Source organism: Rhizobium lusitanum (assembly GCF_014189535.1).
In the GTDB taxonomy this organism is placed as follows: Bacteria; Pseudomonadota; Alphaproteobacteria; order Rhizobiales; family Rhizobiaceae; genus Rhizobium; species Rhizobium lusitanum_C.
Window position 1 is genome coordinate 2,123,507 of the sequence record NZ_CP050307.1, and the last position, 115,343, is coordinate 2,238,849.

Annotated in this window: 83 protein-coding genes and 6 pseudogenes (2 of these 89 running past the window's edge); 53 read left to right on the plus strand and 36 right to left on the minus strand. The window is 59.8% G+C overall.

What is annotated here, in order from left to right; all coding sequences use genetic code 11:
* From HB780_RS12745 to HB780_RS12775, 7 genes are all read left to right on the plus strand, one after another.
* A protein-coding gene (locus tag HB780_RS12745; RefSeq protein ID WP_183688235.1) for an ABC transporter ATP-binding protein crosses the window boundary here: on the plus strand, positions 1 to 724 show its 3' portion. The gene continues 368 nt to the left of window position 1, outside the view; only the last 724 of its 1,092 coding nucleotides appear in the window; its start codon lies off the left edge, out of view; it ends in the stop codon at positions 722 to 724.
* Positions 725 to 769: 45 nt separating this feature from the next.
* Entirely contained in the window at positions 770 to 1,501 is a 732-nt protein-coding gene (locus HB780_RS12750; RefSeq protein ID WP_183688237.1) for an HAD-IA family hydrolase, read from the plus strand.
* 9 nt (positions 1,502 to 1,510) lie between these two features.
* Complete coding sequence (locus HB780_RS12755; RefSeq protein ID WP_183688239.1) at positions 1,511 to 2,818, plus strand: NAD(P)/FAD-dependent oxidoreductase; 1,308 nt, start codon at positions 1,511 to 1,513, stop codon at positions 2,816 to 2,818.
* 63 nt (positions 2,819 to 2,881) lie between these two features.
* Positions 2,882 to 3,922, plus strand: a complete 1,041-nt coding sequence (locus HB780_RS12760; RefSeq protein WP_183688241.1) for an ABC transporter substrate-binding protein — start codon at positions 2,882 to 2,884, stop codon at positions 3,920 to 3,922.
* Positions 3,923 to 3,947: 25 nt separating this feature from the next.
* Complete coding sequence (locus tag HB780_RS12765; protein WP_183688243.1) at positions 3,948 to 4,820, plus strand: ABC transporter permease; 873 nt, start codon at positions 3,948 to 3,950, stop codon at positions 4,818 to 4,820.
* 3 nt (positions 4,821 to 4,823) lie between these two features.
* Positions 4,824 to 5,621, plus strand: coding sequence for an ABC transporter permease (locus tag HB780_RS12770; RefSeq protein WP_183688245.1), 798 nt, complete (start codon positions 4,824 to 4,826; stop codon positions 5,619 to 5,621).
* Positions 5,618 to 7,312, plus strand: coding sequence for a GMC family oxidoreductase (locus HB780_RS12775; protein WP_183688247.1), 1,695 nt, complete (start codon positions 5,618 to 5,620; stop codon positions 7,310 to 7,312). The genes HB780_RS12770 and HB780_RS12775 overlap by 4 nt, the downstream gene beginning before the upstream one ends.
* A gap of 395 nt (positions 7,313 to 7,707) precedes the next feature.
* On the opposite strand, the gene HB780_RS12780 is transcribed toward HB780_RS12775, so the two are convergent.
* From HB780_RS12780 to HB780_RS12825, 10 genes and pseudogenes are all read right to left on the minus strand, one after another.
* Positions 7,708 to 8,502: an alpha/beta hydrolase gene (locus tag HB780_RS12780; RefSeq protein ID WP_286202937.1), complete on the minus strand. Its 795-nt coding sequence runs from the start codon at positions 8,500 to 8,502 to the stop codon at positions 7,708 to 7,710.
* A gap of 106 nt (positions 8,503 to 8,608) precedes the next feature.
* Entirely contained in the window at positions 8,609 to 9,370 is a 762-nt protein-coding gene (locus tag HB780_RS12785) for a 2,3-dihydro-2,3-dihydroxybenzoate dehydrogenase (protein ID WP_286202938.1), read from the minus strand.
* The gene (locus HB780_RS12790; protein WP_286202939.1) at positions 9,367 to 13,317 is read right to left on the minus strand and encodes an amino acid adenylation domain-containing protein; all 3,951 of its coding nucleotides are present in this window, start codon (positions 13,315 to 13,317) and stop codon (positions 9,367 to 9,369) included. The genes HB780_RS12785 and HB780_RS12790 overlap by 4 nt, the downstream gene beginning before the upstream one ends.
* A 2-nt stretch (positions 13,318 to 13,319) precedes the next feature.
* The gene (locus HB780_RS12795; protein WP_183688253.1) at positions 13,320 to 13,571 is read right to left on the minus strand and encodes a phosphopantetheine-binding protein; all 252 of its coding nucleotides are present in this window, start codon (positions 13,569 to 13,571) and stop codon (positions 13,320 to 13,322) included.
* Positions 13,568 to 14,217, minus strand: a pseudogene (locus tag HB780_RS12800) (isochorismatase family protein). Before HB780_RS12800 ends, HB780_RS12795 begins: the two are co-directional and overlap by 4 nt.
* A 1-nt stretch (position 14,218) precedes the next feature.
* Positions 14,219 to 15,847 carry a (2,3-dihydroxybenzoyl)adenylate synthase gene (locus HB780_RS12805; protein ID WP_183688255.1) on the minus strand — a complete coding sequence of 543 codons (1,629 nt, stop codon included), beginning with the start codon at positions 15,845 to 15,847 and terminating at the stop codon, positions 14,219 to 14,221.
* Between the two features lie 8 nt (positions 15,848 to 15,855).
* Positions 15,856 to 17,064, minus strand: a complete 1,209-nt coding sequence (locus HB780_RS12810) for an isochorismate synthase (RefSeq protein WP_286202940.1) — start codon at positions 17,062 to 17,064, stop codon at positions 15,856 to 15,858.
* A 67-nt stretch (positions 17,065 to 17,131) separates the two neighbouring features.
* Positions 17,132 to 18,259 carry an ABC transporter substrate-binding protein gene (locus HB780_RS12815; RefSeq protein ID WP_183688256.1) on the minus strand — a complete coding sequence of 376 codons (1,128 nt, stop codon included), beginning with the start codon at positions 18,257 to 18,259 and terminating at the stop codon, positions 17,132 to 17,134.
* A gap of 49 nt (positions 18,260 to 18,308) precedes the next feature.
* The gene (locus tag HB780_RS12820; protein ID WP_183688258.1) at positions 18,309 to 18,965 is read right to left on the minus strand and encodes an O-methyltransferase; all 657 of its coding nucleotides are present in this window, start codon (positions 18,963 to 18,965) and stop codon (positions 18,309 to 18,311) included.
* A 28-nt stretch (positions 18,966 to 18,993) separates the two neighbouring features.
* The gene (locus tag HB780_RS12825; RefSeq protein ID WP_183688260.1) at positions 18,994 to 21,228 is read right to left on the minus strand and encodes a TonB-dependent siderophore receptor; all 2,235 of its coding nucleotides are present in this window, start codon (positions 21,226 to 21,228) and stop codon (positions 18,994 to 18,996) included.
* Positions 21,229 to 21,437: 209 nt separating this feature from the next.
* Here HB780_RS12825 and HB780_RS12830 point away from each other — a divergent pair, with 209 nt between their 5' ends.
* From HB780_RS12830 to HB780_RS12880, 11 genes and pseudogenes are all read left to right on the plus strand, one after another.
* Positions 21,438 to 22,424: a helix-turn-helix transcriptional regulator gene (locus tag HB780_RS12830; protein WP_183688262.1), complete on the plus strand. Its 987-nt coding sequence runs from the start codon at positions 21,438 to 21,440 to the stop codon at positions 22,422 to 22,424.
* 1,049 nt (positions 22,425 to 23,473) lie between these two features.
* Entirely contained in the window at positions 23,474 to 24,043 is a 570-nt protein-coding gene (locus tag HB780_RS12835; RefSeq protein ID WP_183688264.1) for a TetR/AcrR family transcriptional regulator, read from the plus strand.
* 12 nt (positions 24,044 to 24,055) lie between these two features.
* Positions 24,056 to 24,658 (plus strand): 2-hydroxychromene-2-carboxylate isomerase, encoded by a 603-nt coding sequence (locus HB780_RS12840; RefSeq protein ID WP_183688266.1) that lies wholly within the window; start codon positions 24,056 to 24,058, stop codon positions 24,656 to 24,658.
* Between the two features lie 118 nt (positions 24,659 to 24,776).
* Positions 24,777 to 27,110: a molybdopterin guanine dinucleotide-containing S/N-oxide reductase gene (locus HB780_RS12845; protein WP_183688268.1), complete on the plus strand. Its 2,334-nt coding sequence runs from the start codon at positions 24,777 to 24,779 to the stop codon at positions 27,108 to 27,110.
* A 567-nt stretch (positions 27,111 to 27,677) separates the two neighbouring features.
* Positions 27,678 to 29,323 (plus strand): annotated as a pseudogene (locus HB780_RS12850) (ABC transporter substrate-binding protein).
* A 36-nt stretch (positions 29,324 to 29,359) separates the two neighbouring features.
* Positions 29,360 to 30,369 (plus strand): annotated as a pseudogene (locus HB780_RS12855) (ABC transporter permease).
* Complete coding sequence (locus HB780_RS12860; protein WP_183688270.1) at positions 30,366 to 31,214, plus strand: ABC transporter permease; 849 nt, start codon at positions 30,366 to 30,368, stop codon at positions 31,212 to 31,214. Before HB780_RS12855 ends, HB780_RS12860 begins: the two are co-directional and overlap by 4 nt.
* Positions 31,193 to 32,922, plus strand: a pseudogene (locus HB780_RS12865) (dipeptide ABC transporter ATP-binding protein). Before HB780_RS12860 ends, HB780_RS12865 begins: the two are co-directional and overlap by 22 nt.
* Complete coding sequence (locus HB780_RS12870) at positions 32,919 to 34,001, plus strand: LLM class flavin-dependent oxidoreductase (RefSeq protein WP_183688272.1); 1,083 nt, start codon at positions 32,919 to 32,921, stop codon at positions 33,999 to 34,001. The pseudogene HB780_RS12865 and the gene HB780_RS12870 overlap by 4 nt, the downstream one beginning before the upstream one ends.
* Before the next feature lie 290 nt (positions 34,002 to 34,291).
* Complete coding sequence (locus HB780_RS12875) at positions 34,292 to 35,395, plus strand: LLM class flavin-dependent oxidoreductase (RefSeq protein ID WP_183688274.1); 1,104 nt, start codon at positions 34,292 to 34,294, stop codon at positions 35,393 to 35,395.
* Positions 35,396 to 35,400: 5 nt separating this feature from the next.
* Positions 35,401 to 36,579 (plus strand): acyl-CoA dehydrogenase family protein, encoded by a 1,179-nt coding sequence (locus HB780_RS12880; protein ID WP_183688276.1) that lies wholly within the window; start codon positions 35,401 to 35,403, stop codon positions 36,577 to 36,579.
* Positions 36,580 to 36,831: 252 nt separating this feature from the next.
* Here the strand turns inward: HB780_RS12880 and HB780_RS12885 are convergent, their stop codons facing one another.
* The 3 genes from HB780_RS12885 to HB780_RS12895 form a co-directional block, all read right to left on the minus strand.
* Positions 36,832 to 37,641, minus strand: coding sequence for a phosphate/phosphite/phosphonate ABC transporter substrate-binding protein (locus HB780_RS12885; protein ID WP_183688278.1), 810 nt, complete (start codon positions 37,639 to 37,641; stop codon positions 36,832 to 36,834).
* Between the two features lie 111 nt (positions 37,642 to 37,752).
* On the minus strand, positions 37,753 to 38,679 hold the full coding sequence (locus HB780_RS12890) for a fatty acid desaturase (protein WP_183688280.1): 927 nt from the start codon (positions 38,677 to 38,679) through the stop codon (positions 37,753 to 37,755).
* 197 nt (positions 38,680 to 38,876) lie between these two features.
* On the minus strand, positions 38,877 to 40,211 hold the full coding sequence (locus HB780_RS12895) for an LLM class flavin-dependent oxidoreductase (RefSeq protein WP_183688281.1): 1,335 nt from the start codon (positions 40,209 to 40,211) through the stop codon (positions 38,877 to 38,879).
* A gap of 152 nt (positions 40,212 to 40,363) precedes the next feature.
* Between HB780_RS12895 and HB780_RS12900 the strand changes: the two genes are divergently transcribed.
* The 5 genes from HB780_RS12900 to HB780_RS12920 all read left to right on the plus strand — a co-directional run bounded on the left by HB780_RS12900 (position 40,364) and on the right by HB780_RS12920 (position 46,630).
* A complete protein-coding gene (locus HB780_RS12900) occupies positions 40,364 to 41,293 on the plus strand; it encodes a LysR substrate-binding domain-containing protein (protein ID WP_183688283.1) in 930 nt (309 codons plus the stop codon).
* Positions 41,294 to 41,786: 493 nt separating this feature from the next.
* Complete coding sequence (locus tag HB780_RS12905; RefSeq protein ID WP_183688285.1) at positions 41,787 to 42,701, plus strand: ABC transporter substrate-binding protein; 915 nt, start codon at positions 41,787 to 41,789, stop codon at positions 42,699 to 42,701.
* Positions 42,702 to 43,036: 335 nt separating this feature from the next.
* Entirely contained in the window at positions 43,037 to 43,240 is a 204-nt protein-coding gene (locus HB780_RS12910; RefSeq protein WP_183688287.1) for a cold-shock protein, read from the plus strand.
* A 222-nt stretch (positions 43,241 to 43,462) separates the two neighbouring features.
* Entirely contained in the window at positions 43,463 to 45,886 is a 2,424-nt protein-coding gene (locus tag HB780_RS12915) for a glucan 1,4-alpha-glucosidase (RefSeq protein ID WP_183688290.1), read from the plus strand.
* A gap of 24 nt (positions 45,887 to 45,910) precedes the next feature.
* Positions 45,911 to 46,630, plus strand: coding sequence for an ROK family protein (locus HB780_RS12920; RefSeq protein WP_183689712.1), 720 nt, complete (start codon positions 45,911 to 45,913; stop codon positions 46,628 to 46,630).
* A 185-nt stretch (positions 46,631 to 46,815) separates the two neighbouring features.
* Here the strand turns inward: HB780_RS12920 and HB780_RS12925 are convergent, their stop codons facing one another.
* Positions 46,816 to 48,099, minus strand: a complete 1,284-nt coding sequence (locus HB780_RS12925; protein ID WP_183688292.1) for a cystathionine gamma-synthase family protein — start codon at positions 48,097 to 48,099, stop codon at positions 46,816 to 46,818.
* Between the two features lie 126 nt (positions 48,100 to 48,225).
* Between HB780_RS12925 and HB780_RS12930 the strand changes: the two genes are divergently transcribed.
* On the plus strand, positions 48,226 to 48,684 hold the full coding sequence (locus HB780_RS12930; protein WP_183688294.1) for an Lrp/AsnC family transcriptional regulator: 459 nt from the start codon (positions 48,226 to 48,228) through the stop codon (positions 48,682 to 48,684).
* A 142-nt stretch (positions 48,685 to 48,826) separates the two neighbouring features.
* Here HB780_RS12930 and HB780_RS12935 read toward each other — a convergent pair whose 3' ends face one another.
* The 5 genes from HB780_RS12935 to HB780_RS12955 all read right to left on the minus strand — a co-directional run bounded on the left by HB780_RS12935 (position 48,827) and on the right by HB780_RS12955 (position 54,135).
* Positions 48,827 to 49,594 (minus strand): SDR family NAD(P)-dependent oxidoreductase, encoded by a 768-nt coding sequence (locus HB780_RS12935; protein ID WP_183688296.1) that lies wholly within the window; start codon positions 49,592 to 49,594, stop codon positions 48,827 to 48,829.
* A gap of 103 nt (positions 49,595 to 49,697) precedes the next feature.
* Positions 49,698 to 50,717, minus strand: coding sequence for a LacI family DNA-binding transcriptional regulator (locus HB780_RS12940; protein WP_183689713.1), 1,020 nt, complete (start codon positions 50,715 to 50,717; stop codon positions 49,698 to 49,700).
* A gap of 122 nt (positions 50,718 to 50,839) precedes the next feature.
* Positions 50,840 to 51,850, minus strand: a complete 1,011-nt coding sequence (locus HB780_RS12945) for a zinc-dependent alcohol dehydrogenase family protein (RefSeq protein ID WP_183688298.1) — start codon at positions 51,848 to 51,850, stop codon at positions 50,840 to 50,842.
* Positions 51,851 to 51,881: 31 nt separating this feature from the next.
* Positions 51,882 to 52,652, minus strand: coding sequence for an L-iditol 2-dehydrogenase (locus tag HB780_RS12950; RefSeq protein ID WP_183688300.1), 771 nt, complete (start codon positions 52,650 to 52,652; stop codon positions 51,882 to 51,884).
* A 169-nt stretch (positions 52,653 to 52,821) separates the two neighbouring features.
* Positions 52,822 to 54,135, minus strand: coding sequence for an ABC transporter substrate-binding protein (locus HB780_RS12955; protein WP_183688302.1), 1,314 nt, complete (start codon positions 54,133 to 54,135; stop codon positions 52,822 to 52,824).
* Positions 54,136 to 54,452: 317 nt separating this feature from the next.
* Here HB780_RS12955 and HB780_RS12960 point away from each other — a divergent pair, with 317 nt between their 5' ends.
* The 4 genes from HB780_RS12960 to HB780_RS12975 all read left to right on the plus strand — a co-directional run bounded on the left by HB780_RS12960 (position 54,453) and on the right by HB780_RS12975 (position 59,316).
* Positions 54,453 to 55,439: a tagatose kinase gene (locus HB780_RS12960; RefSeq protein ID WP_286202941.1), complete on the plus strand. Its 987-nt coding sequence runs from the start codon at positions 54,453 to 54,455 to the stop codon at positions 55,437 to 55,439.
* Positions 55,440 to 55,441: 2 nt separating this feature from the next.
* Positions 55,442 to 56,713, plus strand: a complete 1,272-nt coding sequence (locus HB780_RS12965; protein ID WP_183688303.1) for a D-tagatose-bisphosphate aldolase, class II, non-catalytic subunit — start codon at positions 55,442 to 55,444, stop codon at positions 56,711 to 56,713.
* Positions 56,714 to 56,854: 141 nt separating this feature from the next.
* Positions 56,855 to 57,412 (plus strand): RES domain-containing protein, encoded by a 558-nt coding sequence (locus HB780_RS12970; RefSeq protein ID WP_183688305.1) that lies wholly within the window; start codon positions 56,855 to 56,857, stop codon positions 57,410 to 57,412.
* A 230-nt stretch (positions 57,413 to 57,642) separates the two neighbouring features.
* The gene (locus tag HB780_RS12975) at positions 57,643 to 59,316 is read left to right on the plus strand and encodes an IS66 family transposase (protein ID WP_183686308.1); all 1,674 of its coding nucleotides are present in this window, start codon (positions 57,643 to 57,645) and stop codon (positions 59,314 to 59,316) included.
* A gap of 898 nt (positions 59,317 to 60,214) precedes the next feature.
* Here HB780_RS12975 and HB780_RS12980 read toward each other — a convergent pair.
* Positions 60,215 to 61,254: pseudogene (locus tag HB780_RS12980) on the minus strand (alpha/beta fold hydrolase); the annotation flags it as partial.
* Positions 61,255 to 61,845: 591 nt separating this feature from the next.
* On the opposite strand from HB780_RS12980, the gene repA reads away from it, so the two are divergent.
* The 7 genes from repA (at position 61,846) to HB780_RS13015 (ending at position 68,545) form a co-directional block, all read left to right on the plus strand.
* Complete coding sequence (repA, locus tag HB780_RS12985) at positions 61,846 to 63,021, plus strand: plasmid partitioning protein RepA (RefSeq protein WP_183688307.1); 1,176 nt, start codon at positions 61,846 to 61,848, stop codon at positions 63,019 to 63,021.
* On the plus strand, positions 63,018 to 64,040 hold the full coding sequence (repB, locus tag HB780_RS12990; RefSeq protein ID WP_183688309.1) for a plasmid partitioning protein RepB: 1,023 nt from the start codon (positions 63,018 to 63,020) through the stop codon (positions 64,038 to 64,040). The genes repA and repB overlap by 4 nt, the downstream gene beginning before the upstream one ends.
* Positions 64,041 to 64,211: 171 nt before the next feature.
* Positions 64,212 to 65,429 carry a plasmid replication protein RepC gene (gene repC, locus HB780_RS12995; protein WP_435693863.1) on the plus strand — a complete coding sequence of 406 codons (1,218 nt, stop codon included), beginning with the start codon at positions 64,212 to 64,214 and terminating at the stop codon, positions 65,427 to 65,429.
* Entirely contained in the window at positions 65,426 to 65,578 is a 153-nt protein-coding gene (locus tag HB780_RS13000) for a hypothetical protein (protein WP_183688313.1), read from the plus strand. Before repC ends, HB780_RS13000 begins: the two co-directional genes overlap by 4 nt.
* 396 nt (positions 65,579 to 65,974) lie before the next feature.
* A complete protein-coding gene (locus tag HB780_RS13005; protein WP_183688315.1) occupies positions 65,975 to 66,943 on the plus strand; it encodes an aliphatic sulfonate ABC transporter substrate-binding protein in 969 nt (322 codons plus the stop codon).
* Between the two features lie 17 nt (positions 66,944 to 66,960).
* Positions 66,961 to 67,803, plus strand: a complete 843-nt coding sequence (locus tag HB780_RS13010; protein WP_183688317.1) for an ABC transporter permease — start codon at positions 66,961 to 66,963, stop codon at positions 67,801 to 67,803.
* A gap of 4 nt (positions 67,804 to 67,807) precedes the next feature.
* Positions 67,808 to 68,545, plus strand: a complete 738-nt coding sequence (locus HB780_RS13015; RefSeq protein WP_183688319.1) for an ABC transporter ATP-binding protein — start codon at positions 67,808 to 67,810, stop codon at positions 68,543 to 68,545.
* 32 nt (positions 68,546 to 68,577) lie between these two features.
* Here the strand turns inward: HB780_RS13015 and HB780_RS13020 are convergent, their stop codons facing one another.
* Positions 68,578 to 69,777 (minus strand): MFS transporter, encoded by a 1,200-nt coding sequence (locus HB780_RS13020; protein WP_183688321.1) that lies wholly within the window; start codon positions 69,775 to 69,777, stop codon positions 68,578 to 68,580.
* Between the two features lie 470 nt (positions 69,778 to 70,247).
* Here HB780_RS13020 and HB780_RS13025 point away from each other — a divergent pair, with 470 nt between their 5' ends.
* The 3 genes from HB780_RS13025 (at position 70,248) to HB780_RS13035 (ending at position 81,701) form a co-directional block, all read left to right on the plus strand.
* A complete protein-coding gene (locus HB780_RS13025; protein ID WP_183688323.1) occupies positions 70,248 to 78,143 on the plus strand; it encodes a beta strand repeat-containing protein in 7,896 nt (2,631 codons plus the stop codon).
* Between the two features lie 309 nt (positions 78,144 to 78,452).
* Positions 78,453 to 80,528: an O-linked N-acetylglucosamine transferase, SPINDLY family protein gene (locus HB780_RS13030; RefSeq protein WP_183688325.1), complete on the plus strand. Its 2,076-nt coding sequence runs from the start codon at positions 78,453 to 78,455 to the stop codon at positions 80,526 to 80,528.
* Positions 80,529 to 80,534: 6 nt separating this feature from the next.
* Entirely contained in the window at positions 80,535 to 81,701 is a 1,167-nt protein-coding gene (locus HB780_RS13035) for a UDP-galactopyranose/dTDP-fucopyranose mutase family protein (RefSeq protein ID WP_183688327.1), read from the plus strand.
* A 39-nt stretch (positions 81,702 to 81,740) separates the two neighbouring features.
* Here the strand turns inward: HB780_RS13035 and HB780_RS13040 are convergent, their stop codons facing one another.
* From HB780_RS13040 to HB780_RS13055, 4 genes are all read right to left on the minus strand, one after another.
* Positions 81,741 to 83,258, minus strand: coding sequence for a tripartite tricarboxylate transporter permease (locus HB780_RS13040; protein ID WP_183688329.1), 1,518 nt, complete (start codon positions 83,256 to 83,258; stop codon positions 81,741 to 81,743).
* Between the two features lie 9 nt (positions 83,259 to 83,267).
* Positions 83,268 to 83,759 carry a tripartite tricarboxylate transporter TctB family protein gene (locus HB780_RS13045; RefSeq protein WP_183688331.1) on the minus strand — a complete coding sequence of 164 codons (492 nt, stop codon included), beginning with the start codon at positions 83,757 to 83,759 and terminating at the stop codon, positions 83,268 to 83,270.
* Positions 83,756 to 84,700, minus strand: a complete 945-nt coding sequence (locus tag HB780_RS13050) for a Bug family tripartite tricarboxylate transporter substrate binding protein (protein ID WP_183688333.1) — start codon at positions 84,698 to 84,700, stop codon at positions 83,756 to 83,758. Before HB780_RS13050 ends, HB780_RS13045 begins: the two co-directional genes overlap by 4 nt.
* 256 nt (positions 84,701 to 84,956) lie before the next feature.
* Positions 84,957 to 86,024 (minus strand): ABC transporter substrate-binding protein, encoded by a 1,068-nt coding sequence (locus HB780_RS13055; RefSeq protein WP_183688335.1) that lies wholly within the window; start codon positions 86,022 to 86,024, stop codon positions 84,957 to 84,959.
* A gap of 185 nt (positions 86,025 to 86,209) precedes the next feature.
* On the opposite strand from HB780_RS13055, the gene HB780_RS13060 reads away from it, so the two are divergent.
* Positions 86,210 to 86,884, plus strand: coding sequence for a response regulator (locus HB780_RS13060; protein ID WP_183688337.1), 675 nt, complete (start codon positions 86,210 to 86,212; stop codon positions 86,882 to 86,884).
* A complete protein-coding gene (locus tag HB780_RS13065; protein WP_183688339.1) occupies positions 86,881 to 88,272 on the plus strand; it encodes a sensor histidine kinase in 1,392 nt (463 codons plus the stop codon). Before HB780_RS13060 ends, HB780_RS13065 begins: the two co-directional genes overlap by 4 nt.
* Before the next feature lie 80 nt (positions 88,273 to 88,352).
* On the opposite strand, the gene amaB is transcribed toward HB780_RS13065, so the two are convergent.
* Both amaB and HB780_RS13075 read right to left on the minus strand, forming a co-directional pair.
* Complete coding sequence (amaB, locus tag HB780_RS13070; protein WP_183688341.1) at positions 88,353 to 89,885, minus strand: L-piperidine-6-carboxylate dehydrogenase; 1,533 nt, start codon at positions 89,883 to 89,885, stop codon at positions 88,353 to 88,355.
* A gap of 117 nt (positions 89,886 to 90,002) precedes the next feature.
* Complete coding sequence (locus tag HB780_RS13075; protein ID WP_183688343.1) at positions 90,003 to 91,286, minus strand: NAD(P)/FAD-dependent oxidoreductase; 1,284 nt, start codon at positions 91,284 to 91,286, stop codon at positions 90,003 to 90,005.
* Between the two features lie 271 nt (positions 91,287 to 91,557).
* Between HB780_RS13075 and HB780_RS13080 the strand changes: the two genes are divergently transcribed.
* Entirely contained in the window at positions 91,558 to 92,448 is an 891-nt protein-coding gene (locus HB780_RS13080) for a LysR family transcriptional regulator (protein WP_183689715.1), read from the plus strand.
* 157 nt (positions 92,449 to 92,605) lie between these two features.
* Positions 92,606 to 92,782, plus strand: a complete 177-nt coding sequence (locus HB780_RS13085) for a hypothetical protein (RefSeq protein ID WP_183688345.1) — start codon at positions 92,606 to 92,608, stop codon at positions 92,780 to 92,782.
* An 89-nt stretch (positions 92,783 to 92,871) separates the two neighbouring features.
* Here HB780_RS13085 and HB780_RS13090 read toward each other — a convergent pair whose 3' ends face one another.
* The 8 genes from HB780_RS13090 to HB780_RS13125 form a co-directional block, all read right to left on the minus strand.
* The gene (locus HB780_RS13090; protein WP_183688347.1) at positions 92,872 to 93,729 is read right to left on the minus strand and encodes an ABC transporter permease; all 858 of its coding nucleotides are present in this window, start codon (positions 93,727 to 93,729) and stop codon (positions 92,872 to 92,874) included.
* Positions 93,722 to 94,489 carry an ABC transporter ATP-binding protein gene (locus tag HB780_RS13095; protein ID WP_183688350.1) on the minus strand — a complete coding sequence of 256 codons (768 nt, stop codon included), beginning with the start codon at positions 94,487 to 94,489 and terminating at the stop codon, positions 93,722 to 93,724. The genes HB780_RS13090 and HB780_RS13095 overlap by 8 nt, the downstream gene beginning before the upstream one ends.
* A 51-nt stretch (positions 94,490 to 94,540) precedes the next feature.
* Positions 94,541 to 95,563, minus strand: coding sequence for an ABC transporter substrate-binding protein (locus HB780_RS13100; protein WP_183688352.1), 1,023 nt, complete (start codon positions 95,561 to 95,563; stop codon positions 94,541 to 94,543).
* Between the two features lie 149 nt (positions 95,564 to 95,712).
* Positions 95,713 to 96,615 carry an alpha/beta fold hydrolase gene (locus HB780_RS13105; protein ID WP_183688354.1) on the minus strand — a complete coding sequence of 301 codons (903 nt, stop codon included), beginning with the start codon at positions 96,613 to 96,615 and terminating at the stop codon, positions 95,713 to 95,715.
* A gap of 24 nt (positions 96,616 to 96,639) precedes the next feature.
* A complete protein-coding gene (locus tag HB780_RS13110) occupies positions 96,640 to 97,347 on the minus strand; it encodes a GIN domain-containing protein (protein ID WP_183688356.1) in 708 nt (235 codons plus the stop codon).
* A 34-nt stretch (positions 97,348 to 97,381) separates the two neighbouring features.
* Positions 97,382 to 97,951, minus strand: a complete 570-nt coding sequence (locus HB780_RS13115; RefSeq protein ID WP_183688358.1) for a DUF1700 domain-containing protein — start codon at positions 97,949 to 97,951, stop codon at positions 97,382 to 97,384.
* The gene (locus tag HB780_RS13120) at positions 97,948 to 98,274 is read right to left on the minus strand and encodes a PadR family transcriptional regulator (RefSeq protein ID WP_007688766.1); all 327 of its coding nucleotides are present in this window, start codon (positions 98,272 to 98,274) and stop codon (positions 97,948 to 97,950) included. The genes HB780_RS13115 and HB780_RS13120 overlap by 4 nt, the downstream gene beginning before the upstream one ends.
* Before the next feature lie 380 nt (positions 98,275 to 98,654).
* Positions 98,655 to 100,226, minus strand: coding sequence for a peptidoglycan D,D-transpeptidase FtsI family protein (locus tag HB780_RS13125; protein ID WP_435693864.1), 1,572 nt, complete (start codon positions 100,224 to 100,226; stop codon positions 98,655 to 98,657).
* 452 nt (positions 100,227 to 100,678) lie between these two features.
* On the opposite strand from HB780_RS13125, the gene HB780_RS13130 reads away from it, so the two are divergent.
* The 3 genes from HB780_RS13130 to HB780_RS13140 all read left to right on the plus strand — a co-directional run bounded on the left by HB780_RS13130 (position 100,679) and on the right by HB780_RS13140 (position 103,810).
* A complete protein-coding gene (locus HB780_RS13130; protein ID WP_183688360.1) occupies positions 100,679 to 101,647 on the plus strand; it encodes a GAF domain-containing protein in 969 nt (322 codons plus the stop codon).
* A 219-nt stretch (positions 101,648 to 101,866) separates the two neighbouring features.
* A complete protein-coding gene (gene adh, locus HB780_RS13135; protein ID WP_183688362.1) occupies positions 101,867 to 103,384 on the plus strand; it encodes an aldehyde dehydrogenase in 1,518 nt (505 codons plus the stop codon).
* Positions 103,385 to 103,468: 84 nt separating this feature from the next.
* Positions 103,469 to 103,810, plus strand: coding sequence for a DUF779 domain-containing protein (locus tag HB780_RS13140; RefSeq protein WP_183688364.1), 342 nt, complete (start codon positions 103,469 to 103,471; stop codon positions 103,808 to 103,810).
* A 114-nt stretch (positions 103,811 to 103,924) separates the two neighbouring features.
* Here HB780_RS13140 and HB780_RS13145 read toward each other — a convergent pair whose 3' ends face one another.
* Positions 103,925 to 105,859 carry a methyl-accepting chemotaxis protein gene (locus HB780_RS13145; protein ID WP_183688366.1) on the minus strand — a complete coding sequence of 645 codons (1,935 nt, stop codon included), beginning with the start codon at positions 105,857 to 105,859 and terminating at the stop codon, positions 103,925 to 103,927.
* A gap of 407 nt (positions 105,860 to 106,266) precedes the next feature.
* Between HB780_RS13145 and HB780_RS13150 the strand changes: the two genes are divergently transcribed.
* The 8 genes and pseudogenes from HB780_RS13150 to HB780_RS13185 form a co-directional block, all read left to right on the plus strand.
* Entirely contained in the window at positions 106,267 to 107,544 is a 1,278-nt protein-coding gene (locus HB780_RS13150; protein ID WP_183688368.1) for an ABC transporter substrate-binding protein, read from the plus strand.
* Between the two features lie 29 nt (positions 107,545 to 107,573).
* The gene (locus HB780_RS13155) at positions 107,574 to 109,274 is read left to right on the plus strand and encodes an acyltransferase (protein WP_183688370.1); all 1,701 of its coding nucleotides are present in this window, start codon (positions 107,574 to 107,576) and stop codon (positions 109,272 to 109,274) included.
* 453 nt (positions 109,275 to 109,727) lie between these two features.
* Positions 109,728 to 109,862 (plus strand): annotated as a pseudogene (locus HB780_RS13160) (ATP-binding protein); the annotation flags it as partial.
* Positions 109,863 to 110,303: 441 nt separating this feature from the next.
* A complete protein-coding gene (locus tag HB780_RS13165) occupies positions 110,304 to 111,551 on the plus strand; it encodes a GNAT family N-acetyltransferase (RefSeq protein ID WP_183688372.1) in 1,248 nt (415 codons plus the stop codon).
* Positions 111,552 to 111,565: 14 nt separating this feature from the next.
* Complete coding sequence (locus tag HB780_RS13170; RefSeq protein WP_183688374.1) at positions 111,566 to 112,894, plus strand: MFS transporter; 1,329 nt, start codon at positions 111,566 to 111,568, stop codon at positions 112,892 to 112,894.
* Between the two features lie 47 nt (positions 112,895 to 112,941).
* Positions 112,942 to 113,961 carry a 4-hydroxy-2-oxovalerate aldolase gene (gene dmpG / locus HB780_RS13175; protein WP_183689716.1) on the plus strand — a complete coding sequence of 340 codons (1,020 nt, stop codon included), beginning with the start codon at positions 112,942 to 112,944 and terminating at the stop codon, positions 113,959 to 113,961.
* A 1-nt stretch (position 113,962) separates the two neighbouring features.
* Positions 113,963 to 114,820 carry an acetaldehyde dehydrogenase (acetylating) gene (locus HB780_RS13180; RefSeq protein ID WP_183688376.1) on the plus strand — a complete coding sequence of 286 codons (858 nt, stop codon included), beginning with the start codon at positions 113,963 to 113,965 and terminating at the stop codon, positions 114,818 to 114,820.
* Positions 114,821 to 114,857: 37 nt separating this feature from the next.
* Positions 114,858 to 115,343, plus strand: the 5' portion of a protein-coding gene (locus HB780_RS13185; protein WP_183688379.1) for a carbamoyltransferase C-terminal domain-containing protein. The gene runs 1,680 nt beyond the window's last position; the window shows 486 of its 2,166 coding nt (coding positions 1–486); its start codon is at positions 114,858 to 114,860; its stop codon lies beyond the right edge, outside the window.

The window sequence follows — 115,343 nt, forward strand, 5'->3', positions numbered from 1 at the left end:
GGAAGCGCTCGATATGGTCGAACTGACCGGATACGGAGAACGGCGCGTTCATGAACTTTCCGGCGGCCAGCGCCAGCGTGTCGCACTCGCTCGCGCCATGATTTTCGAGCCGGGACTGATCCTGATGGACGAGCCGCTGTCCGCGCTCGACAAGCAATTGCGCGAATCCATGCAGATCGAACTCAAGCGCCTGCACAAGCGGCTGGGCGCAACTATCATCTATGTCACGCACGACCAGCGCGAGGCTCTGACGATGAGCGATCGCGTCGCCATCATGAACAAGGGCCGGTTCGTGCAGGTCGATACACCAGAGCAGCTTCATGACCATCCGGCGGATTCCTTCGTCGCCCGTTTTATCGGCGAGGCAACGCTGCTGCCGGTCAAGCGCGAAAGCAACGACACCGTAAGGCTGGGCGACACGGTCCTGCGCACGTCGCATCGCGTTCCAGAGAACGGCCACCTTCATCTTGCGGTCCATTCCGAAAAGCTCGTCGTCGCAGATGGCAGCGAGCCGTCGGCATCGAACCGGCTGACGGGAACCGTGACCGACACGCTTTATCAGGGCGAGAGCATCCGGGTTTTCCTGACGCTGTCATCCGGTGGCGACCTCAGCCTCAGGCTCCCAAGCAATCATACGGGCCGCGCGCAACTCAAGAAGCCGGGCGACCCGATCGTCGTGGCACTGCATCCCGAAGACACGATCATTGTGCCGGAAGCGTCCTGAAATCTCGCGTTCATTCATTCTTACAGTCAACAAGGAAAGAAGACTATGAAACTCACCGAATTCAAGGTCATGACCTTTGATGTCGTCGGCACTTTGATCGATTTCGAAATGGGCGTCCTGAATGCCGTTCGGGCGCTTGGCGGGGAGAAAGCGGCCGCCGCTTCCGATGACCAGATCTTTGAGCCCTACAAGCGCGGCCGGGACAAATTTTACGGCCGCTCCTCCTTTGCCATGAAGGACGTCTATCTTTCCCTGGCGACGGAATGCGGCTTTGTGAAAGACGCCGCGACCGCGGAAGCCTTTCAGCTGGCGGTCCTGCGCTGGCCGGCCTTCTCGGACTCGGTTGAGGCGCTCGCACGCCTGCGCAAGAATTTCCGGCTGGTGGCGATGACGAATGCAGACCGCACGGCCTTCTCGGCCTATTCGGACACGCTCGGCAATCCCTTCCACGACAGCGTCACTTGCGACGAAACCGGATGCGCCAAGCCCAATCCGCAGTTCTTCGCCTTCAACAAGGGCCGTCAATCCGCTTCCGGCTTCAAGCAGTCGGAAATCCTGCACGTCGCCCAGAGCCAGCACCACGATATCGGCGTGGCCAAGGAACTCGGCTACACGACATGCTGGATCGAGCGGCGTCAGGGTCTGAAGGGGTTTGGCGGCACGCCGGAACCCAAGATACTGACGAAGCCGGACTTCCATTTCTCCTCGCTGAAACAGCTTGCCGACGCCGTTGACGCCGAGCTTGCCGCCGGCGTTCAGACCGCAAGCGCGGCCTGAGGATAGACGATGACCGCCGCCCACCCTCCCTTCCCCGATATCAGCTCCCTCTGGCAGGAGACAGCCGTGGACCGTCCGGTCTTCGGCACACTGTCGGGCGATCATCGCTATGACGTGGCCATCATCGGCGGCGGTTATACGGGCCTGAGCACGGCCCGTTATCTCGCCCGCCGAGGCCTGTCATCGGTGGTGCTGGAAGCAAACCGCATCGGCTGGGGCGCAAGCGGGCGCAATGGCGGCGTCGTCTCCGGAAAGTTCCGGCTCGCCTTTTCCGACATCGCCGGCCGGTTCGGCATCGAGACCGCCCGCCGCATGCACGATCTCGGCATCGAGGCCATCGAACATGTCGGCGAGCTGGTCGAGGATTACGGCATCACATCCGCCGGGTACAGGCCGACGGGCTCACTGCGTTGCGCCCACAATGCGGTCTCGCTTGAAGCCCTCAAGACGGAAGTGGACTGGTTGAAGCAAGCGCTCGGCGACAACGCCTGCTCCATCCTTTCACCGGGGGACATGGAACGGGAAACCGGCTCGCGGGATTTCACCGGCGGCATGCTCAACACCCATGGCGGCGTTATTCATCCGCTCAATTTCGTGTTCGGCATCGCCGCCGGGCTCAAAGCCGCCGGTATCGATATCTTTGAGAGTGCTCCGGTCACCGGCCTCAGGCGCGAGGGCTCTGGCGTGCGTCTGGAAACGCCACACGGTATCATCACCGCCGGACAGGCCGTGATCGCCACCAATTCCTATTCCGACCTGACACGCGCGACGGCGGAAGTCCGCAAGGCGATCATCCCCTTCCGCTCAGCCATGATCGCCACGGAACCACTATCCGGTAAAGCTGGCGGCACTCTCTTGGCCAATGGCCGCAGCTATACCGAGACCCGGCGGATGATGCGCTGGTTTCGCAAGGCGGGTGACCGGCTGCTCTATGGCGGTCGCGGTGCCTTCGGCAAGACGGATTCGGAAAGCGCCTTCGCCGCGCTGCACAAAGCGATGGTGCGACAGTTCCCGGAACTTTCCGACGCCGCCGTTACCCACCGGTGGTCCGGTCTCGTCGCCATGACCATGGACAGCATTCCGCATGTGGGACGGCTGGACGAACGCGTCGTCTATGCGGTCGGTTACAACGGCACCGGCGTGGCGCTTGCCTCCTGTATGGGCAAACACGTCGCCGCGATCGTCGCCGGCGAGAGCCCGGACCTCGGGCTTCTGACTTCCGAACGGTTGAAACCCGTTCCCTTCTATCCCATCCGGGAACCCGCCGTCCGGCTCGTCGCCGGCTGGTACCAGTTCCTGGATGCAATCGGGCGATAAGACCCTGCATTTCACGCATCAAAAAAACGGGGTTTGAAACCCTGCCAAAAGAGGAGAACGGACATGATACTGAAATTTTCCACTCTCGTGCTTTCCGCATCAGCCATCGCCCTCTCAGCCGGCCTTGCTTCGGCTGAACAGATCACCTTCGTATCCCAGGGCGGCGCCTATCAGGACGCACAGACCAAGGCGATCCTCGACCCGGTCGCCAAATTGCTCGGGATCACCGTCAACCAGGATAGCGCGCCGGACGCCTGGCCGGTCATCAAGACCCAGACATCGACAGGCAAGCCGATCTGGGATGTTGTCGATACCCCAACACAGGATTGCGTCCGTGGCGGCCAACAGGGCATGATCGAGACCCTCGACTTCTCCAAGATCCCCAATGCCGAGAAAATGCCCGCGGAATACAAGAGCCCCTATTCCGTGGCCTATGAATTCTATTCGAGCGTGCTTGCCTACAACAAGGACAAGTTCGGAACAAACCCGCCAAAGAGCTGGGCGGATTTCTGGGACGTCAAGAAGTTCCCGGGCACACGCGCGCTGCGCAACCATCCGCTCGCCACGCTGGAAGCGGCCCTGCTCGCCGACGGCGTTCCAGCAGATAAGCTCTATCCGCTGGACGTCGACCGCGCCTTCAAGAAGCTCGAGGAAATCAAGCCTTACGTCACCGTCTGGTGGACCTCAGGCGCCCAGTCGGCGCAGCTGCTTGCCGACGGCGAGGTCGACATGGAAATGGCCTGGAATGGTCGCGTGACCGCCGTCGCCAAGGAAGGAGCCCCGATCAGCTACACATTCAACCAGGGCTTCCTGCAATACACATCGCTTTGCATTCTGAAAGGTGCGCCCAATCTCGACACCGCCGTGAAATTCGTTAACGCGGCGATGACGCCGGAGATCCAGGCGAACTTCCCGGCCTACATTGATTACGGCCCAGGCAATCCGGAAGCCTACAAGACCGGCAAGATTTCCCCGGAGCGCGCGGCTGAAATGCCAAGCTCACCGGAGAACGCCGCCAAGCAGGTGCTGGTGTCGGACAAGTGGTGGAGTTCGCCGGCTGGCGAGGAAGCGCAGAAGCGCTGGGCATCCTTCATCCAGAAGTAATCACCCGGCCCATGGAGGGTCATCTATGACCGTGTCGACAAGAAATCCTTCGGAGCGTCATGACCGGCGCGAGCAGAGGCTGATGCTGATGCTTCTTGCCCCGGCCCTGCTCGTGGTCGTGTCGCTGCTGATCGTGCCGCTGCTCTGGCTTGCCTGGCAGTCGATCTGGCAGGATGGCGGTTTCACGCTCGTCAACTACCAACGGTTCCTGACCGATTCCGTCTACTGGATGACCTTCCTCCAAACCTTCCGCATCGCGTTCGTGGTGACGCTCGCGACGCTTCTGCTCGGCTATCCCGTCGCCTATGTGGCGGCGGGCCTGCCGCAGCGATGGAGCGTGCTCATTCTCGCGATGGTCCTGCTGCCCTTCTGGACCAGCGTACTCGTGCGCGCTTATGCCTGGCTCATCCTGTTGCAGAGAACCGGCATCGTCAATTCCGCGCTGAAGAGTGCCGGGCTGATCGACAGTCCGCTGCCGCTCATCAACAACGAGTTCGGCACGGTGGTCGCAACCATTCACATCCTGCTGCCCTTCATGGTGCTGCCGCTCTATGCGACAATGAAGAAGATCCCGCCCGAGCTGACGATGGCAGGTGCCAGCCTCGGCGGATCGCCGGCGCATGTGTTTGCGCGGGTTTTCCTGCCCCTGTCCCTGCCCGGCATGATCGCCGGCATGGTTCTGGTCTTCGTGCTGACGCTCGGTTTCTACATCACCCCGGAACTTCTCGGCGGCGGCCGCACCTACATGGTCTCCATGCTCGTCTCCCGCAACATCGAGGTCTACAATGAATGGGGTGCGGCATCGTCGATCAGCGTGGTGCTGATGGCCTGCGTCTTCCTCGTCTTCCGGCTGGCAAGCCTGATCATCCCGTTTGAACGCATCATGGGAACGAGGTGACGCATGCATATGTCCAAAATCCTGCTTTATGCCGTCGTCGCCCTCATCCTCGCCTGGCTGATCATTCCGATCCTCATCATCGTGCCCATGTCGTTTTCCGGCGCCCGGTTCCTGTCGTTCCCGCCACCATCATGGTCCCTGCGCTGGTACGAGGCCTATCTGAGCAGTGCCGCATGGATGCAGGCAACCCGCGTCAGCCTTATCGTCTCGGTTTCGAGCGCCATCCTGGCGACGATTTTCGGCACGGCTGCCGCCTACGCGCTTGATATGACCTCGTCCCGGCTGGTGCGCAGCTTGCAGATGCTGCTGCTCCTGCCGCTGATCGTGCCGATCGTCATCACCGCCGTCGGCGTCTTTCTCGTCTATGCGCAGATCGGCCTGATCGCCACCATGACGGGGCTGATCCTTGCCAATGTCATGCTCGGCCTGCCCTATGTCATCACCTCGGTTCTGGTTGGACTCCGAAAATTCGACCATACGCAGGAGATGGTGTCGCGCAGCCTCGGCATGAACCGGTTGCGCACCTTCTTCGTCGTAACCCTGCCGCAGATCCGGCCCAGCGTGATTTCCGGCATGCTGTTCGCCTTCATTTCGGCGATGGACGAGACCGTCGTTTCGTTGTTCATTTCCGGCGGCCAATACCAGACGCTGACAAAGCGCATGTTCACTGCGTTGCGCGACGAGATCGATCCGACGATCGCATCGATCAGCTCGCTGCTGACGGCGATTTCCTTCATCCTGGTGATGCTGGTGGCGATTAATGCGCGCAACACGGATCGCCGCCAGGGGAAGACGGCATGATTGCCGATCACCTGATCCTCGGCGGCGGATCGGCCGGATGCGTTCTGGCGGCGCGGCTGTCGGAGGATCCGAAGCGGACGGTGATTCTTGTCGAAGCGGGACGCAACATTGCCGCCGGCGACATCCCCGATGACGTGCGCAGCCGTTATCCCGGCCGCGCCTATCTCGATACCAGCAACATATGGTCTTCGCTCACTGCGTTGATGGGCTCGTCCCGATCAAACAGCGCCCCCCGCTCATCCCGCCGCTACGAGCAGGCAAAGCTGCTCGGCGGCGGCTCCGCCATCAACGCGCTGATGGCCAATCGCGGCGCACCGTCCGACTATACCGAATGGGAGGAACTGGGGGCGACCGGCTGGGGATGGGAGAGCTGCCTGCCCTATTTCCGCAGAATAGAGGCTGACCGGGATTTCGGCGGCCCCCTGCATGGAGCGGACGGACCGCTTTCGATCCGGCGGGTTACGGACGAGAAGATATCGCCCTTCGTCGATCGCGTGATGAAAACGCTGGAGACACAAGGACACCCGATCCGTCCCGACCAGAATGGCCCCTGGGAGAACGGCACGTTCCGGGGCGCCGTCGCCGTCAGCGATGCCGGCGAACGTTTACCGACCTCGATTGCCTATCTCACACCCGACGTTCGCCGTCGTCCGAACCTCACGATCATCACCGACAGCACCGCGACGCGTATTCTCTTTGAGGGCACGCGGGCGATCGGCGCCACGCTCACAGGTACTCACCCCCAGACGATCAGAGCACACGAAGTCATCGTGGCTTCGGGCGCGATCCACTCCCCGGCGCTGTTGCTGCGCTCCGGCATCGGTCCCGGCGCGGATCTCGCAGCCCTGGGCATTCCCGTCATCTCATCACGCGCCGGCATCGGCCGCAATCTGATGGAACATCCGTCCATCGCGGTCGCCGCCTATCTGCCACCACGGATGCGGGTGCAAGACCGCACGGAGCATCACGAGCAATCGATCTGGCGTTTTTCCTCAGGCCTTCCCGATACGCCGCAGGGCGACATGCATGCCGCCATCCTGTCACGCTCCGGCTGGCATTCGGTCGGCCTGCGGATGGGCAGCCTGTTCTTCTGGGTCAACAAGTCCTACTCGCGCGGCATCCTGAAGCTTGGCTCCGCCGATCCGCTGGCCGAGCCCGAGGTCGATTTCCGGATGCTGACGGATGAACGTGACCTCGAACGACTGAAACTGGCATTGCGCATGGGCGCGCATGCACTGCTCGATCCGCATATGAACGGCTACCGGGACACGGTGTTTCCCTCCAGCTATTCCCCGCGCGTCGCCAAAGTCGCCGTTCCCGGCGCATGGAATGCGATCCAGCGCGGCGCATTATCGGCGATGCTCGACCTCGCGGGGCCTTTGCGCGCCGCCCTCATCCATTCCGCCGTCACCCTGGGCACCACCATGGACGGCCTGCTCAACGACGATGCGATGCTCACCGAATTCGTCCGCCGGCATGTCGGCGGCACCTGGCATCCCTCCGGCACCTGCCGCATGGGCGCGCCGGACAATCCGATGGCCGTGACTTCTCCGACAGGCCGGGTTTACGGCGTCGAGGGACTACGGGTCTGCGATGCCTCGCTGATGCCGTCGATCCCCTGCGCCAACACCAACATACCGACCATAATGATCGCCGAACGCATTGCTGATTTCATCCGCAACGGTCAATGAGCACGGTGTCAATGCCACTCAAGCCGGGTTGGCGAACTGTCCTGAGCAGCGTAGTCGCCACATCGAAGAACAAGTGGAAATGAGTGCGTTTTCATCCACCGGCCGAGAGTTACAATTCGTTGCCTTGAGGGGAAGCTGAACCGGCGCGCCGTAAATTCGGACTTCAGCCCAGACGTTAGCCCGCGCTCCTGTCGATGCGATCATCATCCTCTGCACGAATTTAGCCGGCTCATCGATTGCGCCGATGCTTTCAGTGGAACTTGGAATTCCCGTACTGGATTCTGTTCGTGTGGCAATCGAACATAGTCTGATTTGCCTGGCTGGTGGGCCACGGGCTGTTGAGCGTGACGTCTGATCTCAAGCGGCAGACTTTGCATCAGCAAGACTGCTCAAAGTCAGACGATGGTCTCGCCGCCGCCGACAAAGCGCAACGCTCGACAAAGTGACGCCGTCACGATCGTGGCATGATCCTCGTCCTCACCAAGCTCAAACCGCACGTTCACCTTCTTTCCGAAGGCAGCACCAACCTCACTCGAAATCTCGCGCGCATTGTCAATCATACGTCGGACCTCCCTAATCTCGTGATATTGGTCGCTGAAATTCTCCTTCGCCTGCCAAGGCGCGAACTCCTGCTCCCAGAGCCCGACGGCTGTATAGAGGCGGATTGGACGTGTGATTTGGCGCGCCGACGCCAGCGCCCGCGACAACCCAGCCCTGTCCCACCAAACCGAGGGACTGAAACTGATATAGCCATGGAACATGTCCGGGTGCTGCGCTAGCAGATCGAGTACGAAATACCCGGCGAGAGAATGACCGAGAAGGGTGCAACAATCCGGATCGGCATCGAGCCACGATGCGATATAGGACATCAGTTGGCCGCTGAGGAAGCGGATATAGGCTGCCTGGCCGCCACAACTATCCCTGGCCTTATCCGGGAATGCTCCCGCATCCGCCGGACCGCGGGTGAAATCCGCATGGCGGCGGTCAACATTGTATCCGCCGGTATTGGGGTAACCGATGCCGACCACGATCGAAGGAGCGATACCGGTCGCCTTGGGACGTCGCGAGACACGTCGCACGGTCTCCGCAACGGTTATAAAATCCGAATTGGCGTCGAGAACATAAATGACCGGAAATCCGGAAGCAGGCGGCGCGGTCTCCGGAACATAGACAAAGATCTCATAATCCAAACCCGTTTCCGATGAACGCAGCTCAAATCTCTGACAGCCCGGCATTGCCAGCGATTGCGGAACCGACATCCCCACAACGTCCTGCCGCGTTTTTCCCATAATTTTGTTAGGCATGAAGCGTCGCGCCTCCATCGACGTAAATATCAGCCATCGTAATATGCCCCGCCTTCTCCGATAGCAGGAAAAGGACCGAATTGGCGATATCGTCCGGGGTTGCAAGTTTGCGGAGCGGAATGCCGGTCTTGTAATTCTCCAGGGAGCCGGCGATCACCCGCTCGCCGCCGTTATCGTCAGTCCACATACCCGTCTGCATCGATGTCAGTGTCGAGCCAGGCGCAACGATGTTGCAGCGGATACCATGCTCTGCCAACTCCAGACCGAGGCAACGGGTGAACATGGTCGAGGCCGCCTTCGATGCGGCGTATGCCGCCATGTTCCGGCGCGGCACGCCGACTGCGTTGGAACTTACCGTGACGATGCTGCCTCGACGGCGCGGTACCATGTGCCGGGCGAGCGCGCGCGAAACGTGGAAGACGCCGGCCGTGTTGACGGCAAAGACGCGCGCCCATTCCACGTCGCTTGTTTCCAGAACCGGCGTCGTGGAGAGCACACCGGCGACATTAATCCCGTAGTCGATGCCATCGCATTGCGCCGCCATGTCGTCCATCAGCCGGTCCACATCTGCACTTTTCGTCACATCGAGCGGGCGGGCATAGAGATTGTCACAGGCAAGCTCCGTCAGTCCGTCCACCGAAACATCGGTGGCGACGACGTTTGCGCCTTCCTGCAGAAGCGCCTTGACCACCGCGAAGCCGATTCCACCGGCTGCACCCGTCAGGAACGCGGTCTTGCCTTTGAACTCGCTCACAATTTGCCTCCCTCTTTCTGCTGCATTTCGTGGTCCAGAAGTGCCGCCTTCAAGGCCGGCGCCACATGCGCCACTGCCTCGGCGCCCGTCATGTGAGCATGAGCAAAGGGGACATTTCGAACGTCAACCGAAGCGACATAAGGGTTCCAGCTGTCTGGCTGCAGGCCCGTTCCGTCATCTGCATGATCTTTGGCTGCCCGGAAGTGCAGGACCGGACCGTCGTAGCGACGATGGCGATGACCGCGTACGAAGCGGTTGTTGAGCGCGACCACGCGGGCCATCCCATCAAGTGCGGCCAATGGCAGCTTGCCGAGGGGGCTGCCGCTTTCGGCGAGAAACGCCGTAACAGCCTCTCGTGTCAGCGGCAGCTCCGGCAGCGCATCGGGATCGTGTCCGCCAATCGCCAGCAGTGCCTTGAGTTCGGCGCCCGGCCCTGGATCCGGCTCGTCGCGCCAGCAATCGCATGGATAGGCATCAAGCATGGCGACGACACCGACCTGTCGCCCTAGCTCCCCCAGATGCACGGCAATAGCTTGCGCGAGAATGCCGCCGACCGACCAGCCGACGAGATGGATTGGCTCCGGTCCTGCGATGAAAGCAATCCGCTCGGCATAGTCGAGCGCCATCTTGTCCAGGCTATGCGGCGCCTCGGCATCCGGGTCGAGCGCCAGAGCCTGGACGCCCCAGGCAGGGCGATCGGCGCCGAGCGCCCGCGCCAGTCCGTTGTAGCACCAGGAAAGCCCACCGGCCGGATGCAGCATGAAGACCGGCGATTTCCCCCGATCGGCGGAGTTAAGCTTGACGATTGGCTGCAGTCCCGCGCTTTCGGTCGCCGGCCCCTGATCCAGGTATTGAGCAAGCCTGCCGATGGTGGAATGCTCGAACAGGACACCGATGCCCGGCTCGTGGCCGGTGATTTCGCGCAGATGCAACATCAACTCCACCGCCAGAAGCGAGTGCCCGCCGAGATCGAAAAAGTCGTCATCGGCGAGGAAGGGGCCTTGTGCCCGCAAAACCCGCTCGAACAGCATCGCCGCCAGCTTTTCATTGTCCGTTTCGGGCGCCCGTCCGCGTCCGCCTGCAAAGACCGGCGCGGGCAGAAGTTTGCGGTCGAGTTTGCCGTTGGGGTTCACCGGCAAGACATCAAGCAGAATGATTGCAGAGGGCAGCATATAGTCCGGCACCAGGCGCCCGGCATGGGCGACAATATTCGCCTCGGCCCCTTCCGACCTCTTACCCTCCTCAAGGGTCGCATAGGCAACGATGCGCTTGTCGCCAGCCGGATCCTCGCGCAGGACGACCACCGCCTGCGTCACTGCCGGATAAGAGAGAATTGCCGTCTCGATCTCGCCGAGTTCGATGCGCAGGCCACGCAGTTTGATCTGATGGTCGGACCGCCCGAGATAGAGGATCGCGCCATCAGGACGAATGCGAGCGAGGTCGCCGGTGCTATACATGCGCTCCCCTGGATGGAAGGGATCGGCGATGAAGCGCTCCGCCGTCAGCGCCTTCTGGCCGAGATATTCGCGGGCCAGCTGAACGCCGGCGAGATAAAGATGCCCCTCGACGCCAACCGGCACCGGGCGCATGTGATCGTCGAGCACGTAGAGCCGCGTGTTCCAGACCGGAAAGCCGATCGGGATCGGGCGGGAAAGATCGCCGGCGCCGGCTGGCCAATAGCTGACATCGACTGCAGCTTCTGTCGGGCCGTAGAGATTGTGTAATTCAGCCGTCATCCGCTCGTGAAAGCGGTCGCGCAGATCGGCGGTCAGTTCCTCGCCACTGCAGAAGACCCGCTTCATCGAAAGGCCGAGTGAGCCGGGCTCGGCCAGAAAGGCCGATAGCATGGAGGGTACGAAATGCGCCGTCGTGATCCTCTCGTCGCGGATCATGCTCGCCATCGCCCTCGGGTCTTTGTGCGCATCGGGCGGCGCAACCACGAGGCGTCCGCCGGACAGAAAGGCGAGGAAAAACTCCCAGACCGAGACGTCGAAGGTCATCGGGGTTTTCTGGAGAATGACGTCATCAGGGCTGAAGCCGTAGTGTTGCCGCATCCATTCGAGGCGGTTGACGATCGCGGCGTGCTCAACCACCACGCCTTTGGGCTCACCGGTCGAGCCGGATGTGTAGATCACATAGGCGGCGCTATCGCCGGCGACCTCTGCGGGGGTTGTGCCGCGCGGCTTGTCCGGCCAGGCAAGGGGCGGGAAGGCCGGCACTGTACCCAGCGCTTCCGCGTCGTCGGCACCAAGAACGACAACCGGACGCGAAGAGCTGATAATTCTCTCCAGCCGTTCTTTCGGATGGTTGAGATCGAGCGGCATATAGGCAGCGCCTGCCCGCAGGGTCGCGATCAGCGCCACGACGAGTTCGATCGAGCGTGGCAATGTGACGGCAATGATCGCATCCCGCCTCGCCCCACGTTCCACAAGCGCTTCCGCCAATGCCGCCGTGCGGCGATCAAGTTCGGCATAGGTCAGGGATTGCCCGTCAAAGCGCAGCGCCTCCTTGCTCGCGAAAGAGACGAAACTGTCCTCCAGCAATTGCGATAGCGTCTTGTCCGTCACGGCATGCGCGGTGTCGTTCAGGCTTTCGATCAGCCAGCGGCGCTCGTCGTCCGTGACCGTGGCAACCTCGCGCAGCGGGCAGCCGGCAAGGGCCGCCTCGACGGCGGATCGAACGAAGGCTGCGAGCCGCTTGGCATGGGTCTCGGCCTCGCCGGTTTCATAGAGGGCGGGATTGGTATCAACCTCAAGACTGAGGCCCCGGGCAGTGGGGTCACCGCGGAAACTGAACGTGATGTCGTCCACCGGCCCGGTTCCCAGAATCTCAAGACGCGTTTTCAGCCCCGCCAGCCTGGGCGGCGCATCGAACGGCAAAACGTTGATAAGCGGGCCGTAGAGCCGCCGCTGTCCGCCGAGAAGACCAAGGTCGCGGCGCATCTGTTCGCCACGATAACGTCCGTGGCGACGATCGCGGGCGATGCGCCCAGAGGCCGTGACCAGCCAGTCGCCGAGCGCGGCGTCCTCGTCAACGACAAGCCGCAAGGGCAATATATTCATCAACATCGTCGGAACGCGCGCCGCTGACGAACCGAAACGGCCCATGAAGGGCACACCGACAACAACCTCATCGCGCCGAACGTGCCGGGCGACATAAGCACCGGCGAGCGCCGTCAGGATATCGGGCCAGGATAGCTTCAACGTTCGGGCAAGTTTCAGGAGGCTATCGCAGATATCCTGCGCAAGCTGGCATTCGACGTGGTTGTAAGATGTCGCGGTGCGGGCCAGCCCCAGCTTCATGCCGGTGACATCAGGCATATCCCGCAGGGCCTCGCGCCAATAGGCTGCGTCTTTGACTGCCCGCTCCGACCCCCGATATTCGCCTTCTACACTGACGGCAAGGTCGATGTCGGCAAGTGGCCCGCCGCGCGGTTCACCGGCAACGGAAGCATTATAGATCTCTGCGATGCGATGCGTCACAAGCCCGGTCGCAAAGCCGTCGGTTACGACGTGATGCATGCGCTGATACCAGACGAAATGATCGCCATCGAGCCGGTAAAGCACCTGCCGTGCGAGCGGTCCCTTGGCCATGTCGATTGGGGTGCGCATGTCGGCCAGCATGGCAGCGAAGGCGACAGCTTTGGGATCGGCGTGATCCGACAGATCTTCCAGCTGGAGCAGCGGGCGATTGTCTTCCTCCACCCGCTGCATGTCCTTGCCGACAATGCGGACGGATAGGCTATCCGCCTCCATCGCGACGCGACGCACCGCGTCCTCGAACGCCGGGACATCAAGCCCCCCATCGATTTCGACATAGTGTCCGGTGTTGAAGACGGGATTGGCGGGATCGATGCCCTGCGCGAACCAGATACCGGCCTGCGCCTGTGTCAGGGGGAGGGAGCCGGCCGGCCGGCTAACCGCGGCCTTCGCGACATGTGCCGTCATGGTCATGCCTCCGCCATCGCATCCATGCGCTGTTTCGCGATCAGCCACCAGCCAGCAAGCGTTGGGCGCGTGGCCAATTGGGAGAAGTCGAGATGGACTCCACGCTCCCGCCAGAGCAGCACGAGGTTCATGGCCCGCATCGAATCCAATCCGAGATCCATCAGATTGTCATCGTCACCGATCTCTTCAGGATCGATGTGAATGATTGCTGCGATATCGTCGCGCATGAGGTCGAGGCTGAGAGGTTCCGTCATGCGGCCTCCCTCCCCTCAATAGCGGAGACGAATAAGTCTACCGGCAAAGGAATACCGCAGGTCGCGGCGATATAGCTCAATGCCATATCGTGCCGCTCCCGCGAGAAATCGGCCACCGCGTCCGCCACGAAGAACGGCTTGATGTCGCGCTGGAATGCTTCGCCCGCCGTCATCAGGCAACCTATATGCGCGTAGATCCCGCTGATGACGATCTGGTCACGGCCGCGCACCTGCATCAGATGGGCAAGATTGCTCATCTGGAAGGCGCTGTAGCGGTGCTTGACGAGAACGATATCGCTCGCCGTGGGGCGTAGCGCATCGATGATCGGCTGGTGCTCGGGCGCATCGCTCATCCCCGGCCCCCAGAGATCGGCCTGCAGGCCACGATCACGCCGATCCTGATTGCCGTTCTGCGCCGTGTAAAAGATCGGCATGCCCGCAGAGACGGCGGCGGATTTCAGACGCGCGATATTGGCGACGACAGGAGCTATGGGCGAAGCGTCCTGTTCGAAAGCGCCGACGAAGTAGTTCTGCATGTCATGGATGAGCAGCACGGCGCGATTGGGATCGAAACTCCATTTCGCGCGTGCGGGGGAATTTCGGCAAAGGCGGGAAGTTCGTAATTCGCTATTTTCGGCAGCCCCATTTCAGGCCTCCATCGGTATTGTCTTGAGAAATTGTCCGCGAAGCTGCTGGCGAAGCACCTTGCGGCTGACCTTGCCGACAGCTGTCGTCTCGAAGGCTTCGACGAAGACGATCTGATCGGGCACCTTGAATTCGGCGAGACCGCGACCACGCACGAAAGCCTTGAGCGCCGCCATCTTTGGCTTTTCGCCCTGCGGGATGACGAAAGCGCAGCTGCGTTCACCCAGATATGGATCGGGGATGGAGACCACCGCCGCATCGAAGACGCCGGGATGAGCGAGAAGATGGTCCTCAATCTCTTCGGCGGAGATTTTTTCGCCGGCGCGGTTGATATGGTCGCCCGCCCGTCCCCTGACGACGAGATAGCCTTCCGGCGTACGCGATACGATATCGCCCGTGCGGTAAAAGCCGTCTTCCGTGAAGGAGCGGGCGTTCGCGGCGGCGTCATTGTGGTAGCCGCGGATCGTGTAGGGTCCGCGCGCGAGCAGCAGGCCCGGCTCGCCTTCCGCGACAGGCTGGCCATGATCGTCAACGATCAGCACCTCGTCGTCCGGGCTGATCGGCCGGCCCTGAGTGTTGACGATAACGTCTTCCGGATCATCGAGCCGCGTATAGTTCACAAGTCCTTCGGCCATGCCGAAGACCTGCTGCAGGGTGCAGCCGAGCGCCACGCGGACACGGGATGCTGCTTCCGGCGTGAATTTCGCGCCGCCGACGAGCAAGACCTCAAGGCTCGAAATATCATGTCCCGATGTCGGCGCTGCCTGCATCCACAACAGCGCCAGCGGCGGGACGACACCTGTGATCGTGACGCGTTCGTTTTCGATAAGGGTAAAGGCGGTTTCGGCACTTGGAGATGGGCACATGACAATACGGCTTCCGGCATAGAGCGCGCCGAAGACACCAGGCGAGCTCATCGGAAAATTATGCGCAACGGGCAGAGCCGCCATGAAGACGCTCTTCTCGCTCAAGCCGCAGATGTCTGCGCTGGCGCGAAAGCTGTAGATATAGTCGTCGTGGGTACGCGGGATGAGCTTCGATAAGCCGGTACTGCCCCCCGATATCTGCAGGAAAGCGACGGAGGATGGCGAAGGCTCCGCCGGAAGCAGTGTTTGATCGTGAGGCAGATCTTCGAGCGCATGGAACTCTTCCGCCTCGCCGATGACCACGACGTGGCGAAGGCCGGGGGCCCTCGCCGCCACATCGCGGGCAAGCATGCGATAGTCGAAATCTCCATCCTTTGCGGCAATCACGTAGGCGCTCGCCTCGGACTTCTCCACGAAATGCGAGATCTCCGTGACGCGATGCGCAGGCAACGCAAAAACCGGAATGAGATTGGCGCGAAAGAGCCCGAAAACGACGGATAGGAATTCCGGGATATTCGGCAATTGCACGACGACGCGCTCACCGGGACGAAGCCCGAACGAGAGGAAACGAGCCGCATTTTCATTGGCTCGGTGAAGCAGATCGGCATAGGTCCAGCGCTGTTCGCCACCGATGACTGCAATATGCTCCGGAATATCGCGGGCGCGCCGTTCGAGAAAGCCGAACATGGTTTCACCGCGCCAATAACCTTTTTCGCGATAGCGCGCGATGTAGTCCTCCGGCCAGACTTGCTTTGGTTCCAGCATCTCAAGCCTCACGCGCTGAACTTGCTGCGATCGATGCCGAAGGCGTCGAGCATCGCACGAAACTTGGCGGCGGTTTCGGCTACTTCGCCGTCCGGCGTCGATCCCGGCACGATGCCGGCGCCCGCATAAAGCCGCGCCTGATCGCCATCAAGTTCGGCGCAACGGATCGACACATACCATCGCCCGTCTCCGGCGGAATCGCACCAGCCGACAGCACCGGCATAGAATGCCCGATCATAGGGTTCGAGTTTCATGATCTGACCGTGTGCAAGCTTGCGTGGCAGACCGCAAACGGCAGGCGTGGGATGCAGCAATCCGGCAAAATATGCGGACGAAAGCGAGGCGTTCTTCAACCGCCCGACGATGCGCGTGCCGAGGTGCCACATGCTGGCGGTCGGTCGCAAAGCGATACCTTCGGGTGTCGAAAGCTCGACGCAATAGGGGGTGAGAATATCAAGGATGGACTCGACCACCATCGCATGTTCGCGACGATCCTTTTCAGACTTGAGCAGTGTGTCTGCCGCGTTGCGATCTTCTGCCGTATCCTTGTGGCGGCGCGCAGACCCCGCGAGCGGATGAGAGGCAATATGCCCACCCCGCTTCTCGATAAGGAGCTCCGGCGTTGCACCGATGAGGGCACGCGGATGATGCCCGCGTGCCGGCAAGGGTGTGGCGAAGACGGTGACGCTCTCATCAACGGAAAGCCTGCGCATCAGATCGGCGGCGCAGAAGTCATGGCTCGCAGTCACTTTCAGGCTGCGCGACAGGACGACCTTGCGCAAAGCCGCGCCCGGAGCGTTCATTTGGTCGAGGGCCGCGGCAACGGCATTGGCAAAGTCGGCTGGGGCTGGATCCGAATCGACCGACAGGATCCTGCCGGCTGCCGATTGCAATGACGCTACGCCACCGAGACCTGGAATGGCGCCGATGTCGTGTTTTCCCTGCACACGCAGAACGCGCTCGGGCTGGATGAGATGGGCGGGCTCCGACGGATCAAACGGTAAGGCGCCGACCAGAACATCCGGCCCTTCGGTTTGCTTCTCGAAGAAGTCTGCCGCGCGATCCGCGAGATTGGAAAGGGGACCATCGCCGAGGGCGCCGATCTGACCAAGCGCCAGCATCGTCTCGCCGGATGTCTTGAAGACAAAGGGAATTGGACGGGCGAGCGCAGTTTCCGTCTGCGCGTCCTCATCGATCCAGATCAGGGGATTTGCCATGTTGCTCTCCAGTCTTTGTCGGGGGTTTGGAATGTCTATGCTGCTGTCGCCGCAGCCTTAACGACCGTCAGTCGGTCCAGTAGGTTCCGGTGAGCGGCACGGCCATGAAGCCGTTGAGTGTTCGCCGAGTCGCCTCGACGTCGATGTCCTGAAACAGCTTCGGGTGGGTCCATTTGGCGATCAGCTCGAGCGCCAGTAGATCAAGGGGTGAGTTGAAGATCTGTTGCGACAGGCCGTGCACTGCTCCCGTCGTCACGGCAGGGATCGCGGCGAAGCCCGGGCGGTCGAGAAGTTTCGCCATCGTGTCCCTGGTGTCTTGCGCGCTGTAATGCGGACCGATCAGAAGCCCCCCACGCTTCGCCATATATTCGCCGCCGCTGGCGATATAGACGTCGGGCTTCGAGGAAAGCGCATATTCGAGGCTGATCTGCCCGAACGGCTTGCCGGCGAGGATGTCGCCAATATTGCGCGCATCCACGAAGTCGATGAATTTGCCGACATTGCCCGTACCCGGTGAATTGCAGCAAGCCTCCTGCGTCGAGGCATGTGTCTCCATGAAGACCGCAGGTCTGTCGGACGGATCGGTCTTGGCAACGCGCTCGGCGATCAGATCCTTTTGCTGTTTGCGGAAGGCGATAACCTTGTCGGCCTCGGTTTCGCGGCCGATGGCCTTACCCAGGATTTGGAGACTCCGGTCCGAATTGGCGAAGGGATCGGCAACGAAATCAATGAAGATGACCGGAATCCCGACTTGGCTGAGTTGCTCAAGCTGCTGCTCGGCAGGATGCGAATAGAGCGACAGCACCACGAGATCGGGCTTTGCGGCGATGACTTGCTCGGCGACCATGTCCTGGGCGCTGCTCGTCGATTTCGGTAGACTATCGATCGCCGGAAACCTCTGCCGGTAGGTGGCGTAGAGTTCGCGGCCGAAGCGATCGACATCGTGCGGCCAGGCCGCGACAAGGTTGACCGGATCGTCGGTGAGGAAGGAAAGCGCCAGGATCAGACGGCCGTCGTCCACCAGCACGCGGCTTGCGGGCTTTGCCAACGTGATCGTGCGGCCCTTGAGATCGTTCAGGATGATGTCAGCGCGCGCAAGCGTCGGTATCGTGAAGGCGATCAGAAGCGCGGCGATCGCCACGATCTGCTTGCGAACAATGGAACCTGTCTTGATACTGGCTATGGTCTTGGGCATCGCGATTATTCCAGTTTTGGGACTTGATGGCCGCCTGCGAGCGGGGCAGTCAGGGCCGTCGGCGAACCAGTGTCATGCCGTCGCCGAGCGGTAGCATGGACATATCCACTCGCTCGTCGTCGCGGATCTTCCGATTTAGATCGCGCAGGGCCACTGTCTCGGCGCTGTGGTCTTCAGGATCGGCAACGGACCGCCCCCAGAACATATTGTCGAAGCAGATCAATCCGCCTGGACGCATGAGTCGTAGACTGCGCTCGTAGTAAGCGTCGTAATTTTCCTTGTCGGCATCGATGTAGACGAAATCGAAACGCGCCTCGCCGTCGTCGGCAAGAAGCTGATCGAGAGATGTGACAGCGTCGCCAAGCTTTAGCTCGATACGATCCGCAACCCCTGCTTCCTGCCAGTACCGGCGCCCAATCGCTGTCCATTCTTCACTGGCATCCAAGGCAACGAGCTGTCCTCCGGGCGGCAGCGCAAGCGCCATGGCGAGTGCGCTGTAGCCCGTGTAGGTGCCGATCTCCAGCACCCGGTGAGCGCCGATCGCCGTCATCAGGAAAGCGAGCAATTGGCCGGCAGGCGGTGAGCTGACCATGTTCCCTTCGGGGAGCGCCAGGGTTTCCTCGCGCAATTTCCGTTGTAGTTCGGTCAGGCGCGTGCCGAATTCGACGGCGTACTGGCGTATCTGTATGTCTGTTACGTGTTTCATATCTGATCCTTCTGTCCCGCGTGGGGCCTCACCATTTGTAGGAGGCTGTCGCCATGATCGTCCGGCCGGTGCCATAGAAGCACTGGTTGGCCGAGGCGCAGGCGGAGACGAATTCCTTGTTGAACAAGTTGGTCGCGTTGACGGCTAATTCGAAGCCCTTGAGCTTGGGATCGTAATTGCCGAAGTCATAGTGGATCGCAGCGTCCACCAGCGTGTAGGACGGCACCCGCATGGCCCTGGTGTTGGCGGCATCGCCATTCGTCGAGCCCATGTAGCGGACGCCCACACCGAAGCCGAGCCCGGCCAATGCGCCGGAGTCGAGCGTGTAGTCCCCCCACAGACTTGCCATGTGTTCAGGCGCGCCGGCCGGCGTTTTTCCGACTGTGGTGGCGACGTTACTCTTCGTTACTTCGACGTCGGCATAGGTATAGGCGGCGCTGAGGCTGAAATTGTCAGTGACCGCGAACTTCGCACCGAGTTCGACGCCCCGCGAGCGGACTTCGCCGGTCTGCGTCTGGCAGACGGTCGAGCTGCAGCCGGTCAGCGTCGTATTCGTGCTCGTGTGTGCCAGGTCCGTCGTCAGCACGTTTTGCTGCGTCAGATCATAGAGCGCGACGGTGAAAAGCGCGTCGAAGTTCGTCGGCTGGTATTTTACGCCAACTTCGTATTGCTGGCCCGTTGTCGGCTTGAAGGTGGTGCCGCCATAACCGGTTCCCATGGTGGGGTCGAACGAGGTCGAATAGCTTGCATAGGGCGCGACACCATTGTCGAACTCGTAGAGAAGCCCGGCCTTCCATGTGAAGGCGCCGTCCGTCGTATCGGAATTGGTGGATGCGCCTGTGGCGAGGGTTGTCGTCCTGCTGTCGAGCGAAGACCAGTCATGACGCCCGGCAAGGACAAAAGCCCAGTTGTCGAGCTTCATCTGGTCCTGAAGATAAACGCCGGTCTGATAGCGTGTCTGGTTCTGGCGTCCGGTCAATTTGACGTTCGGCGTGCTTTCATAGGCCGGATTGAGATAGTTGATATAGGTGACTGCGCCGTTGCCGTAAGTCGAGGTCGCGTCAAGCTGCTGGTAGTCGACGCCCATCAGGAGCTTGTGTTCGAGCTTTCCGGTGTCGAAATCGGCTTCGGCCTGGTTGTCGACCGCCAGCGAATTGAATTGCTCGATATAATGCGTCGATTGCCGGCCGAGGCACAGATACGCCACGCCGCCGCAGTTTGCGGCCGAGGCCCAGGCGCTTCCGCCGCCCGGAACGGAATAAGCCTTGAAATCGCTGCTGCTGTGCATGAAGCGCAGGTTTTGCCGCACGGTCCAGACGTCATCGAAGTGATGCTCGAATTCGTATCCGGCCGTCGCCTGCGTGCGCGAGAAGGAATTGTAATTCGGATTGCCGCTGAAGAAGTTGGACGAAATCTGGCCGTTCGGATTCTTCTGCAAGGTTCCGAGCGCCGGCATCCAGTTGGTAAGCGCGGCATTCGGGTCGCGCGTGTAGCTACCCTTCACCGTCAAGGTCGTATCGGCATCCGGCGACCATGTCACGGATGGAGCGATAGCCACGCGCTTGCTGTCCGAATTGTCAAAGCCGAGATCGTAGAGGCGGCCGACGCCCGTCAACCGGTAGAGAAACTGTCCCTCCTCATCGACCGGTCCCGTGAAATCGAAACCAGTCTCGGCGCGGCCGTTGTTACCGAAGCGCGTGAATACTTCATGGGACGCTTCAGTTTCCGGCTTCTTGCTGACAAGGTTGACCAACCCGCCGGGATTTCCGGAACCATAAAGGACGGAAGCCGGACCGCGCATGATCTCGATGCGATCGATGAGGTAAGAGTCGATCGATGGCACGTCATAATTGATGCCGGTCGGCAACCTCAATCCATCCCAATAATGGATATAGTTGGCATTCGGGCCGAAGCCACCAAAACCGCGAATGAAAACGCTGTCAAAGCGATCGCCTGGCCGCGAGCCGGTCGTAACGCCGGGCTCATAGCGCAGTGCCGAGGAAACACTGGTTGCGCCCTGCTTCTTGATCTGTTCGCTTGTAACGACCGACACCGACTGTGGGGTTTCAATGATTGCCGTATCGGTTTTGCTGCCAGCGCGGGCGCGCTTGGCAATCGGTCCCTTATCCTGCATATCGCTGGACGTGATCGTAATTTTTTCCAGGGCTGTCGGAGACTGATCATCGGCCACCGCGATCGTCGTCGCCGCAAGCAGGCTCACCGTTCCCGTCAATAATCCTGCAAAGGCCTGTCTGTGTTGCATTCGTTCCTCTTGATCGCACCCGGTGCTAATTCTTATGTCGGCGCAGCCGAGATCAAACGGCTTGCCAACTAAATATGATTGAATTTGTCATGTTTTTGCGTTATACGCGTTTGCTAGCGAAAGGCCATTGCGAACTTGTTTGAGAAAACGCCATTTTTGTTTGTGCAATCAGGCACCGCTCAGCGACACGCGATGGGAATGGCCGCCGGATGAGCTCTCTGGTCAAAGCGCACGAATTCTTCGGTCAAATGCAGAAGGAAGATCAGGCCTTCCGCCTGATCAATTCCAATATTGGCGCGGATGATACGGTCCTGCGCGGCACGTTCAGAAAGACGACCGTGAGAGACGGCCTGACGGTGCATTATTCCGATGTCACGAATCTCTGCGATCTCCACACGGAGGCTGAATCTGCGCCGCACCTGGGAATCAAGCTGTTCTTCCAGGGTGGTGTGAGCGCCAGCATCGGCGACCAGGACATTCCGATGCCGCATCGGCTCGAAAACTCCGACCGCTGGATCCCGTCAGCCACGCTGTTCCACCAGCAGGAGCGGGAACTCTTCCGCCGCCGGGCCGCCATAGGCGATCGCGTGCGCAAGCTGACAATCAAGATTTTTCCGGAATGGCTGGAGTCGGGCGACGTCTTTGGAGATGCAAGCGCGCAGGGCCTGAAGCGCTTCACCTCAACGCGGCTTGCTGCACGATCCTGGAGCCCGAGCGCGTCGCTGGTGGCACTGGCCACGCAGGCAATCAGGCCGCCAGTTTTCGAACCCTATCTGGCGCGCCTCTACATGGAGAGCCGCACGCTTGGCATCGTCGCGGAAGCCTTTTCCCTGCTGGCGGGGATCTCCTCTGTCCCGGCACCCGGCGCAAGACTGAGCGCCGCCGAGAACAAGCACCTCCGCCGCGCCGAGGAATTGCTCAACAATAGCCGTGTTGCGCCCTCCCTTGAAGAGCTGGCTGCCGAAGTCGGCGTCAGCGTTAATACGTTGCAGCGCCTATTTCATGCCGCTTATGGCACGACGGTCTTCCATTACATTCGGCGGCTGAAATTGGAGCAGGCAAGGACAGCGCTTGAGAATGAGGGGGTGACGATCGCCCAAGCCGCCTACCTTGCCGGCTACACCAGCCCGGCGAACTTCGCGACCGCCTTTAAACGGCAATATGGATTTTCACCGAAGGACGCCCGATCACATTAGACTGGCTTGCCAATCATATTCCCATAACGCCAACGTATTGCTCTGAATGCCGGAGGATTCCCCCGCCCCTCGGCAGCCTTGCCCGACAGCCGCCGCACTCTACTGCGACCCGTTGCTATGCTCGATCGCCGCTCCACTGCTCATCCGACAATCGCGCAGCGTCTATCCGCCGAACGCCGAAATCGCTTTCCCCGGAATGAACTTCCGTGGATACGTCGGCCGCGACGCTTGATCGGATCGCTAGGTCTTGTTTGTCTGTTCCGCGCTCGACATGATGACGAGCAACGCCATGGCCCCGTGCTTCCCCCCAGAATAATGACACGGTCAGCCATGGCGACTTCGATCATCTCCCGCCTCGAATACCGCACAAGCTCGATCCCAAGCCCACACTCCCGATGCGACCGATGATCCTCATGCGTATTCGGCGACAATAGATGGCCGTCATATTCGCCTATCGCATCGGAGTGGCCAAATAGCCGTCTTCAGCAGATTTGAACGTCCGACCACGTCATTTTGTTGAACCAGCGAGCTTCCTACGAAAGCCGTAAATGCCGATCTTGATGAGAGCTGAACCGAAGGCAGGTCACATGAGAAAAGACATTGTCATGTGCGGATCCAGATACTACTCATTGTGTACCGCTTTGAAGAAATTGGGCGCTGGCCATACACTCGTCCACAGTCGGCGAGGAATGAGGTGGCGATAAAACCTCCAAACTCCAAACTATTTTCTACATAACCAATAGAAAAAGAACGACCTGTCTTTCTTGAGGCGGTTCGCATGCCTAAGCTTGGCTATGTTGTCAGGAGACGGTCTGCTCGTGACCGATTTACGTATGCGGATTTCAAGGAACACCGATGTTGAGCGAAAACGTTGTATCGGAACCGTTCCGCTGGCCGTCAAGCACCAGTTACTTATTTAGTGCCGCTTGACGCGATCCAGTCACTTGTCGACAGATCCTACCAAGGTAGCAAAAGCAGTCTTGCGGCAATGCGATGATATGTAGCCGACTAATTATTCAACGATGCAACCACCAACCTGAAGCGATTCAATGAGAGAAACCATATCAGATCAGATTCTCACCGCAGCCGGTGGGCTGTTTTACAGCGAAGGTATTCGGGCCGTTGGGATAGATCGCATTATCGAGGAAGCCAAGGTTGCGAAGGCAACGCTATATCGACACTTCCCGTCCAAGGATCATCTGGTTGCGGCCTATCTCCAGGATCGCCACGATCGTGTTATTCGCTCCCTGCAGGAGGTCCTGGACGCGACCGGCGCTCCGAGAGACCAGATCACCGTCATTTTCGAGCGTCTGTATGAAAAGGCCGACAGCCCGGAGTTCCGCGGCTGCGCATTTGCGCTTGCCGTGGCCGAGCACGGCGACTCCGAACGCGTTGTGTCGGTCGCCCGAACCCACAAGAAGGCAGTGAGGGATATTTTCCACGCCATCATATCCAACACCGGGCTGAGCCTTGACCAGACGGCCGCTCATCTATCGCTTCTTTATGAAGGAGCGCTTGCGACGGTGGCGGTTGGACGCGATCCAACTGCAGTCCTCGTCGCGCGAGACTGCGCACTTTCCGTCTTCGACGCCACGGTCCTTCATAACCGGACATCTTGAGAGCACCAGATCATGACAAAGACCATTGACTATTTCTTCGGCATCGGCTCGCCTTGGGCGTTCATCGGATTGGAGCCATTCGCGGCACTTGCTTCCAAACAGAACGCCAAGATCCGCCCGTATGTCATCCCCCTGATTGAGGATAACGGCGCCATCTATTCCCGTAATCGGCCGGAAGCCCGTCGGGCCTACTGGACGAAGGACCTCAAGCGCTGGGCGGCGGTCCGTGGAAAAGAGCTGAACTTCGAAAACCGTGCCGCTTTGTCGGATCCGACGCCCGCCGGTTTCCTGGTCCTTGCCGCCATCGATGCGGGCGAAGACTGGCTGAAGCTGACGAAGGCTCTTCAGGAGGCCTTCTGGTCTCGCCGGGAAAATATCGGCGAAGCCGAGGTGCGTCGCGCAATCGCTGATGCAGCGGGTTTCGATGGCGCAGCTCTGGAGCAGCGCGCTCAAGGCGAATCCGTAAAATCGGCCTGGAAAACCAACTACGAGACCGCCAAGGACGCCGGCGTCTTCGGGCTTCCGACCTTTCGCTATGAAGGCGAGCTTTACTGGGGTCAGGACAGCTTGCCCTTCCTCGAGCGTCACCTGAAGGGTGAAAAGCTCCTCGCTTGATCTTGTCACAGGTCGACGGCATGGCGATACCGTCGACATCATGAATCCCGGGAAGATTTAGCCTGAGTAGGGCCTGAAGCAGCCTGTCAATAGACCTCGATTGCCTGGATATCTCCCTATGAACACCTTCAAGCCTCACAGCTCTCATTGGGGGGCCTTTTCGGGCCGATACCAAGATGGAAAGCTTGAAATCCGTCCCCATCCGGGAGATCCGCATCCGTCGCCTCTGCTTGGAAACCTGCCGGCAATCGCCGACAGCTCCATGCGTATCAAGCGCCCGGCGGTGAGGCGCGGCTGGCTTGAGGGGGCCGCCGACAACGCACAAAATCGCGGGGCGGACGACTATGTGGAAGTGAGCTGGCCGACGGCGGTGGACCTTGTCGCGGCAGAACTTCGGCGCGTTTACGGAGACTTCGGTCCGGGGGCCGTTTTCGGCGGATCCTATGGCTGGTCGAGCGCCGGGCGGTTCCATCATGCGCAGAGCCAGATCCATCGCTTTTTGAATGTGCTGGGGGGATACGTTCGATCCGTCAATACGTACAGTTCCGGTGCTGCCATGGTCATCATCCCGCATGTGTTGGGACCATACGACCATTTCGACCGCAAGAGCGTCACCTGGGATGCCATCGGACGGAGCAGCGAACTGGTCGTTGCCTTTGGCGGCATGGCGATCAAAAATGCCGATGTACATGGCGGCGGCATTAGCGCCCATATCGTGCGCCAGACGCTGAACGGTGCAAGCGCACGAGGCGCGCGCTTTGTCCTCGTCAGCCCGCTGAACGACGATTTTCCCGCCGAGTTGAATGCACAATGGCTTCCGATCGTGCCGGGCACCGATGTCGCGCTGATGCTCGGTCTCGCGCATGTGCTGGTCCGTGAGGGATTGCACGACCGCGGATTTCTCGACAGCTATACGGTCGGTTACGAGCGTTTTGAGGACTATCTGCTTGGCCGGAGCGATGGTGTCGAAAAGAGCCCGGAATGGGCTTCCGGCATTTGTGGAATCGACGTCGACAGCATCAAGGGACTGGCCCGGGCAATGGCCGGCGCCAGGACATTGATCACCGTCAGCCATTCCCTCCAGCGCGCCGACTATGGCGAACAGCCCGTCTGGATGGGCATCGTGCTCGCTGCAATGCTCGGGCAGATCGGGCTGGATGGCGGCGGCTATGCCTATTCACTTGGCGCGTTGGGGAATATCGGCAAGGGCCAGCTTGCCGTTCCACTGCCCACCTTTAGCCAGTTCAAAAATCCTGTGCCGGATTTCATTCCCGTCGCGCGTATCGCCGACATGCTCCTCAATCCGGGCGACGAGTTCCACTACAACGGCCGCGCGATGCATTATCCTGACATCCGCCTCGTCTATTGGGCGGGAGGCAACCCGTTCCACCATCATCAGGATCTCAACAGGCTGCGCGCAGCATTCAAGAGACCGGAGACCATCATCGTCCATGAGACGGCCTGGACATCCTCCGCGCGTCACGCGGACATCGTGCTGCCGGCAACCACGACGCTCGAGCGTAACGATATCGGTGCGGCGGACCGCGATCCACTGATGGTCGCCATGAAGAAGCTGATCGAGCCGGTCGGCGAAGCACGGGATGACTATGAGATTTTTTCCGAGATAGCCCGACGTCTCGGAAAATTCGAGAACTTCACCGAAAACCGCACCAGCAAAGAATGGCTGTCCACCCTGTTCGAGACGACGCGCGCGGCACTCGTCGCCGGTGGACACGACGCTCCGGACTTCGAGGCGTTCTGGGATCACGGTGAACTGCGCCTTCCGCTCAAGCCCGACGACGGAGGTCCAGCATGTGCATTTCGAAATGATCCACTCGCATCTGCGCTGCAGACGCCATCCGGGAAGATCGAGATCTTTTCGGAGACGATCGAGAGCTTCGGCTACGACGATTGCCGCGGCCATCCGCAGTGGTATCCTCCTCGGGCAGAAGCGGAGGGCAATGAAAGTCGCTTCCCGCTCTATCTGGTCTGCAACCAGCCGCATCAACGGCTGCATAGTCAGCTGGACTACGGCGATTTCAGCCGTTCAACCAAGATAAAAAGCCGGGAACCCGTTCGCATCAACCCCCTTGACGCAGCCGAGCGCGGGATCTCGGATGGCGACATCGTGAGGTTGTTCAACGACCGCGGCAGTTGCCTTGCGGCAGCGGTGATCAGCGAAGATGTGCGAAAGAGCGTGATGCAGCTTGCGACAGGCGCTTGGTTCGAGCCCGAAAATGCGACCGCCGACAAAACCATGTGCGTTCACGGCAATCCGAATATTCTCACCCGTGACGTTGGAACCTCCCAACTCGCCCAGGGCTCGACCGGACAGCTCACCAAAGTGGAGGTGGAACGCTTTGTCGGCGAGGCGCCCCCCGTGCAGATATTCGAGATGATGAAATTCATGGAGCGTGCTGCCGAGCCCGGCGGGATCGCTGATCCCAGGTGAATCTGGTTTGCACCTGCCCCGCCAGCGAGCCCCACCAATAGAAGTTATTGCCTACGAGGGTCGCGGAACAATAGGGACCGGAATTCCGTCAACCAAACTCGGGATCCTTTTGAAAAAGGGCGCCACCAAGAGGATCTTTACACGCCGGAAAAGCTGATCCTTAGCAAAGCCGAAAACGAAACAAAAAAATCTATAAAATCTATAGAATAAGAACAACTAGTCTTTCTTGCCCGATGCGGATTGCCTACGCTGTCCCTCATGATTTTTGTCAAAGAAACTAAGGGACGCATTCAATGCTGAGGGGCAAACAAAGCCATCAAACCGATGCCGTGACACAAATATTAAGTCGGGAATGAGCCTTACAGCGGCCCCGCGCAACTCATCAGACCCCTTAATCCAACCATCGCTACCTCGCGGTTAGAGCGAGCGCTTTTGCCGATAAATACGTCTGATGGCGGTCGATATCGCGCCTGAAGTTGCAATACCCGGATCAAATACATCTGCGGAACAGCAACAGCCAGCGCTACGCGCCCTATCAGACACAACCCGAACCATCAGGATTTTCTCATGACCGAACGTTCCAGCTTGCTCTCTCTTTCCCGGCGCCGACTGCTGATAACAACTTCAGCTGCCGCGCCGCTATGTTGGTGGCAACGGCAGGGTTCACTCCGGCTCAGAGCGCTGATGGCAACGGCGGCGAGATCACTTTCCTTATCGACTCCCTGGGCGATACCTGGATCCCAAACAACAGCGCGATCTCCAGCTTCCAGGGCCACATCTGGGGGCACGTCACCGACAAGCTCCTCTACGTCGATGCTGACGGCAAGGTTAGCCCCTGGATCGCCGAGCGGTGGGAGCAGAACGACACGGCCACCGAGTTCACCCTGCACCTGAAGAACGGCGTGACTTTCTCCGACGGCACTCCGCTTGATGCGGCAGCCGTCGTCGCCAACCTAGACATCTGGTACGCAGGCCGCAAGAACGAGGGCATCAACCCGATTGGTCTCTTCCCGAAAACCTACGACCATGCCCAGGCAATCGACGCGAGCACAGTGAAGGTCTTCTTCAAGAAGCCGACGCTTGGCTTCATCCCGACTCTCGGCTACCACGGTTCGATCCTCATCTCCCCGAAAACCATCGCGCAGCCCGCCCCCCAGCAGGCTGACCTCGGCAAAACCTCCGGCAGCGGCCCGTATGTGGTCGATTCCTGGAAGGAGGGCGACTTCGTCAAGCTGGTCAAGCGCAAGGACTACAACTGGGGTCCTCCGGCGGTCGGTCACACCGGCCCAGCCTATCTCGACACGATCACCTACAAGCTGGTGTCCGAACCGTCGCTGCGCGTTGCAGCCGTGCAGTCCGGCCAAGCCGATGTCGCCTACAACGCCTCGCCGCAGGAGTTGGAGTCCCTCAAGGCAGACGGCTTCACCATCGCGACACCGCGCTATCTCGGCTTCGTGAACGGTTGGGCGATCAACACCAAGCTTGCTCCGTACGACGACGTGAAAGTACGTCAGGCTCTCCAGGCCGGCATCAATCGCCAGGAGATCATCGACACCGTCTACACGCCCGACTGGAAGCTCGCGACATCCTTCATCCAGAGCAACGTACCCGGCGCGACGGACCAAAGCGATCTGTTGGCCTACAACCCGGACAAGGCTGAAAAGCTTCTCGATGAGGCGGGCTGGAAAAAGGGCGCCGACGGCATCCGCACAAAGAACGGCGAGCCGCTGTTGCTGACGCTGAATTCCAACCCCTACCTCGCAACGTCCAAATCAGTCGACGAACTCATCGCCCAGCAGCTCGGCAAGATTGGCTGGAAAGTCTCCATCCGTGCCTACGATGTTGTCACCTTCGGCCAGAAGGTCAAATACGGCGGTCCGGCTGTTCCAGCCTACGAGGTAACGCGTAGCTTCATCGACGCCGGGACCGTCGCCAGTATTCTGACCAACGCCAACAGCGGCGAGAACTGGTTCGCTCTCGACGAGAGCGACACGAGACTCAATGAGCTACGCGACAAGATCGCCGGCGCTGGCTCCACGGAAATTCGCAAACCGCTCCTCGACGAGTTGCAGAAGTACATTCTTGATCAGGGCTACTTCATCCCCCGCACGCAGATCGTTCAGCGAATCTACGCTCAGTCTCCCAAGCTCAAGGGCGAGGTCTACAACGGTGTCGCCTATGCCAGTTACTACACGGCCACGAAAAGCGAGTAGCCCATAATTCAACCGCAAAGTAAGAAGGTGACGGGCATGAGCAAAGCCTACCTAAACTACGCCGCAAAGCGCCTCGTGCAGGCGATCGTCGTGATCCTGCTGGCTTATGTCTTCACCTTCGTTGTCGTCAGCATCCTGCCGGGCGACCCGATCTCCAACGTCCTGAACAACCCCCAGAATGGGTTCACACAGGACGAGATCAAGGAGATCATCGCCGCCCAAGGTCTGGATAAGCCGATCCCGGTCCAGCTTTGGACATCGTTTTCCGGGTTCGTCACCGGTGATCTGGGCCTGTCGATGCGGACCAATCGCCCCGTGACAACTCTGATCGCCGAGGTGCTCCCGTCGACGCTTGTCCTCGCTTCGTCGGGTCTCGTCGTCGCGCTTCTGCTCGCAGCGGTGATCGCCTATGGCACACAGTTTCTTCCAAAACGGTTTGGCCAGGGCCTGCTGCGAGGCTTCCCGTCATTGTTCCTGTCGGTGCCAAATTTCGTGATCGGCCTGGTTCTGATCCACCTCTTTGGTTTCCAGCTTGGCGTCTTTCGCGTGATCCAGCCTGATAGCTTCTGGGCGACACTTTTCGCGGCGATCGCGCTCGGCATCCCCATCTCCGCGCAAATCGCCGAGGTGCTTATCGCCAACCTCGACCATGAGTCCGGCCAGGAATACGCCGCTGTCGCGCGCGGACGCGGCCTTTCGCAAATGCGCCTGTTCGCCAAGCATTTGCTCAAGCCGTCGTCGCTGCCGGTCGTTACCGTCATCGCGCTGACTATCGGCGAACTGCTCGGGGGTCGCTGATCACCGAGACGGTCTTTGGGCGCACCGGTCTTGGCAGCTTGGTGCAAAGGTCGGTGAGCACGCAGGACCTGCCCGTCCTTCAGGCGGTCGTCTCGCTGGCAGCGGTGGTCTTCGTGATCGTCAACCTGATCGCCGATCTTCTCTACCCACTGCTCGACCCACGCATAAAGCTCCTCGGAGCCCCCAAGCTTCGTCCAACCACAGCTGACGAGGGTTCCGTCGGCATTTCCAAGGTGGTGACGCCATGACCCTCGCCTCCGCCTACTCTCCCACACGCGTCACCGCGATCAGCCGGTTGACAGCTTTCCGCGTACCGCCTGTTGTCGCACTCTCTTTCGCAGTCGTCGCGCTCGCGATCGCCTGGTCGCTCGTCCCGAGCCTGTTCACGAGCTATGACCCGATCAACGGTGTTCCTGCTCAAAAGCTGCTTGGCCCAAGTGCCGCGCACTGGTTCGGCACCGATCACCTGGGTCGCGATCTCTACTCCCGCGTCGTCTATGGCACAGCCTCTTCGGTCGCGAGCGCACTGATCGCCGTGGTCATCGGTGTTGTCGCCGGCGGGCTCATCGGCCTACTGGCCGGCTTCTTCGGCGGCTGGGTGGACACCGTGTTTGCCCGGCTAGTCGACGTTCTGCTTGCAATTCCAAAGTTCTTGCTGGCCGTCATCGTCGTCACCGCGATCGGCTTCGACACCACGAATGCGGCCATCGCAACGGGTGTTTCGGCCGTGGCTCTGTTCGCCCGGGTGATGCGCTCGGAGGTGATCAAGACCCGGCAGGCGACATTCGTCGAGTCTTCCTTTCTCCTCGGCGGGTCGCGCTGGCACATCCTGTGGCGTCACGTACTCCCGAATGCGTCACGCTCGGTGCTGCCGCTTGCGGTGCTCCAGTTCGGCGACTCCATCCTGGTGATCGCCAGTCTTGCTTTCCTCGGCTACGGCGACCCGCCGCCCGCCTCCGATTGGGGTCTGCTGATCTCGATCGGCAAGGACTACCTCAAATGGCCGTGGCTCGTTTACGCGCCCGCTTTTGTCACGATCGCAACCGTCCTCTCTGTGAACAGGATCAGCCGATGGCTCCGCAAGACAGACTGACTGAGCTTTTCGCTCGCCCTGACGCCACCGGATCGATATCTCAACGACCAGCCCCGTTGCTCAGGATCGACGGGTTGTCGGTTTCCTACGGAAAGCAAGAGGTCGTCTCCAACGTCGGATTCGAACTGGGTCGCGGCAAGAGCCTCGCCCTTATCGGAGAGTCTGGCTCGGGCAAGTCGACGATTGCCCGCGCAGTGCTGCGACTGCTCCCCGCCGGAGGACACGCTACCGGCCGAGTCGAGTTCGCCGGCCAGGAAGCGCTGGGGCTTTCGGAGCGTCGTTTTCGGCCGCTGCGAGGACGCGCTATCGGGTTCGTTCCGCAGGACCCCGGCAACTCGCTGAACCCCGTCCGGACGATCGGCGCCCAGTCGATGGAGGCGGCCGCGCTCATCGACGAACCGAACAAGGCAATCCGCAAGGCGCTCATTCTGGAAACGTTCGCCCAGGTCGGGCTCGACAACCCCCAGCGGATCTATGACTCCTACCCTCATCAGTTGTCCGGCGGTATGCTGCAGCGGGTGTTGATTGGGCTCGCGGTCCTGCCGCGCCAGCGCTCCTGGTCGCGGATGAGCCCACCTCAGCCCTCGACGTCACGATCCAGAAGCGCATTCTCGATTTGCTGTCGCGATTGCAGCACGAGCTCGATATCAGCCTTCTCCTCATCACCCACGACCTTGCGATCGCCGCCGAACGGGCGGACTCGCTGGTGGTACTCAAGGGTGGAGTGGTGCAGGAGGCCGGAAAAACATCGGATATCTTCTCATCGCCCAAATCGACCTATGCGAAAAAGCTGCATGGAGATGTCCCGGCCCTCAACCCGGACCGCTACGCCGCACTACGCGACCCCGGCTTCCGTTTACTCAATACCACTTTCGGCAAGGCACCGAAGATTGAGGTTAGCGGCGTCACCAAGACTTTCACGGTCGATGGCAAGGTTCTGAAGGCGGTCAATGACGTGTCCTTTAACGTGCCTGCTGGCACCACACACGCGCTGGTCGGCGAATCCGGCTCCGGCAAGACGACCGCAATCCGGCTGCTGCTTGGGCTAGAGCAACCCGACACCGGCAAGATCGCGGTCGCCGGCGAGCAGCTCAACGGTCGCTCGCACGACTCGCTGCGCGCGGTATGGCGCCACCTTCAGCTCGTCTACCAGAACCCGTTCACCTCGCTGGATCCGACCTGGAGGGTCGAGCAGCTGGTGCGCGAACCACTCGACCGGTTCAAGATCGGAACCGCCACGGAGCGTGCCGAGCGGGTTCGCGAAGCGCTGGCCGATGTCGGGCTCGATGAGCACCTGCTTTTGCGCAAGCCGGAAGCCTTGTCAGGTGGCCAGCGCCAGCGCGTGGCGATTGCACGTGCATTGGTCCTCAAGCCGGATGTCATCGTGCTCGACGAGCCGACCTCCGCGCTCGACGTCAGCGTCCAGGCGGACATTGTGGAGGTGCTGCTTTCACTGCAATCCAAGCTTGGCCTGACCTATGTCTTCGTATCCCACGATTTGGCGCTGGTTCGCCAACTCGCCCACACCGTCTCGGTGATGCAGCGGGGGCGCATCGTCGAACATGGGACCGTCACCGACATCTTTGAAAAACCCCAGCAGCCCTATACCCGGTCGTTGCTTGAGTCGATCCCGTCCGGCATTGCCGGAAGTGCCCGCGTGTCCCGCTTGCAACCCCGACGGATCGTCAGCAAGGAAAAGATCGCATGACCATCGCTGCGCCTGTCAGTACGCTGCCCGCGTCGTTCCGCCCAAAGCAGCGGCTTGGCTTTAACACCAGGGTTTCGTTCAACGACGAAGCCGGACCGGCGCAGGGCTTGCGCGACGGGATCGAGCTCTTCAAGGAAGCGGAGCGGCTGGGTTACCAGTCAGGCTGGGCCTATCAGCGCCATTTCGACCACTACCTTTCCTCGCCACTTCCGTTTTTCGCCGCCGCCGGTCAGCACACCAGGCATATCATGCTGGGATCGGCGGTCATCCCGATGCGCTATCAGGACCCTATCCTGCTCGCCGAAGCGGCGGGCACGACTGACTTGCTGATCGGCGGCCGGCTTGAACTTGCGATCTCGACCGGTGCCAACGCGACATTCGACGCGGTGTTCGGTACAGTCGACACAGACGCCCGAACGGAAGCCAAACGCCGCCAGGCGCGCTTCCTTTCGGCAATCGCAGGCGAAGTCCTCCACACTGTCGGCGGGCTGGACAAGGGTGGCCCGCAGGGCGCCGAGCTGCGCGTGACGCCGCATAGCCCGACTTTGCGCTCGCGCATTCGACAAGGCTCAGCCAGTCTGAACTCGGCAATCCAGGCGGCCGAGCTCGGGATCGGGCTTATCTCGGGAACCGTGCAACACGACCAAGCCGAGGGCGAGACCTTCGGGCAGTACCAGGCTCGTATCATCGAAGCCTTCCGCGTTACCTGGCGTGAGACATGGGGAACGGAACCGCCATCGGTCGCCGTCGCCGCCTCCATCCTGGTTGGGACCACCGCGGAACTCCGGGAGAAGTACGCTGCCTATGACCTCGAACGTCGCACCATGGGAATTGCCGCGTCGCGTCCCAAAGGGGCTCTCGCGCCCCCTAGCCAGCCAGCCGGCGTTCAGATTTCGCCTGTTTTCCAAGGCTCGCCCGATCAGGTGATTGAGGCAGTGTTCAATGATCCAGGCCTTGCCGCGGCGGACGAGGTCGTGCTCTTCCTACCCCCCGCTTTCGGCCTCTCCGAGAACGTGCGGTTGCTGACCGATCTGATCGAGACAGTCGCGCCGGGGCTAGGCTGGTCGCCGGGCTGGTAACGACGAAAAACCTATCCCGTTCCAGTTGAAATCGTCGACCACATTGGGGACTTGTGGCAACAAGAATGAGCACTCTGGACCTGTCTTAGGATCGGAGGACATGTTGCGCCCAGCGGCATTCCACTCACGACCAGCCCGTATAAGGACGATATCGGGGAACGAGTCCTATTCAACCGGCAGGGATAGCGAATATTTTCTATAAAATCGATAGAATAAGAAAGACCTGTCTTCCTCACCCTGCCGTCGCGCTTTAACGTCAGTGCATTGGTCGGCAACCTGAAGGAGCTCACATGGCCGCGGAATTCATTAGTGTAAGCTTTCCTAACGCGTCGAACGAGCTCAACCCCATTCCCGACGCGCCGGTGGATCCTCTATTCCTGGAGCGGTACGCGCGTGCTCTCGATGACTATGGCTTCAACTATACGCTGATCCCCTACTCGTCCTCGTCTTTCGATCCCTTCACGATCGGCGCAACGGTTCTGGCACACACGAAGAATATCAAGATCATCGTGGCCTTGCGCCCGAACACCGTCTATCCGACGGTCGCAGCCAAATCACTGGCGACGCTCGACCAGCTGAGTGGTGGGCGCGTCGTCGTTCACTTCATTGCAGGCGGCAGCGACGAAGAGCAGGCTCGTGAAGGCGACTTCCTCGACAAGGAGGAGCGCTACGAGCGGCAGGAGGAATATATCCGGATCCTGCGTCAGGTCTGGACATCAACGGAACCCTTCGATTTCGATGGGAAATATTACCAGTTCAAGCAATTCCGTAGCGCGGTGCACCCCACCAATGGACTGATCCCAATTTCGGTCGGCGGCTCGTCGGATGCCGCGTATCGTATCGGGGGTTCACTGGGCGACATTTTCGGGCTCTGGGGCGAGCCGCTTGCGGAAACAAAGCAGCAGATCGAGCGGATATACGCGGAAGCCGCAAAGGCGGGTCGGACAGATCGCCCCCGCATTTGGGTCACCTTCCGGCCGATCGTGGCGGAAACTGATGAACTGGCGTGGAAAAAGGCGCACGGAATTCTGGATCGGCTGAACGAAAACCGCCAGAAAGGCTTGGCGCGCGCGCCACTCAATGCTGCGCGCCCGGCCAATGTCGGTTCGCAGCGGCTTCTGGACATTGCGGCACGCGGTGATGTGCATGACCGTGCCCTTTGGTATCCGACGGTAACCGCGACCAACGCTAGCGGCGCCACGACCGCGCTGGTGGGTTCGCCGCGCACCATCGCAGATTCCATCCTCGACTACATCGATCTTGGCGCCGATCTGATCTCTATCCGAGGCTATGACAATTATAACGATGCGGTCGATTACGGCCGTTACATCCTGCCGCTTGTGCGTGAAGGCATTCGCGAACGGGAAGATGCGAACAACAAGGCTGCCGCGTGACCCGCATGTCCTATGATGCAACCGTCCTAGACGAAGCCGTGCGTGTTGTCGCAGAAGCCGCACCGGATGCGGATCGAACCGGTCAATTTCCCTGGACCGGTATCCGTGCCGTTCATCAGAGCGGCCTTCTTGAGAGCACGGTTGCAACCCGCTACGGCGGCGCAGGCGCCACGCTTAACGATGCCACCCACATTCTGGCGGCGCTGGGGCGCGGCGATCCATCGGTGGCGCTGATCAGTGCCATGACGATCTTCAGTCATCTCGGCCAGGCCGCAAAGAACCATTGGCCGGACGATCTGTACAGGCGGCTGCTTGCAGAGGGAAAGCAGCGACCGCTGCTGCTCAACGCCGCACGCGTCGAGCCGGAACTGGGATCTCCGGCACGCGGCGGTCTACCCGCGACCGTCGCCCGCCGCACGGCAAACGGCTGGTCCATCACGGGGCGCAAGCGCTTCGTGACAGGCGCATACGGTCTGACCCATTTCCTTGTCTGGGCGCATACTGACGAAACGCCTGCGCGCGTCGGAACGTTCGTCGTGCCAAACGGATTGCCCGGCATACATGTCATCGAGAACTGGAACAGTTTGGGGATGCGCGCCACAGGGTCGCATGACGTCGAATATACCGACGTCGAGATCCCAGCGGAAAACGTTTTGGAACTCGTCGATCCTTCGGTGGCCCAGCAGGACAATCGCGCCCATGCGGCAATCACCTTGGCGCTGACCGCGATCTATCTCGGCGCGGCCGAAGCCGCGCAAGCAGCCTTCATTCGCTTCGCGCATGAGCGCGTGCCGGCCAATCTGGGCCATCCCATTGCCCGAACGGAGCGGTTCGTGGCGCTCTCGGGTGAGATCGACCTGCTCGTCTCCGGCGCCCGTCAAATCATTTTCGGTGCGCTCGAAGCCGACCATGGGGATGCGGAAAGGCTGATAAGGGCGCGGCTCATCGCGGGTCGGCAACTACGCGAAGCCGTGCAGATCGCGGTACGCGGCATCGGCAATCCGGGCCTTAGTTCAGACTTGGGGCTTGAGCGGCATTTCAGGGATGTTCAGTCCGTGCTCGTCCATGCACCGCAGGAAGACACATCTGTTTCGATACTGGGCCGTGCCGCCTTTGATCGATGGAACCGAGAAGAAGCCGCCCGCCTGGACTATCCAGGGCTTACCGTCATCAAGACAGCCTAACGGAACAGACAGACCGCCTTCCTAGATCTCATGCTCTCCTAAAATGTATCCGCTTGAGGCCTCCGCCTTCTTCGTGATCGACAGCCCGCGCCTCGATTTTCCCAACTGCCAACGGGGGAAATCCGTTCAACCATTGCGCATGCCATGCGGGTGTAAGTTCCCGGCACTCATACAGCGCTTCAGCCCGGCGGCGACATCCGCCGCCGGCATGCAAACGCGAGGCGAAATGGTTCATTTTCCGCTGGGCGGTGCTTAGGCGATAACAGGATAATTCAGACGTTGCGCGTCACGCTCTAGATCGGCCAGAGGCTGGTAATCCGCATCGGTAAGGACGGCGAAGCCTTTGAGGGATAGTGCGTCACGCGCTTCGGCAAGTGCCGGTTCGACTGCCGCTTTTTCGAGCGCGCTACGAAGTTTAACAATCTCCTCGTCCGTGGCGTTTGCCCGGGTGATGAACGGAAGCCCCGGCCCTTTGACGGTCTCCGCAAGAACCCGCACTCCGGAAAGACGTTCCGGATCGAAGCGCAGCGTATTGCCATAGGTGACACAGTCGATCGCGGCCACATCGGCGATGCCAGCGGAAACGGCGGCGATGCTGTTTAAATGTCCACCGGTTTCGATGACCGAGGAGAAGAAATGACCATTTCTGGCAAGCGGCGCGATGGCGGCACGAAACAGGTTAACGCCGGAATTGCTGTCGGGCTCGTTAATTGCCGCCTTGGCGCCGCGCAGGTCTTCCAGTGAATGCGCTTCGGTCTCCTTTCGGACGATGACGAAGCTGCATTTTTCGGGACCGTCGCAACCGGGATGACCAAAGATCGGGGTTGCCACCAGCCGGACCTTGCCACGCAAGTGTTTGACATAGGGATAGCCGCAGGTCTGCGCCAGCAACAGGTCCGGATGAAGCCACGCCTCGTTGTATTGGACCCGATCGTCCAGTGATTCCGGAACGCCGTCAACGCCTTCCCGGCGTAGTTCATCTCGAAGGAAACGCCAAAACGCCGTCGTGGCTTCGGCCACCGGTGGTGGACTGACATACATCGCAAGGCTTGCAAGGCGCATTTTTCAAACTCTCACCGATGTCTGATAGAATATATTTGAAACGAGCGTGACGGCGCCTTCTTGCGATCTCCGGCCGTAACGGGCAAGCATTCGAGCGGCGATGCTGCTCGCTCACGAGTGACGAGGATGCGTCGGATCGTCGTGCGGCTTCAAAAAGAACCGGAGCATGATATCCCAGTAACCGTTATAGACGAGCCCGCCATTTGAACGAATGAGGGTTTCACGGTTGTCGCGATAGATCCGCGGCAGGCGATACCACGGTATGCCAGGCTTGCGATGGTGAAGGACGTGCAGATTATTGTATAGGAAAAGCAAACCGAAGAGACGGCTATTTTCGACAATCGCGGTCCGTTCGTCGTGGTTTTCAGCGTATCTGTGCTCAGCGTAAGACCTGAGCCGCGTCATCGCCGCACCGACATAGACGAAGCCGAAAAGATAAAGCCAAAGTGGCATGCCGCAAACGGCGGTGATCCAAAAAATGACCACAGCGACGCCGAGACCGTGAGCTGCCCACATACGTCGCCTGCCTGGCTCGTTTGCAAGGACAAGGCGCCATTCCTGCACCAGGAAGCTCAGGATCATCACGGCCGGACCGATGGTCAATCTGCCGAACAACGTCGTATTCCAACGCGCCAAGATTTTTCCGGCCGCGCCGAGCTGTTCCCAGGCGGCTCGAGTAAAATACGAGGACTCAGGATCTTCGATCGGATCGGTAAGATGCTCGTCACGGTGATGATCGAGATGGCTTTCCTTGTAGATCGCATAGGGAAGCCAGAGCGAGAGCGGCACCCAGCCGATGGCGTCGTTCACCCAGCTTAGCCTGGTCGGATGGCCGTGAATGACCTCATGTTGAAGTGAACCATGCCACGCGATCAACCATCCCCCGACGACCACCACCAGAGCCAGCTGCAACGATTGCCACCACCAAGTGACCGCCAGGAAACCGCCATAGATAGCGATCGAAAGCGCAACAGTCGGCCACTCCGGCAAGCGCGCGGCGGGATGTGCTCCGCCCACGGCCTTTGATCTATCGAGCATGATGTATTTTCCCCTATCAACTCTGACAGGTTATTCGAGACGGGTTCGTTTTAAAAAATAAAATCTACTTATTTTATGGACTTACGTGGAAAAAAGGTTTCGGCTCAGGGTCTTAACATCGGCAAAGGATACGCGCCGGTCGACAGGCTCGCTGCGGCGGCACCCTCAAACGGCAGGGATATATCCGGCCATGACCCCTACCTCACGGAAAATCTGTTTGCCGGACGAGCCAAACCCAGGCGTTCACGCAGTGTCCCGGGTTCATATTCGGTGCGGAAAAGACCACGTCTTTGCAGTTCCGGAACCACTTGAGTCATGAAATTTTCCCAGTCTTCAGGCAAGAGCGGAAACATGAGATTGAAGCCGTCGGCCGCACCCGAAACGAACCAGTGTTCCAACTCGTCCGCCACTTGGCGCGGCGTACCCGCGACAAGCGGCACGGAACCGGTGTTGGCGATCTTGCGCGCCAGTTGCCTGATCGAAAGCCCCTTGTTGGCCTCGTTCCGGACAATCGCAAGCCAGGTTCTCCAGCCATTGTAGCTGGCCTCTTCGGGCAGGTCTGGCACAGGACCGTCGAGAGGGTAGATAGAAAGATCCGTCCCGGCCCAGCTCGACAAGAGATCGACAGCGACTTCATCAAGCATCAGTGATTCTAGGTATGCCTGCTTTTCCTGCGCCTCGGATGTCGATGAAGCCACGATCGGCAGGATGCCCGGCAGCAGCTTGAGGCTTTCGGCTTTGCGGCCGTATTTTGCCAGCCGATCATTGATGTCGGCGCGATAGGCAAGCCCTTCCTGCTCGCTGCGTACAATGGCGAAATGCAAATCTGCTTGCGCGGCGGCGAGTTCCTTGCCGGCATCCGATGACCCGGCTTGGACAATCACCGGGTGCCCCTGCGGCGGGCGCGGAACGTTAAGGGGGCCTTTGACCTTGAAGTGCTTTCCATGATGGTTGAGGGCATGCACATGGTCGCGGGTGGCGAAAACGCCCGAGCTCCTGTCGATCACCAGCGCATCATCTTCCCAGCTGTCCCATAGAGACTTCACGACGTCGAGGAATTCGTTGGCACGCTCATAACGTGTGGCGTGATCGATGTTTGAATCGCGCCCGAAATTGACCGCCTCTTCCTCGAGTGCCGACGTCACCACGTTCCAGCCCACGCGTCCCTTGCTGATATGGTCGATCGAGGCAAACATTCTGGCCGTGTTGAAAGGCTCTGTGTAGGAAGTGGATGCAGTGACCAGGAACCCAATGTCCTTGACGACAGCGGACAGGGCGGAAACGAGCGAAAGAGGCTCCAGCCGGGGATTGGCATAATGGGTCAATCCGCTTCCATAGGTATCCCAGATGCCAAGATGATCTGCGATAAAGATTGCATCCAGCTTGGCACCTTCGGCGATGCTGGCAAGCCGGCGGTAGTAGTCGAGATCGAGAAATTCGTGACGAGGCGCGCGCGGGTGCCGCCATGACAGGCGGTGGTCTCCCTGCGGATTGAAGAAGAAACCAGCCAGGATCATGCTTTGGCGCGACATTCCGCACTCCATTTCGGGGTTCAGGATGGTAAGGTAGTACAGCGCCTGCTTCTTAACATGCGCTTTGTGCGGGCAATTTAGGCAAGTTTACTTTCGGGTAAAAACGATTATTTCTACCAGAATGAAAAGCTCAGCTTAACTTTGGTGCATGCATGACTGGTGTTCTATCCCTTCGAGGTCTGCAGGCGTTTGAGGCCGCCGCCCGGTCCGGAAGCTTTGTCGCGGCCTCCGAAGAACTCGGGATTTCGGCGGCCGCCGTCAGCCAGCTCATTCGCGCCCTCGAAGAGCAGGCCGGACGCAAACTGTTTCATCGCGCCAACAGGCGTGTCGTGCTGACGGAAGCAGGAATGGACGTGTTTCCGCAACTTCTCAACGCCTTCGCGGATCTGCGCAGCGTTGCACGCGAACTCGACGGGGGCGACCATCGGTCCTCACTGGTGATATCGGTGGCGCCGTCTGTGGCAATGGGTTGGCTATCCGCGCGCCTGCCGGACTTCCTTCGCTTACACGGCTCGGTCGATATTTCCCTACGCGGAGAGGATGACCCCGTGCCATTCGAACGTGAGCGGATCGATTTCCGTCTCTCCTACGGGCGCTCGCATTACCCGCAGCATCAGGTGGAAGACATTGTCACTGACGCCGTCTATCCGGTTTGTTCGCCCGCATTCCTGGACAAATACGGAGGGTCGCTCTCCACCGAGAGCATGCTGGGGGCGACCTTGATCCACACGGACTGGGGACCTTCCGCCGCATCGTTCCCGTCATGGAGAACCTGGTTTGAAAAAGCCGGTCTAACACCGAACCGCCAGATGCAACGCGGTATCACGGCGAATTCATCCATGGCGGCGATCGATTTTGCATGTGGCGGTTTGGGTATCGCGCTTGGTCAAGGACTGTTCTGCGCCGATCTGGTCGAGGCGGGCCGTCTGGTCGTCGCCATGAAACAGAGAATCCTGCTCGCAAATCCGTATTGCATCAACCTACCTCAGCGCAGTGCAAACCGCCCCATGGTGACGTCGTTCAAAACCTGGTTTGCGGCAGAGTGCGTGCGGTGTGTTGAATCGCCCGCGCTTGTCACATGATCTGATGTATCGATAAAAACGTGCATCACAGCTGGATCAGCCGAGAAGCGAGAAACATTGCTCTCTTCCAAAATGTTGCGGGCGAGTTGCAATTTCGACCAAGCTCATCGCTGCCTTAGAATGCCATGGCTCTATCGCACAACTTGAAGGCATGTTTTTCTATCGCCTCGCAAAAGTTGATGATTTTCGACCACTTCGCCCGTGGGCCCATGATATAATCTCCTAATGATATCATAGATTTGCTCGCCTGCCGGAGGCAGGGTCACTCTCGTTCTTTCGGGTAATTTCATGCGATCGCGATTTGGCCAGCCACCTGCGGAGAACAAGACTATTTAAAGTGCCACAGCTTGGTTTCTCTCAGTATAATCGTCCCAATCGGCATCATATCGAGGTCCACCGTCTCTGCCGGACTGACGCGATGCCTGGGACGGCAGCGCTCATCAAAGAGCAACTTTTTTCACCCCAATGACGATTAACAAACGGAGTAGCTCGCATGACATTCAAGATGATCACCGCTGTTGGCGCATTCGCGCTTATGGCCCTTTCAGCCGCGTCGGTGCTTGCAGCAGGCGATCCGCTGTCAGCAGCCCCTGCTGTGCGAAGCGACACCACGACCATCGTCGTCGGTTCTGCGGATTTTCCTGAAAGCCAGCTATTGGCCACGATCTACGCCAAGGCGTTGGCTGCAAAGGGTGTTCCAGTGGAAACGAAGCTGAACATTGGCAGTCGCGAGGTATATATTCCCGCGCTGCTCGATGGATCGATCGATCTTCTGCCGGAATATGCAGGCGCGACATTAAATTATCTCGACAAGAGCGCCACCGCCCACTCGCCGAGTGATGTCGCCGCCGCCCTCAAGGCGGCCCTGCCGAAGGGAATCTCAATGCTGACGCCTTCCGCAGCGCAGGATTCCGACGGCATTGCCGTGACGCGTAAAACAGCCGAGAAATACAAGCTGAAGACGATCGCTGATCTTACACCTGTCGCATCGCAACTCGTGCTTGGCGGTCCGCCGGAATGGAAGACGCGCAAGGAAGGCATGATCGGCCTCAAAGATCTCTACGGCATAGAGTTCAAGTCGCTAAGAGCGCTCGATGTGGGCGGACCTCTGACGCTTGCGGCACTCGTCAATGACCAGGTGCAGGTTGCAAATCTATTTTCGACTGACCCGGCTATCGCCGAAAATGACCTCGTTGTGCTGGAGGACGTCAAGAATCTTTTCTCCGCTCAAAACATCGTTCCGGTGATCGCCACGCCCAAAGTCAGCGACGTCGTAACCAAAACGCTCGATGCGGTCTCTGCTGCTCTGACGACCACGGATCTTGTTGTCATGAATGGCCGTCTGGCCAACCATGACAGCTTCGATGTCGTGGCCGGCGATTGGCTTGCCAAACACAAGTTGGACTAGTTGCAACCAGGTGGGGCGCGGCGTTCAGCGCGCTCCACGCAATGATCGGTGGCAGCGTTTCAGTGACCTTAGCCGGTTGAAAAGGCCAAGGCAGTGACAACTAATACTCTGAGCCAGCGATCTGGGTATTGAGACCCGGCATTGATGGGTTGAGAGAGTTTGAATTGCGATCTATCGCAATTATAAGCAGCTCTTGGTCGTCGAATATCGAGGCCGCTTGGCAGCGACGAGTAGGTTTTCGATCCTTTTAGGGGACGTAAGCCATTGATAGCCAAGGATTCGCGCTATAAGTTCGATTGGCGGGCAAACTGCCGCAGAATTAAAGAGGAACTATCATGCCTACAGGTACCGTTAAATTTTTCAACGATGACAAAGGATTTGGCTTCATCACGCCCGAGAATGGCGGAACGGATGTGTTCGTTCATGTGTCTGCCTTGCAGCGGGGCGGCTCGCTCAGAGAAGGCGAGAAGGTCAGCTACGAGTTGGGCCAGGACCGCAAGACCGGAAAGTCGAAGGCCGAGAACGTCAGCGTTCTCTAATCCTATGATCTAGGAAATCTGCCACGGATTTAGCCTGATCTATTTTTTTGGAATGGGCTAAATCAACCTCTCGCCTTGGGGACAATCGAACCGCAGGGCCTGAATTCCACGTCTATAGGCTTTCGTTATTTAGGGGTGGCCGGCCGTTCCTGGATCGCCGCATGTAGCTCTTGCCTAAGCAGCCATGCTGGAGCAAATTGCGGCGGCAATGGAGACAGACGCATGACACAGGACGATACTTCGAGCTCAAGTGCGGGGGGTATCGCGCCTCGCTGGACATCCAGCGCGAAGAGTGGTGTTGGCACGGCGCTCTCGCCAGCCTGCCGCATATGGTTCACGCTAAGCCACGGCATCCTGAACGAAGTCTATTTTCCGCGCGTTGATTGCGCCTGTACGCGCGACCTCGGCCTGATCGTTACCGGTCCGGACGGCTATTTTTCCGAGGAAAAGCGCGATACCGAAAGCGTCGTTACGACGATCGAGGACGGCGTCCCGGCCTACCGGCTCGTCAATACGGCACTTGATGGACGCTACCGCATCGTCAAGCGCATCATCGTCGATCCGGTTCGCAACAGCTTGCTTCAGCAAATATCGTTCGAAGCCCTGCAAGGATCGGTTCACGACTATCGCCTCTATGTGCTTGCCGCCCCGCATCTGGTCAATGCCGGCAGCGGCAACACCGGCTGGGTGGGAAACTACAAAGGCACGCCGATGCTGTTTGCGACGGGCACGGGTGGCATCTCGCTGGCCCTTGCCGTCAGTGGCGGATGGCGGACCGCGTCCGCAGGCTATGTCGGCATTTCCGACGGATGGCGCCAGTTGCAGGATGCCGGCCAATTGGACCCAAGTGTCACCCATGCCGCCAACGGCAACGTCGCGCTTGCCGGCGAAATCGATCTTGCGGCCGGCAGTGATACCGTCCTTCTCTCGCTTGGCTTCGGAAGCCGCTCCGAGGAAGCCGGCTACAACGCGCTTGCCAGCTTGCAAGCCGGCTACAAGGATGCCGAGCGCACCTACGTCGCCGACTGGCGGAGATGGCAAAGCACGCTACTGGCGCTCGACGAACCGAGAGCACCACCGCCCGAAGTCAATCGCTACCGGATATCGACGGCCGTTCTTGCGACACACCGGCCTTTGTCCTTTGAAGGGCCGGCCGTCGCATCACTGTCCATTCCGTGGGGCTTTGCCAAGGGCGACGAGGATCTCGGAGGCTATCATCTGGTCTGGCCGCGTGATCTCGTTGAGACCGCCGGCGGCTTCCTTGCAGCCGGTGCCCCTCAGGATGCGCTCCGCATCCTTGCCTATCTTCGGGTGATCCAGGAAGCTGATGGACACTGGCCGCAGAATGCCTGGCTCGACGGCGTGCCCTACTGGACCGGCATACAGATGGATGAATGCGCCTTTCCGATCCTGCTTGCCGACGCGCTGCGCCGCGAAGGAGCACTGACCGGCGATGCGCTCCTGTCCTACGTTTCAATGGTCGAACGAGCGGCACGCTATGTGGTCGTCAATGGCCCAGTCACGGGTGAGGACCGCTGGGAGGAAGATGGCGGCTTCTCTCCCTTCACGCTCGCTGTCGAGATTGCCGCATTGCTTGCCGCCGCGGACATACTGGAGATTGCCGGACAGGACCACAATGCCGATTATCTTCGGCAGACTGCGGATGCCTGGAACGATCAGATCGAGCGCTGGACCTATGTTCGTGCCGATGCCGCCAGCGCCGATCTTGGGGTCAAGGGATATTACGTCCGCATCGCCCCGCCCGAGATCGCCGATGGCGCCTCGCCTGCCGATGGCTTTGTGCCGATCAAGAACCGGCCACCCGGAGAATCGTATCTGCCAACGGCCCGCGTCGTCAGTCCGGATGCCCTGGCGCTGGTTCGCTTCGGCCTGCGTTCCGCCAATGACCCACGTATTGTCGACACCGTTAGAGTTATTGACGCGCAGCTCAAATGCGATCTGCCACAAGGTCCGCTCTGGTATCGCTACACCGGCGACGGCTATGGCGAACATGCCGACGGCGGCGCATTCGACGGTACCGGCATCGGTCGCCCATGGCCATTGCTCGCCGGCGAACGAGCCCACTACGAGCTTGCTGCCGGCAGGCCGAAGGCGGCCATCGCCTTGCTCAGCGCTCTCGAAGGGTCAGCGGGACCGGGCGGGCTATTGCCCGAGCAGGTTTGGGACCAGCCTGATATCCCCGAGCGCGGCCTTGTTTTCGGCGAACCCTCCGGCAGCGCGATGCCGCTTGTCTGGGCACATGCCGAACATATCAAGCTGCTGCGTTCGCTGAGAGACAACGCCGTGTTCGACATGCCTCCGCAGGGTGTCGAGCGCTATGTCAAAAACAGGACCACCGCGCCCTTTGTGCTCTGGCGCTTCAACAACAAGACACCGCAGGTTACTGTCGGCAAGCGCCTCAGGATCGAAGTGTTGGCGCCGGCAGTCGTTCGCTGGAGTTTTGATGGTTGGGGTAGCGCAAGCGATACCGCAACGCGCCAGAACGGCTTCGGCATCGACGTCGTGGAGCTTTCGACTGAGCGACTACCAACGGGCACAGTGATCGCCTTCACCTTCAATTGGCCCGATTCCGGCCATTGGGAGGGGACGGATTTCTCCGTCGTCGTGACAGATGGCGACGAATAAACGCAGCGAAAAGGGAGACGCATGATGGCCGCAAAACCCAAATCCCCCAAACCCACGACGCCTACCGCTCCAAAGGATCTCGTCGTGCTGGCGATCGATCTCGGCGGTTCTCATGTCAAAATGCTTTTGAGCTCGGGCAGTGACCGGCGAACCGCCATCTCCGGTGCAGCGATGTCGGCACAGAAGATGGTCGAAACGGTCAAAGAGCTTACTGCCGACTGGCAATATGACGTCATCGGCATGGGATATCCCGGCCCGGTCACCGACAACAAACCAGCGGCGGAGCCGCACAATCTCGGTCCCGGCTGGAAGGACTTCGATTTTTCAGCCGCTTTCGGCAAGCCTGTCAAGCTCGTCAACGACGCGGTCATGCAGGCGATTGGTAGCTATAAGGACGGCAATATGCTGTTTCTTGGGCTCGGCACAGGACTGGGTTCGGCAATGATCGTCAATCACGTCTGCCTGCCCATGGAGCTTGCACACCTGCCCTACAAGAAGGATGGGACGTTCGAGGATTTCGTCGGCGAACGAGGGCTTGAAAAATATGGCAAGAAGAAATGGCGCAAGTCGGTCGAGAAGGTCGTAGGCAAATTGCAAGCGGCACTCCTGCCGCATGAAATTGTCATTGGTGGCGGCAATGTCGAAAAGCTCGAGAACCTACCCAACGGCTGCCGCGCCGGCGACAACGAGAATGCTTTTCTCGGCGGATTTCGCCTGTGGAAAGACGAAAGCCTGAGGTTTTAGATTGGATTCGGCAAGCGTGGAACACGTCGTTACCCCATGCTTCATGGATTGCGATTGACCCTCGACGATCGGTGGAGGCGCAACAGTAAATCGCCAATCTCGTGCGATGGACATGACCAAATTACGCTTTCAGCCGACAGTGTCTCATCTTGAATGTGGGTGCGGTAATCAGATCGCACCGACCTTCAAGCCTCGTCCAGCGCCAGCGTCAGATCGGCGATCAGGTCGTCGGGATGTTCGATACCGATCGAAAGCCGGATCGTCGATTCAAGCACACCGATGCGTTGGCGGACGTCGACCGGCACGCCGGAATGCGTCGTCGTCGCCGGGTGGGAGGCAAGGGATTCTGTTCCACCGAGGCTGACAGCGAGCTTGAAGATCTTCAGCGCGTTCAGGAACTTGAACGAGGCCGGCTGTCCGCCCTTGATGTCGAAGGAGAAGGTCGAGCCAGCGCCGGTGCACTGGGCAGCGAATGTCTGGCCGAGCGCGGATTTCGGGTCGCTGTAGGACAGGTAGTGGATCCTTTCGACCTTGGGATGCTCCCGCAGGAAATCGGCGACTGCCTTACCGTTGCTGTTCGCGCGCTCCATACGGATCTGCAAGGTTTCCAGCGATCGCCCGAGCATCCAGCAGGAATGCGGATCGAGCTGCGTGCCGATCGCGCCTCTCAGCGCCTTCACCTGCTTCATGACCGCCTTGCGACCGAGCGCGGCCCCGGCAATCAGGTCCGAATGCCCGCCGACATATTTCGTCAGCGAGTAGAGCGAAATGTCTGCCCCGTGTTCGATCGGCCGTTGGAAGACCGGTCCGAGCAGCGTGTTGTCGCAAGCGATGATCGGGGTATGGCCTTGCTTCTCGCCGATTGCATCGGCCACCCGGCGGATCATCGCAACATCAACGAGGCTGTTGGTCGGATTGGCCGGCGTTTCTATCAGGATAACCGAGATCCGGCCCTTGGCCATGGCCTCCTCTGCCGCGACCTGCACCGATGCTTCGTTGACCCCATCCGCAAAGCCCACGGCGGAGACACCGAGATTGGCGAACGTCTTGGCGAGCAACGTTTCCGTGCCGCCGTAAAGCGGCTGCGAATGCAGTACAGCATCACCGGGGCGGACGAATGCAAGAAGCGTCGTCGCAATAGCCGACATGCCCGACGAGAACAGGGCGCAGCTTTCCGTGCGCTCATAGACCGCCAGGCGGTCCTCAACGATCTCGCTGTTCGGGTGGTTGAAGCGCGAATAGACAAGCCCCGCTCCCCTGCCCTCCGGCGGCTCCTTGCGGCCTGAGACGTAGTCGAAGAAATCGCGGCCATCTTCTGCGGACTTGAAGACGAAAGTCGACGTCAGAAAGACCGGCGGCTTGACGGCGCCTTCGGAGAGTTCGGGATCATAGCCATAGTTCAACATCTGTGTTTCGGGATGCAGGGCATGATTGCCGATGTGGGTTCTCGGCGGATGCGGCGCGGTCATGAGACGTCTCCTCAATCGATGTCACGAACTCTGAATCGCAGATTATATCAAACATGGCGGCTCGTTCTTGCTATTTCACGCGCTCTGATGTTGTTGAAAGCAACTTCTTGCGGAGATTACGTGATAGTGACGCAGAAAATTGCAGATGATATCGACCGGCGCATTCTAAAAGAGCTGGTTGCCGATGCTCGCATCACCAACAACGAATTGGCTGAACGCGTCGGTCTTTCCGCTTCGGCCTGTCTACGGCGACTGCGACGGCTCGAGGAAACGGGCGTCATCCAGGGTTACGCGGCACTGGTGGATCCTGCCGTCGAAGGCTGGACCATGACCGCTATTGCCTCGATCCGTCTCAGCCGCCAGCACGACGACGAAATCCAGATGTTCGAGAATGCCGTCCAAAGCTGGGACGAGGTGCTCGAATGCCATCTCGTGACGGGATCGAGAGACTATGTGCTGAAGGTGATGAGCGCCGGGCTCGAGCAATATGAACGCTTCATCAAGGACAAGATCGCAAAGCTGAAATGCGTCGACACGATCGAAACCAGCTTTGTGATGAATACGATCAAGGCACGGCGGTTCTAGGCCAAGACAAGGTCGTGGCGCGCCGCGACTGAACGCGACGCTGGCCACTTTTCAAGAAAATACTGCTCTGTCGGGTGGAAACAGGGAGGCGTTTGATAGCCCTATTTTCCACATCGCTGGCTACAGACACCCAAAAAGCCACTCAAATCGCGGTAAAGCCATTGTCGACAAAGAGGTGAGCGCCGTTTACGAAGCGGGATTCATCGCTGGCGAGATAGAGCGCGGCCTGCGCCACATCCTCGGGTTCACCGATGCGGCCTTGCTGGGCAGCGATAGCGGCCTCCGACACGTCGACGCCCAAAGCCTGCAACTCGGAAACCTCTCGCAGACCATGCGGCGTTCTGATGAACCCCGGGCACACGGCATTACAGCGAATGTTGCGGTCGCGAAACTCAACACCGATCGCCCGGGCGAACATATGAACAGCACCTTTCGTGGTGTCATACAGAACTTCCATCGGCGTTGCGGCCACGGCGGAAATCGACGATGTGCAAACGATCGAGCCGCCACCGGCGGCGATCATTCCCGGCAGCACCGCCCGGGTCATCAGAAACATGGAGCGGACATTGACTGCGTGCAGCCAATCCCACTCCTGAACCGTCGTTTCCAGGAACGGTTTGATGACAATCGTTCCCGCATGGTTGAACAGCACAGTGATCGGACCGAATGCCTCTTCCGCTCCTCTCACCGCGTCGGCAACTGCCGCCTCGTCGGAGACATCCGCCACCCAGTGCGCAGCGACACCTCCGGCGGCGCGAATGTCCTTGACCGTTTGCGCAGCCGCGTCGCCGTTCCGGTCGATGATTGCGACCTTTGCCCCTTCCTGCGCGAACAGTCGGGAGGCTGCCCCTCCCATGCCAGTCGCCCCGCCCGAAATGATTGCGATCTTGCCTTTTAGTCTGTCGGTCATGCCTCTACCTCACCTGCCATGATTTTCGCCGCAGTGTTGCGGGCTTCAACGATATCACTGTTTTACCCGGAACCGGGCTAGTCGGCAGGGAAATGACGACGAACTAGGCTGAGTCGCGAAGCATCAGGTCACCGCTCAGCAGTACATGCTCATCAACGTCAGCCGATGCCGCGCTGCCTGTGATCTCACCAAGTTTGAACAGCAGCATCTCGATCGCGCGCTTTCCGATCTGATCGTAGTTCTGTGCTACTGTCGTGATCGGAGGGCATGCGTATCTTGAAAGTGGATGATCGTCATGGCCCGCGATGCGCAGCTGATAATCTGCACCATGGCCGACGCGCAGGCCGTGACGATAGGCTGCGGAAATGGCTCCGAACGCCACGCGGTCATTGGCACATAAGACTGTTCGGGTCGGAAAACCCAGTTTCGAATTCAAGATCTTGGCGGCTTCATCGCAACCGAATTTCTCAAAGTCCCAGGTCTTGATGCTCGTGACCGGGACGACGTGTGGTGTCATGCCCAAGCGCTTCATGGCGTCGACATAGGCCTTCTCTCGCGTCAATGCATTGGTATTGACATGAGGCATTCCCAGATAGCAGGGCGGTTCGCCTGATCTGCAGAGGTAATCGACGATGAGACCGAAGCTCTGCCGATTGTCGGTGCCGACGAAAGCGGATGTTTCGTCGAGCGGCGAGTCGACGTAGATCAGAGGAACATCTCGACCGAAATCCTCCAATGTGCGCCGATGGGATTCAATTCCGAGCGGTGCGATGACCGCGCCGGCGACATTCATCGATTTCAGCGTCCCGATCGCCCGGTCCTCCATCTCTGCTCGGCCATCAGACGACAGCACGAGAGCGAAGAACCCAGCTTCGCTGGCAAGGGACTCGAGGCGCCGCGTCAGCGCCATGTAGAACGGGTCCGTCGAGTTCGGAATGATAATGCCGAGAATATTGGTGCGCCGGCGGTTCAGGTTGACCGCGAAGACGTTAGGACGGAACCCCGACTTCTTGAGCGCAATTTCAATAGTGTCTCGCGTCTTTCTTCGGACCGAGTTCGGATCGTTGAAATACTTGGAAACAGTGGGACGAGAGAGGCCGACGAATTCGGAGAAGTCCTCCATCGTTTTGATCGTCTTTCCCACCATTTAATCTCCTGACGTGCCGCTTATTGCTGTTTAAATGACTCATTGCCCTTCGAAAAGGTGAAACGAGAGGCACGCTCGACTTGCTCCACTGCCGAACTCTATTCGGCTACAAATTGAACTTTCATCGTTGCTGGATTACCGCCGCGTTTGGTGAAATAGGGCACGATCTCAGTCAACGGCAATTTATGCGAAACCAATCGTGCCATAGCGCCATTGTCACGCCGTAATATCGCCAGCGCATCGGGGATGTTTCTGTTGAGGGAATGCGATCCGCAAATTTTGAGCTGACGGCGAAAGATTTCGAACGGCGGAATTGAAATCCGCGCATCCGGGGCGCAGACGCCAAACACCATGATGGTGCCGCCATCGGCGGTAAAGTCGATCATCGCCTCCACGACGCTCGCGATTCCAGTCGCGTCGGCCACAAGATCGAAAGCACGCTTTTGAGCCAGCAACTCCTTGGAGCCGGCAGCGACGGCCTCGAGCCCGAGCTCCTTGGCGAAGGCAAGACGGCTCTCGTTGATATCGGCGACAGTCACGGATCCCACGCCTTCTGCCTTCAGTGACAGGGCGAGGAGAAGCCCGATTGGACCGGCGCCGAACACCAGCGCGTTGTCGGTACTCGCCGCACCTGCGTTCAGCCCGGCGCTGCTCAAGCCATTGAGTACACAGGCCAGAGGTTCGGCCAGTGCCGCCACCTCGAAGGGGAGCGTGCCGATACCGTGCAGGTGTCCGACCCGCACCAGACTGTACTCCGCAAACCCGCCATTGTGGGTGACACCATAGGCTTTCAGATCGCGGCAGAGATTTGTGAGGCCCTTGCTGCAGGCGGGGCATGTACCGCAGGGCAGGTTTGGGTCGACGGCCACCCGGGCGCCAACGTAGATGCCGGTAACATCAGGGGCGACTGCTTCGACAATGCCGGCATACTCATGGCCAGGCACCAACGGGAACCGGCCTTCGCCATAGCGGCCATGCAAGACATCGATATCGGTATGGCAGAGGCCAGCGGCCCGCACGCGCACCAGAGCATGCCCCGCAAGCAATTCCGGCAGCGGCATGTCGACAGATGCCGCGACACCTTTTTCCGTGAAGGAAATAGCTTTCATCTTCATGCTCCTTCTTATCGAGCCGAACGGCTCAACTCATCCAGTTGCCGCCATCGACATTGTAGGTCTGTGCGAGGATGTAGTCGCTGTCTGACGAGGCAAGGAACACGGCAAGCCCCTTGATATCATCAGGCGTTGCGAAACGGCCGATCGGAACGGATTGGGCAACAGCGGCCTTTTTCTCGCCGGGCTTCAAGCCTTCCCACTTGGCGAAGTGAGCATCGACGATATCCCAATGCTCGCCATCCACCACACCGGGCGCTATGGCGTTGACGTTGATGCCGTATTTGACAAGTCCCCGCGCGGCCGACTGCGTCGCCGAAATGATCGCGGCCTTCGAGGCGCAATAGAGCAGAACCAGCGCTTCGCCGCGACGGCCGGCTTGGCTGGCCATGTTGATGATCTTGCCGCCCCTGCCCCGCGCGATCATCACATTGGACACCGCCTTCATCATGAAGAGAGGGCCCTTCAGGTTGATGGCGAAGACTTTCTCATAGCTCGCCTCGGTGATTTCGTTGATGGGCGCCATGTCGAAGATTGCGGCATTGTTGACCAAAATGTCGATGCCGCCAAACTCGGTATCGATTGTCTTGACGACAGCATCGATGGCTCCAAGATCGGTCACGTCGAGCTTGACGGCCTTGACCGCCGGACCAATTGCTTCGGCAGCCTTCGTAGCACGCTCAATATCGATGTCCGCGATGACGACTTTGGCGCCTTCCTTGACGAAGGCCTCGGCAAAGCCCAGCCCAATTCCGCGCGCGCCACCAGTGATGAGGGCAACTTTGTCTTTCAGTCTCATATCGTTCTCCAATTCGCAGTCAGCGATAAACAGCAGCTAATGTGTCAGTTCTTGGCGAGGAGCGTGCTGGAATGAATGTGAACGTCGTCGCTGAGAAGATCTCGGCAGCCGAAGCTGCCGAGATCCCTCCGGGAGGAACGCGCAGCGAGAGGCCGCGCGTGTGAAAGGCTTACTTCGGGTAGCCGGCCTTCTTCATCTCACGCTCGACCTGCTTCTGGGCCGTATCGAGCACCGCATCGACGCTTTGCTGACCGGCCAAGGCTGCGGCAATCTGCTGACCCACGATCGTTCCGATGCCCTGGAATTCGGGGATGGCAACAAACTGAACGCCGGTATAAGGCACCGGATCCTTGGTCGGCTTCGATGGATCAGCCGAAAGGATAGCCTTCAGGACCGTGGCCGCAAAAGGTGCCTCCTTCTGGTATTCGGCAAGATCATAGGTCGATTTGCGCGTGCCCGGAGGTACCGCAACCCAACCTTCCTTTTCCCCAACCAGTTTGACGTATTGCTTTGAAGTCGCCCATTTGATGAACGACTTGGCAGCGTCCGTCTTCTTCGACGAGGTGGGGATTGCAAGGTTCCAGGACCACGACCAGCTTGAACCACTCGGCGTAACGGCAACAGGGGCACGAGCAAATGCCGTCTTGTCGGCCACCTGGCTCTGCTTGGGATCGTAGACACGGCCAGCTGCCGATGTCGCATCGATCCACATGGCGCAGTGTCCGGTCGAAAACAGCGCCTGGTTTTCGTTAAAGCCATTCGCCGTTGCGCCAGGCGGTCCGTAATTCTTCATCAGATCGACATAGTCGGTAATCGCCTTCTTCCAGGGCGCCGAATTGATCTGCGGCTTCCAGTTCATATCGAACCAGCGGCCGCCATAGGTGTTGATCATCGTCCCGAGGAACGCCATGTTCTCGCCCCAGCCTGGCTTGCCACGCAGGCAGATGCCGTATTGCTGCTTCGACTTGTCGGTGAGCTTGGCGGCAAACTCCTTGATCTGATCGTAAGTCGGCTGGTCCGGCATCTTGATGCCCGCGGCGTCGAAGAGATCCTTGCGGTAAAGTGTGAAGGAACTCTCGGTATAAAACGGCACGGCGTAGAGCTTGCCATCAACGGTGAGGCCACTTTTGATCGGGGCCAGCAGATCGCCGTAATCGTAGTCGGCGCCGAGATCGTCAAGCGGCCGCAGCCATCCGAGCTTTCCCCAGATTGGCGTCTCGTAGCCGCCAATCGTCAGGATGTCATACTGGCCACCTTTCGTCGCGATATCGGTGGTGACTTTCTGGCGCAGGACGTTTTCTTCCAGCACCACCCAATTCAGCTTGTTACCGGTTTCCTTTTCCCATTCGGGAGAAAGCTTTTGCATGATGATCATGTCACCGTTGTTGACGGTGGCAATCGTTAGCTGCTCGGCCTGTGCCAAACCTGCGGCAAGCCCGAAGCCAATCACTGATGACGAAAGTGCGTACAGAATTTTCCTCATAATTCCGTCCTCCTCCTTAACGGATGTATACGCATAAGATTACATGCGTAAACTTTAAATCCGACGCTTTTGGCCGCACTGTCAAGCTCTTTGATCTCAGGAGAGCATCGTAATAGCGGCGGAATCACATAATCATTTGAAAAGCCGTCATAATATTTTTGGCTCGCTTCGGAGGCGTTAAAATCGCAGAAATGGATCTATTGTGAATGTTAAGTTATCGCGCGTAAAGTTTATGTTGACATGATCATCATCGCAAATTAGCTGATTGCCAGAACACCATGGCGTGAGCGCAATGTTTGGGAAGACGGAGATCTCGATTGGCCGCAAATGAAAGACGCGGGATAGCGCCGGAGGCGCTGGGTCCGACGATCACGGTTGGCGAAATTCTGGTTGAAATCATGGCCACCACGATCGGCTCGGGATTTCTGGAGGCGCAGCCTTTGACCGGTCCTTATCCCAGCGGTGCACCGGCGATATTTATCGACCAGGTCGCGCGCCTGGGTGGAAAGGCCGGCATTGTGGCGAGCGTTGGAAACGACGACTTCGGACAGCTCAATCTTGATCGGCTTCGGCGCGACGGTGTCGACGTATCGGCGGTTTCCGTTTCAGGCGACTTGCCCACCGGAAGCGCTTTTGTCCGTTACAGAGCGGACGGCGGTCGGGACTTCGTGTTCAATATCAAGCATTCCGCGGCCGGACGCATCGAGATGACGCCGGCGGTCGAAGATCTGATCAAGGCTGCCGGACATATCCATGTGATGGGCTCGGCCTTCGTCATTCCGGGAGCCGCCGATGTTATCGAAGCGGCGATCCATGCCGTGCGATCCCGAGGCGGCTCGGTCTCGCTTGATCCGAATGTCCGCAAGGAGCTTCTCGACAGCGGCAATATTTCCCAACACTTCAGTTCCGTCCTCAAGGTTGCGGACCTCGTGCTGCCATCGGGAGAAGAGCTCTTCGCGGCAGCGGGTCAGAGTGACGAGCCATCCGCCGTGGCAAGCCTTTTGGATATGGGCGTCAGCGAAGTCGTATTGAAACGCGGAAGGGACGGCGCTTCATTTTTTGGTCGCGATGATACGCGGATCGACTGCAAGGCGTTTGTCGTCGAGGAAGTCGATCCGACCGGGGCGGGAGACTGCTTCGGTGCGGCCTATCTCACCTCCAGGCGCTTCGGTCTTTCGCCGGAGGAATCTCTTCTCAGAGCCAGCGCCGCCGGTGCTCGCAACGTCACACGACAAGGGCCGATGGAAGGGCTCTCGACCCCGTCCGAGCTCGCGGCCTTCATCGCGGCAACACCCCGGAGATAATCATGAATGAGAGACTGAGAGAGCTTGCTCCGGCAAGGCGCAACGGTAAACCATTTGGAATAACATCCGTCTGTTCGGCTCATCCGCTGGTGCTGCGCGCAGCACTACGCCGCGCCGTGCGTGACGGCGGCGAAGTGCTCATAGAAGCAACCTGCAATCAGGTGAACCATCTCGGCGGCTATACCGGCATGACGCCGCAAGCTTTTGTCCGGCTTGTTGGCAATATCGCGTCCGAAGAAGGTTTGGACAAGTCGCGGATTATCTTCGGCGGCGATCATCTCGGTCCAAATCCATGGCGGAAGGAAGATGCGGCCACGGCGATGCCGAAGGCGGAAGCGATGGTTGCCGCTTATGTCAAAGCTGGCTTCACCAAGATTCATCTGGATGCCTCGATGGGTTGCGCCAGCGAACCGGCCGCCCTGGACGATGAGCTGATCGCTGTCCGGGCCGCGCGTCTTGCCAAAGTCGCCGAGGAGACTGCGCGCGAAATTGGCGGGGCAATGCCGCTTTACATCCTGGGAACGGAAGTTCCCGTTCCAGGCGGTGCCGACCACGTTCTGGACGAGGTCGAGCCAACGTCGGCGAAGGCCGCCCGCGCGACGATCGACATTCACCGTGACGTCTTCATCCGCGAAGGATTGGAAGATGCCTTTTCGCGCACGATCGCGTTCGTCGTTCAGCCGGGTGTCGAATTCGGCAGCGAAAATGTCATCCCCTTTAGGCCGGAAAAGGTGGACGAGCTGACCGCGCTGCTGGATCAGGAGCCGCAATTCGTGTTCGAAGCGCACTCCACCGATTATCAAACTGTCGGCGCCCTTTCCTCGCTTGTCCGTGACGGCTTCCCGATCCTGAAGGTCGGGCCGGAGCTCACATTCGCGCTTCGGGAAGCCCTCTACGGTCTCGATCTCATCGCCTCCGAGCTTAGCAAAGACTACGGCTACCGCTCGCTTGCCGTGGCGATGGAAAAGATCATGCTCGCCGATCCTTCCGACTGGCTCGGCCACTACCATGGCAGCGAGGATGCCCTACGCCTACAACGGCACTACAGCTACAGCGATCGCATAAGATATTACTGGGGAAGACCCGATGCTCTGGCTGCCGTGAACCATTTGGAGGAGACCCTCAGCGGCCTGCCTATTCCAAAGACATTGCTGCGCCAGTTTTTGCCGCGGCTTGAAGAACGGTATACCGGGCCGATTTCTATGGCGGAAATCGCCATCAATGCTGTCGATGACGTTTTGAAAAAGTATAATATCGCATGCCGTCAAAACTGATCCGGAGTTGATGTCAGCCCATTCTGACGTGACCACATGATGGTCTGCCCCTTAATTGCAGCAACTGACGCACCTCTGTCACAAACTGCCCATAGCCTGAAATCTTATTTCACAGCGCGTCTCGCCACTATGTAGGACCTTATGGCAGCACAGTCGTCGGCAAATGGGTTGTCAAATATCTTTCGTAAGGTCAGCGGGCAATTTTTCCGTTGTGTGCTTGTCGAACGTCTCGATCATGTGCTCCATCCCCCAGGCCCGTCGAGCGCCGGTCGCTACCACCGGCTCGGCCAGCCAACACTCTACATGAGCGCCTCACCCGATTGGGCGATCATGGCGATTTCAGGCTACATGCGCGAGGATGGAAAGCGGCGTGTCGTCGTGCCGCTTCTGGTCGATGAAGCACATGTGGTAGACCAGCATGACCAGCAGGCATGTGAACGGCTCGGCATCGATCGCGAGGCATCCAATCTATCCTGGCGCTCCGCTCTGGCTGCTGGCCAGGAGCCCCCGTCATGGCGCACTGTCGATGCAGCCAGAGCAGCGGGTGCGGATGGCATCATTGACCGATCAAGGCTGATCCCCGGCGGCTGGCATCTGAACTTGTTCCGTTGGAACGACCTCGGCGGCCCCTCGGTTCAAGTATGCGGTGACCCCTTGGAAATTACGCTGTCGGAAGACGGCCCGAAGTGGGGGCTATAGTCGCGAATTCGCACGCCAATCCGGAACATCACCACTTCGCTGCCACCGGCTCACCACTACCGTCCGCGCCACCGGATCTGTCCTGCTTACCCCCATTTGCGTACGTGGGGCAAAATCGGTGGCAGGGTTTCAGCGTCGCCGCATAGAAAGTGTGCATAACCATGCGCGTTGAATCCTGTTGGTCGGCGCAGGGATTCCTAAGACGAGGCAAATCATGATTCGGTCCAGGGATGGCAAAGAGACGGCTCCCCTCCCCCGAGCATGCCGACACGCTTTCACTGAATGCGTTGCGCAGTCTTGTGTCCGGTCTGTTGGAGCGGTCGCAGCAGGCGGAAGCCCGGCTCGCGAAGCTCGAGGCCGACAACATCCAACTGCGCGAGGAAAACGCCGCCCTTCGGCTCGAGAACACCCGCCTGAAACTCGACAACCAGCTGCTGCGCGACGAGATCGCCCGACTGAAGAACCTGCCGCCGCGGCCGCCGTTTCGCTCATCCGGAATGGACAAGGCAACGGACGTTGCACTCGTCAGTAAGCCGGCGAGCAAGAAGAAGCCACGCGGCCCGAAGCTGGATGTGAAGCGGGTGAGCCGGCAGGAGATCCTGCGCGTCGATGCTCCTGATGGATCGCGCTTCAAGGGATACAGAAGCGTCTACGTTCGCGACCTGGTGCTCAAGGCGGAGCTCGTGCATTACCGTCGCGAATGCTGGGTGACCCCGAATGGAAAGACGGTGCTGGCAGCCTTGCCAGCGGGGATTACGGGTGGCTATGGCGCCAACCTCAGGCGGCTTTGCCTGATGCTTCATGCACAAGGGCAGGTGACGACCGGACGGCTGACGACATTGCTGAACGATATCGGTCTCGACATCTCCAAGCGTCAGATCGTGCGGCTTGTGACCAGGCAACTGGATGGCTTTGTTGCCGAGGATGCGGCGGTGCTGCATGCTGGTCTTGTATCGTCGCCTTATGTGACGGTCGACGACACTGGCGCGCGGCATTCCCATAATAACTATTACACCACACATATCGGCGGCCCGAATTTTACCGTCTTCCGAACGACAAAATCGAAGTCTCGGCTGAATTTCCTGTCGCTGCTGCGCGGCAATTACCAGGATTATGTGCTCAACGATGCCGCATTCGATTATCTGCAAGAGCGCCGTGGCGATCCAGTCATGGTCGCCGGACTTAGGACGTTTGAACCGCAGCGCTTCTGCAACCAGGTGCCGTTCATGACGCATCTGGCCGAAAAGGGCGTCGATATCTTCGATCGGCAGGACATTGGCACACTCGCTGAAGCCGGCCTTTGGGGCGCCATCCGTCACCACGGTCTGATGGGCAACATGGTGATCGTGTCCGACGACGCCGGCCAGTTCCGCGTCGGCAATCACGCGCTGTGTTGGGTCCATGCAGAACGCCTTCTGCAAAAGCTCATGCCGGCCACCGCCAAGGAAGAGCGGCGGCTCACGATGGTTCGCGATCTGGTCTGGCGTTTCTACAAGATGCTAAAAGCTTACAAGCAGAAACCTTCACCGCAGGCTGCCCCTGCCTTCCGACGACGGTTCGACCGGATCTTCGCCTTGCGCACCGGTTATGAGGCACTCGACAAGCTGCTTGAGCGGCTGCATCGAAGGAAGAACGAGTTGCTGAAGGTGCTCGAGCATCCCGGCATCCCGCTGCACACCAACGCATCGGAAAATGACCTGCGGACTTTCGTCACGAAACGAAAAATCTCCGGCGGTACGATGAGCCGCGACGGCCGGGTCGCGCGAGACATCATGCTCGGTCTGATGAAGACCTGCCAGAAGCTCGGGCTTTCTTTCTACCGCTATCTGGGAGACCGGCTTGGCCTGGGTAATGGAGATCGTCCCATCCCGCCTCTCTCGGCCACCATCCTCGCTCGGGCTTGAATGCTGTAACCGCCAGGGCTCACCAGCATTCAACGCTTTTGCCTGTCAAACCGGCAACGCCACCGAATGTGCCCCACTTACCCCATTTGCCACCTGAGAACCTCCGTCTGGTTTTGGCGAAGTCCGTGCGGTTACTTACATCACGATGGAAAACGGAAGCTTAAAGCCTATTTTCTTCCGCTATTGCTTCTCTCCGTCCAAACGTCATGTAGAGACCTTGAGGCCGAAGGGGGGAGCAGATCGTGCCGCCTCACTCTTCGACCAGTCCAACCTCGCAAGCGAGCTGGTAGAGGCATGCCTAGGCGATCATAGTCGGAGATTGCCGTCGATCGGCGTGGTGCCTCGGCGCCAAGCATCCTGCCGTCGCTCCTGGCCTCCAACCATCCAGATCTGCCCTCGGCGCAAGACCCAAAACGGGATGTAGGTGATGACCGCCAGATCTGCGGGCGATGATATCACCCGCCCTATTGACCATCGCCTGCCTAGATCCAGCAACCCCGTTTCCAATAAAGCCCCGTTGGTAGACGTTAAGCTTGCCAGTCATGTCGTCACGGACAGAACCGTTCTCGCACCGCTTTTGGATAAGCAACATTAGATGCTAGCCGGACCGGACACTCCGAGATCCGACACGGCTCTGGCATGACTCGCATCCGATCGGAGTGGGCGACCGTCACCTCCCCTTCTCTGTCTGGAATTGGATAGCAACACCAAGATCGCATACAGGTAACGCGTCGCGTCCAATGGATCCCGCCAGCGAATACCAACTGCGCGCGTCGCGCCAAACAGACAATGCGCACATTGACGCGAAGTTACATCATCGCCGTGCTGCCGCTCCAATCAAGACGGACGGGGCCAAGCATTCCTTACCATCGTCCATCAATCGGTTTGAGAACTCACAATCGGCATCGACGATCGCCCGCGCGAATGCCTGCGGCGCTTCCTGCGGCAGGTTATGGCCGATGCCGCCTTCGATGGTCCGGTGCGCATACTTGCCGGAGAGCTTGTTACGGCATGATGCGGGATCGAGTTGCGGCGCGCCGCTGGCGTCACCTTCCAGAGTGAACGTCGGCACGCTGATCACCAGCGCCATTGCCAGACGTTTCTCCAGATCATCATATTGCGGCTCGCCTTTCACCAACCCCAGCCGCCGATGGTAATTATCGATGACGATGCGACGTGATCCAGGTTGTTGAACACCGCGGCGATGCGGTCGAGCTGTGCATCATCGAGGTCCCGCTTCGGAGAGCCGTTCTGCGAGATCAACCTGGCAAAATCGCGTCGGCATTTATCGTAGCCCTCCTGCCCGCGTTCGGTGGCGACATAATACTGGCACCACCATTGAAGTTCGGCATTGAGCGGCAATAGCCTCCTGACTGCCGATCAGGTAGCCACTGACGGAGACCAGCGCCTTGCAATGTTCGGGCCAGAGCGCCGCCAGGATATTGGCCGTGCGTGCGCCCCGTTCAAACCGCCGAGGATCGCCTTCGGAATTTTCAGCGCGTCCATCAAGGCGAGGACATCGACGGCCACGACCGACTGCTGGCCGTTGCGCGCAGTCTCGCTGGAAAGAAAATGCGTCGGCCCATAGCCGCGCAGATAGGGAACGATCACGCGGCAGCCTCGTGATGCAAGCAACGGGACAACATCGACGAAGCTATGGATGTCATAAGGCCAGCCGTGCAACAGAACGACTGGAGCACCATCAGCTGGACCTGCCTCTGCATATCCGACAGTCAGCACGCCGGTATCAATCTGCTTCCGGGAAGCTAGTAACGCGCCGTCTCCGGATTTGACCGCCGGATTTGTCTCACTGGATTGAGCCAGGGCAGCGCCGGGCAAAGCGAGTTGACTGGCGGCGAGAACCGCAGCGGCAATATCAAAGAAGTGGCGGCGAGGGTTATTCATGTCTTCGGACGCTGATCTTTCTGCAACAAGCATGACGCTGCCCAGCAGAAAGACTTTCCCATGCTTTCGCCATACGTCCCGGCCGGACGGCTTTAGATGCAAACAAAGATCTCAGGCGCAGAGATATAATAGAGTGCGACCGGCCTTTTAACTACGTTCCGTGAGCCGAAGATCTACCCCGCCACACCGACCATGACCAATCGAAGTCAGTGACAATCGGAGGAAGACGGAGCATCATCCGACATCGGCAAATCGGGCCTCGTGGACCAAGACGTCGCCTCGCAAAGCCAATTCGCAGCGACCACCTATCTGACGAGCGTCGCCTGGTATAAAAGAATATAGACATCACAGGCCCCACCTGCGCTTCGACTGCCGAAGATGCAGATTGCGGCCGGCGTTCCCCGCGGGAACTCGCTTTCGATGACACACAATCGTCAGCACCGGACCGAAAGTTCCTCGCGGGGAACGCTGTTTTAGGCCTGGTTGCCACGAATCATAGAATCGGAGTACTTCTTAACTACGCAAAATGCCGGTAGTACCGCCAATCTGCGTAAGTAAAGAAACCAGTCATAAAAACCCAACCAAAAAGGCGCTTAGTAACGTGGCCAAAAATGGGAGAAAACCATGACCCGACATCTGAGCAGCCTCGCCTTCATGCAGACCTTCTCGGCGAAGCTCGATAGCGCATTGGGCAATCTCAGCCTAGCGCAATTTCCTCCGCATGCCCGTCGCACGATGCGCAAATTCAGCTCTTCCGAAGTTGCCACGCTGCTAAACGTGACCGAGGCCTATATCAGGCAGGTTTCGCTGAAGGAGCAAGGGCCGACGCCGGAAGTCGCCAATGGACGGCGGCTCTATTCGCTCGAACAGATCCTCGAATTGCGCATGCATCTGGCACAGAATGGCCGCAAGAAGTGGATGAACCCACGCAGGGTAGGCGAGGAGCAATGCCAGATCCTGGCCATTACCAATTTCAAGGGCGGCTCGAGCAAGACCTCCACCACTATCCATCTTGGCCACTATCTGGCCTTGAGAGGCTATCGCGTGCTGGCAGTTGATCTCGATCCACAGGCATCGTTGACCACTCTCCACGGCAGCCTGCCTGACTTCGACTACCGCGATGGCGATACGCTTTATTCCGCTATCCGCTTCGAAGATCCGCTCCCCACCGAGCAGGTTATTCACCAGACCCATATCGCCGGCTTCGACGTCATCTGCGCCGGACTGGAATTGACGGAATTCGAAACCGCCGTTGCGCTGGAAATGCGTAAATCCGGCGGCACCGGCTTCCTCTTGCGCGTATCGCAAGCTTTGGAGCAGGTCGCCGATCGCTACGACATCATTCTGATGGATTCAGCGCCGTCGCTGAACTTCCTCACCCTGTCGTCCCTGACCGCGGCGACAGGCGTCCTGATACCCGTTCCAGCACATATGCTCGATGTGGATTCCACGGCGAAGTTTCTCGAACTCGCCGGATCCTACATGCAGATCCTCGAACAGGTCGGCACATCCGCCCAGTGGGATTTCGCCAAGTTCCTGATCACCAAGTTCGAGCCGAATGATCACCCGCAAGCCAATATGACGGCACTGATGCGGCAGGTTTTCGGCGAAGACCTGTTGCTTAACTCGGTGATCAAATCGACCGCCGTTGCCGATGCCCTGACCTGGAAACAGAGCCTTTACGAGGTACAGCGGTCAAGATTCTCCGCTCCGAAAACCTATGACAGGGCGATTGAATCGATCAACGCAGCTAATGCTGAAATCGAAGAGCTTCTTTGGAGAGCATGGGGACGCGAATGAGCAGGAAAGATTCGAAAGGCATGTTTGCCAATGTCCTGGTCGGTCTCGGCCAGGATACAGCCTCCTTGCCGACGCCAACGACATCAACGTCACCGCATCTCCTGAAAGTCGCTGCCGGCGTTCGGCAGCTGCAGGAGCGCGGCGAACTTGCCGATAAGCTGCTGCAGGGTGCCGATCACATCATCCAGCTCGATGTGGACGCAGTTTTGCCGTCATCCATTCGGGATCGATTTGACGGTGCCTATGATGCCGACAGACTTCAGGATCTCGTTCAGTCCATGCGTGAGCATGGACAAACGACACCGGGTCTCGTTCGGCCGATGCCGGGCGAGGGTAGCAGGTTTCAGATCGTCTTCGGGCGTCGCCGTCTTGCTGCTGCAAAGCTTCTGGGCATCAAGTTCCGTGCCATCGTCCGCGATCTCACCGACGAACAGGCAATCGTCATTCAGGGCGAGGAAAACGCCAATCGAGACGACCTGTCCTTCATTGAAAAATGCGTCTTTGCCTTCAGCCAGGAAGAGGCAGGCTTCAAACGTGAGGTGATTTGCTCTTCGCTGGCAACCGGCAAGTCGCATGTTTCCGAAATGCTGCAGATCGCCAAAGTCTTCCCGAAGGAAGTTCTGACGCGCATCGGTGCAGCTCCGGAAACCGGCCGCCGGCGTTGGGCGCAACTGGCTGAACGCTGGAGCGCCAATGCCAAGGCCCAAACCGTTGTAGACCGGGTTCTGGAAGAACTAACCGTTCAGTCGCTGTCCAGCGATGACCGGTTCGTGGCGGTGTTGAATGCCGTTTCCAAGGCCGAGAACGCCCCCACAGCCCCTGCGGATCGCACTCAGGAGGTCGTTTCCAAAGGAATGACCCTTGCTCTCGTGAACTACGCCAAGGCGGGAACCAAGCTTACCTTCACGAAAGCCGTCCCAGACGATTTCGTGAATTATCTGCTGCGTCGAATGGAGGGATTGCACGAGGAATATCTCGATCAATCTCAACAGCCCGCGCAGAACAAGACCAAGCCGTAACAGGAGACTGAATAGCAAAAGAAAAAGGCCCCCGAACGTTGCCGTAGCGGAAGCCCTTCTCAGTATGTAGCAATACGAGAATCACATTTCCGCGAATCATAGTCAAGAGTCTTTGGCACCGTTTTTGGTGAGCGGCTTTCTTTTGCCTGGTGAAAGGTGAAGGAAATGGAGATGCATATCACGACGCCCTTCGGGCGGCGGTCGATGTCGCTCGCCTTGATGAGAAATCAGATCAAGGCAACTGCCATCAGACAAGGCAAAACTGTCGATAAGTGGCGGGTGTTTCGCGATGTCTGCGAAGCAAGACCCTTGCTGAACATTTCAGATCGCGCGCTGGCGGTTCTGAATGCTCTTCTGAGCTTCTATCCCGAGAAGGAACTCAGCGAAGACACCGGCCTGGTGGTCTTTCCGTCCAACAATCAGCTCACCGTACGGGCCCATGGCATTACCGGAACGACACTGCGACGGCATCTGGCTGCGTTGGTCGAGGCCGGCCTGATCCTTCGTAAGGATAGCCCGAACGGCAAGCGCTTCGCCCGTAAGGACGGGGCAGGGGCTGTCGAGGACGCCTATGGCTTCAATCTGGCCCCTTTGCTTGCCCGTTCCGAGGAGCTTGCGGATCTGGCTCAGCAGATAGCCGCCGAGCGAAAACATCTGCGACAGACCAAGGAGCGGCTTACAATCTGCCGCCGTGATGTTCGCAAGCTGATTAGCGCTGCGATCGAGGAGGGTGCTGCCGGTGACTGGCAAATGATCGAGACGCATTATCTGAGCTTGATCAGCACCTTGCCACGCACGGCGACGGTACGTGACATAGCCCCGATCGCCGAAGAAATGGAAATGCTGCGCCAGGAAATCATCAACCTTCTGGAAACACAGATGATTTCCGAAAAATCAGTTGCCAATGACGTTCAAAATGAGCGGCATATACAGAATTCAAATACCGAATCCCAAATAGAATCTGAACCATCCGATCACAGCACCCCCACCGCGAAACCAAATCAGCAAACCGAGCAAACCATCAAGCCCTTGCAACAGCCAACACAGGCCTACCCTTTGGCAACGGTGCTGCAAGCCTGCCCACAGATCGCCAATTACGGCCCTTCCGGAAGGATTGCCAGCTGGCGAGAGCTGATGACGGCATCTGTCGTGGTTCGAACCATGCTCGGCGTTACAGCCAGCGCCTATCAGGATGCTTGTGACACCATGGGAGCGGAGAATACAGCCACCATCATGGCCTGCCTTCTCGAGAAAGCGGAACATATCAACTCAGCTGGCGGTTATCTGCGCAATCTCACCACACGGGCCCGACGCGGTCAGTTCTCGCTCGGTCCCATGCTGATGGCCCAGATAAGAGGGCGTGACAGCGAGACAAGGAAGGCATCATGATCATCATCGTCGAAGGGATTAGTGCTGCGGTGAAGCCAATCTGGCGCCTTTCATTCACCTCCCAAGTTTCATATCAACGAAGGCTATCCGGCGCTCGTCGAAACAAGGATATCCATGCATATGGGGCTGCTTATCTCATCGAAGTATGAGCGTGATCCGGCTCAAAAAACTGTCACGATGGATGCTAGATGCCAGCCAAAGAGGATGGGGGCATCATTGTAATCGTAGCCATAGTGGAAATTAGCGCCGCTTTTGCTTCCGCTCTGAAAACTTATAGCGGAACTTCAAGCAGTTAGTGGCTGATCATTTTCGAAAACAAGAGCTAAAAAGGAGCAAATATCTAATCCAAATCTACTCAAATTCAGCTTCAGATGCAAGACGCTAGCAATATTCGATAGAGGCGCCGCCAATCACCTGGACTTCGTTGAGAAAAATATTCCTATATATTCTATAGAAATAGACATTACGGCTTTCACGCCCAGGTTCTCCTGCCCGTAGGGTAATCCCAACGTATAGACGGCGATGGCCGGGAAGAGGGGATGGATATGGGCGTGTTTCGTTCGGCGGTGATCGGTGTCGTCGCGGCTTTCGGTTTCGGGCTGGCATCGGCCCAAGCGGCTGATCTTTCCGAGATCAGGATCGACTGGGCGACCTACAACCCCGTTGGGCTTCTTCTTAAAAAGGAAGGGCTTCTCGAAAAGGAATTCGCCAAGGACAATATCAGCATCCGTTGGGTGCAGTCCGCAGGCTCGAACAAGGCGCTGGAATTCCTGAATGCCGGATCGATCGATTTTGGTTCGACGGCAGGTGCTGCTGCGCTGATCGCACGGGTCAACGGCAATCCGGTCAAATCGATCTATGTCTTCTCGCGCCCCGAATGGACAGCCCTGGTCACCCGCGCGGACAGTCCGATTTCCACCGTTCAGGATCTCAAGGGCAAGACGATCGCGGTGACCCGTGGGACCGATCCGCACATCTTTCTCGTTCGTGCCCTGGCGGATGCCGGGCTGAAGCAGACGGATGTGAAACTGGTGCTGTTACAGCATGCCGACGGCAAGCTCGCGCTTCTCCGCGGCGATGTTGATGCATGGGCTGGTCTTGATCCACTGATGGCCGCCGCCGAAGTGGAGGACAAGGCGAAGCTGTTTTATCGCAAGCCGGAAAACAATAGCTGGGGCGTGCTCAACACCACCGAGACCTTCGCCACCGAACATCCCGACATCGTCAAGCGCGTCATCGCCGCCTATGAACAGGCGCGGGCTGATGCGATCGCCAATCCCACCGCGTTGAAAGCGGCTCTGGTCGAAGCGGCGAAACTGCCGGACGAGGTGATCGCCAAGCAGCTCGAGCGCACGGATATCTCCCAGTCGACGATCGGCGATCCGCAGCGCGACACGATCTCGAAAGCGGGCCTTGCCTTGCAGAGCGCCGGTGTTCTTGCTGCGGATGTCGATATTCAGAAGGTCACGAACGAGCTGATCGACGACCGCTTCGCCGTCGGGAAAACGCAGTAAAGGCACTAAGCATCGTCATGGCGAACCTGGCAGAGACCGGTATCGACACGGAGACAAAGGCGTCGCGTTCAATCGCGGCGTCCGCGTTTTATAGAATAGGTGGTAAGGTGACGGTGGCCGTCATCCTGCCGGCCCTCGGGCTGCTGTTCTGGGAAGTCGCGGTTTCGGCCGGCTGGTTTTCCGGTCGTCTCATGCCGCCGCCGTCAAGGGTCGCGGCAACCCTGTGGGCGCTCTCGAAATCCGGCGAACTCTTTACCCACATCGGCATTACGACTGTCAGGGTATTCTTCGGATTTATCATCGGCACCGTGACGGCCACCATTGCCGGTGCCGTGACCGGATATTTCGGACTTGCGCGCCGGCTGATCGATCCATCCCTCCAGGCACTTCGTTCCATTCCATCGATCGCCTGGGTGCCCTTGTTCATTCTCTGGTTCGGGATTTTCGAAGCGTCGAAAGTGGCGCTGATTGCCGTCGGTGTCTTCTTTCCGATCTATCTCGGCGTATCGGGCGCCATCCTGTCGGTCGACCGCAAGATTGTCGAGGTCGGGCGCATTTTCCGGCTATCCGGGTTTGCTCTGGTGCGGCGGGTTATGCTGCCCGCCGTGCTTCCCGCCTATGTGACCGCCTTGCGATCCGGTCTCGGCCTCGGCTGGATGTTCGTTGTCGCGGCGGAGTTCATGGGCGCCTCGGAAGGGCTTGGCTATCTTCTCGTCGATGGGCAGCAGATGGGTAAACCCGATCAGATCATGGCCGCTATCATAACATTCGCGGTCATCGGCAAGTTGACGGACAGTCTGCTGCTGGCGGTGACGTCACCTTTCCTGACCTGGCAGGACAGCTACAGGCGGGAGGGGTGAGCCGATGCTGACGCTGCAAAATCTGGGAAAGACCTATGGAAATGGCGTGCGCGCGCTCGAAGGCTTCTCGCTCAAGCTGGAGCCAGGCGAGATCGTTGCCGTCATCGGCGGATCGGGTTGCGGCAAGAGTACGCTGCTGCGGCTGATCAGCGGTCTCGAAACTCCCACACGCGGAACGGTCGAGCTGAACGGCGAGCCGGTCATCAAGCCGCATCCGCTAATCAATCTCATTTTCCAGGAGCCCCGTCTTCTGCCCTGGCTGAGCGTTGCCAACAATGTCGGCTTCGGACTTGCCGAACTCGACGGCGATGATCGTCGTCATCGGGTTGAGGCCGCATTGAAGAAAGTCGGTCTGGCCGAACTCGGTCACCGCTGGCCAAAGGAACTGTCAGGCGGCCAAGCCCAGAGGGTGGCGATCGCCCGCGCACTGGTTACCCGGCCGGAGGTACTGCTTCTCGATGAGCCCTTCTCGGCTTTGGACGCTTTCACACGCGCCGACCTGCAGGACCACCTGCTCGACATATGGTCCGAGACCCGCCCCACGCTCATTCTCGTAACACATGACATCGACGAGTCGCTTGTTCTTGCCGACCGGATTATCGTCATGCGGCCGCGGCCGGGGCGTATTCTCGATGAGATCAACATCGACCTGCCAAGGAAACGCGATCGCGCGTCGGAGGCATTCGAGGTTGCCAAGAGACAGCTGCTTTTGTCACTGAACGCTTCGCTGCAGCCGTCTTAAGACATTACCTCACTGACGCTCTCTACCTCGACCTAGGGTTCGAGAACCTGACTGTCCGGTGACACACGATGCATCAACCGCATGGCAAGCAGGATCGCGCATAGCACCGTGATGACGGAACAGCCCAACCACAATGATGTTGGGCTGAAATGTGCGTAGATGAATGTGCCGATGGCCGGCGCCAAAATGCCGGCAGCGGCTTGAGCCGTGCGGTAGAAACTCATATAGGCGCCGCTTTTACCGCCGCTGCGCGCGGCCTGTCCCATGACCATGGCCATGATGGCGGGATAGAACATCAGCTGCCCTGATGTCAGCAGCAGGTAGAGAATGACCAGAGCGGCCACGCTCCCGCCGAGAGGCAGCGCCCCGAAGCTGACCGCTACGATCATCATCCCGATAAGTACCACGGTCATATGGTTTCTCGATTTGGCCCAACGGCTCACCGGCAGTATGGCGGCTGCAAAAACGAAATGTCCCAATGTCAGGAGGTTCCCATATTCCTCCGGCGTCATGCCGTAATAGGACGTCACGAAAAGAGGCAGGGTGGAAGAGGTCTGGCGCCCCACCATGTCGAGCACGCAGGCCGCCAGGCACAGGAGGATGAATTCCATATTTCTATAGGGCAATCCCGCAGGCTTCGATGTATCCGCCTCTACAGAGGGAGCGGCATGATGCGGTGCCGATCTGTCCAGGAAAACAAACACGGCAATGGCCGCGACGACAGATGTAAGGCCATCGACGAAGAATATCAGGCTTGGTTGACGCGCATATAAATGTCCCGCCATCGCCGCGGCCATGCCGGCGCCGACATTAATAGCCACGACATAGACCGCATAGGCTTGCGAACGCTCCTCTTCCGGACACAGGCGAACCACGCAGGCGTCATAGGCTGGCCGAAATGCACCATTTGCAAATGCCATGATCGCGACAGCAGCACCGATCGACATGGTGTCGCTGAGGGCGGGCATGAGAAACAGGGTGGCGGCACTGACGAGAAAGCTCAGGATCAGGACGTTCTCCGAGCCCATCCGATCGCTGGCATGACCTCCGGACCACGCGCCCAAAATGCTGCCGAGCCCAAAAGTGGTGAGGATGATCCCCGCCGTCTCAATGGACAGCCCGACGGCACTCGTCAGGTAGAGCACCAGAAATGGCGTCACCATGAAGCCGAGAAAGTTCACAAAGGCGATGGCAGACAGCAGCCACAATTGTCGGGGGAGTTTTGGTATCATGGTTCTCCAAGCGATGCCGCCGACACGATGGTTTGGCCAATGCGTTACGGCCACTGTCGGCAGGCTCTTCTCTTTCGATGAGACGGCCCGCTGAACACAAGCAATTGTGGGTTAAGGCAGAGGGCAGAATGGCGCACAGATATTGCGTTGGCCATCCCCCGATTCATGGTGAATTTGAGCCTGATGAACGCCTTTGGACGGAATGGAAACCAGTCGCACGAAATGTCCAGCCGAACTCTTTCTGAAGTCTGATGCTTTGCCTGTTTCAAACGAAGCGATGGTGAGTAGCAGGGGCAACAACGCCGGCAGCGTATCAACCACAGGTTCGGGCAAGCCAATCTGACTAGACTGCTCTTTGCCGGGCGGTGGATTTCAATACCGTTAGTTCTTTCAGAGCCTGGCCAGACGGGCGGTACCAGCCTTCGAGGTGCTGGACTTTTTTGTATTCGCTAACGCAAGAGTTCTCACATATGACTTCGATCGTTTCCTCCCTGAGCACCAATCAGATCAGGTCGCTTTCCACAGCAGCGGTTGCGGCTTGGACGACGGAAGACGTGGCGTCGCTTTCCACAAAACAGATCAATGTGCTTTCGTCAGCTCAGATCGCAGCGTTGGACACGGAAGATGTCGAGGTCCTCAGCTCCCAGCAGCTAAGCGCTATTTCACAAACTGCCATCGTTGGTTTGACGATGGATCAATTGGCAGTTCTGACGGCGTCTGACATCGAAAGCCTGAGCTCGCTGCAGATCGCGGCGATCACCACCACGCAGATCGGTGCCTTGACGACGGATCAGGCGGAAGCCTTGAGCTCGTCGCAAGTCGGTGCCCTTAGCTCATCGCAACTCGCAGCTTTAAGCGCGGATGATATCGCCACCTTCTCGACCGACGATGTGGCGGCAATCACCAACAAGGCGGTATCAGGCCTATCCACGGCCTCTATCGCAACCCTCTCGACGGCGCAGATCGCTGCGTTGGGCACGTCCAGCATTGCGAGCCTGACCACCACCCAGGTCGCCGCCCTGAGTACGGCGCAGATTGCCGCCTTGACGACGACCCAGGCCGCCGCTCTCAAAGCAGTGCAAATTGCGGTCATGGACACGAAGGGTATCGCAGCGCTTTCCACCGCGCAGATTGCCGCTCTCAGCACGAGTGCGGTCGCGAGCTTGACGACTAGCCAGATCAATACCCTGAGCACAACGCAGGCAGAGGCGCTGTCCTCCTCGCAGGTGAAGGTGTTGAACTCGACCCAGATTGCGGCTCTGGGAACGGATGATATTGCCACCTTCTCGACCGACGAGATCGCGGCGATCACCAGCAAAGCCATACCAGGCTTGGGCACGAGCCTTCTTGCGGCTCTCTCGACGGAGCAGATTGCGGCCCTGAGCACGAGTGCGGTCACTGGTCTGACGACGACCCAGATCGAAGCCCTGAGTACAGAGCAGGTTGCCGCCTTGACGGTGACCCAGCTCGGTGCCCTCAAGGCATCGCAGGTTACCGTCATGGGCACCAACGATATCGCCGCGCTTTCCGCCGCGCAGGTTGCGGCCCTCAGCAAGGCCGCGATCGCTGGTCTGACGACCAGCCAGATCGTCGCTCTGAGCACAGAGCAGGTCGCCGCCTTGACGTCGACCCAGCTCGGCGCCCTCAAGGCATCGCAAGTCGCGGTGATGGGCACCAGCGATATCGCCGCGCTTTCCACAGTGCAGGTTGCAGCCTTGGGTACGAGCGCCATTACCGGCCTGACGACCAGTCAGATCGATGCCCTGAGCACGGCGCAGGCGGAGGCTTTGACGACGATCCAGGTCGCGGTGCTGACTTCGACCCAGATCGCCGCGCTGGGGACGGATGACATCGCCACCTTCTCGACCGCCGATATCGCGGCGATCACGAGCAGGGCCGTAGCGGGCTTGGGCACAGTCGCCATCGCAGCCCTCTCGACGGATCAGATTGCCGCGCTGAGCAAGGCCGGTCTTGCGGGCCTGACGACGGATCAGATTGCCTCCTTGAGCACGGCGCAGGCCGAAGCGTTGAAGACGACGCAGATCATTGTGCTGAGTTCCAAGCAGATTGCAGTTCTGGGAACGGACATTGTTTCATCCCTTTCCACAGCGCAGGTTGCCGCTCTAAGCACCTCCGCCATTACCGGCCTGACCACCGACCAGATCGCTGCCCTGACCACGGCGCAGGCGGAAGCCTTGTCCGCCTCGCAGGTAAAAGCGCTGACTTCGACCCAGATTGCCGTTCTGGGAGCCGATGATATCGCCACCTTCTCGACCGCCGACATGGCGGCGATCACCAGCAAAGCCATTTCGGGCTTGAGCACGGCCGCTATCGCAGCCCTCTCGACGGATCAGATTGCGGCCCTGAACACCAGCGCGGTTGCAGGCCTGACGACGACCCAGATCGCCGCCCTCTCGACGGATCAGACGAGCGCCCTGAACACGCGTATCGTCGCGGGCCTGACGACCGGGCAGATCGTGGCTCTGAGTACGACGCAGATTGCGGCCTTGACGACGACCCAGCTTGCCGCCCTCAAGGCATCGCAGGTCGCGGTGATGGGCACCAACGATATCGCGGTGCTTTCCACTGTACAGGTTGCAGCTCTGGGCACGAGTGCGATCGCAGGCCTGACGACCAGCCAGATCGATGCCCTGACCACGGCGCAGGCAGAGGCCTTGACGACGGCTCAGGTGAAAGTGCTGAGCTCGACCCAGATTGCCGCGCTGGGGACGGATGATATCGCCACCTTCTCGACCGATGATATCGCGGCGATCACCAGCAAAGCCATGTCTGGCTTGAGCGCTAGCCAGATCGCGGCCCTGTCGACGGGCCAGATTGCGGTCCTAAGCACGAGTGCGATCGCTGGTCTGACGACCAGCCAGATGGCAGCCCTCACTACCCTCCAAGCGGCGGCCTTGACGACGACCCAGGTGGCGGTGCTGAGCTCGACGCAGCTTTCCGCGCTGGGAACGGATGACATCGCCACCTTCTCGACCGCCGATATCGCGGCGATCACCAGCAAAGCCATATCGGGCTTGAGCACGAGCCTTGTCGCAGAACTTTCCACCGCACAGATCGCGGCCTTGGGCACGAGCGCCATCACCGGCCTGACGACCAGCCAGATCGCAAGCCTGAGTAGCGGCCAGCTTGCTGCTTTAAACACCGCAAAAGTCGCTATGCTGAGTTCGACGCAGGTCGCTGCCCTCGGCACGGATGTTGTCGCATCCCTGTCCACGACACAGGTCGCCGCCCTGAGTGTCGCCGGCATCGCGGGTCTGACCACCGACCAGATCGCCGCCCTGAGAACAACGCAGCTTGAGGCCTTGACGACGACCCAGGCGGCAGCGCTGAGCTCAACGCAGCTTTCCGCGCTCGGGACGGATGACATCGCCACGTTCTCGAGCGCCGATATAGCGGCGATCACCGGCAAAGCCATAGCCGGCCTGAGCACGGCCGTCATCGCAGCTCTTTCGACCGGGCAGATCGCAGCCTTGAGCTCCGCCGGCGTCGTCGGTCTGACCACCGACCAGATCGCCTCGCTGAGCACGGCGCAAATTGCCGCCTTGACCACCGCTCGCGTAGGGGTGCTGCGCGCAACGCAAGTCGCCGCCCTGGGAACGGAAGTTGTTGCATCGCTTTCCACCGCACAGATCGCGGCTCTGAGCACGGCCGGCATCGCGGGTCTGACCACCGACCAGATCGATACCCTGAGCACGGCACAGGCCGAGGCCTTGACGACGGCTCAGGTCGCAGCCCTGAGCTCGACGCAGATTGCCGCTCTGGAGACGGATGACATCGCCACTTTCTCGACCGCCGATATCGCGGCGATCACCAGCAAGGCCATACCGGGCCTGAGTACGGACATCATTGCCGCTCTCTCGACGGATCAGCTCGCGGCCCTCGGCACGGCCGGCATAGCAGGCCTGACCACCACACAGATCGACGCCATGAGCAGCGGTCAAGTTGCGACCCTGCTCACCAAGCAGATTGCGGCGTTGAGTTCAACGCAAGTCGCGGCCCTCGGTACGGATATTATCGCATCTCTTTCCACCGCGCAGATCGCCGCCCTGAGTGCGGTCGGTGTCGCGGGTCTGACGACCAACCAGATCGCCGCCCTCAGCACCGCGCAGGCCGAGTCCCTGACAACGGCCCAGGTCGCCGTGCTGAGCTCGACCCAGATCAACGCCCTGGGCGCCGATGACATAGCGACATTCTCGACAGCGGATATCGCGGCGATCACCAGCAAGGCCATGTCGGGTCTAAGCACGACCGTTATTGCAACCCTCTCGACCGATCAAATCGCCGCCTTGAGCGCATCCGGCGTTGCGGGTCTGACCACCAGCCAGATCGCTGCCCTGAGCACGGCGCAAATCGCCGCCGTGACCACCGCACGGGTTGCGGCGCTGAATTCAACCCAGATTGCTGTCTTGAGCACAGCTGTTATCGCCGCTCTGTCGACCGCGCAGGTCGCCGCGCTGAGCACATCCGGCATTGCGGGCCTGACCACGGACCAGATCGTCGCCCTCAGCACGGCGCAGGCGGAGGCATTGACGACGACGCAGGTCGCAGCGCTGAATTCAACCCAGATTGCTGCTCTGGAGACAGGTGATTTAGCGACTTTCTCGACCAAGGATATCGCGGCGATCGGCTCGAGCGCCATATCGGGGTTGTCCACGGCGGTTATAGCGACCCTCTCGACGGATCAGATCGCGGCCCTGAGCACGGCCGGCATTGCCGGTCTCTCGACTGAACAGATCAATGCCCTGAGCACAGGTCAAATCGACGCCTTGCTGACCAAGCAGGTCGCGGCGTTGAGTTCGACGCAGGTCGCTGCTCTCAGCACGGGCCTTCTCGCTGCCCTGTCCACCACGCAGATTGCCGCCTTGAGCATCTCCGGCATTGCCGGCCTTTCCACCAAACAGATTGCCGCCCTCAGCACCGGCCAGGCCGAGGCTTTGACGGCCACTCAGGTCGGCGCTCTCAGTTCCAAACAGGTTGGAGCTTTGAGTACGGCGGACATAGCGACCTTCTCGACCAAGGACATCGCGGCCATCGGTTCGAGCGTCATATCGGGACTATCCACGGCTGTGATAGCAAGCCTCTCGACCGCGCAGATCGCGGCTTTGAGCGCAGCTGGCATTACCGGCCTTTCAACCGCTCAGATCGTGGCCCTGAGCACCGGCCAGCTCGATGCCTTGACCACCGCTCAGATCGCGGCTCTCAATTCCACGCAGCTTGCGGCGATGGATGCGGAGGACATGGCGACGTTCTCGACCAAGGACATCGCGGCGCTTGGTTCGAGTGCCGTATCGGGATTGTCCACGGCTGTCATAGCAACCCTCTCGACGGATCAGATCGCGGCCCTGAGCACGGCCGGCATTGCCGGTCTTTCCACCAAGCAGATTGTCGCCCTCAGCACCGGTCAGGCTGAGGCATTGACGACGATCCAAGTCGGGGCACTCAGTTCCACGCAGCTTGCAGCTCTGGACACGGACGACATAGCCACCTTCTCCACCGCCGATATCGCGGCGATCGGCTCAAGCGCCGTATCGGGATTGTCTACGGCTGTCATAGCCGCTCTCTCGACCGGGCAGGTCGCGGCCTTGAGCACAGCCGGCGTTGTCGGCTTTTCCACCAAGCAGATCGCCGCCCTGAACACCGGCCAGATCGACGCCTTGCTGACCAAGCAGGTTGCGGTCCTTGGTTCGACGCAGGTCGCCGCCCTGAATACAGCTGTTGTTGCTTCCCTTTCTACCGCGCAACTTGCCGCGCTGAGCACGTCAGGGATCACCGGCCTTTCCACTGCGCAGATCGCTACCCTGGGCACGGGTCAGGCCGCGGCCCTTTCGACAGCCCAGATCGGCGCGCTTGGTTCCAAGCAGGTTGCTGCCCTGACGACCGCCGACATCGCGGCTCTCTCGACCACGCAGATCGCGGCTCTGAGTTCGGTTGGCATTGCGGGTCTGAGCGCCACGCAGATTGCTGCATTGAGCACCGACCAGGCCGAGGCCCTCACAACGACGCAGGTCGCGGTGCTGAGCTCGACCCAGATTGCGGCTCTGGGGAAGGACCAACTCGAGACGTTCTCGACCGCCGACATCGCGGCGATCAGCTCGAGTGCGATAACGGGATTGTCCACGGATACGCTGGCGGCCTTTTCGACGGCGCAAATCGCGGCCCTCGGCACGGCCGGCATTGCGGGCCTTTCCACCACACAGATTGTGGCTCTCAGCACCGGCCAGCTTGAGGCCTTGACGACCGCCCAGGTCGGTGCACTTGGTTCCAAGCAGATTGCTGCCTTGACGACTGCCGACATCGCGGCCCTGTCGACCACGCAAGTCGCGGCCCTGAGTACGGCCGGCATTGCGGGCCTGTCGACCGCGCAGATCGCGGCTCTGAGTACCGATCAGGCTGAGGCGCTGACGACGCCCCAGGTTGCCGTACTGAACTCGACCCAAATTGCGGCCCTGGGGACGGACCAACTCGAGACCTTCTCGACCGCCGACATCGCGGCGATCAGCTCGAGCGCCATACAGGGATTGTCGACGGGCACGATAACAGCGCTTTCGACAGACCAGATCGCCGTGTTGGGAACGGCCGGCATTGCGGGCCTGACCACCGCCCAGATTGGCGCCTTGAGCACCGACCAGCTCGAAGCCCTGACCACCGCCCAGATTGGCGCGCTTGGTTCCAAGCAGATTGCAGTTCTGAGCACCACAGGCATTGCGGGCCTGTCGACCGCGCAGATCGCGGCCCTGAGCACCTCGGGGATTGCCGGCCTGACCACCGACCAGATTGCCGCCTTGAGTACCAACCAGGCCGAGGCCCTGACACCGACCCAGGTCGGTGCGCTCAGTTCCAAGCAGATTGCGGCCCTCGGGGCAGACGATCTTGACACGTTCTCGACCGCCGATATCGCGGCGATCAGTTCGACCGCCATATCGGGATTGTCCACGGACACGATAGCAGGTCTGTCGACCTTGCAGATTGCGGCCCTGGGCACGGCCGGCATTGCAGGTCTCACCACTGCGCAGATCGCCGTATTGAGCTCTGACCAGGTTGACGCCTTGACGACGGCGCAGATCAGCGCCCTCAGTTCCAAGCAGATTGCAATCCTGACGACCGCCGATATCGTGGCGTTTTCGACCGCCGATATCGCAGCCATCAGCTCGGACGCCATATCGGGACTGCCCACGGCCACTATTGCCGCCCTGTCGACTGTGCAGATTGCCGCCCTGAGCACGGCCGGCGTTGCGGGCCTCACCACCGCACAGATCGCAGCCCTGAATGCCGACAAGGTCGAGGCGCTGACGACGGCGCAGATCGGTGCGCTTAGTTCCAAGCAGGTTGCCGTCCTGAGTGCCGCCGATATCGCGGCCCTGTCGACTGCGCAGGTTGCCGCCCTGAGCACGGCTGGCGTCGCAGGCCTGAGCAGCGCTCAGGTCGGCGCATTGAGCATTGAGCAGGTTGAAGCTCTTTCCGCCACCCAGATTGCCGCCTTGACGTCGACTGGCGTCGCGGGCCTGACCACGGCTGACCTGGCAACATTCTCGGCCGCCGATATTGCCGCGATCAGCTCAAGTGCCATACAGGGATTGTCCACGGCCTTTGTCTCGTCGCTTTCCACAGCCGAGATCGCCGCTCTGGGCACGACCAGCATTGCCGGTCTGAGCAGCCTCCAGGTCGCGGCCCTCAGCACCGAGCAGATCGAAGCACTGTCCACCGCCCAGATTGCCGCTTTGAGTTCGGCCGGCTTGGCGGGCCTGAGTGCGGATGATCTGGGAACTTTCTCGACCGCCGAACTTGTGGCGATCAGCGCGAATTCCATAGGAGGATTGTCGACGGCCTTCATCGCCGCGCTCTCCAAAGACCAGATCGCCGTATTGACAACGAGCCAAGTCGCTTCGCTGGGTTACAACCAAGTGGCGGCCTTGAGCACCAGCCAAATCGCCGCCTTGTCGACGTCGCAGCTTGGCGCGCTCAACGCAGTACAGCTTGCCGGGCTGGATGCCGCCGATCTCGCTACCTTCTCGACCGATAGAATTGTTGCCCTGAATTCGAGCGCGATCGCCGGATTGACCACCAGCGCCATCGCCAGCTTGACGACGGCGCAGGCCGAGGCTCTGACTTCGAGCCAGGTCAGCGGTCTGACCTCGGCGCAGGTTGCCGCACTGACCACGGAGGAGTTGGCGACCTTCTCGACCGACGATATCGCATCGTTCAGTTCAACCGGCGTGGCAGGCTTGTCGACGCAAGATATTGCGAGCCTGTCGAGCGAACAATTGAGCACCCTGATGAAATCCCAGATGGGACATCTGAGTTCGGACCAGATAGCGGCGGTTATTTCGCGTTACGTGGGTGCCTGATCTCAGCGTCTGACCAATTGTGGTCTCAACGAAGCCGGACGGCGTCTCCAAAACGAAGGGGCGCCGTTTGACATTCATCCGGGTCGCGTTGGAAAATTTGCCGGGGCTATGATGCGAGCATGTAGCACAAGCGCCCAAATCATCGCGAGGATTGCGCAGCTCTTCCCGGCATCATCCCAGGCTACACGAAATCTGTTGATGGCCGGCAAGGTCCCTGCTGATTTCAAGAGGCAGGCGCGTGACATGCCTAGAGCAAGCTAGCACAGTTAATGACCGGCACAACGCCGGTCGTTAATTCGTGGGATGTCCATGGTCACCAATGATGCATTAGCTCCAGCTCCTGTCCCGTCTCTTGCCGGAATTCTGGAGCTTGCGCGCACCCAGCGCCTTTCCTTCACGGATTTGTTTCAATTCGCCGAAAGTCGAAGCGCTGCCGGACAAAAACTCGAGGCGGCAGAGGTTTACAAAGTCTGGATCGCGTTCAACGAGAACCATCCCTTCCTGCATCTCGTCTATTTCAATTATTCGGTGACCTTGCGGCAGTGGGGCGATGTTGCGGGATCGATTCATGCGTTGCGCGCTTGCCTGAAACTCGATCCGCGCTTTGGGCCGGCACACATCAATCTTGGACGGGCGCTGGAAGACAGCGGTATTGCCACACAGGCAATTCTGCAATGGCGCAGTTTCGTGGAGTTGACCGCGGAGAGCACGCCCGATCGGCTTACCCATCGCCTCCTGGCGCTCCAGCACATTGGCCGCGTCATGGAAAATGCGGGTCTTCTGGAGGATGCGGAAACCACTCTGTGGCAAGCGATGGAACAGCGGCCCGACAAGACCGAGGCTGGGCAACATTGGAGCGCGCTGCGCCAGCGCCAGTGCAAGTGGCCGACGCTGGTCTCGTCGGACCATGTCTCCGCCCGCCAGCTGCTCGATGCCATGTCGCCGCTGACGCTCGCCTGCTTTTCCGACGATCCATTGTTCCAGCTCGCCAAAGCCTACCGCTACAACAAGTCCTTCGTCGGACGTCCGGATACCAGCGGCTTTACGCGCAAGGCGCCGAAGCAGAAGACCGGAACCGGCCAGCGCCTTCGCGTCGGCTATGTTTCCTCGGATCTGCGCGACCATGCAGTCGGCTTTGCGCTGAGGGAAATGCTGGAGCTGCATGACAAGCGGAGCGTTGAAATCTACGCCTATTATTGTGGTGAGCCCGTGGAAAGGGATGCGACGCAGGCGCGCATGAAGGCCGCCGTCGATTGCTGGCGCGATATTGGCGCACTTAGCGATGCGGACGCTGCAAGGCAGATTGCCGACGACGACATCGATATTCTCGTCGATGTAAATGGATATACCAAGCACGCCCGGACGAAGATCTTCGCCTATCGCCCCGCGCCGGTCGTCGTCAACTTTTGCGGCTATCCGGGTACGATGGGCAGCCCGTTCCATCACTATATCATCGCGGACGAACACATCATCCCGCCTGAGAACGAGATCTATTTTTCGGAAAAAGTGCTGCGGATTGCCTGCGATCAGCCAATCGATCGCAAAAGGGTGATCGCCGAAAAGCCGTCACGCGCGGAGGCCGGGTTGCCGGAAGGTGTTTTCGTCTTTGCCTGCTTCAACGGCATGCAGAAGATCACGCAGGAAACCTTTGCACACTGGATGAAAATCCTTCTCACGACGCCCGGCAGCGTGCTTTGGCTGCTCACCGGAGGCGACGACGTGGATCAACGTCTAGGGAAGGCGGCGGAGAATGCCGGTGTTGCGCCGGAACGTCTCATTTTTGCGCCCAAGGCGCCGAATGCGAAGCATCTTGCCCGGATCGCGCTCGCCGATCTGTTCCTCGACACGTTTCCCTATGGCGCGCATTCAACCGCAGGCGATGCCCTAACCATGGGGCTGCCTGTTCTGACATTCCCCGGCAAGAGCTTTGCGGCCCGCTTCTGCCACAGCATCGTTGCCGCCGCCGGCGTGCCGGAGCTGATCTGCCCGGACCCGCAGACTTACATCGAAAAAGCAATTGGTTTTGCGAACAACCCCAGAAGCCTGAGGGAAATCCGCGAATCCTTGCAGGCGAAACGAGAGACTTCCGTCCTGCGCGATATTCCGGCTCTCGCCCGCCGCCTTGAAGAGCTTTTCTGGCAAATGCAGGCGGAATGCGAACGCGGCGAAACGCCGGTGCCGGATCTGAGCAATCTCGACATCTACTACGACATCGGGCTGGACCTGGTTCAGGACAATATAGCGTTTTCGGACGATGAGGCCTACAGGCAGGCCTACCGCGACAAGCTGGCCGAATGGCATGACTATGCGCCAGTTCCGTATGACAGCCGGCTGTGGACGCAGGAAGCCACCGGCTCAACAGCACGCGCAATCGGAAAGAGCTGATCGGGAATGCCGCGTATCAAGAAAATTGCCGTGGTCGGTGCCGGGCTTTCCGGTGCGGTCATCGGTCGTGAACTCGCGCACGCGGGTCACGAGATCGACGTCTTTGACACGCGCAACCATATCGCCGGCAATTGCCACACGGAGCGCGACCCGGCAACGGGCGTCATGGTTCATGTCTACGGCCCGCATATTTTCCACACGGACGACAGGGAAGTCTGGGATTATGTGAACCTCTTTCAGACGTTCATGCCCTACAAGAACCGCGTCAAGACGACGAGTTCGGGCCAAGTCTATTCCCTGCCCATCAATCTCCACACGATCAATCAGTTTTTCGGCAAGATGTTCCGGCCCGACGAGGCGCGTGCCTTCATCGAGGAACGGGCAGATAAAAGCATCACAGATCCGAAGACCTTCGAGGAGCAGGCACTGCGCTTCGTCGGCAAGGACCTCTATGAAGCATTCCTCAAGGGATATACCCAGAAGCAATGGGGTTGCGCGCCAACCGAGCTTCCAGCCTCCATCCTGAAACGGCTTCCAGTCCGCTTCAACTACGACGACAACTATTTCTTCCATCAATACCAGGGCATGCCGGAAAACGGCTATACCGACATGGTCGGACGAATTCTCGATCACACGAATATAGATGTTCATCTGGAAACGAGGTTTCACAGCGGTCTCAACAAGGACTTCGACCACATTTTCTATTCCGGCCCGCTCGACGGCTATTTCGACTATGAATATGGCCGTTTGGGATACCGGACGCTGGATTTCGAGCGCTTCACCTATGACGGTGACTATCAGGGGTGCGCGGTCATGAACTACGGAGATGTTTCCGTGCCCTATACGCGCGTGACGGAGCACAAGCATTTCTCCCCGTGGGAGGATCATGCCGGCTCGGTCTGCTATCGCGAGTTTTCCAGGGCCAGCGAACCCGGCGATGTCCCCTATTATCCGATCCGCCTGATGGAGGAAAAGGAACAGCTCGCCCACTATGTCGCGCGAGCCCTCCAGGAGACTTCCGTCACCTTCGTCGGCCGGCTCGGGACATACCGTTATCTCGACATGGATGTGACGATCCGTGAGGCGCTGGACACCGCCCGGCTTTATTTAACCGCTAATGCCGACCATGCGTCTATGCCTGCATTCCTGCATCCGCCGCTCCAGACGCCTTAATCTGCCTCTGGAACAGCCGGACCGGACATGCAAGGGCAATCAATCCTCGTTGGCGGCAAGCTGCGACAGAGTTTGCCCGCGTCCGCGAGCCCTCAGGATCAATGGCAGGATCAACGCCGCCGCCGCGATCAGCAGCAGGACTGCCGAGATCGGCGAGGTGAACAGCACCGTGACATCGCCCTGGCTGATCGCAAGGGCCCGTCGAAGCTGCTGTTCGGCCAACGGCCCCAGGATCAGGCCGACCACGACCGGTGCGATCGGATAGCCGAAAATCCGCATGACATAGCCGAGAACGCCGAAGGCGAGCAGCATGCCGAGTTCGAAGACCGACGGATTGGCGCCGATCGTTCCGAGCGTGGCAAACAGGAGGATGCCCGCATAAAGCCATGGCTTGGGAATGGTGAGGAGTTTCACCCAAAGCCCGACCAGCGGCAGGTTGAGCACCAGCAGCATGAAATTGGCGATCAGCAAGCTGGCGATCAGGCCCCAGACGAGCTGCGGGTTGGTCACAAACAGCAGCGGGCCAGGCTGCAGGCCATATTGCTGGAAGCCGGCAAGCATGATCGCCGCCGTCGCCGTCGTCGGCAGACCGAGGGTCAGAAGCGGAACCAGCGTTCCGGCCGCCGACGCATTGTTGGCGGCTTCCGGACCTGCCACACCTTCAATCGCGCCCTTGCCAAACTCTTCCGGATATTTGGTCAGGCGCTTTTCGGCCGCATAGGAGAGGAAAGTACCGATTTCGGCGCCGCCCGCCGGCATGGCGCCTATCGGGAAACCGATCAGCGTTCCGCGCAGCCAGGCCTTCCATGAGCGCGCCCAATCCTGACCCGTCATCCAGACGGATCCTTTGACCGCCTCGATCTTGTCGGGTGCGCGATTGCCCTGTGCGGCGATGTAGAGAGATTCGCCGATGGCGAACATGGCAACGGCAAGCGTCGTCACCTCGATGCCGTCAAGCAAATCTGGAACGCCGAAACTCATGCGCGCCTGGCCGGTGAGCTGGTCGATGCCGATGATGGCGAGCGCAAAGCCGATGAATAGCGATGTTAGCCCGCGCAAGGTGGAATCGCCGAAGGCCGAAGACACCGTCACGAAAGCCAGCACCATCAGGGCGAAATATTCGCGCGGACCGAAAACCAGCGCCAGCTTGACGATGAACGGCGCAATGAAGGCGAGCCCCAGTGTGGCGATCAGGCCGGCAACGAAGGAACCGATTGCAGCGGTGGCCAGCGCCGGTCCGCCGCGACCTGCCCGCGCCATCTTGTTGCCCTCGAGCGCGGTCACGATCGAGGCGCTTTCGCCTGGTGTGTTGAGCAGGATGGAGGTCGTCGAGCCACCATACATGCCGCCATAATAGATCCCGGCAAACATGATCAGCGATCCCGCCGGATCGAGCTTGTAGGTCACCGGCAGCAGCAATGCAACGGTCAGCGCCGGGCCGATGCCGGGAAGCACGCCGACAGCGGTTCCAAGCGTGACGCCGATCAGGGCATAAAGCAGGTTCATCGGCTGGGCCGCGATCATCAGACCCTGCAACAGAAAATCAAATGTGCTCACGTCGGGGCCTCACCAAAATAGATGTTCGAGCGGACCGGCTGGAAGCGATAGCTGCAGCAGTCCGGAGAAGATCAGCCAGACCCCGAGACAGAGCGCGATGCCGAGCGGGATTGATATCCAGAGCTTGCGCTTGCCGAAGGCGGCGGCGGTCGCCGCAAAGAGCAGACCGGTCGCGATCGAAAACCCCAGCGGCTTCAACAGCAGCATCTGGGCAGCAAGACCGCCGACGATCCAGACCACGGGTGCGACTTCCTGACGTTCCCGCACGGGGAAATCGGCGCGCAATGCGGCAAATACAGTCCAGGCGGACAGGAACAGCAGCCCGCCAGCGATCACGAAAGGAATGGTCGCAGGACCGATGCCTGAATAGCTCGCAACTTTCGCCAGCCGTGAACTGTCCCAGAAGATCAGGCCCGCAAGGGCGGCGAGAAAGACGGCAATGGCAAGCGCCGCCCGATCCGGGCGGCGTGTCTGTGTCGAAGGGGAGTTGCCCGTGGTCATTGAACGAGCCCGATGTCCTTGAGGACGCCCTCGGTCGCGGAAATATCCTTGGCCAGCTGTTCCTTGAAGGCGTCGCCAGCGAGATAGGTGTCCTCCCAGCCCTTGGTCTTCAGAAGTTCCTGCCAGCCGGCGGACTTGGCAAGCTTTTCGACGTCGGACGACACGGCGGCCTTCTGCTCATCGCTCAGGCCGGGTGCTGCCGCAATCATGCGCCAGTTTTCGACCACGACGTTAAGACCGCTTTCCTTGATCGTCGGCGCATCGATGCCGTCGAGGCGTTCGCCGCTCGACACCGCGAGGAGACGCAGCGCGCCGGACTTCACCTGGGATTCGAATTCGCCGTAACCGGAAATCCCCGCCGTCACCTGACTGCCGAGGATGGCAGCCAGCGCTTCGCCGCCGCCGGAAAAGGCGATGTAGTTGATCTTGGTCGGATCGACACCTGCCGCCTTTGCGATCAGGCCGACCGCGATATGGTCTGTACCGCCGGCCGAACCGCCGGCCCAGGACACCGAACCCGGATCCTTCTTCAGCGCCTCGACGAGATCGCCCATGGTCTTGAGCGGCGAGGAGGCCGGAACGACGATGGCTTCATATTCGCCGGTCAGGCGTGCGATCGGCGTGACGTCCTTGAGCGTCACCGGCGATTTATTGGTCAGGATGGCGCCAACCATGACGTAGCCGCCGACGATCAGGGCATTCGGATTGCCGCTCGCCTGGCTGGCGAATTGCGCCAGACCGATGGTGCCGCCGGCTCCCGGCACGTTCTGCACCTGGACATTGCGGGAGATGCCTTCCTGCTGCATCACGGACTGGATGGAGCGGGCGGTCTGATCCCAGCCGCCACCGGGATTGGCCGGTGCCATGATGGTGTAGTCGGCTGCGAAAGCCGGCAGCGCCAGGGCGCCGGCAAGCATGGAAGCCAGAAAAAACTGTTTCAAGATTAGTCCTCCGTCGGGCGCGCTCCTTGGAGATCGGCGCGATGTTCATCCTCTTTGCGGACGGGGATTGGCTTCATCGATTAAGCGGCGCCAGGACTTTCATGACCTGCTTGCGCAATCTCCGGATGAAATACTCCTCCCATACGCTTCGATCATTCGCCTCCACGAATGATGAAGAACTGCAAGCCATCACAGCAAGCTGACATCCAGCTGACATCGGCCGGTGCCATGTCGCACGAACATTGCCTGGGCAGAGCTATTGCAGGCGCAAGGCTTCGTTCCAGCGGGCAATCAGCCGCGCCCGCTTGACCTGGTCGAGATAGACCATCAGGCCGGGGCTGACCGGCACCGGTCGCAACTGGCCACCCAGCATTTCGCGCATCGTATTGGCGGTGTTGGCACCGGCGACATCCGGGCTGACCGCCGGGATTTGCAGCTCGCGGGCCATGATCGTCTGACCTTCCTTGGACATGAAGAAGGCCAGATAGCGCTTTCCGAGATCCGGGGAGGCCGCTGCCTGCGGCACGAGCCCGATGCGCGACATGACGACGGTATAGTCCCGCGGCAGAACGATGCCGACATCGGGGTAACGCGAGGCCCAATTGGCGGCGTAGGAGCCGAGAATATTGTAGCCGAGCGTGAAGCGGCCGTCGGATACTCGCTCGAGAATGGCCGTGCTTGTCGAATAGACTTTCACGCCGGCCGCCCCCATGGCGCGGATGACCGACCAGATATCGCCGAACTGCTCCTGGTCGCGCGCCATGAACAGAAAACCGACGCCCGAACGCTCGATATCATAGGTGCCGATCCGGCCGCGAACCTCGTTTCCGTGCCGCTTCAGGTAATCGACGAGTTCCGCGCGCGTCGAGGGCGGCTTCTCCTCGGTGAAGCTCGGCTTGTGATAGACGAAGACGGCGGGCTCGAAGGTCAGGGCGTAGGCCGTGTTGCGCCAGTTTGCCCATTCCGGCCAGCGGCCGCTCATGGGCAGATCGCTGCGCTGGGCATATCCGTCATTGCTAAGCTTGACCTGAAGATCCATCGCCGAGGAGAAGGCAAAGTCCGCCGTCCTGCCGCCGGCGTCGGTTTCCTTGACGATCCGGTCGTAGATCTCCCCCGTCAGCATGTCCTCGTAGCGCACGGCGATATCGGGGTTGGCTGCCTGAAACCCCCGGATCATCGGGGTTGCCATCGGCTCGTCCAAAGAGGAATAGACGATAACCTGCTGCGCATTCTGATCTCCCGACAGGGCCGGAAAGACAACCGGCTCGGCCGCAGCAAGGCTCGCATTGAGGCAGATGGAAAGAAGGACAGAAAGGTACCGCATAAAATGATATTGCCGTACCGGCAGATCGTTCACAAGCGTATGCCCGCCCGTGTGAGCGCCGCTTGTCGTTTCAGCTCAGGAAAGAGCACGGTAAAGCCTCCATTTCCCGCCGGGTGTTTTCCCCAAATCGATTCCGGTCTAAGGCATGATGCGGTAGGATGTGGGCTGGGGGGAGAATAGTCGTCTTGCGCATATTGCTGGTTGAAGACAACAAGGCGCTTTCCGAAGGGCTTTTCGCGATCCTGCGTGGGGCCGGATATGCCGTGGACGTGGTCGGCGATGGCGCCTCCGCAAACGCCGCGGCTGCCGCCGAAACCTTCGATCTCGTCATCCTCGATCTCAACCTGCCGGAGATGGACGGGCTCGATGTGCTCCGGGCCATGCGCGGACGTCAGAACAAGGCGGCCGTGCTTATCCTGACGGCGCGGGGCACGCAGGAAGAGAAAGTGCGCGGCCTTGATCTCGGTGCCGATGACTACATGATCAAGCCTTTCGACATCAGCGAATTCGAGGCGCGTGTTCGGGTGCTCCTGCGACGGCAGGCGGGGCTTCGCGCGTCGCTCGTCACCTATGGCAATGTCGCCCTCGACCTCAATTCGCGCACCTTTTCGGCCAACGGTGTCCCCATCGATATTCCGGCCCGCGAGCTCGGCCTTCTCGAAACCCTGTTCATGCGCGCCGGCAGGGTCGTCGCCAAGGAGGCGATCATCCAGTCGCTTGCCGCCTTCGACGATGATCTGAGCTCCAATGCCATCGAGCAATATGTCAGCCGGTTGCGCAAGCGTCTCGCGCCGCACGGATTGACAGTGAGGACGGCCCGCGGCATCGGCTACTATCTCGACAAGCTGGTGGGCGGATGAAGGCACAGTCCGCCTATTCCCTGCGTCGCCGGCTGCTTGCCTGGCTTCTGATCGCAACCGTCGTCATCGGCGCCGTCGCGCTGGCCGACACCTATCGCGAGGCGGTGACAACCGCAAATACTGTGTCGGACCGCGTTCTCGCCGGCTCCGCTCTCGCCATCGCCGAACGTGTTGTCGTCGCGGAAGACGGAACGCTGGAAGTGGACATTCCCTATGTCGCCCTGGAAATGCTGACATCGGCGGCCCAGGACCGCGTCTTTTACCGCGTGGATGGTCCGCCGGGTCAGTTCATCACCGGCTACCAGAACCTGCCATCGATTGCCGACATGAAGGGACAGGCGGCAGCCTATGCCGATCAGACGTTCGGCGGCGAACCGATCCGGCTTGCCGTTCTCGAGCGATCGGCATCGACAGGCATCAATTCGGTGCCGTTCACGGTGACCGTCGCCGAAACGACGATCGGCCGCACGCAGCTGACGCAGGCTATTTTGCTGCGCTCGGCCTTGCGCCTTCTCATCCTCATACTCGGCGCCGCCATCATCGTCTGGATCGCCGTCACCGTTTCGCTTCGGCCGCTCTACCGCCTCGGGGATGCCATCGCGGAGCGTAGCCCCGACGATCTCCACCCGATCCGGCAATCCGCACCAAGCGAGGTCGAGGGGTTGGTGGAGACGGTTAATTCCTTCATGGTGCGGCTGCAATCGGCGCTTGATGCATTGCGCCATTTCACCGGAAATGCCGGCCACCAGCTGCGCACGCCTCTCGCCATCATCCGCACCCAGCTTGCGCTGTCGGCGCGCGCGACGTCGCTTGAGGAGGCGCGGCAGGCCGCGCGAAAGGGTGACGAGGCCGTTGCCCATGCGGAACGCATACTGGCGCAGCTGTTGCTGATGGCGAAGGTCGAAGCGGCCGCTTCGAAAGAGCCCCAATCGCGGACGGCCCTCGATCTCGTGTCGCTTGCGCAGCGGATCACCGGCGACCATGTTCCCGGCGCCGGCGAAGCCGGTGTCGATCTCGGCTTTGAAGGTGAGGGGAGCGCTTTCATTCGGGCCGAGCCGCTTCTGATCGGCGAACTCCTGCGCAATTTGATCGAGAACGCGATTGCCTATGCCGGACGCGGGACGGAAGTGACTGTGCGCGTGGAGGCAAAGGGGGAGACCGTCCGCCTGGACGTGGAAGACAACGGCCCGGGTATTCCGCTCGATAAACGGCAGGGCGTGCGGCAGCGATTTGCTCGCGGGGAAAGTGGGCAGGCGCCCGGAATGGGCCTGGGACTGCCCATCGTGGAAGAGATTGCCGGCCTGTTCGGCGGTTCGCTGACGCTTGGCGAAGGAGCCGGCGGAACAGGGCTGAAAGCCTCCGTCATCTTACCCGGAAAATCGGACTGATAGGGAGCCCGCCGGATCGCGCCGAGATGGGGCGGAAATTCGCCCCATCCATTGGTTCGGTTAGCTCTAAAGCTAGTTCCTTATTCGACGTCGAATTTGACGCCCTGCGCGAGCGGGAGAGTGCGGCCGTAATTGATGGTGTTGGTGGCGCGGCGCATATAGGCCTTCCAGGCATCCGATCCGGATTCACGGCCGCCACCGGTCTCCTTCTCGCCGCCGAACGCCCCGCCGATCTCGGCGCCGGAAGGGCCGAGATTGACGTTGGCAATGCCGCAATCCGAACCGCGTGCCGAAACGAAGGCTTCCGCCTCGCGTATGTCGTTGGTGAAGATCGATGACGACAGGCCCTGTGGCACGGCATTGTGCAGCGCCAGCACAGCGTCGAAATCGCTGTACTTCATCACATAGAGGATCGGCGCGAAGGTCTCCTGCTCGACCGGGCCGGTCTGTGCCGGCATCTCGACCAGAGCCGGGCGGACGTAGAAGGCATCGGCCGAACCCTCTTCGACACGCTCGCCGCCGGTCACTTTGCCACCAGCCGATTTCGCTTCGCCAAGAGCAGCCTGCATCCGGTCGAAAGCCTGCTTGTCGATCAGTGGGCCGACCAGCGTGCCCTGTTCCAGCGGATTGCCGATGGTGACGGAGCCATAGGCCTTCTGCAGGCGTGGAACGAGCTGATCGTAGACGCTGTCATGCACGAAGAGACGGCGCAGCGTCGTACAACGCTGGCCAGCGGTGCCCATGGCGGAGAAGGCGACACCGCGCAGCGTCAGGTCGAGATCGGCCGTCGGGCTGACGATCGCGGCATTGTTGCCGCCGAGCTCGAGGATGGCGCGGGCGAAGCGGCCGGCAAGCCGCGGACCGACGACGCGGCCCATGGCCGTCGAGCCGGTGGCGGAGACCAGCGGAACCTTCGGATGGTCGACCAGGATCTCGCCGAGATCGCGGCCGCCGATGATCAGGGTCGACAGATTGGCCGGGGCATCGCCGCCCTCGGCGATAAAGCGCTTCAGCGCCTTTTCGAACAGGGCCTGTGTGGCAAGCGCCGTCAGGGGCGTCTTTTCTGATGGCTTCCAGATCGTCGAGTTGCCGCAGACTATGGCGAGAGCCGCATTCCACGACCAGACGGCGACGGGGAAGTTGAAGGCGGAGATGATGCCGATCGGGCCGAGCGGATGCCAGGTTTCCATCATCCGGTGTTCGGAGCGTTCGGTGGCAATCGTCAGGCCGTAGAGCTGGCGCGATAAGCCCACAGCGAAATCGCAGATGTCGATCATTTCCTGCACCTCGCCGAGGCCTTCGGAGGTGATCTTGCCGACCTCGATGGAGACGAGGCGACCAAGCGCTGCCTTGCCGGCGCGCAGCTCTTCACCGAGCAGGCGGATCAGCTCGCCGCGCTTCGGCGCCGGCACATTGCGCCAGGCGAGGAAGGCGTCATGCGCCTTGTCGATCGCGGCTTTCGCTTCGGCGGCCGAATCTTCTTTCAGCCGGCCGATTTCCGCGCCGGTCACTGGCGAGGTCACGGCAAGCGTTCCGCCGATATAGCGATCGGCGGAAACGCCAAGGTCGGTCAGGATTTTCGAGACTTCGGAGGCAAGGTCTGGCTTGGACATGGTCGTTATCGTCTTTCTGATGGAAGCGTGTTCGGTGATATCTGGTGACTGTCGGCGCAGGAAGGAAGAGTTGTTTAACCTGATCTCCGTCCGCGCGCGGCTCTTTGAATGGTCTCGCTAGAAACGGTTGCTGGTAAGATGAGCGAGCTGGGCTCCGGCTTCGTAATAGAGTTCCTTGGCGGCGCGAAAGCTTGGGTCCTTCGGCGCGGTCAGCGGCAGGGGAAGCTCGGCTTCGCTGATATCACCGAGAATATGCTGGGCGATGGTTTTGCCAAACACCGTGCCCGGCGCAATGCCCCGGCCATTATAGCCGGAAAAGCCGATGACGTTCTCCGCGAATTTATGGAAACGAGGAACGGCATCGTCGGTCATGCCGATCTTGCCATACCACTCGCTTTCAAAGGCGATGTCTCCAAGATGCGGAAACAGCTTCTTCAATGAGCGCCGCGCCCAGTTCTTGTGAACGGCAAGCCCGGTGTTGCGCAGCGCCCCGATGCTGCCGATGATAAGGCGGCCGGCCTGGTCCATGCGGAAGGACGACAGGATCTCTTTCGTATCCCAGCAGCCCTCGCGGCCCGGCAGGATCGACTTGCGCATATTGTCACCGAGCGGGACGGTGGCAAAATTGAAATAGGGTAGATGCACCTGCTCGGTGCGCACCTGTTCCCAGGGGCCGGTGGAATAGGCATCGGTGGCAACGACGATCCACTTGGCGGAGACTGTTCCATGCGCCGTGCTCACCTTCCATTCTTCGCCCTGACGTTCGGTGGCGATGACGGCGCTGCCGGTAAAGATTTTCGTGCCCGCACGAATGGCCGCATGGGCGAGGCCGCGTGCATAGGCAAGCGGCTGGATCGTTCCGGCGCGCGGATCGAACAGCGATCCGGCATAGGCGGCGCTGCCGACGCGGCGGGCGGTCTCTTCGGCAGAGAGCAGTTGCACCGGGGCGCCACGGGCGGTCCATTGGCGATGCCGCTCTTGCAGTTCTTTCAGGCCATCGGCGCCGACGGCCAGATGCAGCGTGCCGTTCTTTTCGATTTCGCAGGAGATCTCGTGTTTCTCTACGATTTCACGCACCAAAAGCGGCGCGCCGCCAAGCAGATCGAGTGCCCGTTCGCCATGGACCGGTCCCAGCACGCCGGGAATATCGTCCGGCATCACCCACATGCCGCCATTGATCAGGCCGACATTGCGGCCAGCGCCGCCAAAACCGATCTCGACCGCCTCCAGCACCACCGCCGACTGACCAGCCTCAGTGAGATGCAAGGCCGCCGAGAGGCCGGTGTAACCGCCACCGACGATGACGACATCGACGCTGAGATCGCCGGTAAGTGCTGATGTGACGGGACCGGCGGGCGCGGTCTTTTCCCAAAGGCCGTGGGAGCGGGGATTATTCAGCATCGATCCTGTCCATCAATACGAAAATATAGGGCAATGCCTGTGCGGCAAACTGGAACCGGCATCCTGAGAGACGCCTGGCCCGGCCGCAGCCAATGTCTGGAGATGAAAGCAGTAGCCTGCATTGGACTATCTCGCAACGGTTGGGCAGAGGGCAGGAGCGACGTTCGTGGAGATATGTCGACATCATTCCAATCTTTCCATTTTCGCCTCTTTACGGCATGGTTTTCGCAGAAGAAATTGATATTTCTTCAAGAGTTAATTCCGTATGGGAATGAATATGATCACGCCTCGGCGATTTCTGCCCTCTTTATCCCTGTTGTCTGCTTTCGAGGCGGCGGCCCGCACCGGCAGTGTCACCGTTGCGGCAAGAGAGCTGGATCTCACCCAGAGCGCCGTCAGCCGCCAGATAAAGGCGCTGGAAGAGCAGCTTGGCGTCGAGCTGTTTGTGCGGGAGCGCCAGACCATCCGCCTGACCCTTGCCGGCGACAGCTACGCCCGCGAGATCCGCGAGGCATTGCGGCGGATCTCGTCGGCTTCGCTGGACCTGCGCGCCAACCCCAATGGCGGGACATTGAACGTGGCGATCCTGCCGACCTTCGGGACGCGCTGGCTTGCCCCGAGGCTCGGCAACTTCCTGTCATCCAACCCGGGCATCACGATCAATCTGGTCACCCGTCTGTCGCCATTTGATTTTCGGCTGGATTCGATCGATGCGGCCATCCACTTCGGCCATCCGCACTGGCCGGGTGCCGAACTCACATTCCTGATGTCGGAGCGGACCGTGCCGGCCTGCAGCCCTGATTTCCTTGCCCGCAACCGGTTGGAGGAGCCCGCCGACTTCCTGCAAGTGCCACTGCTGCATCTGACGACCCGGCCGGATGCCTGGGAAAAATGGCTGGCGGCAAACGGTGCGTCTGCCTCCGGTGTGCGGGGTATGTTGTTCGATCAATTTGCAACCGCCGCTCAGGCTGCTATCTCCGGCCTTGGCGTCGCCTTGCTGCCGACATTTCTCATCCAGGAAGAACTCAAGCGCGGGGAGCTGGTAGCGGCCTCGTCCAACGAGTTGGAAAGCGATGAGCGCTATTATCTTGCCTGTCCGTTCGAACGCCTGGCATACCCGCCGCTTGTCCGCTTTCGCGAGTGGATCGTGAATCAGCGTTGAGGGATCACCCTGTCCCTGTGGAGAAGTCGAGGGTGCCTGCATAATTGCAGAATCTCTAATCGATTAAAATAAATTCAATCGTTTAAACCCTTTAATGCCATGATTTACAAAGAATTTCTTTCATGTCATCCAAGAACTCTCTACCAAGGAGGTCCTGATGCAAGAGCGTGAAGCTGTTCGGAACGAGATACCCTTACACGTCGTTGATCGTCTGGAAAGTGAGTGGCGGTCGGTGCAGGTCGAGCGCTCGTCGCTTGGGCACGCGCCGAAGACCGACACGGTCGACAGGGCTGCGACGATGCCGGTCGACAACCTTGGAACGGCCAATAGCTGATACCGCCGCCCGTTGTCTCGGCGTGTTGTCCTGGGCCGCCGCTTACGGTGATCCTGTCGGATCATCCCTAAGGCAATGGATGCGGATACTCATTCGCGCCAGTTCAGGAAGCGCCGTTCGACCTGGCCGATGATGAAGTTCACGATCAGGCCCATCACCGACAATATAGCGACGCCGGTGAACAACTTTTCGAGATCATAGAGCGAGCCCGCTTCGAGAATATAGGCGCCGATGCCAAATTGCGCGCCCAGCATTTCCGCGGCGACCAGCAGGATAATCGCGATCGCGATCGAGACTCGAAGGCCGGAGAGAATGGCCGGGAAAGCGGCCGGCAGGACGATCTTGCGGACGATCGACCACCAACTCAAGCCGAAGCTCTGGCCCATGCGGATCAGCGAGCGATCGACATTGTCGACGGCGCCGTAGGTGGCAACGACCGTCGGCGTGAATGTCCCGAAGGCGATCAGCGCATATTTCGAGGTTTCGTCGATCCCGAACCAGATGACGAACAGCGGCAGCAGCGCGATCTTTGGGATCGGAAACAACGCCGCCACGAGCGGCACGAGGCCGGCGCGGACATGGCTGAAAAGGCCGATGCAAACGCCGATCGAGATGCCGGCGGTAATGCCGAGAGTGGCGCCGACGAAAAGCCGCTGCAAAGACGGTAGCAGATGCTGCCAGAGCAGGCCGGTCCGCCAGAGCTGCATGAAGGTCTCGAGAACCGCCGAAGGTCGCGGCAGCGTCAGGTTCGAGATGACGCCGGTGCGGGTGCCAATTTCAGCAAGCGCGATCAGGACGACGAAGACTGCGATCGCCATGCCGCGAACCGGCGTCGGCGCAAAGCCGCCGCCGCGAAAGTCGACAGCGCGAACCGGCGCCGCATTCGTTCCGGTATTTTGGTCATCGGCCGTGCCTGACGGCGTTGAAAATGTGGTGATGTCAGACATTGACCAGCTCCTTGTCGGCGGCCATGGCCTCTTCCCGCATCAGCTCCCAGAGCTGCTTCTGCTTTTCCTCCAGTACCGGATCGCCGAGATGGCGGTCGGAAAGCGGAATATCGATATCGACGATCTCACGAATACGTCCGGGGCGGCGCGACAGGACGACGACGCGGTGTCCCAACCGGACGGCCTCGTTGAGGTTGTGTGTCACATAGACCGATGTGAAGGGCTGCCGGGTCCAGAGCGAAATCAGGTCGTCCATCAATAGTTCGCGGGTCTGGCTGTCGAGCGCCGAAAGCGGCTCGTCCATCAGCATGACGGCGGGGCGAACGGCCAGTGCGCGGCTGATGGCCACGCGCTGACGCATGCCGCCGGAGAGTTGCTTCGGGAGTGTGCGCCGAAATTCGGAGAGGCGCGTGCGTTCCAGGACGTCCGCGACGATCTCGTCCATCTCTCGGCCGCTGAGACCGTGATCCTCGAGCACCAGCTTGATATTGCCTTCGACCGTTCGCCACGGCAGCAGGGCAAAGTGCTGGAATACATAGGTGAGCGGATTGAGCGAACCCGCTGGCGGGTCGCCGATTTGCAGGACCTCGCCGGACGAGGGCCGTTCGAGGCCGCCGAGAAAGCGCAACAACGTGGACTTGCCGCATCCGGACGGTCCAATCAGACAGACGATCTGGCCCTGCGGAATATCGAGCGAGATGTCCTTCAGAACCTCGACGGATCCGTAACGATGGCTGATATTCTTGAGTTTCAGGTCCATGTGTCCTCCAGGCAAGGGCCGCGAAGGCCCCCGCATTCAGCCGCAGGCCGATCAGATAGTCTTGACGTAGGACGTGTCGAAAAGCTGTTCGTTGGTGATCTCTTCCTTGACCATGCCTTCGGATTTGAACCATTCGAGCTGCTCGACGCAGCTGCCGAGCGAGAGTGCCAGGCCGCTGTTGATGCGCATCGCGCCGTCGATCAGGTTCTGCCTGGCCGTCTCGAAGGGGCTGTCGCTTTCGACGTATTTGTGCACGATCTTCGCCAGGTCGTCGCGCTCGGCGTCGTTTGCCTTGTTGTCGACGAAGGCTGCGTTATAGTCCGCAATCGCCTTGGAATAGGCTTTGACGAAGGCTTCCGTCAGTTCCCGTTCGCTCTTGGCATTCTTGGTCGAGGTAAAGGCGGTCGTCACCTGGTAGTTTGGTGCATAATCGGACACGAGGCCGATCTGCTTGGCAGCGCCTTCCCTAAGCATCTGCTTTGCCACATTCGGCTGGATCGCCCAGGCATCTATCTGCCCGGTCGAGAGCGCCCCGACGAGGGCGCCGAGCTTTTGCAGCGGGCGGAGCTGGATGTCTGATAGCTTGATATTGTTTGCCTGCGCGATCTTGTGGACCATGAAATGGAAGGATGAGCCGGCGGTGGTGATGCCGAAGCTCTTGCCGGCAAGCTTTGACGGGTCTGTCAGGCCCGCATCATAGGCCTTGTTCGAGGCGAGGATCACGGCACCGACGGTTCCCTTTTCCTCGGTGAGCGCACCGCCGATAACCTTGACCGCGTCCTTCTGCGCCAGGCTGATGAGGCCGCCGCTCATCGCAGTGACGCCGAAATCCGCGTCACCAGAGGCGATGGCCACAGCCATGGGCTGGGCGGCTTCGAAGAATCTCAGATCAATATCGAGTCCGACTTCCTTGTAGTAGCCGCGCTCATAGGCAATGAAGCTCGGCGCATGGCTGGCGAGATGCAGAACCGCGAGATTGCGGGTCGCCGCGCGCGCCGGCATGCCGAAGGTGGCGGCAGCGCCGACCGCGCCCATGCCGATAAGCGCCTGACGGCGGTTCAAGGTAAGCGTCATTCCGGTGTCTCCTCCGATGGGACATCGCCTAGGGGCGTCTTTGCTCCTGTTTGCCATTGGCCGCTGCGGAAGGCAACCAACCGGGACGATGTCTCCGATACCTTCTTCGCTTAAGCTTCAGGCATGGAGGCAGGTTACCCGCCGGCGCGTCATCGGGAGATTTTCTCCAGAAAGGGCAGAAGTGCGCCGAGCACCTCGTCGGCTTCGGTTTCAGGCAACAGGTGGCCGCCGCCGATGCCGACGCCTTCGACATTTTCCGCCCAATCCGCCCATATGTTCAGCGGTTCCCGACCGTCGCCATAGAGCCGTCCCGCTTCCGATAGGACAAGGACAGGTGCGCGGATCTTGCGCCCGGATGCGCGATCAGTGAGATCGTCGGCTTCATCGATGGTGGCGCCGGCCCTATAGTCCTCGCACATGGCATGCCGCACCTCCGGCCTGTCGAATGCGGCCCGATAGTCCTCGAGCGCCAGCGGGTGCAGCCGGTCGATGCCGAGCGCCATCTTGTCGAGGGTGAGGTCGATCAGGAAGCGAGGGTTCGCCGCCATCAGCTTTTCCGGCAGGGGTGCCGGCTGCGCCATCATGAACCAATGCCAGGCGCCCATGCCGAAAGCCTTGCTGGCGCCTTCCCACATCTCCGGCGTGGGTACGACGGTGACCGACACAAGTGCTGTCACCGCTTCCGGATAGTCGAGCGTCATGCGGTAGGCGACACGGCCGCCGCGGTCGTGGCCAACGACGACGAAGCGTTCATGGCCGAGGGCCGTCATCATCTCATGCAGGCATTTCGCCATCCATCGCTTTGACCCGGTACCTTGGAGATTGCCGTCGATGCTGCTGTCGCCGTAGCCGGGCAGGTCGGGGATGACCACGCTATGGTGGGTTGCAAGAACCGGTGCGATGCGATGCCAGGCAGAGCGTGTCTCCGGATAGCCATGCAGGAGCAGGATTGCAGGTCCGGAACCGCCAGTCAGCACGGCCAACTCCGCTTCGGCGGTCTCGATGCGCCTATCCTCGAAATCGGGGAAAAGCGTGTTTGCGTGTCGATGCATGGCTTACTTTCTCCGCTGGAATGGCTACGGCACTTGTCTGATGCGGCCGCTGCCTCGGATTTCCGAACGCCGCAAGACCGGGCGGCCGAAGAGCTCGACGTTGCCGCTTCCGGAAATCGAGACGTCCGCATCCTCTTGCGCGGCAAGTTGCACGTCGCCACTGCCGCGAACCTTAATCTCAGCGGATTTGGCGGTCAGGTTTTTGAGGCGCGCCGCGCCCGAACCGGAAATCTCCAGGTTGACCGTATCGGCGGCTCCGGTGGCGGCAACGCTGCCGCTTCCCCGGATGCTCAGCTGCAGCTGAGGCTGATTGATCTGCGATAAAGTAAGATTGCCGCTGCCGAGCAATTTCCAGTCGGTTATCGCCGGTCCCGACAGGCTGACATCGAGCCGGGAGTCAATCCAGCCCGGATCACAATCCAGGCTCAGCTTGCCGCCTTCAATCCGCACATGGTCGACAAGCGCGGGATCGCCGCTGACGATTGCCTCCGGCTTGTCCCCCTGCTGGTAGCGGACCGAGGCCGGCAGGTTGATCACCAGCCTGTCGACGGCGGAAAAGGGCAGGATAACCTGCTGGCTGGTGGAGACTGCGGGTCCGCAGGTGGACGGCATCGCTCCCCACAAATGCCTCGCCTCGGCCCAATCCCCCCCGGAAAGTCCGATACCAAGCGCCAGAAAGACGACTGCACCGATCAATCCCGCTGTCGCGACGTATGCCAATTTTCCAGTCATTGTCCCGTTCCTTCAACGTGGTGTCATGCAACGCTCAGGCGCGCTGGTCCAGTTCAGCCAGGCGGAAATGTAGCCGGGCATAATGGCCAAGCATGCGTATGCCCGCGCCCAGTCCCATCAACAGTAAAGCGCCGCCGCCCAGGAGGCAGCTCACCAGTCCGGCGCCGATGAGAAGGCGCGCTATTGTTCCGATCACCGGTCCGCCGAAGTCGAACAGCAGCGTGGTGACGATGATCTTCACTCCGACCGCGCCGATGGCCGCCAGCGCAATCGCAAGGCCAAACGTGATGACAACCGTGACGATGAGCAGCGGCAGCAGGAAAAGGATGTCGACTATGGCAAGGCCGGCCAGTGCCATCGCGGCGGCCAACATGTTCGACATGCTCCAATGGGCCTCGAAACGGCGCAGCCCAGCCTCGGCTCGCAGTTCCCTGGCAATTCTGGCTGGGTCGCCCAACGCCGCCGCGACCTCCGCCTCGCTGCGGCCCGAGGCATCGGATTCGGCAAAATGCGCGGCGTAGTCGGCGACGATATCCTCGATCTCTTGAGGCGGCAGGCCGGCAAGCCCCAGTCTCAGCGTGCGCAAGAAGGCGTCCCTGGTCATGGCAAATCCTCGAGAAGTTTATCGACTGCGCCCGCAAAGGAGCGCCAGTCGCGGCGATGCGCTTCGAAAATCGTCCGGCCGAGCGGCGTGAGCCGGTAATATTTGCGGGGCGGCCCGTTGCTGGACTCGACGATGCGGGTGGCCACCAGGCCATCATTCTGCATTCGGCGCATCAGCGGATAGATCGTGCCTTCCCCCATGCCGACGGCGGCGACCAGCGTGCTGGCAATTTCATAGCCGTAGCTTTCACCCCGCGACAGGACGGCCAGGACGCAGAGATCAAGGGCGCCTTTTCGCAATTGAACTTGGATCGAGTCGGTCATGAATGCCTCGGGTTTATAGTGCGTATATAACAAGCTATCTGTTTATGCAAGGTAGTGGATCGATCTTCTGAGGTTGCCCGTCCGTAATCCCGATGCGGTCGTGGTCCTTGATGGCCGGCTCGCATTGTTCAGGCTGCAACAGCAACCCTGCCGGCTCGTACCTCTCGTCAAACGGAGCAATGACAATGATCCGCCTGCGCTTCTTTCTTGCCGCCCTCTTTTGTCTTACGACCTCGCTGGTGCATGCCGCCGGCTTCCAGCTCATCGAGGTTCCGGCCGATAGGCCACTTCCAGCGCTGAAGGAGGGATCTGGCCGATGCGCAGTAGCTGTAGCGAGAGCGTCTAGTCTCTTTACCCGGCTGTCATTTGGCTTTGCAGCCTCAATAAGCGCTCAGCAGATTCTGCCCAAAATTCGGCTCGACACCGAGCAGTGGTGCGGCGCGGCTAACGATGTCGTGAACCATGGGTGCTGCTGTTTCGGCGGCGAGGTTCAAATTGTGCAAGCCCGTCAGCGGCTGGTCGATGAATGACAGCACCACATATCTAGGGTTTTCCATCGGAAAAGCGGCAAGGAAGGAATTGAAGCTCAGCTTGTGTGAATAGACGCCATTGATCACCTTGTTCGCCGTGCCCGTCTTGCCGCCGACGTGGAAGCCGGGGACATCGGCAGTCTTGCCGGTGCCCTGTTCGCCGTTCAGCTTGAACAGATATCGGATGACGTCGCTGGTGCTCTTTTTGACGATCGGCGTTTCGGTCTTCTCAGCTTCTTCCTGTGTCCTTGGCAGGAAGGTGGGCTCGATCAGCTCACCGCCATCAATGAGGGCAGCGCCAGCAACTGCCGTCTGCATCGGCGTGGTGGCGACGCCATGGCCGAAGGCGATGGTGATCGAGTTGATCTTCTTCCACACTTTCGGTTGGCTCGGCGCTTTTACCTCGGGTAGCTCCGTCTGCATCCTCGAGAGCAAGCCGAAGCGGGTCAGATAGGTCTTCTGGACGTCCATGCCGACCTTGTCCATGATCTTAGCGGTGCCGATGTTGGACGAGTAGCGGAAGATTTCGGGGACCGACAGCGCGCGTCGCGGGACGTCGCGGTCGTCGTGGATGGTGAAGCCGCCGTAGTGTAGGGGGGCACTGGCATCGAATGTGTCGGTCAGCCTGACCGTGCCGGTGTCGATGGCCATCGCGATCGAGAAGGTTTTGAACACCGAGCCCATTTCGTCGGTGCCATCGGACATGCGATTTAGCCAACCCTTGACGTCCGCCTGCGGGTCATTCGGATCGAAATCGGGAGCCGATGCCATGGCCAGCACCTCGCCGGTATGGATATCGAGGATGACTGCACCGGCCGACTGAGCCTGATATTGGCCGATCGCATCCGACACGACGTCGTGTACGATGTTCTGGACACGAAGATCGATCGACAGATGGACAGGCTGCAGGCTGTCGCGGCTCGTCATGCCGGCGGAGGTGAGGTCCGAAAGTCCCTGCCCATCGAGATATTTCTCGATGCCAGCGACACCATGGTTGTCGATGTCGACATAGCCGAGGATATGGGCGGCGGTGCGTCCCCCCGGATAGAAGCGTTTGACCTCCGGACGGAAGCCAATCGCTGGAATTCCAAGCTCCAGAACCTCGCTCTGCTGCTTCGGCGTCAGCTGGCGCCGCAACCATGCAAAGTGCGATCGCTTGTCTGAAAGCTTTTGATAGAGTGCCTTTTTATCGAGGTCGGGGAAAAGTGTCGAAAGCTTCTCCACCGCCTCGTCGACGTCGACGATATGAAACGGCTCGGCAAACATCGACACCGTCCGTATATCGGTTGCCAGAAGCTCGCCGTTACGGTCAACGATGTCGGGTCGCCACGCGATCACAGGCCCGGACGGGATATTCGCCGTATCGACGGCCGGCTGAGAGTCGAAATAGATAAGCTTTCCGCATATGGCAAGATAAGCCATCGTGAGTACGCCAGCCAAAGTCAGGATACGAGACTTTGCCTGCCTCTTTTGCGGCCCGATGCCACAACGCTGCGCCTGCGCGTCCCGGAACTGAATGTCAATTCTACGAGACGACCGCTCTTTATACTGAACGTGTGAAGGATCGACATTTCTATGCAAATTCAGAGGATTGAGGAGGGGGAAAAGGGGTTTTCCATCAACCCGATTATTAGGTTAAGGCATTTAAATAAACATTAACCGTACATTAAATTTTCTTCACAAAGCTTACGTATGTCTTCCCGTCCAGCGGCATTGGAGCCCATTCTCAAAACACCATTCGCCCTCGATATCGATCGATTCAGCCACATGCCGGTTTATGCGACTGCGCTTAAACTTAGCTTGACGGCAGACGTAGCAACGTTACCCTCTCCCGCAACTGACGACCGCTTGGGCTTTGGGAGGAGACCGTGGGAATGTCGGACCGCGAATTGCATGCCTCGCAGATCCAGTCGGCCTTGGTGGGAAGTGCGGCGGCACAATCGGCTGTGGTCGCATCCTGGAGCCGCTCCATGCGCCTCTATGGGCTCGATCCCGAGGATGGGGCGCCGCCGAATGTTTTAACCGAAGCCGAATTCGGGCATGCGCGCGAGCGTCTAGGATCGCTTGTCCAGACGGCGCAGGCAAGCCTCGATCGCCTTTATTCCGCGGTCGGCGGGGCCGGATGCTGCGTGCTTCTGGCGGATAAGGATGGCGTGCCGGTCGACCGGCGCGGATCGGTCGCCGATGACGCGGTCTTTTGCAAGATGGGTCTTTGGACCGGTGCGGTCTGGAGCGAGGAGAGCGCGGGAACGAACGGCATCGGCACGGCGCTTGCCGAACAGCGCGCATTGACCATCCATCGCGATCAGCATTTCTTCAGCCGCAACACGGCGCTGTCCTGCACGGTAGCGCCGATTTTCGACCATCGCGGTCGGCTGATGGCGGCAATCGATGTTTCTTCGGCCCGCTCGGATCTGACGGAGGATTTCGTCAAACTGATTGCGCTTGCCGTCTGTGAGGCCGCCCGGCGTGTCGAAGCTGAAAACTTCCGTCTCGCTTTCCCGAAGGCGCGTATCGTCTTGGCGCTGAGCGGTGCCGACCCGTCGCAGGAGCGTTCCGCGAACGCTCTGCTTGCCGTCGATGATGACGATCTCGTCATCGGTGCGTCGCGCTCGGCCCGGCATCTTCTCGGCCTGACCGACGAAGCGCTCAGTCGGCCGTTGCCCGCTGCCGATCTCCTCGGCCAGCATAAGAATGCGCGGCAGGATTATGCGACGGCTGAACGAAGCGTGATCCAACGTGCACTCGCCCGCACCTCAGGCAATATTTCCGCCGCCGCGATGATCATGGGTATCAGCCGCGCCACCCTGCACCGAAAATTGAAAAAGCTCGGCCTCGACTGAGCATCTGTCGCGCTTGAGCCGGTGCAGCAGCGATATCGCACCGCGACCTGTCGCAAAATTGCGACATCTGGCCAATCCTGTTTGATTCCCTGGGAAGACAGAGCCACAGAGACAGCGTCATTGTGATGCCGGTGCCGCGGAGGCGGCATTGTCATGAGTGCGCCGTCTTCGCCGATACGGATGTTTGCGTCCCGAAGACCTCGCCAGGGAGGAAAACCAATGAACAAGGTAGAGTTTCACCGAAGCGTCAGGCCGAATTTCAAGAAGCGCTACGGCAATTTCATCGGCGGAAAATTCGTCGAACCGAAATCCGGGCGCTATTTTGAAAACACCTCGCCGGTCAACGGCCAGGTGCTGTGCGAGATAGCCCGATCCGATGCGCAGGACGTTGAAGCCGCTCTCGATGCGGCCCATGCCGCCAAGGATGCCTGGGGCCGCACCAGCGTGGCCGAGCGCAGCCTTTTGCTCAACAGAATAGCCCAGGTGGTGGAAGACAATCTGGCGCTCTTGGCGCAGGCCGAGACCTGGGACAACGGCAAGCCGATCCGCGAAACGATGGCAGCCGATCTGCCGCTTGCCGTCGATCATCTGCGCTATTTCGCGGGCGTCATCCGGGCGCAGGAAGGCAGCCTCTCCGAGATCGACCATGATACGGTCGCCTATCATTTCCATGAGCCGCTCGGCGTCGTCGGCCAGATCATTCCGTGGAACTTCCCGTTGCTGATGGCGATCTGGAAGCTCGCGCCGGCGCTGGCCGCCGGCAATTGCGTGGTCATCAAGCCGGCCGAACAGACCCCGGCATCCATTCTGGTCTTTGCCGAGTTGATCGCCGACATCCTGCCACCTGGCGTCCTCAACATCGTCAACGGCTTCGGCCTGGAAGCCGGCAAGCCGCTGGCCTCCAGCCCGCGCATCGCCAAGATCGCCTTTACCGGCGAGACGACGACAGGCCGGCTGATCATGCAGTATGCCAGCCAGAACCTCATCCCGATCACGCTGGAACTGGGCGGCAAGTCGCCGAACATCTTCTTCAAGGACGTCGCCGAAGAGGACGACGATTTCCTCGACAAGGCGATCGAAGGCTTCGTGATGTTCGCCCTCAACCAGGGCGAAGTCTGCACATGCCCGAGCCGTGCCCTGATCCATGAATCCATCTACGACAAGTTCATGGAAAAGGCCCTGAAGCGTGTCGAGGCCATCGTCCAGGGCGACCCGCTCGATCCGGCAACGATGATCGGCGCGCAGGCGTCCAGCGAGCAGTTGGAGAAGATCCTCTCCTATCTCGACATCGGCAAGCAGGAAGGCGCCGAGGTGCTGATCGGCGGCGAGCGCAATGTCCTGCCGGGCGATCTGGCGGCGGGCTACTACGTCAAGCCGACGGTCTTCAAGGGCCATAATCGCATGAGGATTTTCCAGGAGGAAATCTTCGGACCTGTTGTCTCCGTCACCACCTTCAAGGACAATGACGAGGCGCTTTCGATCGCAAATGATACGCTTTACGGTCTCGGCGCCGGTATCTGGAGCCGTGACGTCAATACCTGCTATCGTTTCGGCCGTGCCATCCAGGCCGGGCGCGTCTGGACCAATTGCTATCATGCCTATCCGGCGCACGCGGCCTTCGGCGGCTACAAGCAGTCCGGTATCGGTCGCGAAAACCACCTGAAGATGCTGGAGCATTATCAGCAGACGAAGAACATGCTCGTCAGCTACAGCCCGAAGAAGCTCGGCTTCTTCTGAGCTTGAAGCCGTCTGTTCCGAGTAAAACTCGACGGAGGCGGGGCACAGTGCTCCGCCTCCGGCATGTCATTGGGAGGAAGCATCATGAACGATCAGGTCAGCGCCACTCCAGCCGCCCTCGATCTCATCAGGACCCTGCAAGCGGAGTATGGGCCGATCCTGTTTCATCAGTCGGGTGGCTGTTGCGACGGCTCCTCGCCGATGTGCTATCCGCAGAACGATTTCATCATCGGGGATCATGACGTGCGTTTGGGGGAAATTGGCGGTGCGCCAGTCTATATCAGCGGGCCGCAATACGAGGTGTGGAAACACACGGAACTGATCATCGACGTGGTGCCCGGCCGGGGCGGTATGTTCTCACTCGACAATGGCCGCGAGGTGCGATTTCTCACGCGCTCGCGCATTTGCGCCGTTCCTGGCACCTAGCCGTTTCGGATCACAGCGGCAGCACCCTATGAGAACGGCCGATCGTGATGATCGGCCGCCCGATTGTCATATCAAATTCACGCAACTACTTGCGCATCGACCATCGCGTACTCGTCAGAACTCTTCCCATGCACCGGCTGTTGCCGCAGCACTGCCCGAACCCCCAAAGGCGCCGGCAAGCTTGGCGCGGAGCGATCGCGCCGGCGAGGCTGCGGGGGCCGACTGTTGGGTGGCGGCGGCCGGCCGCTGATAGCTTCGATCACCTTGGAGGGTGAACTGGCCGAGCAGATTATTCAGGGATGCCACTTCCTTGGCCAGGCTGTGGCTGGCCGCGGTGGATTGCTCGACCATGGCGGCATTCTGCTGCGTTCCCTGATCGATGCTGTTGACCGCTGTATTGATCTCATGCAGGCCGGTTGCCTGTTCACGGGCCGCCTCGACGATCGCCCGCACATTATGGTCGATCTCCTCCACTTCCTTGACGATCTGCTGAAGCGAAGTTCCGGTTTTCGTGACGAGGTCGACACCGCTGTGAACCTGTTGGCCGGATGTCGATATCAGCGCCTTGATCTCCTTGGCTGCCTTGGCGGAGCGTTGCGCCAGTTCGCGCACCTCCTGGGCAACGACCGCAAAACCCTTGCCCGCATCACCGGCGCGCGCCGCCTCGACGCCCGCATTGAGCGCCAGGAGGTTCGTCTGGAATGCAATGTCGTCGATCACGCCGATGATGTTGCTGATTTCGCTCGACGACTTCGAGATCGCCTCCATCGCGGAAACCGCTTCGCGCATGACGTCGCCTGATTTCTGCGCGCCGATGCGGGCGCGGCCGACAAGCGAGCCCGCTTCCTCTGCCCGCCGGGTGGAGTCCTTGACGGTGGTTGTGATCTGTTCCAATGCGGCGGCGGTTTCCTCGATCGAAGCGGCCTGCTGTTCGGTGCGCTTGGAGAGGTCGTCGGAGGCTGAGCGGATCTCGTTTGCACCGGCCGCGATGGCCTGGGCATTATCGCCGACGGCGCTCAGCGTATCCTGGAGCTTTGCCATCGAGGAATTGAAGTTGGCGCGAAGCTGATCGAGATGGGCAACGAAGGGTTTGTCGATGCGATAGGTCACGTTGCCGTTCGAAAGCTCAGAAAGGCCCGCGGCCAGTCCGTCGACGGCAAACTGGGTGTCGGCCGCATCCTTGGCTTTCTGCGCCTCACGTTCCAATCTTTCCTTTTCAGAGAGGCTACGGCCGGCATCAGCCTCTCTCTCCAGGCGAATGCGTTCGATGGCGTTGTCGCGGAAGACCGACACGGCGGCGGCCATATGACCGACCTCATCCTGGCGCTCGATACCGGACACGGTTTCCTCGGTCTCGCCCTTGGCCAGCGACGCCATGCGGGCGCGCAGCCGTTCGATCGGCGATGTGATGCCACGGGCAGAGACCAGGAGGGCAACCAGGATTGCCGCGGCAAAGATGATGCCGAGCGTAACTAAGGTATAGGTGATGGTATGGAGCGTTTGCTCGCTAAGCCTTTTACTTTCGGCAGCAATGCTCTTGTTCAAGGCGTCGAGCCAGCTGCGAACCGTCAGCATCTCCTTGTCGATAAGCGGGTCTGCCTGCTTCAACAGGTGGTTAGCCGTATCATTGTCATCAACCAAACCAGCCTTCACGGCCTGATCGGTCAATGCAATGATATTGTTGGCTTGAGCCGTGAGTGCGTCAATCGCCGTCGCCTCAGCGGGCATGAGACGCTTGGCATTTGCCAGCCGCTGGAGAAGGACCTTTTTGTTGTCGTCATAGTCCTTGGTAATTTTTGCTATTTCCGGGTCTTTTGAGCTGTAGACCAGGACTTGATAGGCATTATAGCTGAGCGCAGTCACCCGCTGACTTGCACGCGACATCTCCACTGCGGCCGTTTCGTCATTCGAGATAAAATCGGAATAGGTCGCGACGGTGTCTTTGTATTGGCTGGAAACAAAGAGGACACCCGTGACCCCGATCAGACATATGGGGATAATGATGGATAGAACCTTCGTTCTGATCTTGGCGTTCTGCAGGAATGACATTGCTTGGCTCGCGCGTGATGAAGTTCAGGCAATCGTATTGCGATTGGGGATGGTCGCACGCGTTGGCGTCTGCCTGCTTCGAGGTCGGGGGGCATTACAGAGAGGGAGCGTCCTGCTCGTCGCCGATGGCGCTGTGCCAATATAGGACCACGTCAGCCTAACAAAATTGTTAATGAGACCGAATCCTACAGCGATTATTATGCGTGGCGATCTTTTAGAAAAGACCAACATACCATTGTATTGGATCGTTTTTTGCCGGTCGCCGATTTGTATGCTTGTCACAGCAGCGGGTCTTGACAGCGGATGCATTCTTCCGCCTTATAACGCACGATTTGGTTACTTGTCGGAGGCGATATCGTCGCCTGGACGATCAGACCAAATCCAAACGGCTTGGAGGGAGGAGATCCATGTCTGTTGCAGCAACCCGCAGATCCGTGCTGATGGGGGCCTTGGGTTTGGCCGGCGCGATGATGCCCTTCGGCACCGCAAGCGCCGAGACGACGCGGCTGCGTCTCGCCTGGTGGGGCGGCAATGAGCGGACCCGCAGGACGCAGGATGTGCTGAAACTCTATCAACAGCGCGTCGCTGGCGTCGAGCTTGCGGGCGAGGTCAGCAACTCGGAATACTTCACCAAACTCGCGACGCAGGTCGTCGGCCGCAGTGCGCCGGATATCTTCCAGCTCGAGCCCAACAGCTTCGCCGATTTCGTCAAGCGTGACTGTGTGCTCGCCCTCGACGGTCTCATGCCCAATCCGATTGACGCCGCCGGGATCAGCCGCGCCATGCTGGATCTCTGCGCGGTCGACGGCAAGGTCTGGGGCATCCCTCAGGCCCTCAACTCCTTCGCCATGATGTACGACAAGGATGCCTTTGCGACCGCCGGCGTGGCGCCGCCGGACGCTCAAACCAGCTGGGAGGACTATGCGGATCGCATGGTTGAGCTCACTAAGGCGCTCAACCGCCGCCGGTACTGGGGCTCCTGCGACGCCAGCGGCTACAGCTACGCCTTCCAGGTCTGGCTGCGTCAGCGTGGCCGCGACCTGTTTACCGCCGATCAGGCGCTGGGCTTCGGCAAGGACGACGTGGCCGAATGGTTTGCCTACTGGGACAAGTTGCGCCAGCGCGGCGGTTGCGTGCCGGCCGATGTCGCAGCACTCAGCCCGGATTCGACGATCAACCTGATGCCGCTTATCCAGGGCAAGGCGGCGACGAGTTTTGCCTTTTCCAACCAGATCGTCGGCATGCAGGCGACCACGCCGGTACAGCTGGCAATGACCATGTTTCCAAATGGAGGTGCCGGGGCAAAACCCGGGCAATTCTACCGACCGGCGAGCAGCTGGTCGATCTATGCGCAGTCCGCGAACCCCGAGGCGGCCGCGCGCTTCATCAACTTCTTCGTCAGCGATCCCGAAGCTGCCAAGATCCTTGGTGTGGAGCGGGGCGTGCCGATGAGCCCCGCGTTGCGCGCGTCGATCCTGCCGACACTACAGCCAGTCGAGCGGGCCACGGTGGAGTATATCGATGCCATCGCGGACAAGGTCGGTCCCTATCCACCACCGCCTCCCAAAGGGTCGCAGCAATTCGGCCAGCTGATGAAACGGGCGGCCGACGCGGTGGCGTTCAACAGCGCCTCCATTGGCGACAGCGCCGCCAGCCTGATGAAAGACGCACACTCCATTCTCTGACCGCCCGCCGCAACTCGAGGAAATATCCCATGCAGGCCGCTGCCAACACCCCAGAGGCGAGAGAACATCTCACGGCGGAGTTCGATGCCCATCCCTGGCTGTTTGAACATCATGCGACGGCAGCACAGCGGAGCGAGCAGGATGCCTTCGTCGCCGAACTCGCACAGCGCCTGCCGCTGCGGATCGGCGAGGCCTGTTTCCTGTCGCCCAAGGCGCATATTTTCCCCGATAGCCTGACGCTCGGCGACCGCTGCATTGTCGCCGCGGGGGTGCGGGTTCATGGCCAGCTCATCGCGGGTGATCATTGCTCGTTCAATCTGAATGCGTCGGTGATCGGTCATGTCCGGATGGGGTCCTGGGTCCGCGTCGCCGCCGGCGCGGTGCTGGCCGGCTTCGACCATATCGCGGACGATCCGGAGACACCGATCGCGCTGCAGGGCGTTTCCTACAAGGGCATCGAGATTGGCGACGATGTCTGGATCGGCGCCAATGCGGTGGTAACCGACGGGGTCCGGATCGGCAGCCACTGCATCGTCGCGGCCGGGGCTGTCGTTACGCGGGACGTGCCTGACTACGCGCTGGTCGGCGGTAATCCCGCACGCCTGATCCGCGATCGCCGGCGACCTCGCTCTTCCACGCCGGCAGATCCTCTGGTGGCCGAAATAAAGACCTTCAGCGCTCGGATGGGGGAGGAGTGGCCCAAAATTCTCGCCGCTCATGCTGCGCCTGCGTCCGATCGAGCGTCGTGGTATTTGGACCCCCGCAACAACCGGAATGCACCGTTCCGCGCCGATTGCGACGCGATCCAGATCGCAGCGATGTTCGGCGCGGTTCCGGACCCCTTCACCAGAGAGGAGTGGACCGACCGGCTCGCCGCGCTCCAGGATCCGGGCACGGGGCTATGCTTCAACACGGATACGATCCAAGTCGTTCGCGAGAACCCGCCAGCCGATCCCGGTGGCGACAATCTCTACAACATCCTTTGTATCGGCTACGCCCTGGAATGTCTGGGCACAGCCTTCCGTCATCCGGTCTCCTGGGCGTCACGCCTCGATGCAAGCACGCTGCAACGCGCGCTGAACGGTCTGCCTTGGGCCAGCAAGGGCTGGTCTTCGGGCGCCTGGGTCGATGCGCTCGGTACGGCTTACTACTTCAACGCCCGCTACTTCAGCGATCCCGGGGAACTTGCGACCCTGATGGGCTGGCTGACCACGCGCGCGGATCCGGTGACCGGCCTCTGGGGCGGCCCGGTCGGCGATGACTGGCTGCAGCCTGTGAACGGCTTTTACCGGCTGACGCGGGGAACCTATGCCCAGTTTGGCATTCCGCTGCTCTATCCTGAGCGGACGATCGATTCCGTGCTGGCCCATCTGCGTCGTAACGGCCGGTTCGAGCGAGTGCGTTTCGATGCCTGCAATGTCCTCGATGTCATCCACCCGCTGATGCTTTGCGCACGGCAAACGGATTATCGCGCGGAGGAAATTTCGCAGGTGATACGGCATCTCCTGAACGCAGCGCTCCGACACTACACTCCTGGGCAGGGCTTTGCCTTTGCACGAAGCGAGGCCCCCGGCTTGCAGGGCACGGAGATGTGGCTGTCGATCGTCGGCCTCATCCTGGCGTATCTGGGCCTATCTGATGCGGCGAGTTTCCAGCTCGTCGGGTTGCATCGCTGGGGCCCCGCACTCCCGGTCGGCAGTATCCGCTGGCCGGAACTTGCGGTGCGATGACGCACCGCTGTTCTCGTCCGTTTTCCCGTCAGGCGGCGCCATCAATGTTCTGCGGCGTCTTCAGTGCGTGACCGCTATTACAAGCCAGTCGTCATCCCGAAGCGGGGCTAGCATCGCGCGCGCATCGCCCAGTGCCTTGCTTTCGTTGAGCAGGCTCCATGCTGTCTTGTCTGATGCCTTGGGAGGTTCGAGGGTTAGTCTGTCGAGTTTTACGCTCAATTTCTGCACCGCGCCCGGAGGGGTCCAGCCGCCAGTGTGGCGGAACCCGCCGGGTTCCAACCGCCCGGCAGAGGCGGCATAGCCATACAGCATTGCTTCAATCGGCTGTCCATGGATGAGAGAGTCGATTTCTTCGGGCGACCAGCCGAGCGCCGGCAGATGCGTTTCGGTGCCGACGGCCTATGGCTTCCAGGACATTGTGGTGAAGGGGTTTGTCGAGGAGGTCGTCATCCTGAATGGATCGAGACCTTGGGATCGGAGCGTCTCACCGGCGCTCTGCTCGACCGTATCACCCACCATGTCAGCATCCTCGAGATGAACGGCGATAGCTATCGTCTCGTCCAAAGCCGCGCCAAAAAGGCCGGCTGAAACCTTATCAAAAAATCGCCGCGCGCATGAGACCCCGCTCGGGCTACGCCGTTGACACCTGAAAGAACTTATGGGGCGATCCCCTGGAATTTTTCCCAGATGCTTCACTCCAGCAAGCGAATTACAAAGGAGCCAACGATTGGATGAGCCCAATCAAGCTCCAGAAGATGGGATCCAACGGATGATAACTCTCGTTAGTTAGTCCAACGCCGCGAAATGATGGACGCCGATGGTATGTCGACCGCCGGCTCGAACATGAAGCTCCGGTCGATATTTTGAACACATGCCACGCCCGCATTCGATCGGATGAAGCTGCAAAAATGCTTGTGCATCCGCCGGGCGGCAAATGAGCCCTGTTTAGAGCTATCAGCCTGAAGTGCCTATCGGCTACTCGAAACATTATCGCCGGATATACAACTAAAAGTTTAGGAAATCCCGCAAATGACAACCGAAACCGTAGGGATACTTGATTTAGGTTCAGGGCTCCGTGGAAGGTGCTCGACCTCGGTCCACGAGCTTCCTCAAGAAAAACTCAGAAAACTGACGCAAGGCCTGCCGTTCTGGGGAGCCCCAAGCTGGTGGGATGCTCTACCTAGGATGCACAATCAGCAGATTTTATTCCTTTGGGTTGAAGACGGCTTCGGGGACATGCTGGCAGTGCTGCCTTGCCAAATTGCAAAAGGCGCCGAGACGGCAGTCTATTACAATGTTGCAGAAACATTAGTTTCCGAATCTAATTTCGGTTCCCTCGATCACTTGACCTTATCAGAGCGGGAGCGGCTCGAAGCGTGCCGCCAAACTGTGACGTTGCGTGACGATCTTTATCCCGCCTTTGTCGGATCCATATCAAACTCTTGGTGCGCGCTGACCATCGACAGCGATAAATCCGATCAACAAATCCGTAGATGCATTCAGGCGATGACTGATTTGTTTGATATCGTCGCGGATAGGCTGGGCTGCGGGGCGCGGGCGATATTCTACGTCAACGAGCGGTTGGCTGGCATGCTCGATTCCGCGATGTCGAGACTCGATTATACGAGCGGCGAGATCGGTTACGAAGCGGTGCTGGATATCGAAGGAAGTAGTTTCGACGATTATCTGCGAAGATTGAGCCGTCATTCCCGCGCAGTGGTTCGAGGTGAGAAGCGCAGGTTTGGGGAATCGGGCCTGTCGCTGACGGTGGCGCGCGGAAAAAAGGCGCTCACCCCAGAAATCCTCGAGCTTCAAGCGGCTGTTCGAGCGAAGTACGGATTGAGCACCGACCCTGAAACGCTGCGCGTGCAGCACGACGCGATCCGCGGCGCTTTCGACGACGAGTTGTTGGTGTTCTCCGCGAACCGGGATGGCAAACCGGTGGCATTCTCCCTGTTCTTCGTGCACGGCGAAGCGATCTACAGCTACTTCACGGGCGCGGATTATGAGCAGACGTCAGGTACATTCGCGTATTTCAACCTGGTTTACTATGCCCCGATCGAATGGGCGGCGGCGAATGGGTTCAAGAAGGTTCATTTGAGCCTGTCCGCCTATAAGGCAAAGCTCATTCGCGGCTTCAGACTTGAGCCGGTGCGTGGCTTTCTCAATGTCAAAGGACCGTCGCAGCAGGATGCAGCGGGTATCTTCAGCCTTCTCGCGATCAGCGAACAGCGAGCCCGAGCCCCCGGTCATCAAGAGAAGGCATTAGCAGGATGAGCGGGTCCCAGCCTATGTCCTCCCCCAGCTTCGCCGGCTCAAACCCGCAAGACGCTGAACGAACTCCGACCGGCTTGCGACAGCTGCTGAACGGTGGAGACAAATCATCCTTCGTGCTCCTTCTGATAACTATGCTAATTCAGACGATCGGCTTCGGGCTGTTGACCTGCCTCTCCGTCATTTATTTCACGCGCTATGTGAACCTGTCTCCGGCGGCCGTAGGCTTCGGAATCTCCATAGCAGGCCTCGCGGGCATATTCGTCGGCCTACCGGTCGGGCATCTGGCGGATCGCATCACGCCCAAATACCTACTGTCCCTGCTTTTTATCCTGCAGGCGGCCGCTGTGCTGCTGTATCCACTGGCCACGACTTACGCGGCCTTCATCGTCGTGATCGTTTTATACCAGATGGTCGAGCGCGGTGCCAGCGCGGCACGCGGCGCCCTGGTTGCGAAGATGTTCAACAGCGAAGCGCAGAGCCCCACACGCGCCTACATTCGCACGGTCGCCAATGTTGGGTTCGGTATCGGAGCGCTCATCTCCACGAGCGCCCTCTCGCTGGACGATAGGGCAGTGTTTCATACATGCCTCTTCATCGCCGCCTTAGCCTATGTTGTGGCGGCTGGAATTACGCTCCTTCTGCCCGTTCCGACGACGCCAAAGCTACCGGCATCAGTCCATAAGGGCAGCATGATGGGAGACCGCCGTTTTCTCTCTTTCGCACTCCTGAACAGCGTGCTTTCGACTTACAACGCCGTGTTGGAAGTCGCCATGCCACTCTGGATCGTCGGCCATACCAGCGCGCCGCCCTACATGGTGCCCGCCCTGTTCGTCATCAATACGGTCCTGATCATCTTGCTTCAGGTGCCGGTGGCTCGCTTCGCGGATCGCCCGTCCCGCGCGGCCCCCGCCATGCTAACGGGCTCAGTGTTGCTTGCGATCAGCTGCATTGCGCTGCTCTTTTCCTCATACTTCACGGCAGTTCCGGCGGTTCTCATCCTGTTAGTCTGTGTCATCGTCTATTCCGTAGGCGAAGCGCTTTCCGTGGCCGGATCGTGGTCGCTCGCCTACACCCTCGCGCCGCCGGCTCGTCACGGGATTTATCAAGGCAGCTTTACCGCCAGCACGACGCTCGGCCTGCTCGTAGGTTCATCGCTCGTGACCACAGTTCCTTTATCCATGCCCGCCGTGGGTTGGCCGGGGATGGCGGTTCTCCTGACCCTTGCGGGCCTTCTGAGCTACTTTCTTTTCCACAACGACGAGCACTACCGGCCGGCCGCCGAAGAGCGATTGGGGCAGCACGGGCTGCGCTCACTCTTCAATCTCCGAAACCATAGGAAGTAGGCGCAATGAGCGACGCTAGAAACAAGGTTCCAGCAATGACCAGCGACATCGACGTTCTGATCCATGATCCCACACTGAGAGACGGAAACCACGCGATCCGCCATCAGCTCACTTTTGAGCAGATAAGGGACTACTGTTGCGCGATGGACGGTATCGGATTGGATTGCGTCGAGGTGGGCCATGGCAACGGTCTGGGAGCCTCTTCCCTTCAGCTCGGTATCGCGCCGACGAGCGACGAACAAATGCTGACAGCTGCGCGCCACTCGCTCAAGCGGACCAAGCTCGGCGTTCATGTGATCCCCGGCTTTGCAAGCCTTCGCGATATCGCCGTTGCTCTCGATTGCGGCGTCGATCGGGTGCGCGTCGCAACGAATTGCAGCGAAGCAGACACCGCGAACAGATATATTGTGGAATGCAAGAGATCGGGGTCGGTGAGCGTTCACGGTGTCCTGATGATGTCGCACATGCTGGAGCCCCTGAAGCTGGCCCAGCAGGCGAGATTGATGGAGGGCTATGGCGCCGACGCGATCATCCTCATGGATTCCGCAGGATACTTCGTTGCTGCGGACGTGCGCGAACGTATCAGCGCGGTGCGGGATCTGGTTTCGGTTCCCGTCGGATTCCACGGGCACAACAATCTCGGGCTCGCCGTTTCGAACAGCCTCACCGCGATCGCCGCCGGCGCATCTATTATCGATGCTACCACGCGGGGTTTCGGGGCGGGCGCTGGAAACTGCGCCCTTGAGATGCTGATCGCTGTCTTGTTCAGGTCGAACATCAATTCGGGGGTCGCAATGACCAATCTGCTGAAAGCGATCGAGTTCGTCCCTGGCATAATTCGGCCCGTCGCGCCGCCGGAGATAGGAACAACCGTCGCGAGCGGCCTCTACGGAGTGTTTTCGGGGTTCGAAAGCCCCGTGAAGCGAGCCGCGGCCGAGTTTAACGTCAGCTCGGTCGATATATTTCAGATCCTCGGTCAGCGGCGGGTGCTCGCCGGGCAGGAGGACGCGATCCTGAATGTCGCCCATGAGCTCGCATCGCGAACCAACCGCCAGGGAACATATTGAGATGCGTGTCGCGATTATAGGCACTGGCAATATCGGCTGCGATCTCCTGGCGAAGGTCGTGAAGTCCCGCAGCCTGACCTGCACGCATTTCATCGGCCGCAACGCCGCCTCACCCGCCCGCGATTTTGCCGGCGGCCTCGGCGTCCGGATGCAGTGCGGAGGGCTCGATGCGCTGGTGGACAATCTGCAAGATTTCGACCTGTTATTCGACGCCTCCTCCGCCGTCAGTCATTCGGAAAACGTCGCCGCCCTCGACGGAGCGGGCAAGCGCATCATCAACCTCACACCCGCGCCGAACGGCGACTGGTGCGTTCCAGCGGTCAATCTTCCCACGATCCGGGACTCGTCGTGCATAAACATGGTCACTTGCGGCGGCCAGGCATCAATTCCGATCGCTTATGCCCTGGCGCGGTCAGGCATCGATATGAATTACATCGAGGTCGTATCGACGATTGCCGCAAAGAGCGCGGGACCCGCAACGCGAAACAACATCAGCGAATATATAGAAACAACCCAAGCGGCCGTCAGGACGCTAACGGGAGCAAACACGGCCAAAGCTATCATCAACATCAATCCAGCAGAGCCGCCGATAGAAATGCAGACGACGGTCTATGCCGTCAAGCAAGAGCTAGACATCGAAAGAGTGCGGCGGGAAGTTGACGAAATAGCGCAAAATGTTCGCGCCTACGCTCCCGGCTTCAATGTTGTCATGAGTCCCAGACCCTCACTCGAAAGATTGGTTACAATCGTAAGGGTCACGGGGTCGGGGGACTTCCTGACATCCTATGCGGGTAATTTGGACATCATCACATCAGCGGCGGTCCATGCCGCGGAATACCTTGCCGCGGCATCAGCCTAGATGCCCAGTTCATCAACATCATGACCAGGAGGACGGGATGACGAATACCTTCGGCTCATTTGGACCAAGGCATACACGCCTTCCGAAGCTCGTTCAGCGAGTAACGGATATATGCTTCGGCGCGATCGCAGCTCATCATCAATTTTACAGTATGGGTTCGAAAGTCGCCAAACACGTTGGCGAGACGTTTCGAAAGCGTCTTCAAGCCGGCGAGACGCTTTACGTAATCGGCATTACTCCCATGGGACACAATACCGGCGTGGCCGTTGTATCGGTATCGAACGCCGGCGGGATCGAGGTGCTGTGCAATAATGAAGAAGAACGTTTCACCGGTGAGAAGCACACGAACAAATTCCCACACGAAAGCTTGCGAGAGGCACGAGAACTGCTTCAGGCGCGGGGCATACCGGCAGAACAGGTATTTACAGTAGGAGGTTGGGACTATGTTTCCGCATTGGGGTTCGATTTGCGAGTCATTTTCGAGCATGCGCCTCGAAGCTTGACGCTGCTCAACCCGAAACAT

Bases quoted from the DNA above. Each gene is read 5' to 3' on its own strand.
- HB780_RS12795 (WP_183688253.1), bottom strand. From the start codon at position 13,571: ATGACGGAACCTCTCAGCCTCGACCTCATGCGCGACGATATCGCAGCA.
- HB780_RS13005 (WP_183688315.1), top strand. From the start codon at position 65,975: ATGGGCGTGTTTCGTTCGGCGGTGATCGGTGTCGTCGCGGCTTTCGGT.
- HB780_RS12835 (WP_183688264.1), top strand. From the start codon at position 23,474: ATGAGAGAAACCATATCAGATCAGATTCTCACCGCAGCCGGTGGGCTG.
- HB780_RS13085 (WP_183688345.1), top strand. From the start codon at position 92,606: ATGCAAGAGCGTGAAGCTGTTCGGAACGAGATACCCTTACACGTCGTT.
- HB780_RS13075 (WP_183688343.1), bottom strand. From the start codon at position 91,286: ATGCTGAATAATCCCCGCTCCCACGGCCTTTGGGAAAAGACCGCGCCC.
- HB780_RS12875 (WP_183688274.1), top strand. From the start codon at position 34,292: ATGGCCGCGGAATTCATTAGTGTAAGCTTTCCTAACGCGTCGAACGAG.
- HB780_RS13025 (WP_183688323.1), top strand. From the start codon at position 70,248: ATGACTTCGATCGTTTCCTCCCTGAGCACCAATCAGATCAGGTCGCTT.
- HB780_RS12830 (WP_183688262.1), top strand. From the start codon at position 21,438: ATGAGCTCTCTGGTCAAAGCGCACGAATTCTTCGGTCAAATGCAGAAG.
- HB780_RS12860 (WP_183688270.1), top strand. From the start codon at position 30,366: ATGACCCTCGCCTCCGCCTACTCTCCCACACGCGTCACCGCGATCAGC.
- HB780_RS12915 (WP_183688290.1), top strand. From the start codon at position 43,463: ATGACACAGGACGATACTTCGAGCTCAAGTGCGGGGGGTATCGCGCCT.
- HB780_RS12975 (WP_183686308.1), top strand. From the start codon at position 57,643: ATGGCAAAGAGACGGCTCCCCTCCCCCGAGCATGCCGACACGCTTTCA.
- HB780_RS13030 (WP_183688325.1), top strand. From the start codon at position 78,453: ATGGTCACCAATGATGCATTAGCTCCAGCTCCTGTCCCGTCTCTTGCC.
- HB780_RS13105 (WP_183688354.1), bottom strand. From the start codon at position 96,615: ATGCATCGACACGCAAACACGCTTTTCCCCGATTTCGAGGATAGGCGC.
- HB780_RS12775 (WP_183688247.1), top strand. From the start codon at position 5,618: ATGATTGCCGATCACCTGATCCTCGGCGGCGGATCGGCCGGATGCGTT.
- HB780_RS12895 (WP_183688281.1), bottom strand. From the start codon at position 40,211: ATGTCGCGCCAAAGCATGATCCTGGCTGGTTTCTTCTTCAATCCGCAG.
- HB780_RS12890 (WP_183688280.1), bottom strand. From the start codon at position 38,679: ATGCTCGATAGATCAAAGGCCGTGGGCGGAGCACATCCCGCCGCGCGC.
- repA (WP_183688307.1), top strand. From the start codon at position 61,846: ATGACCCGACATCTGAGCAGCCTCGCCTTCATGCAGACCTTCTCGGCG.
- repC (WP_435693863.1), top strand. From the start codon at position 64,212: ATGCATATCACGACGCCCTTCGGGCGGCGGTCGATGTCGCTCGCCTTG.
- HB780_RS12970 (WP_183688305.1), top strand. From the start codon at position 56,855: ATGGCAGCACAGTCGTCGGCAAATGGGTTGTCAAATATCTTTCGTAAG.
- HB780_RS13020 (WP_183688321.1), bottom strand. From the start codon at position 69,777: ATGATACCAAAACTCCCCCGACAATTGTGGCTGCTGTCTGCCATCGCC.
- HB780_RS12885 (WP_183688278.1), bottom strand. From the start codon at position 37,641: ATGCGCCTTGCAAGCCTTGCGATGTATGTCAGTCCACCACCGGTGGCC.
- HB780_RS13165 (WP_183688372.1), top strand. From the start codon at position 110,304: ATGACAACCGAAACCGTAGGGATACTTGATTTAGGTTCAGGGCTCCGT.
- HB780_RS12750 (WP_183688237.1), top strand. From the start codon at position 770: ATGAAACTCACCGAATTCAAGGTCATGACCTTTGATGTCGTCGGCACT.
- HB780_RS12825 (WP_183688260.1), bottom strand. From the start codon at position 21,228: ATGCAACACAGACAGGCCTTTGCAGGATTATTGACGGGAACGGTGAGC.
- HB780_RS12940 (WP_183689713.1), bottom strand. From the start codon at position 50,717: ATGGAGGACTTCTCCGAATTCGTCGGCCTCTCTCGTCCCACTGTTTCC.
- HB780_RS12755 (WP_183688239.1), top strand. From the start codon at position 1,511: ATGACCGCCGCCCACCCTCCCTTCCCCGATATCAGCTCCCTCTGGCAG.
- HB780_RS12920 (WP_183689712.1), top strand. From the start codon at position 45,911: ATGGCCGCAAAACCCAAATCCCCCAAACCCACGACGCCTACCGCTCCA.
- HB780_RS12820 (WP_183688258.1), bottom strand. From the start codon at position 18,965: ATGAAACACGTAACAGACATACAGATACGCCAGTACGCCGTCGAATTC.
- HB780_RS13065 (WP_183688339.1), top strand. From the start codon at position 86,881: ATGAAGGCACAGTCCGCCTATTCCCTGCGTCGCCGGCTGCTTGCCTGG.
- HB780_RS12950 (WP_183688300.1), bottom strand. From the start codon at position 52,652: ATGAGACTGAAAGACAAAGTTGCCCTCATCACTGGTGGCGCGCGCGGA.
- HB780_RS13035 (WP_183688327.1), top strand. From the start codon at position 80,535: ATGCCGCGTATCAAGAAAATTGCCGTGGTCGGTGCCGGGCTTTCCGGT.
- HB780_RS12845 (WP_183688268.1), top strand. From the start codon at position 24,777: ATGAACACCTTCAAGCCTCACAGCTCTCATTGGGGGGCCTTTTCGGGC.
- HB780_RS13155 (WP_183688370.1), top strand. From the start codon at position 107,574: ATGCAGGCCGCTGCCAACACCCCAGAGGCGAGAGAACATCTCACGGCG.
- amaB (WP_183688341.1), bottom strand. From the start codon at position 89,885: ATGTCCAAGCCAGACCTTGCCTCCGAAGTCTCGAAAATCCTGACCGAC.
- HB780_RS12955 (WP_183688302.1), bottom strand. From the start codon at position 54,135: ATGAGGAAAATTCTGTACGCACTTTCGTCATCAGTGATTGGCTTCGGG.
- repB (WP_183688309.1), top strand. From the start codon at position 63,018: ATGAGCAGGAAAGATTCGAAAGGCATGTTTGCCAATGTCCTGGTCGGT.
- HB780_RS12910 (WP_183688287.1), top strand. From the start codon at position 43,037: ATGCCTACAGGTACCGTTAAATTTTTCAACGATGACAAAGGATTTGGC.
- HB780_RS12880 (WP_183688276.1), top strand. From the start codon at position 35,401: ATGTCCTATGATGCAACCGTCCTAGACGAAGCCGTGCGTGTTGTCGCA.
- HB780_RS12840 (WP_183688266.1), top strand. From the start codon at position 24,056: ATGACAAAGACCATTGACTATTTCTTCGGCATCGGCTCGCCTTGGGCG.
- HB780_RS13010 (WP_183688317.1), top strand. From the start codon at position 66,961: ATGGCGAACCTGGCAGAGACCGGTATCGACACGGAGACAAAGGCGTCG.
- HB780_RS13095 (WP_183688350.1), bottom strand. From the start codon at position 94,489: ATGGACCTGAAACTCAAGAATATCAGCCATCGTTACGGATCCGTCGAG.
- HB780_RS13180 (WP_183688376.1), top strand. From the start codon at position 113,963: ATGCGTGTCGCGATTATAGGCACTGGCAATATCGGCTGCGATCTCCTG.
- HB780_RS13080 (WP_183689715.1), top strand. From the start codon at position 91,558: ATGAATATGATCACGCCTCGGCGATTTCTGCCCTCTTTATCCCTGTTG.
- HB780_RS13055 (WP_183688335.1), bottom strand. From the start codon at position 86,024: ATGCGGTACCTTTCTGTCCTTCTTTCCATCTGCCTCAATGCGAGCCTT.
- HB780_RS12790 (WP_286202939.1), bottom strand. From the start codon at position 13,317: ATGACGGCACATGTCGCGAAGGCCGCGGTTAGCCGGCCGGCCGGCTCC.
- HB780_RS13140 (WP_183688364.1), top strand. From the start codon at position 103,469: ATGAACGATCAGGTCAGCGCCACTCCAGCCGCCCTCGATCTCATCAGG.
- HB780_RS12815 (WP_183688256.1), bottom strand. From the start codon at position 18,259: ATGCCCAAGACCATAGCCAGTATCAAGACAGGTTCCATTGTTCGCAAG.
- HB780_RS13120 (WP_007688766.1), bottom strand. From the start codon at position 98,274: ATGACCGACTCGATCCAAGTTCAATTGCGAAAAGGCGCCCTTGATCTC.
- HB780_RS13015 (WP_183688319.1), top strand. From the start codon at position 67,808: ATGCTGACGCTGCAAAATCTGGGAAAGACCTATGGAAATGGCGTGCGC.
- HB780_RS13145 (WP_183688366.1), bottom strand. From the start codon at position 105,859: ATGTCATTCCTGCAGAACGCCAAGATCAGAACGAAGGTTCTATCCATC.
- HB780_RS13100 (WP_183688352.1), bottom strand. From the start codon at position 95,563: ATGACGCTTACCTTGAACCGCCGTCAGGCGCTTATCGGCATGGGCGCG.
- HB780_RS12810 (WP_286202940.1), bottom strand. From the start codon at position 17,064: ATGGCAAATCCCCTGATCTGGATCGATGAGGACGCGCAGACGGAAACT.
- HB780_RS13090 (WP_183688347.1), bottom strand. From the start codon at position 93,729: ATGTCTGACATCACCACATTTTCAACGCCGTCAGGCACGGCCGATGAC.
- HB780_RS13000 (WP_183688313.1), top strand. From the start codon at position 65,426: ATGATCATCATCGTCGAAGGGATTAGTGCTGCGGTGAAGCCAATCTGG.
- HB780_RS12935 (WP_183688296.1), bottom strand. From the start codon at position 49,594: ATGACCGACAGACTAAAAGGCAAGATCGCAATCATTTCGGGCGGGGCG.
- HB780_RS13125 (WP_435693864.1), bottom strand. From the start codon at position 100,226: ATGGCTTATCTTGCCATATGCGGAAAGCTTATCTATTTCGACTCTCAG.
- HB780_RS13115 (WP_183688358.1), bottom strand. From the start codon at position 97,951: ATGACCAGGGACGCCTTCTTGCGCACGCTGAGACTGGGGCTTGCCGGC.
- HB780_RS12805 (WP_183688255.1), bottom strand. From the start codon at position 15,847: ATGCTGGAACCAAAGCAAGTCTGGCCGGAGGACTACATCGCGCGCTAT.
- HB780_RS13045 (WP_183688331.1), bottom strand. From the start codon at position 83,759: ATGACCACGGGCAACTCCCCTTCGACACAGACACGCCGCCCGGATCGG.
- HB780_RS13150 (WP_183688368.1), top strand. From the start codon at position 106,267: ATGTCTGTTGCAGCAACCCGCAGATCCGTGCTGATGGGGGCCTTGGGT.
- HB780_RS12965 (WP_183688303.1), top strand. From the start codon at position 55,442: ATGAATGAGAGACTGAGAGAGCTTGCTCCGGCAAGGCGCAACGGTAAA.
- HB780_RS12765 (WP_183688243.1), top strand. From the start codon at position 3,948: ATGACCGTGTCGACAAGAAATCCTTCGGAGCGTCATGACCGGCGCGAG.
- HB780_RS13130 (WP_183688360.1), top strand. From the start codon at position 100,679: ATGTCGGACCGCGAATTGCATGCCTCGCAGATCCAGTCGGCCTTGGTG.
- HB780_RS12900 (WP_183688283.1), top strand. From the start codon at position 40,364: ATGACTGGTGTTCTATCCCTTCGAGGTCTGCAGGCGTTTGAGGCCGCC.
- HB780_RS12945 (WP_183688298.1), bottom strand. From the start codon at position 51,850: ATGAAAGCTATTTCCTTCACGGAAAAAGGTGTCGCGGCATCTGTCGAC.
- HB780_RS12905 (WP_183688285.1), top strand. From the start codon at position 41,787: ATGACATTCAAGATGATCACCGCTGTTGGCGCATTCGCGCTTATGGCC.
- HB780_RS13110 (WP_183688356.1), bottom strand. From the start codon at position 97,347: ATGACTGGAAAATTGGCATACGTCGCGACAGCGGGATTGATCGGTGCA.
- HB780_RS12760 (WP_183688241.1), top strand. From the start codon at position 2,882: ATGATACTGAAATTTTCCACTCTCGTGCTTTCCGCATCAGCCATCGCC.
- adh (WP_183688362.1), top strand. From the start codon at position 101,867: ATGAACAAGGTAGAGTTTCACCGAAGCGTCAGGCCGAATTTCAAGAAG.
- HB780_RS12770 (WP_183688245.1), top strand. From the start codon at position 4,824: ATGCATATGTCCAAAATCCTGCTTTATGCCGTCGTCGCCCTCATCCTC.
- HB780_RS12925 (WP_183688292.1), bottom strand. From the start codon at position 48,099: ATGACCGCGCCGCATCCGCCGAGAACCCACATCGGCAATCATGCCCTG.
- HB780_RS13170 (WP_183688374.1), top strand. From the start codon at position 111,566: ATGTCCTCCCCCAGCTTCGCCGGCTCAAACCCGCAAGACGCTGAACGA.
- HB780_RS12870 (WP_183688272.1), top strand. From the start codon at position 32,919: ATGACCATCGCTGCGCCTGTCAGTACGCTGCCCGCGTCGTTCCGCCCA.